Source organism: Serratia sp. ME47, assembly GCF_903970925.1.
GTDB classification, from domain to species: domain Bacteria; phylum Pseudomonadota; class Gammaproteobacteria; order Enterobacterales; family Enterobacteriaceae; genus Serratia; species Serratia ureilytica.
Genome location: NZ_CAJCKE010000006.1, coordinates 1 through 114797, shown reverse-complemented (window position 1 = coordinate 114797; position 114797 = coordinate 1). Strand labels below are relative to the sequence as shown.

General features: G+C 59.8%; 106 protein-coding genes, 1 tRNA gene, 1 other RNA gene, 1 pseudogene and 1 other annotated feature (1 of these 110 running past the window's edge). Of the genes and pseudogenes, 64 read left to right on the top strand and 45 right to left on the bottom strand.

The features are described 5' to 3' along the window. From cyoB to H7A77_RS09050, 4 genes are all read right to left on the bottom strand, one after another. Positions 1-632, bottom strand: the 5' portion of a protein-coding gene (gene cyoB, locus H7A77_RS09065) for a cytochrome o ubiquinol oxidase subunit I (RefSeq protein ID WP_033642067.1). Its footprint begins 1360 nt before the window's first position; the window shows 632 of its 1992 coding nt (coding positions 1-632); the start codon lies at positions 630-632; its stop codon lies beyond the left edge, outside the window. A 3-nt stretch (positions 633-635) separates the two neighbouring features. Then, a complete protein-coding gene (cyoA, locus tag H7A77_RS09060) occupies positions 636-1586 on the bottom strand; it encodes a cytochrome o ubiquinol oxidase subunit II (protein ID WP_182074076.1) in 951 nt (316 codons plus the stop codon). A 440-nt stretch (positions 1587-2026) separates the two neighbouring features. After that, a complete protein-coding gene (gene ampG, locus H7A77_RS09055; protein ID WP_033642070.1) occupies positions 2027-3505 on the bottom strand; it encodes a muropeptide MFS transporter AmpG in 1479 nt (492 codons plus the stop codon). A 51-nt stretch (positions 3506-3556) separates the two neighbouring features. Further along, positions 3557-4135 carry a lipoprotein gene (locus H7A77_RS09050; RefSeq protein ID WP_042783787.1) on the bottom strand — a complete coding sequence of 193 codons (579 nt, stop codon included), beginning with the start codon at positions 4133-4135 and terminating at the stop codon, positions 3557-3559. 314 nt (positions 4136-4449) lie between these two features. Between H7A77_RS09050 and bolA the strand changes: the two genes are divergently transcribed. The 9 genes from bolA to H7A77_RS09005 all read left to right on the top strand — a co-directional run bounded on the left by bolA (position 4450) and on the right by H7A77_RS09005 (position 15088). Further along, a complete protein-coding gene (gene bolA, locus H7A77_RS09045; protein WP_004940361.1) occupies positions 4450-4764 on the top strand; it encodes a transcriptional regulator BolA in 315 nt (104 codons plus the stop codon). Between the two features lie 367 nt (positions 4765-5131). Then, positions 5132-6436 carry a trigger factor gene (gene tig, locus H7A77_RS09040; RefSeq protein ID WP_031300019.1) on the top strand — a complete coding sequence of 435 codons (1305 nt, stop codon included), beginning with the start codon at positions 5132-5134 and terminating at the stop codon, positions 6434-6436. A gap of 438 nt (positions 6437-6874) precedes the next feature. Further along, on the top strand, positions 6875-7498 hold the full coding sequence (gene clpP, locus H7A77_RS09035) for an ATP-dependent Clp endopeptidase proteolytic subunit ClpP (protein ID WP_016928858.1): 624 nt from the start codon (positions 6875-6877) through the stop codon (positions 7496-7498). Positions 7499-7641: 143 nt separating this feature from the next. Continuing rightward, entirely contained in the window at positions 7642-8913 is a 1272-nt protein-coding gene (clpX, locus tag H7A77_RS09030) for an ATP-dependent protease ATP-binding subunit ClpX (protein ID WP_004940354.1), read from the top strand. Positions 8914-9107: 194 nt separating this feature from the next. Next, entirely contained in the window at positions 9108-11462 is a 2355-nt protein-coding gene (gene lon, locus H7A77_RS09025) for an endopeptidase La (protein ID WP_019454189.1), read from the top strand. A gap of 216 nt (positions 11463-11678) precedes the next feature. Further along, positions 11679-11951: a nucleoid-associated protein HU-beta gene (hupB, locus tag H7A77_RS09020; RefSeq protein WP_004940351.1), complete on the top strand. Its 273-nt coding sequence runs from the start codon at positions 11679-11681 to the stop codon at positions 11949-11951. A gap of 178 nt (positions 11952-12129) precedes the next feature. After that, on the top strand, positions 12130-14013 hold the full coding sequence (ppiD, locus tag H7A77_RS09015; protein ID WP_033642073.1) for a peptidylprolyl isomerase: 1884 nt from the start codon (positions 12130-12132) through the stop codon (positions 14011-14013). Positions 14014-14151: 138 nt separating this feature from the next. Next, positions 14152-14532 carry a helix-hairpin-helix domain-containing protein gene (locus H7A77_RS09010; protein ID WP_033642074.1) on the top strand — a complete coding sequence of 127 codons (381 nt, stop codon included), beginning with the start codon at positions 14152-14154 and terminating at the stop codon, positions 14530-14532. Positions 14533-14686: 154 nt separating this feature from the next. Next, on the top strand, positions 14687-15088 hold the full coding sequence (locus tag H7A77_RS09005) for a thioesterase family protein (RefSeq protein ID WP_033642075.1): 402 nt from the start codon (positions 14687-14689) through the stop codon (positions 15086-15088). 47 nt (positions 15089-15135) lie between these two features. Here the strand turns inward: H7A77_RS09005 and queC are convergent, their stop codons facing one another. Further along, entirely contained in the window at positions 15136-15834 is a 699-nt protein-coding gene (queC, locus tag H7A77_RS09000) for a 7-cyano-7-deazaguanine synthase QueC (protein WP_033644204.1), read from the bottom strand. Positions 15835-15928: 94 nt separating this feature from the next. Continuing rightward, positions 15929-17665 (bottom strand): SgrR family transcriptional regulator, encoded by a 1737-nt coding sequence (locus H7A77_RS08995; protein ID WP_182074075.1) that lies wholly within the window; start codon positions 17663-17665, stop codon positions 15929-15931. A gap of 104 nt (positions 17666-17769) precedes the next feature. Between H7A77_RS08995 and cof the strand changes: the two genes are divergently transcribed. Continuing rightward, positions 17770-18591, top strand: coding sequence for an HMP-PP phosphatase (gene cof, locus H7A77_RS08990; protein ID WP_033642079.1), 822 nt, complete (start codon positions 17770-17772; stop codon positions 18589-18591). 63 nt (positions 18592-18654) lie between these two features. On the opposite strand, the gene H7A77_RS08985 is transcribed toward cof, so the two are convergent. Next, positions 18655-19695, bottom strand: coding sequence for a PLP-dependent cysteine synthase family protein (locus H7A77_RS08985; RefSeq protein ID WP_033642080.1), 1041 nt, complete (start codon positions 19693-19695; stop codon positions 18655-18657). A 122-nt stretch (positions 19696-19817) separates the two neighbouring features. On the opposite strand from H7A77_RS08985, the gene H7A77_RS08980 reads away from it, so the two are divergent. The 5 genes from H7A77_RS08980 (at position 19818) to amtB (ending at position 25857) form a co-directional block, all read left to right on the top strand. Then, entirely contained in the window at positions 19818-20279 is a 462-nt protein-coding gene (locus H7A77_RS08980; protein ID WP_004940330.1) for an Lrp/AsnC family transcriptional regulator, read from the top strand. Positions 20280-20371: 92 nt separating this feature from the next. Continuing rightward, positions 20372-22147 (top strand): multidrug efflux ABC transporter permease/ATP-binding subunit SmdA, encoded by a 1776-nt coding sequence (gene smdA, locus H7A77_RS08975; protein ID WP_033642081.1) that lies wholly within the window; start codon positions 20372-20374, stop codon positions 22145-22147. Continuing rightward, positions 22140-23918, top strand: a complete 1779-nt coding sequence (gene smdB, locus H7A77_RS08970; RefSeq protein WP_033651091.1) for a multidrug efflux ABC transporter permease/ATP-binding subunit SmdB — start codon at positions 22140-22142, stop codon at positions 23916-23918. The genes smdA and smdB overlap by 8 nt, the downstream gene beginning before the upstream one ends. Positions 23919-24196: 278 nt before the next feature. Then, a complete protein-coding gene (gene glnK / locus H7A77_RS08965; protein WP_004940327.1) occupies positions 24197-24535 on the top strand; it encodes a P-II family nitrogen regulator in 339 nt (112 codons plus the stop codon). Between the two features lie 35 nt (positions 24536-24570). Beyond that, entirely contained in the window at positions 24571-25857 is a 1287-nt protein-coding gene (gene amtB, locus H7A77_RS08960) for an ammonium transporter AmtB (protein ID WP_033642085.1), read from the top strand. A gap of 90 nt (positions 25858-25947) precedes the next feature. Here the strand turns inward: amtB and tesB are convergent, their stop codons facing one another. After that, the gene (gene tesB, locus H7A77_RS08955; protein ID WP_033642086.1) at positions 25948-26811 is read right to left on the bottom strand and encodes an acyl-CoA thioesterase II; all 864 of its coding nucleotides are present in this window, start codon (positions 26809-26811) and stop codon (positions 25948-25950) included. Between the two features lie 231 nt (positions 26812-27042). On the opposite strand from tesB, the gene H7A77_RS08950 reads away from it, so the two are divergent. Then, complete coding sequence (locus tag H7A77_RS08950) at positions 27043-27534, top strand: YbaY family lipoprotein (protein ID WP_033642087.1); 492 nt, start codon at positions 27043-27045, stop codon at positions 27532-27534. A gap of 64 nt (positions 27535-27598) precedes the next feature. Here H7A77_RS08950 and H7A77_RS08945 read toward each other — a convergent pair whose 3' ends face one another. Next, on the bottom strand, positions 27599-27913 hold the full coding sequence (locus tag H7A77_RS08945) for an MGMT family protein (RefSeq protein ID WP_033642088.1): 315 nt from the start codon (positions 27911-27913) through the stop codon (positions 27599-27601). A 156-nt stretch (positions 27914-28069) separates the two neighbouring features. Between H7A77_RS08945 and ffs the strand changes: the two genes are divergently transcribed. From ffs to H7A77_RS08865, 16 genes are all read left to right on the top strand, one after another. Next, positions 28070-28166, top strand: an RNA gene (gene ffs, locus H7A77_RS08940) — signal recognition particle sRNA small type. 367 nt (positions 28167-28533) lie between these two features. Next, a complete protein-coding gene (locus H7A77_RS08935; protein ID WP_033642089.1) occupies positions 28534-29331 on the top strand; it encodes a winged helix-turn-helix domain-containing protein in 798 nt (265 codons plus the stop codon). After that, complete coding sequence (locus tag H7A77_RS08930; RefSeq protein ID WP_033642090.1) at positions 29316-29810, top strand: FidL-like protein; 495 nt, start codon at positions 29316-29318, stop codon at positions 29808-29810. The genes H7A77_RS08935 and H7A77_RS08930 overlap by 16 nt, the downstream gene beginning before the upstream one ends. Before the next feature lie 400 nt (positions 29811-30210). Further along, the gene (locus H7A77_RS08925) at positions 30211-30690 is read left to right on the top strand and encodes a CadC family transcriptional regulator (protein WP_033642091.1); all 480 of its coding nucleotides are present in this window, start codon (positions 30211-30213) and stop codon (positions 30688-30690) included. 30 nt (positions 30691-30720) lie between these two features. After that, positions 30721-31224 carry a type II secretion system protein N gene (locus tag H7A77_RS08920; RefSeq protein ID WP_042783791.1) on the top strand — a complete coding sequence of 168 codons (504 nt, stop codon included), beginning with the start codon at positions 30721-30723 and terminating at the stop codon, positions 31222-31224. Positions 31225-31275: 51 nt separating this feature from the next. Continuing rightward, positions 31276-33240 carry a type II secretion system secretin GspD gene (gene gspD, locus H7A77_RS08915; RefSeq protein ID WP_164107018.1) on the top strand — a complete coding sequence of 655 codons (1965 nt, stop codon included), beginning with the start codon at positions 31276-31278 and terminating at the stop codon, positions 33238-33240. Further along, entirely contained in the window at positions 33237-34733 is a 1497-nt protein-coding gene (gene gspE / locus H7A77_RS08910; protein WP_182074074.1) for a type II secretion system ATPase GspE, read from the top strand. Before gspD ends, gspE begins: the two co-directional genes overlap by 4 nt. Continuing rightward, positions 34723-35934 (top strand): type II secretion system inner membrane protein GspF, encoded by a 1212-nt coding sequence (gene gspF, locus H7A77_RS08905; protein ID WP_147880923.1) that lies wholly within the window; start codon positions 34723-34725, stop codon positions 35932-35934. The genes gspE and gspF overlap by 11 nt, the downstream gene beginning before the upstream one ends. A gap of 41 nt (positions 35935-35975) precedes the next feature. Next, positions 35976-36404, top strand: a complete 429-nt coding sequence (gene gspG, locus H7A77_RS08900; protein ID WP_147838769.1) for a type II secretion system major pseudopilin GspG — start codon at positions 35976-35978, stop codon at positions 36402-36404. After that, positions 36401-36976 carry a prepilin-type N-terminal cleavage/methylation domain-containing protein gene (locus H7A77_RS08895; protein WP_147880922.1) on the top strand — a complete coding sequence of 192 codons (576 nt, stop codon included), beginning with the start codon at positions 36401-36403 and terminating at the stop codon, positions 36974-36976. The genes gspG and H7A77_RS08895 overlap by 4 nt, the downstream gene beginning before the upstream one ends. Further along, complete coding sequence (gene gspI, locus H7A77_RS08890) at positions 36858-37235, top strand: type II secretion system minor pseudopilin GspI (RefSeq protein ID WP_370528315.1); 378 nt, start codon at positions 36858-36860, stop codon at positions 37233-37235. The genes H7A77_RS08895 and gspI overlap by 119 nt, the downstream gene beginning before the upstream one ends. Further along, on the top strand, positions 37232-37846 hold the full coding sequence (gene gspJ / locus H7A77_RS08885) for a type II secretion system minor pseudopilin GspJ (protein ID WP_042783795.1): 615 nt from the start codon (positions 37232-37234) through the stop codon (positions 37844-37846). Before gspI ends, gspJ begins: the two co-directional genes overlap by 4 nt. Next, positions 37843-38745, top strand: coding sequence for a type II secretion system minor pseudopilin GspK (gene gspK / locus H7A77_RS08880; RefSeq protein WP_182074072.1), 903 nt, complete (start codon positions 37843-37845; stop codon positions 38743-38745). Before gspJ ends, gspK begins: the two co-directional genes overlap by 4 nt. 3 nt (positions 38746-38748) lie before the next feature. After that, entirely contained in the window at positions 38749-39882 is a 1134-nt protein-coding gene (gspL, locus tag H7A77_RS08875) for a type II secretion system protein GspL (protein WP_182074071.1), read from the top strand. Beyond that, the gene (gspM, locus tag H7A77_RS08870; RefSeq protein ID WP_033651100.1) at positions 39879-40343 is read left to right on the top strand and encodes a type II secretion system protein GspM; all 465 of its coding nucleotides are present in this window, start codon (positions 39879-39881) and stop codon (positions 40341-40343) included. Before gspL ends, gspM begins: the two co-directional genes overlap by 4 nt. Before the next feature lie 15 nt (positions 40344-40358). Further along, positions 40359-41174: an A24 family peptidase gene (locus tag H7A77_RS08865; protein WP_182074070.1), complete on the top strand. Its 816-nt coding sequence runs from the start codon at positions 40359-40361 to the stop codon at positions 41172-41174. Here the strand turns inward: H7A77_RS08865 and gspS are convergent. Then, on the bottom strand, positions 41171-41533 hold the full coding sequence (gene gspS / locus H7A77_RS08860) for a type II secretion system pilot lipoprotein GspS (RefSeq protein WP_033642100.1): 363 nt from the start codon (positions 41531-41533) through the stop codon (positions 41171-41173). The two genes, H7A77_RS08865 and gspS, sit on opposite strands and share 4 nt — an antisense overlap. 253 nt (positions 41534-41786) lie before the next feature. On the opposite strand from gspS, the gene gbpA reads away from it, so the two are divergent. Together gbpA and H7A77_RS08850 are read left to right on the top strand one after the other, a co-directional pair. After that, positions 41787-43214, top strand: coding sequence for an N-acetylglucosamine-binding protein GbpA (gene gbpA, locus H7A77_RS08855; RefSeq protein WP_042783800.1), 1428 nt, complete (start codon positions 41787-41789; stop codon positions 43212-43214). Between the two features lie 52 nt (positions 43215-43266). Then, on the top strand, positions 43267-43785 hold the full coding sequence (locus H7A77_RS08850; protein ID WP_047025752.1) for a cytochrome b: 519 nt from the start codon (positions 43267-43269) through the stop codon (positions 43783-43785). Between the two features lie 281 nt (positions 43786-44066). Here the strand turns inward: H7A77_RS08850 and H7A77_RS08845 are convergent, their stop codons facing one another. From H7A77_RS08845 to H7A77_RS08835, 3 genes are all read right to left on the bottom strand, one after another. After that, complete coding sequence (locus H7A77_RS08845; protein ID WP_004940313.1) at positions 44067-44270, bottom strand: HHA domain-containing protein; 204 nt, start codon at positions 44268-44270, stop codon at positions 44067-44069. Positions 44271-44320: 50 nt separating this feature from the next. Then, positions 44321-44689, bottom strand: coding sequence for an Hha toxicity modulator TomB (gene tomB / locus H7A77_RS08840; protein WP_004940312.1), 369 nt, complete (start codon positions 44687-44689; stop codon positions 44321-44323). 159 nt (positions 44690-44848) lie between these two features. Further along, positions 44849-45202: a hypothetical protein gene (locus H7A77_RS08835; RefSeq protein ID WP_047025751.1), complete on the bottom strand. Its 354-nt coding sequence runs from the start codon at positions 45200-45202 to the stop codon at positions 44849-44851. A 406-nt stretch (positions 45203-45608) separates the two neighbouring features. Here H7A77_RS08835 and H7A77_RS08830 point away from each other — a divergent pair, with 406 nt between their 5' ends. The 3 genes from H7A77_RS08830 to H7A77_RS08820 are packed head-to-tail and all read left to right on the top strand — an operon-like array spanning position 45609 to position 48080. Next, on the top strand, positions 45609-46322 hold the full coding sequence (locus tag H7A77_RS08830; protein WP_047025749.1) for a metal ABC transporter ATP-binding protein: 714 nt from the start codon (positions 45609-45611) through the stop codon (positions 46320-46322). Continuing rightward, positions 46319-47176 carry a metal ABC transporter permease gene (locus H7A77_RS08825; RefSeq protein WP_182074069.1) on the top strand — a complete coding sequence of 286 codons (858 nt, stop codon included), beginning with the start codon at positions 46319-46321 and terminating at the stop codon, positions 47174-47176. Before H7A77_RS08830 ends, H7A77_RS08825 begins: the two co-directional genes overlap by 4 nt. A gap of 25 nt (positions 47177-47201) precedes the next feature. After that, the gene (locus H7A77_RS08820) at positions 47202-48080 is read left to right on the top strand and encodes a metal ABC transporter solute-binding protein, Zn/Mn family (RefSeq protein ID WP_042783804.1); all 879 of its coding nucleotides are present in this window, start codon (positions 47202-47204) and stop codon (positions 48078-48080) included. Positions 48081-48185: 105 nt separating this feature from the next. Here H7A77_RS08820 and ykgO read toward each other — a convergent pair whose 3' ends face one another. From ykgO to sdeX, 4 genes are all read right to left on the bottom strand, one after another. Further along, positions 48186-48326 (bottom strand): type B 50S ribosomal protein L36, encoded by a 141-nt coding sequence (gene ykgO / locus H7A77_RS08815; RefSeq protein WP_004940304.1) that lies wholly within the window; start codon positions 48324-48326, stop codon positions 48186-48188. Between the two features lie 12 nt (positions 48327-48338). After that, on the bottom strand, positions 48339-48593 hold the full coding sequence (locus H7A77_RS08810) for a type B 50S ribosomal protein L31 (RefSeq protein ID WP_004940303.1): 255 nt from the start codon (positions 48591-48593) through the stop codon (positions 48339-48341). A 186-nt stretch (positions 48594-48779) separates the two neighbouring features. Next, positions 48780-51926: a multidrug efflux RND transporter permease subunit SdeY gene (gene sdeY / locus H7A77_RS08805; RefSeq protein WP_033651107.1), complete on the bottom strand. Its 3147-nt coding sequence runs from the start codon at positions 51924-51926 to the stop codon at positions 48780-48782. Positions 51927-51943: 17 nt separating this feature from the next. Then, complete coding sequence (sdeX, locus tag H7A77_RS08800; RefSeq protein ID WP_033642108.1) at positions 51944-53131, bottom strand: multidrug efflux RND transporter periplasmic adaptor subunit SdeX; 1188 nt, start codon at positions 53129-53131, stop codon at positions 51944-51946. A gap of 142 nt (positions 53132-53273) precedes the next feature. Here sdeX and acrR point away from each other — a divergent pair, with 142 nt between their 5' ends. The 3 genes from acrR to mscK all read left to right on the top strand — a co-directional run bounded on the left by acrR (position 53274) and on the right by mscK (position 57791). Further along, positions 53274-53933, top strand: a complete 660-nt coding sequence (gene acrR, locus H7A77_RS08795) for a multidrug efflux transporter transcriptional repressor AcrR (protein ID WP_033642109.1) — start codon at positions 53274-53276, stop codon at positions 53931-53933. An 11-nt stretch (positions 53934-53944) separates the two neighbouring features. After that, positions 53945-54298: a DsrE/DsrF/TusD sulfur relay family protein gene (locus tag H7A77_RS08790; RefSeq protein WP_042783805.1), complete on the top strand. Its 354-nt coding sequence runs from the start codon at positions 53945-53947 to the stop codon at positions 54296-54298. A 100-nt stretch (positions 54299-54398) separates the two neighbouring features. Further along, positions 54399-57791: a mechanosensitive channel MscK gene (mscK, locus tag H7A77_RS08785; protein WP_182074068.1), complete on the top strand. Its 3393-nt coding sequence runs from the start codon at positions 54399-54401 to the stop codon at positions 57789-57791. A 31-nt stretch (positions 57792-57822) separates the two neighbouring features. Here mscK and rsmS read toward each other — a convergent pair whose 3' ends face one another. Together rsmS and priC are read right to left on the bottom strand one after the other, a co-directional pair. After that, entirely contained in the window at positions 57823-58002 is a 180-nt protein-coding gene (gene rsmS, locus H7A77_RS08780; RefSeq protein WP_016928837.1) for a pleiotropic regulatory protein RsmS, read from the bottom strand. A gap of 108 nt (positions 58003-58110) precedes the next feature. Next, positions 58111-58647, bottom strand: coding sequence for a primosomal replication protein PriC (gene priC / locus H7A77_RS08775; RefSeq protein ID WP_033642112.1), 537 nt, complete (start codon positions 58645-58647; stop codon positions 58111-58113). A 134-nt stretch (positions 58648-58781) separates the two neighbouring features. Here priC and H7A77_RS08770 point away from each other — a divergent pair, with 134 nt between their 5' ends. From H7A77_RS08770 to H7A77_RS08715, 12 genes are all read left to right on the top strand, one after another. Then, a complete protein-coding gene (locus tag H7A77_RS08770) occupies positions 58782-59162 on the top strand; it encodes a DUF454 family protein (RefSeq protein ID WP_016928835.1) in 381 nt (126 codons plus the stop codon). A 268-nt stretch (positions 59163-59430) separates the two neighbouring features. Beyond that, positions 59431-59982, top strand: a complete 552-nt coding sequence (gene apt, locus H7A77_RS08765; RefSeq protein WP_019454166.1) for an adenine phosphoribosyltransferase — start codon at positions 59431-59433, stop codon at positions 59980-59982. 92 nt (positions 59983-60074) lie between these two features. Next, entirely contained in the window at positions 60075-62033 is a 1959-nt protein-coding gene (dnaX, locus tag H7A77_RS08760) for a DNA polymerase III subunit gamma/tau (RefSeq protein WP_047025747.1), read from the top strand. Then, positions 61366-61430, top strand: a sequence feature (DnaX frameshifting element). (Overlaps the previous gene by 65 nt.) A 41-nt stretch (positions 62034-62074) precedes the next feature. Next, the gene (locus H7A77_RS08755) at positions 62075-62404 is read left to right on the top strand and encodes a YbaB/EbfC family nucleoid-associated protein (RefSeq protein ID WP_004940264.1); all 330 of its coding nucleotides are present in this window, start codon (positions 62075-62077) and stop codon (positions 62402-62404) included. Continuing rightward, on the top strand, positions 62404-63009 hold the full coding sequence (recR, locus tag H7A77_RS08750) for a recombination mediator RecR (protein ID WP_004940263.1): 606 nt from the start codon (positions 62404-62406) through the stop codon (positions 63007-63009). Before H7A77_RS08755 ends, recR begins: the two co-directional genes overlap by 1 nt. A 142-nt stretch (positions 63010-63151) precedes the next feature. Next, positions 63152-65017 (top strand): molecular chaperone HtpG, encoded by a 1866-nt coding sequence (gene htpG, locus H7A77_RS08745; RefSeq protein WP_164489252.1) that lies wholly within the window; start codon positions 63152-63154, stop codon positions 65015-65017. 202 nt (positions 65018-65219) lie between these two features. Then, a complete protein-coding gene (adk, locus tag H7A77_RS08740; RefSeq protein WP_004940261.1) occupies positions 65220-65864 on the top strand; it encodes an adenylate kinase in 645 nt (214 codons plus the stop codon). A 165-nt stretch (positions 65865-66029) separates the two neighbouring features. Then, positions 66030-67163 carry a sugar diacid recognition domain-containing protein gene (locus H7A77_RS08735; RefSeq protein WP_089191266.1) on the top strand — a complete coding sequence of 378 codons (1134 nt, stop codon included), beginning with the start codon at positions 66030-66032 and terminating at the stop codon, positions 67161-67163. A gap of 119 nt (positions 67164-67282) precedes the next feature. Further along, positions 67283-68548 carry a GntP family permease gene (locus tag H7A77_RS08730; RefSeq protein WP_042783808.1) on the top strand — a complete coding sequence of 422 codons (1266 nt, stop codon included), beginning with the start codon at positions 67283-67285 and terminating at the stop codon, positions 68546-68548. A 9-nt stretch (positions 68549-68557) separates the two neighbouring features. Next, complete coding sequence (locus tag H7A77_RS08725) at positions 68558-69721, top strand: glycerate kinase (protein WP_072628265.1); 1164 nt, start codon at positions 68558-68560, stop codon at positions 69719-69721. A 119-nt stretch (positions 69722-69840) separates the two neighbouring features. Beyond that, on the top strand, positions 69841-70803 hold the full coding sequence (gene hemH / locus H7A77_RS08720) for a ferrochelatase (RefSeq protein WP_108680249.1): 963 nt from the start codon (positions 69841-69843) through the stop codon (positions 70801-70803). A gap of 90 nt (positions 70804-70893) precedes the next feature. After that, positions 70894-72198, top strand: a complete 1305-nt coding sequence (locus tag H7A77_RS08715) for an inosine/guanosine kinase (protein WP_099783768.1) — start codon at positions 70894-70896, stop codon at positions 72196-72198. A gap of 54 nt (positions 72199-72252) precedes the next feature. Here the strand turns inward: H7A77_RS08715 and ybaL are convergent, their stop codons facing one another. Together ybaL and H7A77_RS08705 are read right to left on the bottom strand one after the other, a co-directional pair. Next, positions 72253-73944 (bottom strand): YbaL family putative K(+) efflux transporter, encoded by a 1692-nt coding sequence (gene ybaL, locus H7A77_RS08710; protein WP_182074067.1) that lies wholly within the window; start codon positions 73942-73944, stop codon positions 72253-72255. 245 nt (positions 73945-74189) lie between these two features. Beyond that, positions 74190-75410, bottom strand: a complete 1221-nt coding sequence (locus H7A77_RS08705; protein WP_033651115.1) for an MFS transporter — start codon at positions 75408-75410, stop codon at positions 74190-74192. Between the two features lie 178 nt (positions 75411-75588). Between H7A77_RS08705 and ushA the strand changes: the two genes are divergently transcribed. Continuing rightward, positions 75589-77241, top strand: coding sequence for a bifunctional UDP-sugar hydrolase/5'-nucleotidase UshA (ushA, locus tag H7A77_RS08700; RefSeq protein WP_182074066.1), 1653 nt, complete (start codon positions 75589-75591; stop codon positions 77239-77241). A gap of 107 nt (positions 77242-77348) precedes the next feature. On the opposite strand, the gene H7A77_RS08695 is transcribed toward ushA, so the two are convergent. Then, a complete protein-coding gene (locus H7A77_RS08695) occupies positions 77349-78116 on the bottom strand; it encodes a helix-turn-helix domain-containing protein (RefSeq protein ID WP_047025742.1) in 768 nt (255 codons plus the stop codon). Between the two features lie 99 nt (positions 78117-78215). Between H7A77_RS08695 and H7A77_RS08690 the strand changes: the two genes are divergently transcribed. Further along, positions 78216-79379, top strand: coding sequence for a multidrug effflux MFS transporter (locus tag H7A77_RS08690; RefSeq protein ID WP_164057368.1), 1164 nt, complete (start codon positions 78216-78218; stop codon positions 79377-79379). Positions 79380-79382: 3 nt separating this feature from the next. On the opposite strand, the gene H7A77_RS08685 is transcribed toward H7A77_RS08690, so the two are convergent. From H7A77_RS08685 to H7A77_RS08660, 6 genes are all read right to left on the bottom strand, one after another. Beyond that, positions 79383-80150, bottom strand: a complete 768-nt coding sequence (locus H7A77_RS08685) for a thioesterase II family protein (RefSeq protein WP_182074065.1) — start codon at positions 80148-80150, stop codon at positions 79383-79385. Positions 80151-80213: 63 nt separating this feature from the next. Then, positions 80214-80951, bottom strand: a complete 738-nt coding sequence (locus H7A77_RS08680; protein WP_042783814.1) for a tryptophan 2,3-dioxygenase family protein — start codon at positions 80949-80951, stop codon at positions 80214-80216. Further along, positions 80948-81760, bottom strand: coding sequence for a cyclase family protein (locus H7A77_RS08675; RefSeq protein ID WP_108680252.1), 813 nt, complete (start codon positions 81758-81760; stop codon positions 80948-80950). Before H7A77_RS08675 ends, H7A77_RS08680 begins: the two co-directional genes overlap by 4 nt. Further along, a complete protein-coding gene (locus tag H7A77_RS08670; protein WP_182074064.1) occupies positions 81747-87455 on the bottom strand; it encodes a non-ribosomal peptide synthetase in 5709 nt (1902 codons plus the stop codon). Before H7A77_RS08670 ends, H7A77_RS08675 begins: the two co-directional genes overlap by 14 nt. Before the next feature lie 68 nt (positions 87456-87523). Beyond that, complete coding sequence (locus H7A77_RS08665) at positions 87524-88459, bottom strand: diiron oxygenase (protein WP_117188073.1); 936 nt, start codon at positions 88457-88459, stop codon at positions 87524-87526. A 13-nt stretch (positions 88460-88472) separates the two neighbouring features. Continuing rightward, positions 88473-88757, bottom strand: a complete 285-nt coding sequence (locus H7A77_RS08660; RefSeq protein ID WP_071845084.1) for a 2Fe-2S iron-sulfur cluster binding domain-containing protein — start codon at positions 88755-88757, stop codon at positions 88473-88475. Positions 88758-89111: 354 nt separating this feature from the next. Here H7A77_RS08660 and dacB point away from each other — a divergent pair, with 354 nt between their 5' ends. After that, entirely contained in the window at positions 89112-90578 is a 1467-nt protein-coding gene (dacB, locus tag H7A77_RS08655; protein WP_182074063.1) for a D-alanyl-D-alanine carboxypeptidase/D-alanyl-D-alanine-endopeptidase, read from the top strand. A 10-nt stretch (positions 90579-90588) separates the two neighbouring features. Here the strand turns inward: dacB and ybaK are convergent, their stop codons facing one another. The 3 genes from ybaK to copA all read right to left on the bottom strand — a co-directional run bounded on the left by ybaK (position 90589) and on the right by copA (position 94948). Next, on the bottom strand, positions 90589-91068 hold the full coding sequence (ybaK, locus tag H7A77_RS08650; protein WP_004940240.1) for a Cys-tRNA(Pro)/Cys-tRNA(Cys) deacylase YbaK: 480 nt from the start codon (positions 91066-91068) through the stop codon (positions 90589-90591). A 228-nt stretch (positions 91069-91296) separates the two neighbouring features. Beyond that, positions 91297-92103, bottom strand: coding sequence for a TraB/GumN family protein (locus tag H7A77_RS08645; protein WP_033651122.1), 807 nt, complete (start codon positions 92101-92103; stop codon positions 91297-91299). A 133-nt stretch (positions 92104-92236) separates the two neighbouring features. Continuing rightward, the gene (gene copA, locus H7A77_RS08640; RefSeq protein WP_182074062.1) at positions 92237-94948 is read right to left on the bottom strand and encodes a copper-exporting P-type ATPase CopA; all 2712 of its coding nucleotides are present in this window, start codon (positions 94946-94948) and stop codon (positions 92237-92239) included. 107 nt (positions 94949-95055) lie between these two features. On the opposite strand from copA, the gene cueR reads away from it, so the two are divergent. Continuing rightward, positions 95056-95457 carry a Cu(I)-responsive transcriptional regulator gene (gene cueR / locus H7A77_RS08635; protein ID WP_025301807.1) on the top strand — a complete coding sequence of 134 codons (402 nt, stop codon included), beginning with the start codon at positions 95056-95058 and terminating at the stop codon, positions 95455-95457. Here the strand turns inward: cueR and H7A77_RS08630 are convergent. Together H7A77_RS08630 and H7A77_RS08625 are read right to left on the bottom strand one after the other, a co-directional pair. After that, the gene (locus tag H7A77_RS08630; protein ID WP_072628249.1) at positions 95454-95915 is read right to left on the bottom strand and encodes an NfeD family protein; all 462 of its coding nucleotides are present in this window, start codon (positions 95913-95915) and stop codon (positions 95454-95456) included. The two genes, cueR and H7A77_RS08630, sit on opposite strands and share 4 nt — an antisense overlap. A 2-nt stretch (positions 95916-95917) precedes the next feature. Further along, complete coding sequence (locus tag H7A77_RS08625) at positions 95918-96823, bottom strand: SPFH domain-containing protein (protein ID WP_004940203.1); 906 nt, start codon at positions 96821-96823, stop codon at positions 95918-95920. A gap of 319 nt (positions 96824-97142) precedes the next feature. Here H7A77_RS08625 and cfa point away from each other — a divergent pair, with 319 nt between their 5' ends. Then, complete coding sequence (gene cfa, locus H7A77_RS08620; protein ID WP_033642134.1) at positions 97143-98294, top strand: cyclopropane fatty acyl phospholipid synthase; 1152 nt, start codon at positions 97143-97145, stop codon at positions 98292-98294. 112 nt (positions 98295-98406) lie between these two features. On the opposite strand, the gene H7A77_RS08615 is transcribed toward cfa, so the two are convergent. From H7A77_RS08615 to tesA, 3 genes are all read right to left on the bottom strand, one after another. Further along, positions 98407-99261 carry a co-chaperone YbbN gene (locus tag H7A77_RS08615; RefSeq protein ID WP_025301810.1) on the bottom strand — a complete coding sequence of 285 codons (855 nt, stop codon included), beginning with the start codon at positions 99259-99261 and terminating at the stop codon, positions 98407-98409. Positions 99262-99338: 77 nt separating this feature from the next. Further along, positions 99339-100115 (bottom strand): SDR family oxidoreductase, encoded by a 777-nt coding sequence (locus H7A77_RS08610; RefSeq protein WP_096241989.1) that lies wholly within the window; start codon positions 100113-100115, stop codon positions 99339-99341. Positions 100116-100141: 26 nt separating this feature from the next. Next, positions 100142-100780, bottom strand: coding sequence for a multifunctional acyl-CoA thioesterase I/protease I/lysophospholipase L1 (gene tesA / locus H7A77_RS08605; protein WP_162997219.1), 639 nt, complete (start codon positions 100778-100780; stop codon positions 100142-100144). Between tesA and ybbA the strand changes: the two genes are divergently transcribed. The 3 genes from ybbA to H7A77_RS08590 all read left to right on the top strand — a co-directional run bounded on the left by ybbA (position 100751) and on the right by H7A77_RS08590 (position 105630). Continuing rightward, complete coding sequence (ybbA, locus tag H7A77_RS08600; protein WP_004940192.1) at positions 100751-101437, top strand: putative ABC transporter ATP-binding protein YbbA; 687 nt, start codon at positions 100751-100753, stop codon at positions 101435-101437. The genes tesA and ybbA overlap by 30 nt on opposite strands. Then, positions 101434-103866, top strand: coding sequence for a putative ABC transporter permease subunit YbbP (ybbP, locus tag H7A77_RS08595; RefSeq protein WP_060659844.1), 2433 nt, complete (start codon positions 101434-101436; stop codon positions 103864-103866). Before ybbA ends, ybbP begins: the two co-directional genes overlap by 4 nt. Before the next feature lie 357 nt (positions 103867-104223). Beyond that, complete coding sequence (locus H7A77_RS08590; protein WP_033642138.1) at positions 104224-105630, top strand: sugar porter family MFS transporter; 1407 nt, start codon at positions 104224-104226, stop codon at positions 105628-105630. Positions 105631-105694: 64 nt separating this feature from the next. Here H7A77_RS08590 and purK read toward each other — a convergent pair whose 3' ends face one another. The 4 genes from purK to ppiB all read right to left on the bottom strand — a co-directional run bounded on the left by purK (position 105695) and on the right by ppiB (position 108660). Beyond that, positions 105695-106762 (bottom strand): 5-(carboxyamino)imidazole ribonucleotide synthase, encoded by a 1068-nt coding sequence (purK, locus tag H7A77_RS08585; protein WP_016928803.1) that lies wholly within the window; start codon positions 106760-106762, stop codon positions 105695-105697. Beyond that, entirely contained in the window at positions 106759-107283 is a 525-nt protein-coding gene (gene purE / locus H7A77_RS08580; RefSeq protein ID WP_004940188.1) for a 5-(carboxyamino)imidazole ribonucleotide mutase, read from the bottom strand. Before purE ends, purK begins: the two co-directional genes overlap by 4 nt. Positions 107284-107432: 149 nt before the next feature. Then, entirely contained in the window at positions 107433-108155 is a 723-nt protein-coding gene (locus tag H7A77_RS08575; RefSeq protein ID WP_033642139.1) for a UDP-2,3-diacylglucosamine diphosphatase, read from the bottom strand. 10 nt (positions 108156-108165) lie between these two features. Then, positions 108166-108660 (bottom strand): peptidylprolyl isomerase B, encoded by a 495-nt coding sequence (ppiB, locus tag H7A77_RS08570; protein WP_016928800.1) that lies wholly within the window; start codon positions 108658-108660, stop codon positions 108166-108168. A 309-nt stretch (positions 108661-108969) separates the two neighbouring features. Here ppiB and cysS point away from each other — a divergent pair, with 309 nt between their 5' ends. Continuing rightward, positions 108970-110355 carry a cysteine--tRNA ligase gene (cysS, locus tag H7A77_RS08565; RefSeq protein WP_033642140.1) on the top strand — a complete coding sequence of 462 codons (1386 nt, stop codon included), beginning with the start codon at positions 108970-108972 and terminating at the stop codon, positions 110353-110355. A gap of 58 nt (positions 110356-110413) precedes the next feature. Here the strand turns inward: cysS and ybcJ are convergent, their stop codons facing one another. Continuing rightward, positions 110414-110626, bottom strand: a complete 213-nt coding sequence (gene ybcJ, locus H7A77_RS08560) for a ribosome-associated protein YbcJ (protein WP_033642141.1) — start codon at positions 110624-110626, stop codon at positions 110414-110416. A 10-nt stretch (positions 110627-110636) separates the two neighbouring features. After that, positions 110637-111503, bottom strand: a complete 867-nt coding sequence (gene folD / locus H7A77_RS08555) for a bifunctional methylenetetrahydrofolate dehydrogenase/methenyltetrahydrofolate cyclohydrolase FolD (RefSeq protein ID WP_004940177.1) — start codon at positions 111501-111503, stop codon at positions 110637-110639. 205 nt (positions 111504-111708) lie between these two features. Here folD and H7A77_RS08550 point away from each other — a divergent pair, with 205 nt between their 5' ends. The 3 genes from H7A77_RS08550 to H7A77_RS08540 all read left to right on the top strand — a co-directional run bounded on the left by H7A77_RS08550 (position 111709) and on the right by H7A77_RS08540 (position 112396). Continuing rightward, the gene (locus tag H7A77_RS08550; RefSeq protein WP_042783825.1) at positions 111709-111918 is read left to right on the top strand and encodes a hypothetical protein; all 210 of its coding nucleotides are present in this window, start codon (positions 111709-111711) and stop codon (positions 111916-111918) included. Then, complete coding sequence (locus H7A77_RS08545) at positions 111915-112223, top strand: hypothetical protein (RefSeq protein WP_145957757.1); 309 nt, start codon at positions 111915-111917, stop codon at positions 112221-112223. The genes H7A77_RS08550 and H7A77_RS08545 overlap by 4 nt, the downstream gene beginning before the upstream one ends. Before the next feature lie 96 nt (positions 112224-112319). Continuing rightward, positions 112320-112396, top strand: a tRNA-Arg gene (locus tag H7A77_RS08540). Between the two features lie 21 nt (positions 112397-112417). Here the strand turns inward: H7A77_RS08540 and H7A77_RS08535 are convergent. The 3 genes and pseudogenes from H7A77_RS08535 to H7A77_RS08530 form a co-directional block, all read right to left on the bottom strand. Further along, positions 112418-113578 carry a site-specific integrase gene (locus H7A77_RS08535; protein ID WP_182074061.1) on the bottom strand — a complete coding sequence of 387 codons (1161 nt, stop codon included), beginning with the start codon at positions 113576-113578 and terminating at the stop codon, positions 112418-112420. 77 nt (positions 113579-113655) lie between these two features. After that, a pseudogene (locus H7A77_RS25730) lies at positions 113656-113820 on the bottom strand (helix-turn-helix domain-containing protein); the annotation flags it as partial. A gap of 181 nt (positions 113821-114001) precedes the next feature. Beyond that, positions 114002-114649 (bottom strand): MT-A70 family methyltransferase, encoded by a 648-nt coding sequence (locus H7A77_RS08530; protein WP_182074060.1) that lies wholly within the window; start codon positions 114647-114649, stop codon positions 114002-114004. Between the last annotated feature and the right edge of the window lie 148 nt (positions 114650-114797).

Below are 114797 nucleotides of genomic sequence, written 5' to 3'. Positions count from 1 at the left end.
GTGGCGAAGAAGTTCACGCCGGTCAGCAGGGTACCCAGACCGGAAATCTGCAGACTCCAGATCCAGTAATCGACCCCGACGCCAGGACTGTACTCTTTACCCGACAGCGGCGGATACGCCAGCCAACCGGTCTGAGCGAATTCACCGACCCCCAGGGAGATGTTGATCAGCACAACGCCCACCACGAAGAACCAGAAGCTCAGGGAGTTCAGGAACGGGAAGGCGACGTCGCGCGCGCCGATTTGCAGCGGCACCACGACGTTCATCAGGCCGACCACGAAAGGCATCGCCATGAAGAAGATCATGATGACGCCGTGCGCGGTGAAGATCTGGTCGTAGTGGTGCGGCGGCAGGAATCCGGCTTCGCCGGCGGACGCCAACGCCTGCTGGCTACGCATCATGATGGCGTCGGCGAAGCCGCGCAGCAGCATGACCATCGCCACGACGATATACATGATACCAATTTTTTTATGGTCGACCGAAGTCAGCCATTCGCTCCACAGCCACTTCCATTTGCCGAAATAGGTCAGCAGCGCCAGCACTGCCAGGCCCCCGACGATAATTGCGGCTACGGTGACCATGATGATCGGTTCGTGGTACGGAACCGCATCAAGTGTTAATTTTCCCAACATCAGTTATTCCTCGGCTCCGGCGTGAGCAGCATGTTCACCCATGTCTATACCTTGGCTCATGTCCATGCCTTCGTGCGCGCCAGCGCCCTTGTGCATATCCATGTCGCCCATGAATTTGGCAATTGTTTCTTTGAACAAATTCGGTTTGACAGCGGCAAAGTACTCGACCGGGTTGTTTTCACTCGGCTCTGCCAGTTTGTTAAAGTCGTCGGTGGTGTTCAGGTTTTTAGGCGATGCCTTCACCTTGGCCACCCACTGATCGAAGTCGCCTTCGGTCGGGGTAACGATCGCGGTGAATTTCATACCGGAGAAGCCTGCGCCGCTGTAGCTGCTGGAGATGCCCTTGTAGGCACCGGCTTCGTTGCCGATCAGGTGCAGTTTGGTCTGCATGCCGGCCATCGCATAAATCTGTCCACCCAACTGCGGGATAAAGAACGAGTTCATTACCGAGTTAGAGGTGATCTTGAATTCGACTGGAACATCTTTCGGGAAAGCCAGCTCATTAACGGTCGCAATGCCTTGTTCCGGATAGATGAACAGCCATTTCCAGTCGAGCGACACCACTTCGATCGTCATCGGCTTCTTGTCGGTGACAATCGGCTTGAACGGGTCGAGTTCGTGGGTAGTCTTCCAGGTAATGGTGCCAAGGATGGCGATGATAATGATAGGAATGGTCCAGACGACCGCTTCGATCTTGTTGGAGTGGGCCCAGTTCGGACTGTACTTGGCGTCTTTGTTGGAAGCGCGATACTTCCAGGCAAAGGCGAACGCCATGAAGATAACTGGCACCACCACGATCAACATCAACGCGATTGCAGTGATAATCAGTGTCCGTTGCTCAACACCAATTGCTCCTTTGGGATTCATCAAAACCATATCGCAGCCACTGAGCAATACAGTGCCTGCAATTAATGACAGCATCCCAATACTTTTATTGTATTTCTTAAGTCTCATCTAACGACCTCAATAACAAAGGCTCAATTGTCGTTTCATGTGTGCGGGCATTTTACGGGAAGGTTGCAGTACTGTAAACATGCTTAAGGGAGTGTCAGCGGCTTGTTGACACTTTCTGTTAAGGGGGTCACAGATGTAACCCTGCGTGACAATTTACCAATGACAACAACGCGTTGGCACGCTGAATCGTGACGAGCAGTCCGTATGTTAAGGAAAACTAAAGGTATGATGAATCTGGCGAAGAAATGCGCGGCGGGGAAATACGCAGAAAAGGTTTATTTAATGTAAAATAATTGTGTCTTAAAGGTGAATTTAATTTTATTTCCGAGCGCCGCAGTCGGATAAAAAAATAATTTTCTCGCTGATTATCTTTTTTTAACGAAATAAATACACCCCCGGATCGCTTTTTTTTCGGCCGGCAAAATCGCCGGCCGGTCGGGTTACGCCAAACGAGCGCGGCGCAGCGCCAGATAATCCAGCATGCTGCCCATCGCGACGCCGAGCAGGCTCAATGCGGCGCCGATCTGCAGCAGCCGGTCGGCCAACAGCGGCGCCTGCGTCCAGTCGAGCGCATTGGCGATCAGCAGCAGCAACCACAGCCCCAGCAGCGAGCAGCCCAGCGTCAGCAGGCGCAGCGCCCAGCGGTAAGCCTGGGTAAACGCGGTGCGCGGCATAAAGTCGCCATGCTGCTGGGTGTGTTCCAGCGTCTGGCGGCAGACGCCGAGCAACAGCAAGCCCGGCAGCGCGGCGGCGATCGAAAACAGATAGAACAGCGGCCAGCCATGGGCTTCGACGAACCAGCCGGCGATCGGCCCGACATAAACGCGGCCCACGGCGGACAGCGCCGACAGCAGCGCGAACTGGGTGGCGGAGAACGAACGGTTGCATAGCGTCATCAGCAGCGCGACGAAGGCCGCGGTGCCCATGCCGCCGCACAGGTTTTCAAGGAAGATGGCGCTGCCCATGGTGAGCAGGTTCTTGTCGGTCACCGCCAGGATCCAATAGCCGAGATTGGAGACCGCCTGCAGGACGCCGAACAGCATCAGGGCGCGGAACAGGGTGAGACGCTGCATCAGCACGCCGCCGAACAGAGCGCCGACGATGGTGGCGAACAGCCCGAGGGTTTTGTTCACCAGCCCCACTTCGCCGGCGTCGAATCCCACGCCGCGGATCAGGAAGGTGGTGCTCAGGCTGCCGGCGAAGGCGTCGCCCATTTTGTACATCACGATCAGCAGCAGGATCAGCCAGGCGTTGTTGCGGCCGAAGAAATCGCGCAGCGGCGCGACGACCGCCTGTTCCATGGTGCGCGGCGCCGGGATGCTTTCATCCGGCTCCGGCGCCATCAGCGTGGCGGCCACGCCGATCAGCATCAATCCGGCCATCAGCCAGTAGGTGGCTTGCCAGCCGAAATAGCGATCCGCCAGCCACAGCGCCAGGCCGCCGGAAACCAGCATCGCCAGCCGATAACCCAGCACCGATATCGCCGCGCCCGCGCCGCGTTCTTCGGCTTTCAGCAGGTCGGTTTTATAGGCGTCGAACACGATATCTTGCGAGGCGGAGCAGAACGCCACCAGCACCGCCAACGCCGCCAGCCACCACAGGTGCTGCGCGGGTTGCATAAAGCCCATCGCCACGATCGCCGCCACCAGCAGCAGCTGGCTGATCAGCAGCCAACCGCGCCGCCGCCCGAGGAACGGCGGGGTATAGCGATCCATGAAGGGCGACCAGAGGAATTTGAAGACGTAGGCCTGGCCCACCAGCGAGAAGATGCCGATGGTTTTCAGATCGATGTTTTCGACGGTCATCCAGGCTTGCAGCGTGCCGGAGGTCAGTGCCAGCGGCAGACCCGACGCGAAGCCCAGCAGCAGCAGAATGGCGGAGTTACGCTGGGTGAAGATGTTCAGATAGTGTTTCGACATGAGTTCCCTGTCTGCGCCGCCCGATCCGCCGGGCGGCGCCAGGCGCGCCGATTAGCGCGCGTTTTGCTTGATAAAGTCGTTGACGCTGGTGTCCTGCGCCATGTCGGCGATCACGTCGCCCAGCACGGAGTTGACGGCGTCGGTGATCTTGTCGTTGGTCGCCGTGAAGGCGCCCTGCACGTTATAGGTCGAGCGGTAGTTTTTCACCTGCTTGTTGCCGTTCTTCGCCTGGGCGATGATCGAGATGTCGGCTTTGGTGGTGATGTTGTAGCGCAGGTTGCCTTCGGATACGTCCGCGTACAGATTATTGACGACCACCTGCAGCGCGACCGGGCCGTCGGCGCCAATCATGTAACCGCGGGCGCCCATTTGTTTCTCCAGCACTTCCTGCAGCAGGAAACGCAGATCGCGCGACGGCGTCAGCGTGACCAGTTGGCCGTCGCGGTTTACCTTGGCCAGCGCCTGATCGGTGCGCTGATCCGCGCCGTTGATGCTGATGGTGATGCCCTGCAGGGTCGGATCCTGCTGCGGCAGAACGATTTTCGGCGTGACGTTCAGGGTGTTGCTGCTGGTCGCGCAGCCGGCCAGCAGCAGGGCGGCCAGCAAAGGAAGACAAAGTTTCTTTAACATGTTTTCTGTCTCATTCTCGATGGATTTAGCAATAATCAGAGCGGGATAGCCGACAACGAATTGCCGACATCATAGCATCGCCGCCGTGCGGTGGAAGCGCGGAAGGCGCCTGAGTGACAAATTTTTACCTGCCGTTGATAAAAACACGCTTTTTTGGCCCGCTCAATCGGATAATCCCCCAAGCGGCGGGGATGACGCCCATCCTCTGACCGCAGAAAAGAGAAATTTGTCCAGGCGATGGTCTAAACGGGGGAAAACCGGCTAATATTGAACTAGATGGGCACGGTCCTCTGCCGGTGTTGTAAGGAGATCCTATGATTCGCGAGCAAATAGAAGCAAAGTTAAGGGCGGCGTTTGAGCCCGCGTATCTGGAAGTCGTTGATGAAAGCTATCGTCATAACGTTCCGGCGGGTTCAGAAAGTCATTTCAAAGTGGTATTGGTCAGCGATCGCTTCGTCGGCGAACGGTTTTTGACGCGTCACCGCTCCATCTACGGGGTATTGTCGGAAGAGTTGGCCGATGGCGTACACGCGCTGGCGCTGCACACCTATACGCTCAAAGAGTGGGAAGGGTTGCAGGATACCGTGCCGGCCTCGCCGCCGTGCCGCGGCGCCGGGACGCTGGCCTGAGGGGGAAATTTTCAGGTATCAGTGGAACTTTGCCCTCGAATTAGGGTATTACTACTGACGAATTTTGAAACGGCCTGCGGGCCGTTTCTGTTTTTGACGACGACACGGCCAATGCGCAATATGGCCAACGTTCGGTCTGTTTTGGCGGCCTTTTGGCGATCGAATCGACAAAAGTGTGATTTTTAGCGCGCCTGCGCCGCCTAGCTTTCCTCGACTCGCCATGCATGCGCCGCTATAATGTCGCGTCTTATTTTTCCGGAATGGTTTCGGGACGCTTCTGTCATCAGGGAACTCGGTTCTTATTTGTAGCCGTCCTGGTTCTTGGAACGGAGTTGACCGAGCACTGTGATTTTTTTGAGGTAACAAGATGCAAGTTTCAGTAGAAACCACTCAAGGCCTTGGGCGCCGTCTCTCTATTACTGTACCGGCTGATACTATCAAGCAGGCGGTGAAGAAAGAGCTGATCAACGCAGCGAAAAGCGTGCGTATCGACGGCTTCCGCAAAGGCAAAGTGCCGATGAACATCGTGGAACAGCGTTACGGCGCCTCTGTTCGTCAGGACGTGCTGGGCGAAGCGATGCAGCGCAGCTTCGTTGACGCGATCATCAAAGAAAAGATTAATCCGGCCGGCGCACCAAACTACGTGCCGGGCGAGTACAAAGAAGGCGAAGACTTCACTTTCGCCGTTGAATTCGAAGTGTATCCAGAAGTTGAGCTGAAAGGCCTGGAAAACATCGAAGTTGAAAAACCAGTAGTGGAAGTGAACGACGAAGACGTCGACGCGATGCTGGACACTCTGCGCAAGCAGCAGGCGACCTGGAAAGAAACCGATCGCGCGGCGGAAGCTGAAGATCGCGTGACCGTTGACTTCACCGGTTCTATCGACGGTGAAGAGTTCGAAGGCGGCAAAGCGTCCGACTTCGTGCTGGCAATGGGCCAGGGCCGCATGATCCCAGGCTTCGAAGAAGGTCTGGTCGGTCACAAAGCGGGCGAAGAGTTCTCCATCGACGTGAACTTCCCGGAAGACTACCACGCGGAAAACCTGAAGGGCAAAGCGGCCAAATTCGCTATCGTGCTGAAGAAAGTTGAAGAGCGCGAGCTGCCGGAACTGACCGAAGAGTTCATCAAGCGTTTCGGCGTGGCGGACGGTTCCGTTGCCGGCCTGCGCACCGAAGTTCGCAAGAACATGGAGCGCGAGCTGAAAGGCGCCGTGCGTAACCGCATCAAGTCTCAGGCGATCGAAGGCCTGGTGAGCGCGAACGAAATCGACGTGCCTGCTGCGCTGATCGACGGTGAAATCGACGTGCTGCGTCGTCAGGCTGCACAGCGTTTCGGCGGCAACGAGAAGCAAGCGCTGGAACTGCCACGCGAGCTGTTCGAAGAGCAAGCCAAACGCCGCGTAGTGGTTGGCCTGCTGCTGGGCGAAGTGATCAGCACCAACGACCTGAAAGCTGACGAAGACCGCGTGAAGACGCTGATCGAAGAAATGGCCTCCGCCTACGAAGATCCGAGCGAAGTCATTGAGTTCTACAGCAAAAACAAAGAGCTGATGAACAACATGCGCAACGTGGCTCTGGAAGAGCAAGCGGTTGAAGCCCTGCTGGCAAAAGCGAAAGTGACTGAAAAAGCCACTACCTTCAGCGAGCTGATGAACCAAACTCAACAGGCGTAATGCCTGCGTGCCGGGCGCGATGAACGGCGCCCCCGGTTTCGCCTGGCGAACCGGCGCACGATGAAAAAGCCCGCAACCTCAGGTTGCGGGCTTTTCTTTTTGCCACGTTGCTGATTAATCTCAGGTTAAGCGGGGCAATATGCACTATATTTACCCTGTTGCCTGGGGAACTGGCTGGCATGATAACGGTCAGAATAACGGCATCGTTTCCGGCGCGCGGAGAAAATCGGCCTCTGGGCTTGAAATCGCGCCGGGCTCCCCCAATCTGTAAAGAATAATTCTGGCGCTGTTTGCCAAAGTGCGCGGGATGAAATAACCGTCGGGTACGTGTGGCGCGGGTCGAATGCTTGAGCATAGTCATCATGGCCGTTCTCAAGTAGAATCGGCGTATTAGGGTGACACCCTGGCCGCCAAGGCAATTTCTATTAGGAGACGGTAATGTCATACAGTGGCGAACGAGATCAATTTGCACCGAACATGGCGCTGGTGCCGATGGTGGTAGAGCAGACTTCACGCGGGGAGCGTTCTTACGACATCTATTCCCGCCTGCTGAAAGAGCGCATCATTTTCCTGACCGGCCAGGTGGAAGATCACATGGCCAACCTGATCGTGGCGCAAATGCTGTTCCTCGAAGCGGAAAGCCCGGAAAAAGACATTTTCCTCTACATCAACTCGCCGGGCGGGGTGATCACCGCGGGCATGTCGATTTACGACACCATGAAGTTCATCAAGCCGGACGTCAGCACCATCTGTATGGGGCAGGCGTGCTCGATGGGCTCCTTCCTGCTGACCGCGGGCGCCAAAGGCAAACGTTTCTGCCTGCCGAACTCGCGCGTGATGATTCACCAGCCGCTGGGCGGCTACCAGGGCCAGGCGACGGACATCGAAATCCACGCGCGTGAAATCCTCAAGGTGAAAGCGCGCATGAATGAACTGATGGCCGAGCATACCGGCCAGCCGCTGGAGCAGATCGAGCGCGATACCGAGCGCGATCGCTTTATGACCGCGGAAGAAGCCGTGGAATACGGCCTGGTTGACGGCATTCTGACACACCGCAGCTAGAACCACGCGGCGCCGATGGACTATAGTAATCAGAGTGGGCAGGGGCTCGCTCTGTTGTAGCCCCCCGGCGTTCCCGATATGAGTTTGGGCGCACTGCCGCCGTGATTTTCCTGCGGGACAAGACTAAAGAAGAGGTTTGACTGATGACAGATAAGCGCAAAGACGGTTCAGGAAAGCTGCTGTACTGCTCTTTTTGCGGCAAAAGCCAGCATGAAGTGCGTAAGCTGATTGCCGGGCCGTCAGTGTATATCTGCGATGAATGTGTCGATCTGTGTAACGACATTATTCGCGAAGAGATTAAAGAAGTTGCCCCGCATCGTGAGCGCAGTGCGCTGCCGACGCCGCACGAAATCCGCCACCACCTGGATGACTATGTCATCGGTCAGGAGCAGGCGAAGAAAGTGCTGGCGGTTGCGGTGTACAACCACTACAAACGCCTGCGCAACGGCGATACCAGCAACGGTATCGAGTTGGGCAAGAGCAACATCTTGCTGATTGGCCCGACCGGCAGCGGCAAGACTCTGCTGGCGGAAACGCTGGCGCGCTTCCTGGACGTGCCGTTCACCATGGCCGACGCCACCACGCTGACCGAAGCCGGTTACGTGGGCGAGGACGTGGAAAATATTATCCAGAAGCTGTTGCAAAAATGTGACTATGACGTGCAGAAAGCGCAGCGCGGCATCGTTTATATCGATGAAATCGATAAGATTTCCCGCAAGTCCGACAACCCGTCTATCACGCGTGACGTTTCGGGTGAAGGCGTGCAGCAGGCGCTGCTGAAGCTGATTGAAGGCACCATCGCCGCGGTTCCGCCGCAGGGCGGGCGCAAGCATCCGCAGCAGGAGTTCCTGCAGGTCGATACCTCCAAGATCCTGTTTATCTGCGGCGGCGCATTTGCCGGCCTGGATAAGGTGATCGGTCAGCGCGTCAACACCGGCTCCGGCATCGGCTTCGGCGCGACCGTCAAGGGCGAGTCCGAGAAGGCCACCGAAGGCGAACTGTTGCTGCAGGCCGAACCGGAAGACCTGATCAAGTTCGGTCTGATCCCTGAGTTCATCGGCCGTCTGCCGGTGGTGGCGACCCTGAGCGAGCTGAGCGAAGACGCGCTGATTCAGATCCTGAAAGAGCCGAAGAACGCTCTGACCAAGCAGTATCAGGCGCTGTTCAACCTGGAAGGTGTGGAGCTGGAGTTCCGTGACGAAGCGCTGAACGCCATCGCCAAGAAAGCCATGGCGCGCAAAACCGGCGCCCGCGGCCTGCGTTCCATCGTGGAAGGCGCGCTGCTCGATACCATGTACGATCTGCCGTCGATGGACAGCGTGGATAAAGTGGTGATCGACGAGTCGGTGATCGCCGGTCAATCCAAACCGCTGCTGATTTACGGCAAGCCGGAAGCCCAGGCGTCTGGCGAATAATTGGCCAGTTAAACCAGCGCGTTATCAGCAAAATGGGGGATTTCATCCCCCATTTCTTTTTCCTGCATTCTTGCCGTTGAATGTAAGAGATTCATCCCCATATACTCATTAACCAGATTTTATGAAACGTTAGATGCTTGCGTCTCATGAGATTCCCCCTCAACCTGGCGGAAATTAAACTAAGAGAGAGCTCTATGAACCCTGAGCGTTCCGAACGCATTGAAATCCCCGTTTTGCCATTGCGCGACGTGGTGGTTTATCCGCACATGGTGATCCCGTTATTTGTTGGCCGGGAAAAATCGATTCGGTGCCTCGAAGCCGCAATGGATCACGATAAGAAGATCATGCTGGTGGCACAGAAAGAGGCCTCAACGGATGAACCTGGCATTAACGACTTGTTCTCGGTTGGCACCGTAGCGTCGATCCTGCAGATGCTGAAGCTGCCGGACGGCACGGTAAAAGTGCTGGTCGAGGGGCTGCAGCGCGCACGCATCACTACGCTGTCCGACAGCGGTGAGCATTTTGCCGCGCAGGCGGAATACCTTGAATCGCCGGCTATCGACGAGCGCGAGCAAGAAGTGCTGGTGCGCACCGCGATCAATCAGTTTGAAGGCTATATCAAACTGAACAAAAAAATCCCGCCGGAGGTGCTGACGTCACTGAACAGCATCGACGACGCCGCGCGCCTGGCGGACACCATCGCCGCCCATATGCCGCTGAAACTCAGCGACAAACAGTCGGTGCTCGAGATGTCCGACATCACCGAGCGTCTGGAATACCTGATGGCGATGATGGAGTCGGAGATCGACCTGCTGCAGGTTGAGAAACGCATCCGCAACCGCGTCAAGAAGCAGATGGAGAAGAGCCAACGCGAGTACTATCTGAATGAGCAGATGAAGGCAATTCAGAAAGAACTGGGCGAGATGGACGACGCGCCGGACGAGCACGAAGCGCTGAAGCGCAAGATCGATGCGGCGAAAATGCCGAAAGAGGCGCGCGAGAAAACCGAAGCGGAACTGCAAAAGCTGAAGATGATGTCGCCGATGTCGGCGGAAGCGACCGTGGTACGCGGCTACATCGACTGGATGCTGCAGGTGCCGTGGAACGCGCGCAGCAAGGTGAAAAAAGACCTGGTCAAGGCGCAGGAAGTGCTCGATACCGATCACTACGGCCTGGAGCGCGTCAAGGATCGCATCCTCGAGTACCTCGCGGTGCAGAGCCGCGTCAGCAAAATCAAAGGGCCTATCCTGTGTCTGGTTGGGCCGCCGGGCGTGGGTAAAACCTCGCTGGGGCAGTCGATCGCCAAAGCGACCGGGCGCCAGTACGTGCGCATGGCGTTGGGCGGCGTGCGTGACGAAGCGGAAATCCGCGGTCACCGCCGTACCTACATCGGATCGATGCCGGGCAAACTGATCCAGAAAATGGCCAAGGTTGGGGTGAAGAACCCGCTGTTCCTGCTGGATGAGATCGACAAGATGTCTTCCGACATGCGCGGCGATCCGGCTTCCGCTCTGCTGGAGGTGCTGGATCCGGAACAGAACGTGGCGTTCAACGACCACTACCTGGAAGTGGATTACGATCTGTCCGACGTGATGTTCGTCGCCACCTCCAACTCGATGAACATCCCTGCGCCGCTGCTGGACCGTATGGAAGTGATCCGTCTGTCGGGTTATACCGAGGACGAAAAGCTCAACATCGCCAAACAGCACCTGCTGCCAAAGCAGCTTGAGCGCAACGCGCTGAAAAAAGGCGAGCTGACGGTCGACGACAGCGCCATCATCGGCATCATTCGCTTCTACACCCGCGAAGCCGGGGTGCGCAGCCTGGAGCGTGAAATCTCCAAACTGTGCCGTAAAGCGGTGAAAACGCTGCTGATGGACAAGAAGCGCAAGCACATTGAGATTAACGGCGACAACCTGAAGGACTACCTGGGCGTGCAGCGCGTCGATTACGGCCGTGCGGATACCGAAAACCGCGTGGGCGAAGTCACCGGGCTGGCGTGGACGGAAGTGGGCGGCGATCTGCTGACCATCGAAACCGCCTGCGTGCCGGGCAAAGGCAAGCTGACTTACACCGGCTCTCTGGGTGAAGTGATGCAGGAATCGATTCAGGCGGCGCTGACCGTGGTGCGCGCGCGCGCGGAGAAATTGGGCATCAACGCCGATTTCTACGAGAAGCGCGACATCCACGTGCACGTGCCGGAAGGGGCGACGCCGAAAGACGGCCCAAGCGCCGGTATCGCGATGTGCACCGCGCTGGTCTCCTGCCTGACCGGCAACCCGGTACGCGCCGATGTGGCGATGACCGGCGAGATCACGCTGCGCGGCCAGGTATTGCCGATCGGCGGCCTGAAAGAGAAACTGTTGGCGGCGCATCGCGGCGGCATCAAAACCGTGCTGATCCCTTACGAGAACAAGCGCGATCTGGAAGAGATCCCGGACAATGTTATCGCCGATCTGGAGATTCATCCGGTGCAGCGAATCGATGAAGTTTTGAACATTGCGTTGCAAAACCCGGCCTTCGGCGCACTGCCGGTAGCGGCAAAATAGTGACGAATCGCAAAAACCATTGATAAAACTTATACTGGCAAGCCATTTCGGACTTGCCAGTATTTTTTTGTACCGCTAAGTTAGATCTCTGTCGGCCCACGTTTTGCCACGCAGTCGGTGGCTTGCCAAGGTTCGATGGGATTGATATAACAGCTGCGCTGTCGCAACCGTAGGGATTTTTCGGTGCGACGATAGAATTCTAGAGGGGATGATAGAGTGAATAAGTCACAACTGATCGACAAGATTGCCGCAGGTGCTGATATTTCCAAAGCGGCAGCTGGACGTGCTTTAGACGCAGTAATCGCTTCCGTTACCGACTCTCTGAAAGCTGGGGATGACGTGGCTCTGGTTGGTTTCGGTTCCTTCACCGTGCGTGAACGTTCGGCTCGTACCGGCCGTAACCCGCAAACCGGTAAAGAAATCAAGATCGCGGCAGCCAAAGTGCCGGCCTTCCGTGCAGGGAAAGCGCTGAAAGACGCTGTAAACTGATTTGGCGTCTAACCGTTTAGCGTAACAGGGTTTTGTAATAAACAATCACCTGACGCAGCGGTGCTGGTAAGGTAAGATACAAGGCGCATCGGACTGATGCGCTTTTTTTATTTTTGTCGCAGGGAACGCGCCTGCACAAGGGTTGTTAATCCACATCACAGCGGAGTGTTGTCACACTATGATGGACAATTTACGCGCGGCTGCCAATCACGTCGTGCTCAAAATCATCCTGGCCCTGATCATCCTGTCATTCGTCCTGACCGGGGTGGGTAACTACCTGATCGGCGGCTCCGGCGATTATGCTGCGAAAGTAAATGGTCAGACGATCGAACGCGCTCAGCTGGAACAGGCTTTCCAAAGCGAGCGTAGCCGCATGCAGCAGCAGCTGGGTGACCAGTTCTCTGCGCTGGCCGGCAACGAAGGCTACATGCAGCAGATGCGCCGTCAGGTGTTGTCCCAGTTGATCGACAACATGCTGCTCGACCAATACGCCAAGAAACTGGGCCTGGCGGTCAGCGACGATCAGATCAAGGACGCCATCCGCAAGGCGCCTTATTTCCAAACCAACGGCCAGTTCGATAACGCCAAGTACCTCGACCTGATCGGCCGTATGGGCTACACCGCCGACAACTTCGCGCAGTCGATGCGTCAGCAGCTGGTCAATCAGCAGCTGATTCAGGCCTTCGGCGAATCCGGCTTCGTGCTGCCGTCCGAATCGCAAGCCATGGCGGCGTTGGTGCTGCAGGAGCGCGACGTGCGTCTGGCGACTATCGATCTGAAGGCGCTGCAGGCGAAACAGAGCGCCGGCGACGACGAACTGAAGGCGTATTACGATCAGAACAAGAACAGCTTCATCGCCCCGGAGCAGGTGAAGGTGAGCTATATCCCGCTGGACGCCGCGTCCATGCAGGACAAGGTGAAAGTGAGCGAAGAGGACATCAGCGCTTACTACGACCAGCACAAGAGCAGCTACGGCCAGCCGGAGCGTAAAAACTACAGCGTGATCCAGCTGAAAACCGAGGCGGAAGCCAATGCGGCGCTGGATGAGCTGAAGAAGGGCGCCGATTTCGCCACGCTGGCGAAAGAGAAATCCACCGACATCATTTCACGCCGTACAGGCGGCGAACTGGGTTGGCTGGAGCCGGAAACCACCGCCGACGAGCTGAAGCAGGCTAACCTGACTGAAAAAGGGCAGCTGTCCGGCGTGGTGAAATCTTCCGTCGGCTACCTGATCGTGCGTTTGAACGACATCGAACCAGAGAAACTGAAGCCGCTGAGCGAAGTGCATGACGCTATCGCCAAGCAGGTGAAGCAGGAGAAAGCGGTAGATGCGTATTACGCGCTGCAGCAGAAGGTGAGCGAAGCGGCGACCAGCGACAACGAATCCCTGGCCTCGGCTGAAGAAGCGGCGGGCGTGAAAGCGGCGCAAACCGACTGGTTCACCCGTGACAACATCCCTGCGGCGCTGAACTTCAAGCCGGTGGTGCAGGCGATCTTCGACGGTTCGCTGATCGGCGAGAACGGCGCGCCGGGCAGTAACTCCGACGTGATCACCGTAGACGGCGACCGCGCCTTCGTGGTGCGCGTGAGCGGTCACAAGCCGGAAGGCATCGAGCCGTTCGACCAGGTAAAAGACCGCGTGGCGGATCTGGTGAAGCGCAACAAGGCGGTGCAGGAAGCGAAACTACAGGGCGAGAAGCTGCTGGTTGAGCTGAAGCAGGGCAAGGGCGACGAGGCGATGAAAGCCGCCGGCCTGAGCTTTGGCGCCGTGCAGAAGATGGCGCGCGCGCCGGAAGACAGCCAGCTGGTGGAGAGCGTGTTCGCGTTGCCGCACCCGCAGGACGGCAAACCGGTGTACGGCATGTCGCAGGATCGCCAGGACAACGTGGTGCTGATCGCACTCGATGCGGTGAAGCCAGGCACGCTGCCGGAAGACGAAATGAAAACCTTCGTCGGCAAGATGGAAGAGGGCGCGACCGGCGTTTCCTTCGATTCGCTGCTGGCGAGCCTGCGTAAAGAAGCCAAAATTAAAATGGGCGCCGCTGAGCAACAGCCGCAGTAATCGCCGCATTTTTCTGCAACGCAGTGCAACAAACAAAGGCCGCTTTCGCGGCCTTTTCCACATCTGATATCCGCCGATTGCTGAATATCCGCCGCCGCGGCAAGGTAGCCGTGCTGTCACACACAAGGAGGATACAGCATGCAACATACAGAGAAAAAAACGTTATCAGGTTACCGTCATCACGTTAAAGCCGCGCTGGCCGCGCTGTTGTTATGCCTGGCGGTGCCGGCCGCCGCGGCGGATAAAGCCGATGCGCCGGCGCCGATGCTCTCAACCCCGACGAGCAATGGCGGGCAACAGGCGATGACCAAGGCGGCCGAAGAGACGGCGGTCAGCATCAATCAGGCCACCGCCGAACAGCTCGCAGCGGCTTTGAGCGGTGTCGGTCTGAAGAAGGCGGAAGGCATTGTGCGCTATCGCGAACAGAACGGGCCATTCACCCAGGTTGAGCAACTGCAGGAGGTGCCGGGCATCGGGCCGGCGCTGTTCGAGAAGAACCGCACTCGGCTGAAAATGTGATCCCGGTCGCGGCTGCGCGGCAAAATGCCGCTGAGGCAATGGCGACTCTGCTACATTTTACAGGTCTTACCAGTTTGGCGCGTTGACCAAACGGGCGAGGGAGCCCACGCGGCTCCCTCTTTCTGTAATCACCAGGCAGGAGCGATCGTTCCCTATGCAAACCTTTATCAAAGTTCGCGGTTATCACCTTGATGTCTACCAGCACGTTAACAATGCCCGCTATCTGGAGTTTCTGGAGGAGGCGCGCTGGGAGTGGCTGGAAAACGAGGCAGGGTTCCGCTGGATGACGGAAAACAACATCGCTTTCATCGTGGTGAACATCAATATCAATTACCGCAGCCCGGCGGTATTGGGGGATAAACTGCGCATCGACAGCCAGATGGTGCAGCTCAACGGCAAAAGCGGGGTGCTGAGCCAGAAGGTGACGCAGGATCCGGCGGGGACGCCGGTGGCCGACGCTCTGCTGACTTTCGTGTGCGTCGATCTGAAAACGCAGCGGGCGCTGCCGATTGAAGGGGAATTGCGCGAGCACCTGGAAGCGCTCACGCCCAAATAACATTCGCAGTCAGCTCACCGGCGGCGGAGGCTGCCGCCGTCGCTGCCTCAGGCCAGACCGGCCTTCTGTTTCAACGCCGCCATCACTTCCGCTTGGTTGGCGCGATATTGCGTCAGGCCATTGGCGCGCAGGTTGCAGGCGGCGCATTCGCCGCAGCCGTCACCCTTGATGCCGTTGTAGCAGGTCAGCGTATCCTGACGCACCCGATCCAGCTGCTGGTAATAGTCCGCCAGCGCCCAGGTTTCGGCCTTGTTCAGCCACATCAACGGCGTTTCGAAGCGGATATCGCGGGCGATGCCCAACACCACCGCCTGATTCAGCGCTTTGACGAACTCGTCGCGGCAATCCGGGTAGCCGGAGAAGTCGGTTTCACACACGCCGGTGATCACCGCCTCCGCTTCCACCTGGTAGGCGTAGATCGCCGCCAGCGTCAGGAACAGGATGTTGCGGCCCGGCACGAAGGTGCTCGGCAGCGCGTTTTTCTGGTTGGGATCGTAGGCGGGAACCGGAATATTGTCGCGAGTCAGGCTGCTGATGGCCAGCTCATTGAGCAACGTCACGTCCAGCACCTTGTGCGCCTTGGCGCCGAGGGCCTCCGACAGCTCCTGAGCCACTTCAATTTCGGCGCGATGGCGCTGGCCGTAATCGAACGTGACGCAGTGAACTTCGTCATACTGTTGCAATGCCTGGATCAAGCAGGTCGTGGAGTCTTGTCCACCGCTGAAAACGACAACCGCGCGCTTCATAAAATCACCTTTTTGGGCTTTGGCCATTCCCGATACACATTCGGGCGGCAGGATAAAAATTGCGTTGCGGCGACAATAGTAGCAGAAAGGGCCGTCAGGCGCAGGGCGGTTCGGCTCCGGTCGGTGCGTCATCCACCGGCGGCGGCAGCCACGCCTGGCAAAAATCGAACCAGCCATGGGCGGTCAGCGTCACGCCATGTATGCGCGGCGGCGCGCTGATCTGATACTGGTAGTGGAACAGCGGCGTGATGATGGCGGCGGCCATCAGCTGTTGATAATAGGCCTGCAGCCGTTCGAAGCGCAGTGGCTGCGCCTGCAGCTGCTGGATCTCCCGCAGCGTCTCCTGCTGCTGCTGCCAGCGGCTTGCCGTCAGGATGCCGCGCCACAGCGAATCCTGCCGCAGCCAGCTCTCCAGCGTCGCCTCCGGCGCCTCGCCGATCAGGTTGTCCGCCAGCAGCAGGTCGGCCTGGGCGATCTGCGCCTCGCTTTGCCAGCGTTTGCCGGCGTAGTAACGCACTTCCAGCTCGCAGCCGTGCTGCGCGAGCAGCCGCTGTAGCGCGACCGTCACCGTTTGCAGCTCGACCGGCGGCCGATACAGCAATGTTAGCCGAGCGGGCAGCGGGACATCTTCTTCAATCCGTTGGCTGGGGATGCGCCAGCCGGGCAGCATTTCATGGCTGGGGGTGATCACGCTGTTGGGGATCGGCAGATGGCTGAGCAGGCCGGACTGCTGGATCAGCATCAGCAGCTTTTGCCCCTGGGCTTCGCTCAGCACGCCGTGGCGCAGGTTCAGCGCCAGATAACACCAGCCCAGGCTCATGCTGCGCTGCACCGGCCGGGCCTGCGCCAAATCGTCTTGCTGACCGATGGTGATGCGCACCGGATGCCGGCAGCTGGCATCGGCGCCGGCGGTGGGCAGATCGGGCGTGATCCAGTATTCGATGGTGTCCAGATACGGATGCTGCCGATGGTAACCGGCATGCTGTTCCAGCCTCACCAACTGCGGTTCATTCAACGCCAGTTTAAATGGGCCGGCGCCGATGGCCGGCAGCTCCGGGTGCGTCATCAGACAAGGCAGCTCCGCCAGCCGGTGGGCCAGCCAATAGTCCGGCAGGTGCAGGTCGAACTGAATGCACAGCGGATGCGGCAGGCTGACGTTCGCGACGCTGCTCAGGCTGGGTTGGCTGCGCGGATGGCCCAGCAGTTTTTCCAGCGTTTGCAGCAGTTGCTGGCCGGTCAACGGTTCGCCGTTGTGCCAGCGCAGCTGGCTACGCAAAAAGAACCGCCAGCGCAGGCCGCCATCGCTTATCTGCCAGTGGTGCGCCAGATCGGGCTGCGGCTCCGGGTTACCGGTCATCAGGCGCGTCAGCCCGGCGTGCAGGGTCGACACCAGATGTTGCTCGGCGCGGCCGGTCAGCGTGAGCGGATCGAGCGCCTCCAGCGTACGGTAATAGGGAATGCGCAGCGTCGGGCTGCCGGCTTGCCATTGCCCGCCGAGGTGCGGGCTGAGCAGATCCTGCAGGTGTTGCGGATCGAGCTGCGCCATCTCCAGCGCCCCCTGATGATTGCCCTGTTGCAACAGCTGCTGCAACAGCTGCGCGCGCAGCTCATCCGGTGTTTTCAGGCAGTGCAGGCTGGCGCGTTTGCCGCGGCCGGGCTGCGAATGCCAGCTCAGCCAGCCCTGATCCTGCAGCTGCTGCACCAGCGTGCGGGCATGGCGTTCGCTGCAGTAGAACATTGCCGCCAGCTCGCCGATGGTCACGGCGACCGGCGCGTTGCCGAGCTGTTGATACAGGCGTTGATATTGGCTGAGACGGTGAACCAGGCGCATGAGCAGAAATCCGGAACAGTTTTCCCAAATTGTTCACTATTACTTCCGCAAATACCATCCCATACTGCACTGATTGTAATCGCGTTCACATTCATGAGGTCTTTATGTATCGCCTGGCGGCTTTCGATATGGACGGCACGCTGTTGATGCCGGATCACCGGGTTGGCCCGGAAACGCTGGCGGTGCTGAACCAGCTGGTGGAGCGGGAGATGGTGGTGACGTTCGCCACCGGGCGGCACTACCTTGATGCGCAACCGATCATGGCGCAGCTGGGGCTGCAGGGCTATCTGATCACCGGCAACGGCACGCGGGTGTATGACTACCGTGGCCAACAGCTGCACGCCGCCGATCTGCCGGCGGAGATCGCCGAAGAGGTGCTGCATCATCATTGGCGCACCCGCGCCAGCATGCACGTGTTCCGCGACGAAGGTTGGCTGACCGAGTTCCCCGCGCCGGAAGAGATGCTGCAGGCGCACCACCTGAGCGGCTTTCGTTTCCAACTGGCTGACGTGCGCCGCTTACCGGCGTTCGGCAACAGCAAGGTGTGCTTTGTTGCACCGCATGAGGAGTTGCTGGAATTGCAGGTGCAGCTGCGGGCGCAGCTGGGCGGCGAGGCCGATCTGTGTTTCTCCGCTTACGATTGCCTGGAGGTGCTGCCGCTCGGTTGCAACAAGGGCGCGGCGCTGGACCGGCTGAGCCGTCACCTGGGATTGACGATGGCCGACTGCATGGCGTTCGGCGATGCGATGAACGACAAAGAGATGCTGGGCGCGGTGGGACACGGCGTGGTGATGGGGAACGCCCTGCCGCAGCTGAAATCCCTGCTGCCGCAGCTGCCGGTTATCGGCCACTGCCAACAACAGGCGGTGGCTCATTATTTACAACATTGGCTGCGTTCACCTTGCCTCACCTATTCCCCCGAATAATGAGGTTCTCCTTACAGCCGGCCGGGTATGACTACCCGGCTTTTTTTTACGTTGCGCCCGGCGTTACAAATCCGCCAGCTGCGCCAGATACGGTTGCAGATCGCCAATGTTGTTGCTGACCCACTCCGGGTTGTAATAGGTATCGAGGTAGCGCTCGCCGCTGTCGCACAGCAGGGTGACGATCGCCCCTTGCTCGCCGTTTTCCCGCATCTGCTTCGCCAATTGCAGCGCGCCCCAGACGTTGGTGCCGGTGGAGGCGCCGACCTTGCGGCCGAGCACGGCCTCCAGCCAGTGAATGGTGGCGACGCTGGCGGCGTCCGGCACCCGCAACATGTTATCGACCACCGAAGGGATGAACGACGGCTCGGCGCGTGGGCGGCCGATGCCTTCGATACGGCTGCCGCAGCTGCCGATCAGGGTGCGATCGCCGTGGTGGAAGCAGTCATAGAACACCGAGTTTTCCGGATCGACCACCGTCAACCGGGTATCGTGCCCCTGATAACGGATATAGCGCCCCAGCGTGGCGGAGGTGCCGCCGGTGCCGGCGCTCATCACGATGTGTTTCGGCACCGGGAAGGGTTCGCGCGCCATCTGGCGGAAGATGCTGTCGGCGATATTGTTGTTGCCGCGCCAGTCAGTGGCGCGCTCGGCATAGGTGAACTGATCCATATAGTGGCCGTTCAGCTCTTTCGCCAGCTGTTCGGAAGCGGCGTAGATCTGGGCGGCGTGATCGACGAAGTGACAGCGGCCACCGTAAAAGGCGATCTGCTCTACCTTACGGCGTGCGGTGCAGGACGGCATCACCGCGATGAACGGCAGACCGATCAGCCGCGCGAAGTAGGCTTCGGACACCGCCGTGCTGCCGGACGAGGCCTCGATGATGGTGGTGTTCTCGGTGATCCAGCCGTTGCACAGGCCGTAAAGGAACAGCGAGCGCGCCAGGCGGTGTTTCAGGCTGCCGGTCGGGTGGGTGCTCTCATCTTTCAGGTACAGGCAGATGCCGGGAAACGCCGGCAGGTTCAGGCGAATCAGGTGCGTATCGGCGGAGCGTTGAAAATCCGCTTCTATTTCACCGATAGCATATTTTACCCAAGAGTTTGTCATGATTTGGCCTCAGAATAGGGGGCTGATTTATGGCGTAGCATAGCCTGTCGGCAGGAAAAAAGGATTGCCATTTTCCCTGTTTAATCGCCTAATGGGAGAAAATTTTTCTCCAGGTGGCCGCTATGTTAGATAAAACAGACCGTAAGCTGCTGTGCATGCTGCAGCAAGATTGCACCCAGTCGCTGCAGGCGCTGGCCGATGCGGTTAATTTGACCTCTACGCCGTGCTGGAAGCGCCTGAAACGTCTGGAAGACGAAGGCTATATCCGCGGCCGGGTGGCCTTGTTGGATAACGAAAAGCTTGGCCTGGGGCTGACGGCGTTCGTACTGATCAAGACCCAACAGCACAGCAGCGAGTGGTATCAGGCGTTTGTGCAGCTGACCAGTCAGATGCCCGAGGTGCTGGCGTTCTACCGTATGGCGGGAGAGTACGACTACCTGATGCAGGTCGAAGTGGCGGACATGAAAAGCTACGACGGTTTTTACAAGCGCCTGGTGAACGGCGTGCCGGGCCTTATCGACGTCACCTCGAGCTTTGCCATGGAAAAAATCAAATACACCACCGCGCTGCCGGTGCCGGAGTGAAAAGTTCACCGGACGAGCGGCTCAACGGTGGTATCCTGCTCCGTTGAAGCGGAAAAAGAGACAAACCTCATAAAACCCTGGAATCAAACTGCGTGAGATTATTTGCACAAATCGGCTGGTACTTCCGCCGGGAGTGGCGCCGCTACCTGGGCGCGGTGGTATTGCTTATCGTCATCGCCATCCTGCAACTGCTGCCGCCTAAACTGGTCGGCATCATCGTGGACGGCGTCACCGAAAAACAGATGTCTACCGGCGTGCTGTTGGCCTGGCTCGGGCTGATGATCGGCACTGCGATCGTCGTTTACCTGCTGCGCTATGTGTGGCGGGTGCTGCTGTTCGGCGCTTCCTACCAGCTGGCGGTCGAGCTGCGCGAAAACTTTTACCGTCAGCTCAGTCGGCAGAACCCGGCGTTCTACCTGCGCCACCGCACCGGCGATCTGATGGCGCGCGCCACCAACGACGTGGATCGCGTGGTGTTCGCCGCCGGTGAAGGCGTGCTGACGCTGGTGGATTCGCTGGTGATGGGGTTGGTGGTGCTGGTGGTCATGAGCACCCAAATCAGCTGGCAGCTGACGGTGTTGGCGTTAATCCCGATGCCGCTGATGGCGATCGCCATCAAATATTACGGCGATCAGCTGCACCAGCGCTTTAAATCGGCGCAGGCGGCGTTTTCCAGCCTCAACGATCAGGCGCAGGAAAGCATGACCAGCATCCGCATGATCAAGGCCTTCGGGCTGGAAGATCACCAATCCAACCGCTTCGCCGACGTCGCGGCGCAGACCGGCGCCAAGAACATGCACGTGGCGCGGGTGGATGCGCGCTTCGATCCGACCATTTATATCGCCATCGGCGCCTCTAACCTGCTGGCCATCGGCGGCGGCAGCTGGATGGTGGTGAACGGTTCGCTGACGCTCGGGCAACTGACCAGCTTTGTGATGTACCTCGGCCTGATGATCTGGCCGATGCTGGCGCTGGCCTGGATGTTCAACATCGTCGAGCGCGGCAGCGCGGCCTACAGCCGTATCCGCAGCCTGCTCGACGAGGCGCCGGCGGTGCAGGATGGCCCGCAGGCGTTGCCGGCCGGGCGCGGCGTGCTGGAGGTGGATATCCGCGCGTTCCACTACCCGGAAAACCCGCACCCGGCGCTGCATGACGTGGCGCTGACGTTGAAGCCGGGGCAGATGCTGGGGCTGTGCGGGCCGACCGGGGCCGGTAAGTCGACATTACTGTCGCTGATCCAGCGTCAGTTCGACGTCGACCAAGGGCAGATCCGCTATCACGGCCTGCCGCTTCCGCAGGTCAGGCTTGACGACTGGCGTTCGCGGCTGTCGGTGGTGAGCCAGACGCCGTTCCTGTTCTCCGATACCGTGGCGAACAACATCGCGCTGGGCCAGCCGGGGGCGACGCAGGCGCAGATTGAACAGGCGGCGCGGCTGGCCAGCGTCCATGAGGACATTCTGCGGCTGCCGCAGGGCTATGACACCGAAGTGGGCGAACGCGGCGTGATGCTGTCGGGCGGCCAGAAACAGCGCATCTCCATCGCGCGCGCGTTGCTGCTGGATGCGGAGATCCTGATCCTCGACGATGCGTTGTCGGCGGTGGACGGCCGTACCGAGCACCAGATCCTGCACAACCTGCGCAGCTGGGGGCAAGATCGCACGGTGATCATCAGCGCGCACCGGCTGTCGGCATTGACCGAAGCCAGCGAAATCCTGGTGATGCAGCACGGCGGCGTGGCGCAGCGCGGCGATCCGGCGGCGCTGGCGGCGCAGCCGGGCTGGTATCGCGATATGTACCGTTATCAGCAGCTGGAAGCGGCGCTGGACGAAGCGCCGGAAAACGGCGAGGAGGCGTTGGCCGATGAATAAAGTGCAAAAGCTGTGGCCGACGCTGAAGCGGCTGCTGGCCTATGGCTCGCCGTACCGCAAACCGCTGGGGGTGGCGGTGCTGATGCTGTGGGTGGCGGCGGCGGCGGAAGTCGCCGGGCCGATCCTGGTCAGCTATTTTATCGATAATTACGTCGCCAAAGGGCAACTGCCGCTGATGATTGTCGGCGGGCTGGCGGCGGCCTACATTCTGCTGGAGCTGCTGGCGGCGGCGCTGCACTACTTCCAGGCGCTGCTGTTCAACCAGGCGGCGGTAGGCGTGGTGCAGCGGCTGCGTACCGACGTGATGGACGCCGCGCTGCGCCAGCCGCTCAGCGCCTTCGACACGCAACCGGTCGGGCAATTGATCTCGCGCGTCACCAACGACACCGAAGTGATCAAGGATCTGTACGTGATGGTGGTCTCCACGGTGCTGAAAAGCGCCGCGCTGATCGGCGCTATGCTGGTGGCGATGTTCAGCCTCGACTGGCGCATGGCGCTGGTGGCCATCTGCATCTTCCCGGCGGTGTTCGTGGTGATGGGCATCTATCAATATTACAGCACGCCGATTGTGCGCCGGGTGCGCAGTTATCTGGCGGACATCAACGACGGTTTCAACGAAGTGATCAACGGCATGGGCGTGATCCAGCAATTCCGCCAGCAGGTGCGGTTCGGCGAGCGCATGAGCGCCGCCAGCCAGTCGCACTATCTCGCGCGCATGCAGACGCTGCGGCTCGACGGGTTTCTGCTGCGGCCGCTGCTCAGTCTGTTTTCGGCGCTGGTGCTGTGCGGTTTGCTGATGTTGTTCGGCTTCAGCGGCGAAGGCGTGATTGGCGTCGGCGTGCTCTATGCCTTCATCAACTACCTGGGGCGTTTGAACGAACCGCTGATCGAGTTGACGTCACAACAGTCGATCCTGCAGCAGGCGGTGGTGGCCGGCGAACGTATTTTCGAACTGATGGATCGCAGCCAGCAAAGCTACGGCGCAGACGATCGTCCGTTGGCCAGCGGCAGCATCGACATCACCGATCTGAGCTTCGCCTACCGTGCGGATAAAAAGGTGCTGCAGCATATTTCGCTGGCGGTGCCCTCACGCGGCTTCGTGGCGCTGGTCGGCCACACCGGCAGCGGCAAGAGCACGCTGGCTAACCTGCTGATGGGCTATTACCCGGTCAGCGAAGGGGAAGTGCGTCTCGACGGCCGTCCGCTCTCCAGCCTGTCGCACCGCACGCTGCGCCAGGGCGTGGCGATGGTGCAACAGGATCCGGTGGTGATCGCCGATTCGGTGCTGGCCAACGTGACGCTGGGGCGCAACATCGATGAAGAAGCCGTCTGGCGGGCGCTGGAAACGGTGCAGCTGGCGAGTCTGGTGCGCGGCTTCCCACAGGGTATCCATACCCGGCTGGGGGAGCAGGGCAATAACCTGTCGGTCGGGCAGAAACAGCTGCTGGCGATGGCGCGGGTATTGGTGCAGGCGCCGCAGATCCTGATCCTCGACGAGGCGACCGCCAACATCGACTCGGGCACCGAGCAGGCTATCCAGCGGGCGCTGCGCGTGATCCGCGAGCACACCACGCTGGTGGTGATCGCTCACCGCCTCTCGACGATCGTCGATGCCGATTCCATTCTGGTGCTGCATCGCGGCCAGGCGGTGGAGCAGGGCAACCATCAACAGCTGCTGGCGCAGCAGGGGCGCTACTACCAGATGTATCAGCTGCAGCTGGCGGGCGAGCAGTTGGCGGAAGCGGTGCGCGACGAGAGCCAACCCGCCTGATCCCACGGGCCGCGATCGCGGCCCTTATTTTTCCCAACGCACCACAAGCAGGCAACTCCGCCAGGCTACGCCCCCTTTCTGCACTTTTTCGACGCGACGCGCACCAAATCAGTGCGCATTATTTAACCCATTCAAGGTATCGGTACTGCACCGCGCCGCGGCGACGCCCGCGTGCCCGCTAATCCGCTGAATCGCCATGCAAAATAAAATTTGGCACAGCCCTTGCTACATATGAGGCGTACCGGGGTGAGTTTGGGCTTAATTCGTGGAGAGGCAATATGAAGCTGGTGACCGTGGTAATCAAACCGTTCAAGCTGGAGGACGTGCGCGAGGCCTTGTCCTCCGTGGGCATTCAGGGGTTGACCGTAACCGAAGTGAAGGGCTTTGGCCGCCAGAAAGGGCACGCCGAGCTGTATCGCGGCGCCGAATATAACGTCAATTTCCTGCCCAAGGTCAAAATCGATATCGCCATCGCCGACGATCAGTTGGATGAAGTGGTTGATGTCATTAGCAAAGCCGCCTACACCGGCAAAATCGGCGACGGCAAAATTTTCGTTGCCGAATTGCAACGCGTGATCCGTATTCGCACCGGCGAAACCGACGAATCGGCATTGTAACCGCGAACTCAGTTAAGTGATGGGGATGATTGATAATGAAAAGACTGTTATCCATGTTGGGCCTGAGTTCGGTAACAATGGTTCCTTCTTTGGCCCTGGCCGCCCCGGCGGTCGCCGATAAGGCCGACAACGCCTTTATGATGATCTGCACCGCGTTGGTGCTGTTCATGACGCTGCCCGGCATTGCGCTGTTTTACGGCGGCCTGTTGCGCGGCAAAAACGTGCTGTCGATGCTGACGCAGGTCACCGTCACCTTCGCGCTGGTCTGCGTGCTGTGGGTGCTGTATGGCTACAGCCTGGCGTTCAGCGAAGGCAATGCGGTGTTCGGCGGATTCCAGACGGCGATGCTGAAAGGCATCGGCATCGACAGCGTCACCGGCAGCATCAGCCAGATGATCCACGTCGCTTTCCAGGCCTCCTTCGCTTGCATTACCGTGGCGCTGGTGGTGGGGGGCTTCGCCGAACGCATTCGCTTCTCGGCGGTGCTGATCTTCGCGATCCTGTGGTTCACCCTGTCTTACCTGCCGATCGCACACATGGTGTGGGGCGGTGGCTATCTGGCCACCGACGGTGCGCTGGACTTCGCCGGCGGCACCGTGGTGCACATCAACGCCGCCAGCGCCGGGCTGATCGGCGCCTATCTGCTCGGCAAACGCGCCGGCTTCGGTAAAGAGGCGTTCAAACCGCATAACCTGCCGATGGTGTTTACCGGCGCGTCCATCTTGTATATCGGCTGGTTCGGCTTTAACGCCGGTTCCGCCAGCGCGGCTAACGGCATCGCGGCCTTGGCATTCCTGAACACTGTGGTGGCTACTGCGGGCGCCATTCTGTCCTGGACCTTCGCCGAGTGGGTGCTGCGCGGTAAGCCTTCGCTGTTGGGCGCCTGCTCCGGCATGATCGCCGGGCTGGTTGCCGTTACGCCGGCGGCGGGCACCGTGGGCGTGGGCGGCGCGTTGATCATCGGCCTGGTGGGCGGCGTCGCCGGCCTGTGGGGCGTAGTGACGTTGAAAAAATGGCTGAAAGTGGACGACACCTGCGACGTGTTCGGCGTGCACGGCGTGTGCGGCATCGTCGGCTGTCTGCTGACCGGCGTGTTCACCGCTTCTTCCCTCGGCGGCACCGGCTATGCCGAAGGGGTGACGATGGGGCATCAGGTGTGGATCCAACTGCTGAGCGTCGTGATTACGCTGGTGTGGTCAAGCGTCGCCGCCTTTATCGCCTTCAAGATCGCGGGCGCGATGGTGGGGCTGAGAGTGCCGGAAGAGCAGGAGCGCGAAGGGTTGGACGTCAACAGCCACGGCGAGAGCGCCTACAACCAGTAAGACTCGAAGCAGGGCAGTGCGCTAAATACGAAAATAATGATGAAGCAAAAAGGGGCGATGGAAACATCGCCCCTTCCTTTATGCCGCAAATCAGGCGTCGCGTTGGCGAATCACCCCTTCCTGTACGGTGGTGGCGACCAGCACGCCGTCGCGGGTGTAGATCTGGCCGCGCACAAAGCCGCGTGCGCCGGAGGCGGAGGAGCTTTCCACCGCGTACAGCAGCCAATCATCCATGCGGAACGGGCGGTGGAACCACATCGAATGGTCGATGGTGGCCACCTGCATGCCCGGCTCGAGGAAGCCGACGCCGTGCGGCTGCAGCGCCGTCGGCAGGAAGTTAAAGTCCGACGCGTAGCCCAGCAGATATTGGTGGATGCGCGCATCGTCCGGCATGCTGCCGTTGGCGCGGAACCACACGTAGCGATGCGGTTCTTCCACGCTGCCCTTCAACGGGTTGTGGAATTTCACCGGGCGCATTTCGATCGGCTTCTGACCGATAAATTTTTCGCGTACTTTGGTCGGCAACATCGGCGCCAGCTTCTGAGCAATCTCTGATTCGGACAGCAGCCCTTCCGGCGGCGGCACGTCCGGCATCTGGTTCTGGTGCTCGAAACCTTCTTCCGGGCTCTGGAAGGAGGCGGTCATATAGAAGATAGGTTTGCCGTGCTGGATGGCGCTGACGCGACGGGCGCTGAAGCTGTTGCCGTCGCGCAGGGTTTCTACGTCGTAGACGATCGGCTTGCTGCTGTCGCCCGGACGCAGGAAGTAGCTGTGGAACGAGTGCACGCTGCGCTCGTCCGGCACCGTCTGTTTGGCGGCGTACAGCGCCTGGCCGACCACTTGCCCGCCGAACACCTGACGCAGCCCCAGATCTTCGCTTTGGCCGCGGAACAGCCCTTCTTCGATTTTCTCCAGATCCAACAGATCGAGGAGGTTTTGCAATGCCTGGCTCATAAAATTGTTACCTTTCTAATAATCATTTTGCGCAGTGTGCGGAATATCACGGCGCGGCGTCAATATCTTGCGTTAAAGGGCCGATGAGAATGCTCTTAATAGTGAGCGCATTGGGCTGGCTAAGTGATTAATAGGCGGGGCAAAGTGGATTTATCAGTGTTTTGTGCTAAGTTTAATGAGTGAGGTGGTGAAAGCCACCAACGTGTTGATAATAAAAAAGGAGACCGATCCATGAAACTCTGGCAAATCGTAGGCGGTGCCGCAGCACTGACGATCACGCTGGCAGGATGCGCGCAAAAGAGTGCTGATGTGCCTACACCGGCGGCCGGCAACCCGGCGGCTGCGCAAACGCAGATTCAGGGGCCGGCGGTGACAGGTTCGGTTAATATACGTCAGCGCATTGCGCTGCCGCCGGACGCCGTACTGACTGTCACCCTCTCTGATGCCTCGCTGGCGGATGCGCCGTCCAAAGTGATTGCACAGCGCGCGATACGTACCGAAGGGCAACAAGCGCCGTTCAACTTTACGCTGCCGTACAACCCGTCTGATATCCAACCGAATGCGCGCATCATTCTGAGCGCGGCGGTGACGGTCAACGGGCGACTGATGTTCATTACCGACACGATCCAGGAAGTGGTTAACCGCAACGGCACCCGCGCCGACCTGCTGCTGGTTCCGGTGCAGGGCGTGCCGATGCAGGCTGCGCCAAGCGCGATGCAGTAATTCTGCTGCGGTACGGCAAGACCCAATCAACAGCCTTTGCGCTTCGGCCAAAGGCTGTTTTGTTTTACCAGCGCCAGCCGTAGCGATCGAAATCGACCGTGCTGTGCGGGCCGAAAATAATCCCCTCCGCCAGCAATGCCTGCCGTTGCCGTTGAAAATCCTCCCCCTGTTGCGAGATTTGCCCGTGCCGGTTGATTACGCGGTGCCACGGCAGCGTGCTGCCTTCCGGCAAACGCCGCAGCACACCGCCGACCTGACGCGCGGCGCGCGGCGAACCGGCCAGACGGGCGACTTCACCGTAGGTGGTGACTTTGCCGTACGGAATAGCGGCCACGATATGGAATACCCGCTGGCTGAAAGAGGCGTCTTCTGGTTGCATGTTGCAGTTCCTGCGCGAGTCAAAACCCAGGCGGAGAGTGTGCCACAATGCAGGTGGGCAAGAAAACAGCGGTTGGCCCGGGTTGGCTTGCTATTTGATGGGGCATCGCCGATAATGCCCACCGCTTCGGAGTACAGAAGCCGTCAATGGGGGCCCTGTTGGTTCTCCCGCAACACTAACTTGTGAACTCGGTCAGGTCCGGAAGGAAGCAGCCGCAGCAGGTGACGTGTGTGCCGGGATGTAGCTGGCAGGGTCCCCACCCATTTGCGTCCCGCAAAACGCTTTTCCCCGTTATTCATCAAGTCGATACGCTGAACAGGCGTTACTTGCGCACCTCGCGATCGCGAAGCGTGTCCTCTGCACCGTTTTAGCCTTTATCCCCCTGATAGAAATGTATTGTTGCCAACAGATCCGATGACGGCGAAAAAATAACGCGTATACCGCCATTTGTGGGACAAATAAGGATGGAGAGATGGGGAAAATTCTTAAAGTTGCGCACCTGTTGGGATGACGTTAGTATTGTTTTTTCTCTGTGCGAAAAAACTATCCGCGCTTAGCGGCGGTCGTCGAACTGGCTCAATAAGTTTAAATAATAACCCGTGTGCGCTGTCAGGCTAAACATGATTTATATCATTGATAAAGATATTACATTTAATACTGAAAACGGTTCATTGAAAAGTTTAAAGAAGGGGCGGGAAGTTTTCTTATCCAGCGTCAATGCCAGAGTATTCAAATGCTTGCTTGAACACGGCCATGAGACGGTGAGCCGCGAGACGCTGTTGCAGCAGGTTTGGACCGATCACGGCTTGAGCGCCTCTTCCGCGACGTTAAATCAATATATCAGCCTGACCCGACGCGCATTGACGTCTGTCGGTTTCAACGAGCGCCTCATCGTTACCCTATCCAAAAAGGGGTATAGACTTAATCGAATAATACCTGTCGACCGACTGCGGATTGATTTACCCGAGCCCCCTCAGCTTGCCGATGCCGCGGTGACGTTGGCGTCACCTGCCGCAACGACAAAAAACACCCATCACTATTTTTTTATTCTGCTGCGCAGTTTATCGATCGTCGTACCCTTATCTTTTCTGGCGCTGTGCTTCATCTATTACAAGCACCATCGCGACAGTGAAAAGAAGCAGGTATTGTCCTACGTCGGCACGGTGAACGGTTGCCCGATCTACTATGCCGGCCATTTTTTGGCGAATCACCAGGACGGCTACTTGCAGTTTCTGGTCAGGAAAGATTTGTATGGCCGACATTGTCGATCCGGCGAGGTCGTCATTACCAAGGTTAACCGTTCTCAAAATGCCAATGAAGACAGCGGACGCCAGTTTATCGCCAAATGCACGAAGGACAGTGCGGCTGTTTTGCATAACTGTGAGAGCGAGTACATTCGGGCATGGAAAAAAAGTTAAATATTCTGTCAGCCACGCTGGTCGGCCTGTGCGTGTTGACCGGCAGCGTGATGTATTCCCTGATACGCAGCCATCATGACTTCAGTGATTTTTCCTGCGAAGCGAACGCCACGTTCAATTATTTCAATTCACTGGACGCGCAGGCGGCCCATAACGACATTCAGCTGTCGCTGAAAATAAACTACATCTTTTTGTCCGGCGATAAGGGCGTGATGGTCCTGTCGGGGTTAGCCAACGACGGTGAAAAGAAATACTTCGTCAATCGGCGGGTTAACTTCAGCTATGTTTCGCAGGGGAGTTTTTATCGATTTCAGTACGGCGAGGTCAACTATTCGCCGCGTGATACCTTACCGGAAGAGATTTATACCTACTTTTTCAGCAATGAGTCGACGTTTTATCATATTCGCAGCATTGATAAAAACACGTTGATGTTTAGCAATGCCTATTCGCCGATGTTCTTATGCAATATTGAATCCTGACGTTTACTTTATTGCCCCCCTCCGATAAAGATGCATTTTATTTGCCGTTTATGGCGTCCCGCCGTCTTTTTAGCGCACAACTAATAACATGAGTTATTATCGGTCATTGTCTATTTTTCGCATCACTAATCGAATTTAATGGCGGTTCACTTATTTTATAAATTCCTCTATCACCATGTTTTTAAATGACTTAATGGCTTTAGGTTTGTGTTGTTTTGTTAGATTAATTTTATATTGTTTATTTTAAATAAATAAGTTGCATGAATATTTTTAACATGATTAATTGAGCCGGCTCTTAACACGGTGAATCACTTATTTGCGTTGAAAATGCATCTGCCGCATGCGTGCAAAGGTAATGGCACAGGGAGCCTTTGGACTTCATTAAACTGATAGGCGAGAGATGGACATACATAGCATTGCCCTGAACGAGACTCTGTTGGAAAATGAGTTGGTGATCTTAAACAACAATGAAAAGACGCTGTTATTTAAAAAAGAGAATGTGCTCATCGAAATGACCGAATTGCAGCGGCGTTTCATGCTGTGCCTGTTGAGTGGCATCTATAAGAAAAATGACATTATACGCGCAGTCTGGTTCTGCAACCATGAGACCATCAGCGACAATAACTATTATCAAATGATATTCCAATGCCGCGCTTTGCTCTCCCGCCACGGTATTCCGGGCGAGGTGATCAAAACCATTCCCCGATTTGGCGTGATGCTGAGTTTCCAGGCCTGCGAACGCGCGAATACGCGGGAGCAATGCTTGGCACCGGCGGCTAATAAACAGCGGCGAACGTGGCTGGATGCCGTGAATTATAAAGTGGCGCTGGCCATCACGCTGCTGTTTTCCGTGGCGATGGTGTTGGGCATTTCCGCTTAGCGTTGGCGCCGTTGAATAACCGGGGGGCCAGTGAGCAAGCGGTTAATAGACTTTTTTATTCTACTTTTCTTCCTGGCTAATTTGACGTTCATGCTTTCTCAGGTGTGGCGAATGATAACCGTGAATAACGAACCCGTTGAGCCGCACCTTGAAAGTGGGCGTGAGCAAGTGCGCCATGGCGTCTTTCCCCAGGAAGATGACATCGAGAAAATTAACGACGCACACTGGTTTGGCCGCTATCAGGCGGCGAAAAGCGGCGAAAAGGCGCGCGGGTATAAGGTCGGCGAGTGGGCGATCGGCGCCGAGCTGCTGGCTAACGCGCCGGAGGCCGCGGCGCTCGGCAAGATAACCGGTCTGCTGTTCAGTGATAACGCCGAAAAAAGCCTGGTTATCGTGGAACATGGCGGTAAGCAAACCGGGTATGGCGTTGGCGATCGGCTGGTCGGCAGCAATGCCGTTATCGTGCGGATATTAAAAAACAAAATACTGCTCGATGAAAACGGTTATTACGCCGCGCTGACGTTTAAAGAGTAGCCGGCGCGCCGCTTCGGCGTAGGGTGTTTTACAGCATAAGGCAACACTGTGATGACGCATTTTATTTTTCGTTCCCGCGCAGGCTGGAGCGCCGGTTTATGGCGCGCGTTAGCGGCGGTGGCCGTCATGATTGCCCTGGGGGGCCTGGCGCGTGCGGAGCAATTCTCCGCCAATTTCAAAGGCACGGACATTCAGGAATTTATCAATACGGTCAGTAAAAACCTGAGCAAGACCATCATTATCGATCCGGCGGTGAAAGGTAAGGTTACGGTGCGCAGCTACGAACAGCTCGACGAGAAGCAATATTACCAGTTCTTTCTCAATGTGCTGGACGTCTACGGCTATACGGTCATCGGCATGCCCAACAATGTCCTGAAGGTGATCGCCGCCAAAGAGGGAAAAAGAGCCGCGCTGTCGCAAAGCGGCGGCGAGGCGATCGCCGAAGGGGATGAAGTGGTGATGCGCGTGGTGCCGCTGCGCAATATCGCGGCCAAAGACGTTTCGCCGATCTTGCGCCAGCTTAACGACAGCATCGGCGTGGGCAGCGTGGCGCATTACGAGCAGGGCAATGCGCTGTTGATCACCGGCCGAGCCGGGGTGGTCAACGGCCTGCTCGACCTTGTCAGGGAGATGGATCAGGACGACGGCAATCAGGTCGAGACCTTCGCGCTGAAGCATGCGGCGGCGCCGGAGATCGCGCGGATGGTGAACGAACTGTTTCGCGAAGAGGGCAAACGACGTATGGCCGGGGCAGGCTCGCTGCGGCTGGTGGCGGATGAGCGCACCAACAGCGTGATGATCGCCGGGGACGATCGGGCCCGCGAACACGCCAAAGAACTGATTGAGCAGTTGGATAACAAGAGTGTCATCCAAGGCAATACCCAGGTCATTCCGCTCAAATACGCCAAGGCGCAGAGCCTGGTCGAGGTGCTGACCGGCGTGAGCGCGGGCCTGCAAAACGAGAAAGAGAGCGCCGCCGCCAACGTGGCGCTGTTGAAAAATGTGGTGATCAAGGCCGATGAGCAGACCAATGCGCTAATCATCACCGCCGCGCCGGACGTGATGCGCGATCTGGAGGCGGTGGTCGCCAAGCTGGATGTACGGCGCGCGCAGGTGCTGGTCGAAGCGGTGATCGTCGAAGTGCAGGATGGGCAGGGGCTGAACATCGGCGTGCAGTGGGCCAACAAATACGGCGGCGGCACGCAGTTCGCCGGCCAGGCGCCCGGCATCTCGGCGGGGTTCGAAAACGGCATGAGCGATGTGTTCGGCAAGGCCAACGGCCTGATGACCGGTTTCTACAGCGGCAACTGGGGCGTATTACTGTCCGCCATCGCCAGCAACAACCAAAACAATATCCTGGCTACGCCGAGCATCGTTACGCTCGATAACGCCGAGGCGGAGTTCAGCGTCGGGCAGGATGTACCGATCCTCACCGGTTCGCAAACCACCAACAGCGATAACGTCTTCAATACCGTGTCGCGCAAAACGGTGGGCATCAAGCTCAAGGTCAAACCGCAGATCAATCAGGGCCAGTCCGTGCTGATGCAGATCGAGCAGGAGGTCTCCAGCGTTGCCGACAGCGCCGGCGCCACGCCGGATTCGTTGGGGGCGACCTTCAATATCCGCACGGTCAACAACACGGTACTGGTGGACAGCGGTGAGACCGTGGTGGTGGGCGGGCTGCTGGACAAGTCCAACTCGGAGCTGGAGAGCAGCGTGCCGATCCTGGGCAAGATCCCGCTGGTGGGGGCGCTGTTTCGCTCGAACGCCATCAAAGCGAGCAAGCGTAATTTGATGCTGTTTATCCGCCCGACCATCATTCGCAGCACCGAGGGGTATGCCCGGCAGAGCCAACGCAAGTTAGGCAAGTTCGACGCCGAGCAGCAGGACGATCGTGAGCTGAATAACGCACTGCGCAGCGAGATCGCCGGCGATAAGAAGGCGGTCGACAATCGGGCGTTCCTCGCCACCGTCGCGCGTATCGAGGCGTTTTATTCGCGCGGAGCGCGCCCGTGAAGCCCCGTTCTACGGGGGCGCGGCTGCCTTTTGGCTGGGCGCGGCAGCATGGCGTGCTGGCCGTCGACGGCCAGAGCGGCATCCAACTGTATTGTCATCCCGAGACCCGCCACGCCGCATTGATGGAGGCGTACCGCTGCCTGCCCGGTGAGCCGACGCTGGCCCGGCTGGACACGGAGGCCTTTGAACAACGGCTGGTGGCGCACTATCAGCGGGAAAGCGGCCAGGCGCAGAAAATGATCGACGATCTGGGCGGCGAACTGGATTTCTATGCGTTGGCGGAAGAGCTGCCGCAGCAGCAAGACCTGTTGGATGAACAGGACGATGCGCCGATTATCCGCCTGATTAACGCCTTGCTGAGTGAGGCGATCAAAGAGCGCGCCTCCGATATTCACATCGAAACCTACGAGAGCGAGCTGGTGATCCGTTTTCGCATCGACGGCGCGCTGCGCCGCATTCTGGCGCCACAGCGCAAGCTGGCGGCGCTGCTGGTGTCGCGCATCAAGGTCATGTCGAAGCTGGATATCGCCGAGAAGCGCGTGCCGCAGGATGGGCGCATGGCGCTGAAGGTTGGCGGGCGGGCGATCGACGTGCGGGTGTCGGTGATGCCGGCCAGCCACGGCGAGCGCGTGGTCATGCGCCTGTTGGATAAACAGGGCGTGCGGCTCGAACTGCCCAGCCTGGGCATGGCGGCGGCGCACCAACAGGCGTTGCTGCGCCTGATCCGCCAGCCGCACGGCATTATTCTGGTCACCGGCCCGACCGGTTCGGGCAAGAGCACCACGCTTTATACCTTGCTGAACCAGATCAATGACGAACAGCGCAACATCATGACGATCGAAGATCCCGTCGAGTATGAACTGGCCGGCATCGCGCAGACGCAGGTGAACCCCAAGGTGGACATGACCTTCGCGCGCGGGCTGCGCGCGCTGCTGCGTCAGGATCCCGATGTGGTGTTGATCGGCGAGATCCGCGACGGTGAAACGGCGCAGATCGCGGTGCAGGCCTCATTGACCGGGCATCTGGTGCTGTCGACCCTGCATACTAACACGGCGATCGGCGCCGTGACCCGGCTGCGGGACATGGGCGTTGAACCGTTTTTGCTTTCCAGCTCGCTGAGCGGCGTGTTGGCGCAGCGCCTGGTGCGCCGGCTTTGCCCGCACTGTCGCGAGCCTTATGCGCTGCCTGACGCGCAGCGGCGCCAACTGGGGCTGGCGTCGACGCGGGCACTGACCTGCTGGCGCCCGATAGGATGCGAGGCCTGCGGCGGGCAGGGCTATCGCGGCCGAATCGGTTTGCATGAACTGTTGGTGCTGGATGAACCGATGCGCAGGGCAATCCACCGTAGCGACGGTGAGCTGGACATCGCCAGGCTGGCCGGGGAGCGCTATCAGCCGCTGCGCCAGGATGGGATCGCCAAAATGTGCGCCGGAGAGACCAGCCTGGAAGAAGTGTTGCGGGTGACGCGCGAAGGGGATGGCGATGAAGTTTGATTATCGCGCCTGCGATCGTGAGGGGCGCGCCCGGCGTGGCGTGTTGGAGGCGGATTCTCTGCGCCAGGCCCGCGATCGGCTGCGTGAGAAGGGGTGGCAGGTGCTGGCGGTGCAGGCGCGCAGGCGATCCGCTCTTGCCGGCCTGCTCGCCGGCCGTTGGATGGGCGGCGTGAGCAGCGGCGATCTGGCGCTGCTCACCCGGCAACTGGCGACGCTGCTGTCTGCCGCGCTGCCGCTGGAAGAGGCGCTGATGGCGGTGGCGCGGCAAACGGAGAAAAAAGGCCTGCAGGCGGCGTTGACTCAGGTGAGGCAGCGCATTCTGGAGGGTTTCCCGCTGGCGCAGGCGCTGGGGCAGTATCCGCAGATTTTTGACCGTCTCTATTGCGCCATGGTGGCGGCCGGTGAGATTGCCGGCCATCTGGGGCCGGTGCTGGAACGGCTTGCTGACTATGTCGAACAGCGCCAGCACATGAAGAACAAGATCGTGCAGGCGTTGGTGTACCCGATGGTGCTGACGGCGGTGGCGATTGGCGTGGTGGCTATCTTGCTGACGGCAGTGGTGCCGAAGGTGATCGAACAGTTTGTGCATATGAAGCAGACCTTGCCGCTGTCGACCCGGATGCTGCTCGGCGCCAGCGACGGATTGCGCCAATGGGGGGCGGCGGTGTTGATGGCGGCGCTGGCGGGCCTTGGCGCTTTCCGTTATCGCCTGCGGGATCCGGCGCGGCGCGCACGCTGGCATGCGTTCATCCTGCGGCTGCCGGTGGTCGGCAAACTGTCGCTGGCGGTGAATACCGCGCGCTACGCCAAAACGCTGAGCATTTTGAACGCCAGCGCCGTGCCGTTGCTGGAGGCGATGCGCATCAGCGCCGGCGTGTTGGGTAACGAGGCTGCCCGTGAGAGCCTGCTGGCGGCGATGGAGCGGGTGCGAGAGGGGGAAGGATTGTCGCCGTCGCTTGAAGGCACCGCGCTGTTCTCGCCGATGATGCGACACATGATCATGTCCGGCGAGCGCAGCGGCGAACTGGACATGATGCTCGAACGGGCGGCGGCGATGCAGCAGGAGGCCTTCAGCCGGCAAATCACGCTGGCGCTGGGGCTGTTTGAGCCTTTATTGGTGATCGCGATGGCCGGTTCGGTGCTGTTTATCATTCTGGCCATCCTGCAGCCGATATTGCAGCTCAATAATATGGTCGGCTAATCATGCCGTTAATGGAGAGTAAAGTGAGTCATATCAGCAATATGCGCAGGTCCCGGCAGCGTGGGTTCACGCTGCTGGAAATCATGGTGGTGATCGTCATTCTGGGGCTGTTGGCCAGCCTGACCATCCCAAGCCTGATGGGTAACAAGGAGAAGGCCGATCGGCAAAAGGCCGCCAGCGATATCGTCGCGCTGGAGAACGCGCTGGATATGTACAAGCTGGATAACGGCCGTTATCCCAGCGCGGAGCAGGGGCTGGCGGCGCTGGTGGCCCGGCCGACGCTGGCGCCGATCCCAAGGAATTATCCCGAAGACGGTTATATCCGCCGCTTGCCGCAAGACCCCTGGGGGCAAGCGTACCGTCTGCGCAACCCGGGGCGCCATGGCAAGCTGGATGTGTTCACGCTGGGGCCGGACGGTGTCGCTGATACCGATGATGACATCGGTAACTGGGTGGCCGACGCGCCATGAGGCGCATACGCGGTTTTACGCTGCTGGAGACCATGTTGGTATTGCTGCTGCTGGGGGTGACCAGCGGCCTGGTGATGCTGAGTTTTCCAGCGGATGAGAAGCCGTTGGCGCAGCAGGGGGAGCGATTGAGCCATTGGCTGAATGCCCTCGCCGAGCGGGCCGAGCGCGAAGGGGTGAGGTATGGCGTGGCGTTCGATGACGGCGGTTGGCGCAGCGTCGCCGAAGCGGGGCGGGAGAGCCGGGAGCAGTACGCTCTGCCGGACGGCGTCGCGCTGCGGCTGAGCGTTGAAGGGCAAACCGTCGCGCTCGCCGCAGAGGCGGCGCTGCCGCAGGTGTGGCTGTATCCGGGGGGCGAAACCACGGCGTTCAGCGTGGAGCTATCGCAGGGCAAGTGCCTGTGGCGATTGCAGGCGCCCGGTTACTTTGTATTTGAAACGACGGACATTCGTTGCGATGACGCGGAAAATGAGACGCCAGCAGGGCATGACGCTGCTGGAAGTGATGGTGGCCCTGATGATCTTCGCCATCGGCTGTCTGGCGCTGATCAACAGCACCGGCGGCCAGGTGCGTAGCCTGAGCGCGATCGAAGCCAAGACCGTGGCGCTGTGGGTGGCGGACAACCAACTGACGCTGCTGCAGCTCGATCCCCGCCCACCGACGCTGGCCTGGCATTCGGGCACCACGGTGATGGCCGGTGAAACCTGGCACTGGCGCTATCGCGGGCGGGAGACCAGCGACGCCGGGATGCGGGCGATCGCGATTGAAGTCAGGCGCGACCCGCAGGATCGCAATGCGCTGGTGGAGATGCTCACCTACAGGGCGTTGTTGTGAAGCGCGCTTTGCAACGGGGTTTTACGCTGGTGGAAATGCTGTTGGCCATCGCCCTGTTCGCCATGCTGTCGCTCACCGCATTGACGGTCTTCAGAGGCGTGCTGAAAAACGACGAAATCACCCAGCGCAAATCGACGCAGTTGACCCAGCTGCAACGGGCGCTGGCGATCGTCGAGCGCGATTTGACGCAGGCGCAGGCGCGCGCGCCGACCGGCGATAAACGCTGGCCGGCGGCGCCGGAGTTTGCGGTGCTGCAGACGGCGGGAGAGGAAGGCGGCGATTTTCAGCTGTTGCTGATCCGAAACGGCTGGCCGAACCCCCAGGCCCGATTGCCGCGCGCCACGCAGGAGCGGGTGGCGTATCGCTACCGGCAGGGGCGGCTCGAACGCCTCAGTTACCCGAATTTGAGCAGCCCGCAGGCGGCGGCGCGCAGCGTGCTGCTGCTGTCTGAGGTGACGCGGTTCCAACTGCGTTTTTACCGGCAGGGCGAATGGTTGACGGCCTGGCGCGCCGGCGGGCTGCTGCCGCAGGCGGTGGAGATTGCCATCGACACCCCCGCGCTGGGGGAAGTCCGGCGCATCGTCACGCTGCCCGCCGCGAGGCCATTATGAATAAACAACGCGGTATGGCGCTGTTGATGGTGTTGCTGATGATGTCGCTGATGGCGATCGTGGCGGTCAATATCAACGATAACTGGCAGCGTTCGCTGGCGCTCACCCAGTCTCAGCAGGATCGACTGCGGGCGAAATGGTTGCTGCTGGGCGGCGAGAGCTACGCCCGGCAGCGGCTGCAGCAGGCGGGAGAGCAGCGGAAGGCGTGGGGGGCATCAGGGGTGGCCTTCAGCATGCGCACCGAAGAGGGGGAAGTGGCGATACGTCTGCGCCGCGTCGACGCCTGTTTCAACCTCAACGCCCTGATCCGCGCCGCCGGCCCGGCGGATGTCGGCGATAGCGAGGGGGGAACCCCCAATAAGGAGAGGCGAATATTCATGCTGCTATTGAACAATCAGGGGATCGCCGCTGCCCAGGCGGGCGCGATTGCCGATGCGATCGTCGCCAGAGCCTATGGCGAAGGGTATCTGATGGGGGATGTCAGCGAGCTGCGGGAGCTGGCCGGCATCGACCATGAGCTTTATCTGCGTCTGGCGCCGCTGCTTTGTGCGGCGCCGGATGCCGAGCTGCGCCTCAATCCGGACGCCGTGAACGAAGCTCAGCTGCCGCTGCTGCGGGCGATGTTGATGAACGCGCTGAGCGATGAGCGGCTGCGGGCGCTGCTGGCGGCCCGTCCGCCGCAGGGCTGGCAGACGCTGGCGTTTTTGTCGCAGGAAAAAGCGCTGCAGGCGCTGGGTGAGGATGACCTTGGCGAGCGACTTATTTTCGACGATAACCGCTGGATTGCGCAGCTGCAGCTTAGGCTGAACGACGGGCGCTATCGGCTGGTCAGCGCGTTGCAGCCGGGCCTGTCAGGCGTCACGGTCAGCGGACGTCGGTTCGACAGAGGGGAAGGGTAAACGATGGCGAACACCATCCTGCTTATCGCGCTGGACGATGATGCGATGGCCGATGTGCGCTGGGGCCGCGTCGGCGAGACGCGCTGCCGCTTTGCCGCCCGCCTCGATCTGGCCGAAGGCGGTAGTGAGTTGGCGGCCATGGCGCAGGGCAGCCGGGTCGTGGTGCTGGTGCCTGCCCGTCATGTGGTGCTGAGACAAACGACATTCCAGGGCAAGGCCCGGCAGGCGACGCCGCTGGCGCTGGCGTACTCCCATGAGACCGGGTTGTTGACCGATGTCGAGCAGATGCATTGGGCGGTGCTGGGCAAGGTGCAGCGCGATTTCACTATCGCCGGCGTTGCGCTGGCGCAGATGCAAGGGTGGGTTGATAGCCTCAACGCCTGCGGCATTCGCGTCGATGCCTTGCTGCCCGACGTGCTGGCGTTGCCGTTGCCGAACCAATGCAGCGCACTGCGCTGGCGCGGACACTGGCTGCTCCGAACGGGGGGCATGCAGGGCATGCAGTTGCCCGATGCCTGGGGGGACAGCGTCCCGTGGCCGACGCCGGATTGGTGTCTGCACAGTGGCGGAGAGGTGCCGGCGGGCTGGGAAACGGCGCGTATCGATGAGGATCCGCTGTGGCGATTGGCGGAAGAGGCCTGGAACAGCACATCCACGCTGTTGCAGGGGCGTTTCAAACCGGGCGTGCGCTGGCCGCGCCGTCTGCCCGATAAGACCGCCTGCGCGATTCTGCTGCTCAGCGGTTCGCTGCTGGTGGGGGGCTTGCATCACCAATTGATGGCCAGACAGAGCGAAAGCCAGATAACGGCGCTGACTCAGCGCCTGCTGCCGAGTGGCGAGACCGCGCCGGCGTTCGCCGAACGGGCGGCGCAAGCGTGGGCACGGCGTATGCAAGACACCCTGAATGCGCCGCAGCTGTTCAGGCTGTTGCCCTACGCGGCCGAGGCGCTTGCTGTCTGGGAACCTCCGCAGTTGCAGGCGCTGGCTTTCGACGCCGCCGACGATCGTTTGGTGGTGACGGTAAACAGAAACGACGCGCCGCTGCCGGCGCCGGTCAACGACGGTGGCGTCAGCATGACGTTCAGCGAGGGAAGCGCGCCTAACCAGGCGATCCTGACGGTGAGAGGTGAGCGATGAACATCGGTTGGCGCGATAAGGCGCTGCGGCGGGCAGTGCTGTTAAGCCTGTTGATGCTGATGGCCTGCGGCTACTGCCTGTATCAATTTTCACAGGCGCAAAAAAACGCACAACGGCTGGCGGCGCTGCGGGAGCAGGCGCGCGTCATCCAACAATTGCAGGCGCGTTTGCCGCAGAGCGCCGCCGCGCGCGAGCAACTGCCGGAGCGACTGCGACAGAGTGCGCTGGCATATCGCATCGCCATCGCCGAACTGACGGAAAGTGAAGCGGATGTGCGGGTCACGCTGCCACCGGTGCCGTTTGAACGCCTGTTGCCGTGGCTGGCCGCCCTGCAACGCGAGCACGGGATCCGCGTGCTCTCACTCGCCGCAGAACGTGCGGGGCAGGCGCCGGGCGTGGTGCAAATCAGCCAACTGCGGGTAACGGCGCAACCGGCGATGTCACCCACGCGACGACAATAGAGGATCCAGAGAACCATGCTATCCGCAATAAACGCAGTGGCCGATGAACACTGGCTGCTATTTAGCGCCGTGTTGAGCCTGTGCATCGGCAGTTTTATCAATGTGGTCGTTTATCGGCTGCCTGTCATGCTTGAGCGCGAAATGGAAATGGCGCAGGCCGAACGATTTAATCTCTTTTTGCCGCGTTCATTCTGCCCGTGTTGCACAATGAAAATACCGGCGCTCGATAATATTCCTTTATTAAGTTGGCTGCTGTTGCGCGGTCGCTGTCGTTATTGTCGCACGCCTATTTCCATCCGTTATCCACTGGTGGAGCTATTGCTGATGCTAATGGGAATAACGCTGGCCTGGCGCGTTGGCATCGGTGTGGATTGGTTTTTCATGTTGGCGTTTGCTGCATTGCTGCTGGCCTTGGCGGCGATCGACAGCGATTGTCAGCTGTTGCCGGATTGCCTGACGCTGTCGCTGCTGTGGGCCGGGCTGTTGTGGCATTGCCTGGCGCACCCGGCATTTTTGTCGGCGGCGGTCATCGGCGCGCTGGCGGGGTATTTGACGCTGTGGCTGCTGTATTGGGGATTTCGTCTCGCGACCGGCCGCGAGGGGCTGGGATACGGCGATTTTAAACTGCTGGCGGCGCTCGGCGCCTGGGGCGGCTATGCCGTTTTGCCGTCGATTCTGCTGTTTGCCGCCACCGGCAGCCTGCTGTGGCTGCTGCTGCGGGTGTGGCGCGGCGGCGATGGGGCACAGCCCCTGCCTTTCGGCCCGGGGTTGGCGGTGGCGGGCGCCGGCGCGGTAGCCTGCCAGTGGCTTGCGCTACCGCTGGCGGGTTAACGGAGCTGGGCTAAAAACGGCGCCAGCGTTCGGTTGAGTCCGCTGCACTTCTCTTGCAACGGCGTGGCGTCGGCCTCCAGCTGCGCGGCGACGTTTTTGCCTGCGTCAAGCAACTGGGTGCGATTAAGCGCCGGCGCCCAACCTTTTCTCTCCGCCGCCTGCAACGCCGCCGCCGCGAGTGGGTCGTTGGCCGGGATATCGGCGCGGTTGCAGCGTTCTCTCAGAAACTGGCCGGCGCCGACCAGCGATGACAGTTGGTCGCGCTGGATGGCGGCGTCAGGGGCCGATTTGGCGGCGTGCTGACAGCCGGATAACAGCAGGCATGCCATGAACGCCGTGGCGATGTTTTTCAATGTCACGTTATTTTCCCTGTGGAAGTGGCGCGGTGTCGGTATTTTCTTGCGCCGCATGGCGGCGCTTTATGAGGTCAGGAATATTTTAACCCTTTATTATGCGGTTTAATATTCTGACGGCATTAGGTTTTATTATTTTAATGCATTCTAAGTGCCGGGCGTTCAGGGCTTCTACTTATTATTCCTCTCGCGGTATCGCCGCATCTCTTTGAGTTTCTTCTCACTCAGTTGGAATCCAATAAATTTAACTGGAGTCGTAATGAAATTATCCAAAATCGCCCTGATGATGGCAGCGCTCACTGCCTCCTCGGCCGCCTGGTCGCACGGTTATATCGAAGTGCCCGAGAGCCGCGCCTACAAGTGCAAGCTGGGCAGCAACACCGACTGCGGCCGAGCGCAGTGGGAACCGCAGAGCGTCGAGCAGGTTTCCGGCTTCCCTGGCGGCGCGACGCCGCGCGACGGCCAGCTGGCCAGCGGCGGGGTGGGCGGTTTCGAGCCGCTGGATCGTCAGGGCGTCAACGTCTGGGCGTTGAACACCATGAAACCGGGACCGCAGACGTTCACCTGGTACCACACCGCCAAGCACAAAACCAATAACTGGCGTTATTACATCACCAAACAAGACTGGGACGTGAATAAGCCGCTGTCGCGCGAGGCTTTCGAAAAAGAGCCGTTCTGTGAAGTCGATGGCCATGCTCAGGCGCCAAAAGATCGCGAAGTGCACCAGTGCGTGGTACCGGAGAGAACCGGCTATCAGGTGATTTATGGCGTGTGGGAAATCAATGACACGGTGAACAGCTTCTATCAGGTGGTTGACGTCAACTTCGAGGACGACGGCGTCGTGTCCGAATGGCGCAAGCAGCTGCAAGGCTCTCTCACCGGCAAAAACCTGCAGGTTGGCGACAAGGTGATCGCCCGCTTCTTCGATGCGGACGGTGAAGTGCTGACGATGAAAACCGAGCTGGCGATCGACAGTGAGGCGCTGACCGACAAAAACCGCTGGAGCCACGCGTTGGCCAGCAAGATCAACGCCGAACAGAAAGCGGTGCGTGCCGGGGTGAAAGACGGTAAAGGCAACGTCAATCCGGTGTTTGGCAATAATGCGGTCTTCGCCAAACAAGGCAGCACGATGAAGAGCGTGGTGATCTCCTATGAGGAAGAAACGCCGGCTATCACCGAAGAGATCCGCATCGGCAACCTGTCCAGCACCAAGATCAAGGACGGTAAAGCTCAGCTGACCTTCAATGCCGAGGTTAAAGGCAAATTGACCGTTGAAGCGCGCGTTTACGATCACGGCCAGACGGAAAAAGGCTACGTGAAAGAGACGCTGGAAGACGCCAGCCAGCCGCTGACCATCGCGCTGAACAACGTCAGCGAGGGCCACCACATGCTGAAAGTGATCGCCAGCAACGACAATGGGCAGAGCATTCAGCCGGATATCGAAAACTTCAATCTGGAAGCTGAATCCACCGGCGGTGGCGGCAATGGCGACTACAACTTCGTCTTCCCGAATGCGCTGAGTAAATACACCGCCGGCACCACGGTGCTGCAACCGAAAGACGGCAAGGTTTATCAGTGCAAACCTTTCCCTTACAGCGGTTACTGCATGCAGTGGAACAGCGGCGCGACTCAGTTTGAGCCGGGCGTGGGATCCAACTGGCAGGACGCCTGGGTCGTGAAAAAGTAAGTGCGAATCGGATAGTCAAGCGGCCAATGATGGCCGCTTTTAAAGGAGCTTTATGTCACACGAACCTGCCCGTTACGATCTTTTCAGTCGGTTACTGCATTGGGGCATTGCCGCCGTGATGCTCTACGTCATGATCGTGGGTTATTCACTGCATTTTATGACGGATGCGCGCATCTTCGCCTTTTTCTCCGTGACCAATATGTCGTTGGCCTTGGTGCTGACACCGCTGATGGCGGCGCGCTTTATCTGGCGTTTTTTCCGGCCTAAAGTGCCTTATGGCGATATGCTGCAAGGGCGCGAGAAGGGGTTGGTGCATCTGCTGCACGAAATATTCTACCTGCTGATTTTCGTGGTGTTGCTGAGCGGCTTTCTTATGCTGGAGCACGGCTTTGCGGTTTTCGGCGCGATCGATTTTCCCCGTCCGATTGCGAATCTTGAGGTTAATCGTTTCTTTTTCGCCGTGCACCGTTATTCATGCATCGCGCTGTCGGCCATGATTGTACTGCACATCGCGGCGGTGATTAAGCATCACTGTTTCGCCCGGCGGGCGATTTTACGCCGCATGCTCTGAGCCTGGCGGTGATGGATCACGCCGCCCGGCGCGGCGGCGTGGCAGCGATGGCCTCAGGGATATTCGCCGCGATGTGCACCACACAGGCAATGTGAGGCGAGCGTCTTCACGCGTGAATAGCGTTAAGGCGTAATACCCCGGGCATTAACCGAGAATTGTTGCTATTTATTATTAACGGCAAAGATGAGTGTAATTAACATTTCGTTGTCAATAGGAAAATGACCTATTCAACTTGAACATTGAAGCCGATAAAAGCATCGGCTCAACGCGTTGGGGGCTGATTATCTGACATATTTCCAAACGGAGGTGGGGATTTTGTCATACAGCTTGTTCATGGTCAGCTCCGCCAAACGATGATCGGCGGCTGAGTAAAACAGCTCCAGTTCATCATCGGAAAGCTCGTACTTATTTTTTTCAATAACACGTTCGAGAGTATCAATCGTGGTGCATTTACGTAAACGCATCAGATAGTCGGTTTTAGTCATGGTGGCCTTTTAGTTTAATAACCGTAAAATAGCTCGGGAATAATTATCCCCTAAGTTTTCATTGTCGTACAGATGTCCTCTCCTGAGAACATTCTGAATAATCTCGCCTTGGTTTTTTGCCAGCGGCGCAGGTCGGAATCATTGATACCGTAGCTGCTGAACAGCGTATAGGTATCGTCGAGATATTCCTCGACTAACTCCGACAAATCGGATTCGTCCATGTATTTAATTTTATAACTCATCACAAACGAAGCGATATGTTCGATCAACTCATTAAGCTGAAGGTTGACGGAGGATGTCGGATCGTTGACCCACCCGTGGTGGCTGTCTCCCAGGGTGGCGATACCTTCATCATACAAATTTTCGCACAAGAATTTGAGTTGAGCAATGTCGTGTCGCTTAGGCGAATACTCATCCATATCATCCCCTCCGTAAGTCTTAATGGCGGTGTTGATAACACTATGTGAGTAAGCTGATTTACATCATGAACGGAGGCAGCTTAACGGTGGTTAAATAAACTTCCCGTAAAATGAATATAAATCATTTTTTCGCGTTTGGCCTGCAGTTATTACGTAAACTTACAATTCATCCGCGGTTGATGGGCGTGAGTTATCAATGATGTCGAAGATTAAACCCCGTTGCGCCACACGGAACCGGACGCTATCGCTGATCGTGTCTTCGCTGTTGATATCCAGGCAAGCATTAAAAATGCCCCACTTATAGCGATAACTCATTGAATAATCGCTGTCACCTTGTTGCACTATATCAAGTATTTCTAATGAATCTTCGGCATAGCGTGCGCTTTCAGAATAAAAACTGAGTCCGCTGGTCAGCGACGGCACTAACTCCGCAATATTGTCATTAATCACTTTCTTTAATTTTTTAACAGAAAGTGCGTTGACGTCCAGGTTACAGGCAAGGGTAACAAGCATTAATCTCGACCAACAACAATGTTATCTGCTCATCTTACTCCTTTTCCACTCGCGCCGGTAAATTTTTCGATTTACCGCTGTTTTTTTACCTTCCGCCAACATTTGCGCCGAACGGGAATATCCCTGAGTTTGATAAGGGGGCGAGGGGGGGACCTGCTGCGCGACGAGCTGTTACGTTCCGTTGCATTAATGAGTCCGGCAACGCTTGAGACATACCATTAATTGTGATGTTATATTATAACTATAAATCTGCTGCTTTGGTTATTCCCTTGATTCCCACTTCGCAAAATGACGCCGCGTCGTCACTGAATTCGTTGTTCACCACCTCCGCGGCCGTGCGCTGTGCGGGCGCTATCGTTTTGTTGACTCTGCTGTGGCTCGGCATTTTTTGGGCGGTGTCGCTGCCATGATTTCATTACGTCAGCTGGCGATAGGCTATGGCGCCACGCCGCTTTTCCCGCCGCTGAGCGGGCAGTTTAGCGCCGGTTCGTTAACCGCGGTGGTGGGCGTCAACGGGGCAGGGAAATCGACGTTGCTGAAAACGCTCGCCGGTTTGTTGCCGCCTGTGGCGGGTCGCCTGGACTTTAGCGGTGAAAAGCCGCCGCGCAAGGCTTATTTACCGCAGCAGGCGGAGCTGGATCGGCAATTCCCGATCGCGGTGAGCGATCTGGTGGCGATGGGATGTTGGCCGCAAAGCGGCATGTTCGGCGGTATGAACCAGCGTGCGGCGAGCCAGGTTAATGAGGCGCTGGCGAGCGTCGGCATGAGCGCGCTGGCGCACAGTCCGGTGGGCGAGCTCTCCGGCGGCCAGCTGCAGCGGGTGCTGTTTGCGCGCCTGTTGGTCCAACAGGCGCCGTTGATCCTGCTGGATGAACCCTTTACCGGCATCGACAGCGCCACTACGCAGATCCTGCTGCAGGTGATCGCGCAGCTGCATCAGCAGGGGAGAACGGTGATCGCCGTCCTGCATGACATGTCGATGGTCGCCGAGCATTTTCCGCAGGTGCTGTTGCTGACCCCGCAGGCGTGTCATTGGGGCGCGGCCGAGCGCGTGCTGGAACAGGTGCCGCGGTATCTCGCCGCCGAACGGCAGCCGAGCCTGCGGGTGGTGGCGCCATGATGCTGTTGCATGGGCTTATCGACCCTTTTCTCTCTTTCGGTTTTATGCGTCGCGCATTGATGGCGTGTCTGGCGCTGTCGCTCAGCGCCGCCCCGCTGGGGGTGTTTCTGTTGCTGCGCCGCATGAGCCTGGTGGGGGATGCGTTGTCCCACGCGGTGTTGCCCGGCGCGGCAATCGGTTATCTGATTTCCGGCATGTCGCTGGTGGCCATGGGCGTGGGCGGCTTTATCGCCGGGCTGGCGGTGGCGATGTTGTCCGGCCTGGTGAGCCGCCGCACGCCGCTGGAAGAGGACGCCAGCTTCGCCGGATTCTATCTGGGGTCGCTGGCGCTCGGGGTCACGTTGGTCTCGCTGCGCGGTTCCAGCGTGGATCTGCTGCACGTGCTGTTCGGTTCGATTCTGGCGGTGGATGCGCAGGCGATGCTGATGGTCGGTGCGATCGCCACGGTGTCGCTGCTGGCGCTGGCGGCGCTGTACCGCGCGTTGGTGATCGAGTCCTTCGACGTCACTTTCCTGCGCGTTAACGCGCCGCGCCGGTTGGCGCTGATCCACGGCCTGTTTTTGGCGCTGGTGGTGGTCAATCTGGTGGCGGGGTTCCAGGTCCTCGGCACCCTGATGTCGGTGGGGCTGATGATGCTGCCCGCCGCCAGCGCACGCTTCTGGGCGCGCAATCTGCCGCAGACGCTGGCGGTGGCGATGGGCATCGGCGCGCTGTCCAGCCTGATTGGGCTGGTGTGGTCCTACTACGCTTCGCTGCCTGCCGGTCCGGCGATCGTGCTCAGCGCCAGCGTCATCTTCTTTGTCTCGATCCTGTTTGGAACGCGTGGAGGCATTTACGCCTTTGCGCGCCGTTGAGAAGTGCCATTTGCAAGGAGAAAATATGAAACGTTTACCTATATCGCTGGCGGTCGCTGCTCTGCTGGCCAGCCCATTGGCGATGGCGAAGACCGTCGACGCCGTCGCCAGCTTTTCCATTCTGGGAGATATCGTTAAACAGGTGGGGGGCGATCACGTCAAGGTTAGCACGCTGGTGGGGCCGGATGGCGATCCGCACAGCTTTGAGCCTTCACCGCAGGACGGCAAGACGTTGGCGCAGGCCGACGTGGTGTTCGTCAGCGGCCTGGGGCTGGAAGGGTGGATCGATCGCCTGGTCAGCGCTTCGGGTTATAAAGGACAGGTGATTACCGCGTCACAGGGCATCAACACCCGCCAAATGGAGGAGGATGGCAAACCGATTACCGATCCTCACGCCTGGAACAGCATGAAAAACGGCGTGCAGTACGCCACCAACGTGATGAACGCCCTGATCGCCGCCGATCCCGAGGATGCCAACTATTTTCGCCAGCGCGGCGCCGAATACATTCAGCAGTTGCAAAAGCTGGATCTGTGGGCCAAAACCCAGTTCGCCGCTGTGCCGCCGCAGAAACGTAAGGTGCTCACCAGCCATGATGCCTTTGGTTACTTTGGGCAAGAGTATGGCGTCACCTTCCTTGCGCCGGTCGGATTTTCCACCGAGGCCGAAGCCAGCGCCAGCGATGTGGCCGGCCTGATCAAGCAAATCAAACAGGAAAAAGTTAACGCTTACTTTATCGAAAACCAGACCGATCCGCGACTGGTGAAACAGATTGCCGCCGCCACCGGCGCCAAGGCGGGCGGCGAGCTGTACCCTGAAGCGCTCTCGCGCGTGGGCGGCCCGGCAGCCACCTATGAGCAGGCGTTCAAGCACAATGTCGACGCGTTGCTGAGCAGCATGAAGTAATCTCCGCCCCCGCTTGCCGGCGGGGGCAGCTTGCAGGCACTTTCTCGCCATAAAAAAAGCCCCGTTGAGCAGCAACGGGGCTTTGCGACAGATGACACTTTGGAGTTAACGCTTTTTCTTACGTCCCTGTACCGCTTTGAATCGCGGATTGCTTTTACAGATCACATAGATGCGGCCACGACGACGCACGACTTTGCAATCCGGGTGGCGATTTTTCGCCGAACGCAATGAACTCAATACCTGCATGGGGGTTCCTTGTTACTTATTGCCGATAAAGCGGCCAAAGCGCTGCTGGAAGCGCGCCGTGCTGCCTTCTTTGGAATAGTCTTTCTGCTTGCCGGTGTAATACGGATGCGAAGCGGAAGAGACGTCGAGGGTGACATACGGCCAGCTTTCGCCGTCCAGCTCGATGGTGCGATCGGTTTTGATGGTCGATCCCACTTTGAAGTAGGCGTTGGCGCTGACGTCGTGGAACACCACGGTGCGATAATCGGGATGGATGCCGGGTTTCATAATGGCTTTCTCGTGTAATGTTATACTATAACAGTAATTATGCGCCGACCGGGCATCACGATCAAGCGTAAATTGCACACACGAGTGAATTAATGAGAACGGTTTGCATTAAGCAACTGAAGCAAAAGAAAAAGGCCGCATGCGCGGCCTTTTCGATTATCGGGTAGAAATCCCTTCACTGAACGATCAGTGATGCTCTACCGGGTGGCTGTGTTCCAGGTCTTCGTTCTTCTTGCTGAAGCGGCGGCGAACCACCACGAAGAACACCGGTACGAAGAAGATCGCCAATACGGTCGCGGTGATCATCCCGCCCATTACGCCGGTACCTACCGCGTTCTGTGCGCCGGAGCCTGCGCCGCTGCTGATAACCAGCGGCAGAACCCCGAGGATGAAGGCCAGGGACGTCATCAGGATTGGACGCAGACGCATACGCACCGCTTCCAACGTCGCTTCGATCAGACCTTTGCCTTCTTTCTCCATCAGATCCTTGGCGAATTCCACGATCAGGATGGCGTTCTTCGCCGATAGACCGATGGTGGTCAACAGCCCCACCTGGAAGTACACGTCGTTATTCATGCCGCGCATCGTCGCGGCCAACAACGCACCGATAACCCCCAGCGGCAATACCAGCATGACCGAGAACGGCACGGACCAGCTTTCATACAGCGCCGCCAGACACAGGAACACCACCAGAATCGAGATGGCGTACAGCGCCGGCGCCTGGTTGCCCGACAGACGTTCCTGATAGGACATGCCGGTCCAGTCGTAACCGATGCCGCTTGGCAGTTTGGACGCCAGCTGTTCCATCAGGTTCATCGCTTCACCGGTACTCTTGCCCGGTGCAGCCTGGCCCAGAATTTCCATCGACGGCAAGCCGTTATAGCGTTCCAGACGCGGTGAGCCGTATTCCCATTTCGCCGAAGAGAAGGCGGAGAATGGCACCATCTGGCCGCTGGTACCGCGCACGTACCATTTGTTGATGTCTTCCGGCAGCATGCGGAACGGCGCTTCGGCCTGTACGTACACCTTCTTCACACGACCGCGGTCGATGAAGTCGTTGACGTATGAACCACCCAGTGCGGTGCTCAGCGTGCTGTTGATGGTGGTGATGCTCACGCCCAGCGCCTTGGCTTTCTCCTGATCGACGATCAGTTTGAACTGCGGCGTATCTTCCAGGCCGTTCGGGCGCACGCCCACCAGCACGTCCGGATGCTGAGCAACCATGCCCAACAGCTGGTTACGCGCTTCGGTCAGTTTTTCGTGTCCCAGGCCGCCCTGATCAATCAGCTCGAAGTCGAAGCCGGTTGCGGTACCGAGTTCGATGATTGCCGGCAGGTTGAACGGGAACACCAGGCCTTCTTTAATCTGCGAGAAGGCGCCCATGGCGCGACCCGCGATCGCTTCTACCTTGTTCCCGGCCCCTGGACGCTCACCCCAGTCTTTCAGGCTGACGAATGCCAGGCCGTTGTTCTGGCCGTTACCGTTGAAGCCGAAGCCCGCGACGGTAAACACCGAAACCACGTTGTCCTTTTCCTTGTTCAGGAAGTAGTCGGAGACTTCTTCCAACACCTTGTTGGTGCGGGATTCGGTGGCGCCGGCAGGCAACTGCACCATGGTCAACAGGATGCCCTGATCTTCGTCCGGCAGGAACGAAGAGGGCAGGCGCAGGAACAGCAGGCCCATGCCAACCACGATCAGCAGGTAGATGATCAGGTAGCGGCCGGTGCTGCGCAGGATGTTGCCCACGCTGTCGGTATAGTGATGCGTGCTCTTCTCGAACATGCGGTTAAACCAGCCGAAGAAGCCCGTTTTAACCCCATGATCGCCTTTCGGGATCGGTTTGAGCAGGGTGGCGCACAGCGCCGGCGTCAGGATCAAGGCCACCAGCACCGACAGCGCCATCGCGGACACGATGGTGATCGAGAACTGACGATAGATGGCGCCGGTTGAACCGCCGAAGAACGCCATCGGCACGAATACCGCCGACAGAACCATGGCGATACCCACCAGCGCGCCCTGGATCTGGCCCATCGATTTACGGGTAGCTTCTTTCGGCGGCAGCCCCTCTTCGGACATGACGCGCTCGACGTTCTCCACCACCACGATGGCGTCATCCACCAGCAGGCCGATCGCCAACACCATGCCGAACATCGTCAGGGTGTTTATCGAGAAGCCGAACGCCGCGAGTATCGCAAAGGTCCCCAGCAACACCACCGGCACCGCGATGGTTGGGATCAGCGTTGCGCGGAAGTTCTGCAGGAACAGATACATCACCAGGAATACCAGGATGATGGCTTCGATCAGCGTTTTCACCACTTCGTTGATGGAGATCTTAACGAATGGGGTGGTGTCGTACGGATAAACCACTTTCATCCCTTGCGGGAAGAAGGGCGCCATCTTGGCCAGCTCGTCTTTCACACCTTTAGCGGTGTTCAAGGCGTTGGCGCCGGTCGCCAGTTTGATACCCAGGCCGGCGGCAGGCTTGCCGTTATAACGCGCGGTAACGGCATAGCTTTCCGCGCCGCGCTCGATGTGAGCGACGTCGCGCAGGCGCACCTGGGAACCGTCGGTATTGACCTTCAGCAGGATCTTGCCGAACTCTTCCGGCGAAGTCAGACGGGTCTGCGCGATGATCGAGGCGTTCAACTGCTGCCCCGGCACCGGCGGCAGGCCGCCCAGCTGGCCTGCGGCGATCTGGTTGTTCTGCTCGGTGATGGCGGAGGTCACGTCCGTGGTCGTCAGCTGGTAGTTGTTCAGCTTGTTCGGATCCAGCCAGATACGCATCGCGTACTGGGCACCGAACAGCTGCACTTCACCCACGCCGGACGAACGGCTGATCGGGTCCTTGATGTTGGACGCCACGTAGTCCGCAATATCGTCCTGAGTCATGTTCGGATCGTCGGAAACGAAGCCGGCCACCATCAGGAAGCTGCTGCTGGATTTTTCTACTTTCAGGCCCTGCTGCTGAACTTCTTGCGGCAGCAGCGGGGTGGCCAACGACAGTTTGTTCTGGACCTGAACCTGCGCGATGTCAGGATCGGTGCCGGACTCAAACGTCAGGGTAATGGTGACGCTACCAGAGGAATCACTGGTGGAGGACATGTACATCAGGTTATCGATACCGTTCATGTTCTGTTCGATAATCTGTGTGACGGTATCCTGCACCGTTTTGGCATCTGCACCCGGGTAGTTGGCGGAAATACTCACCGCCGGCGGTGCAATAGTGGGATACTGCGCGATTGGCAGTTTCATTATTGCAAGCACCCCCGCCAACATGACGATGATGGCGATTACCCAGGCGAAAATTGGGCGGTCTATAAAGAACTTAGCCATGTATTACAGGCTCCTTTTTATGACTTCTGCGCTTCAGACTGCGGCTGTTTTTGCGCCTGAGTGTCAACTTCCTGCACTTTTACCTGCGCGCCCGGATGCACTTTCATCAGGCCCGTGACGATGACGCGATCGCCGGCTTTCAGGCCATCGGTAACCAGCCATTTGTCGCCAATCGCCTGGTCCGCCTTCAGCGTGCGCAGCTCAACTTTGTTGTCTGCCCCTACCACCAACGCCGTCGCGTCGCCGCGCGGGTTGCGGGTGACGCCCTGTTGAGGCACCAGCAACGCATCGCTGCGTACGCCTTCGTCCAGACGGGCGCGCACGAACATGCCAGGCAACAGCGTATCGTTCGGGTTAGGGAACAGGGCGCGAATGGTGATGGAGCCGGTGGTCTCATCGACGGTGACGTCGGAGAACTCCAGCGTGCCTTCCTGCGCGTATTCGGTGCCGTTTTCCAGCATCAGTTTCACTTTGGCCTTGCCGTTTTCCTGCTTCAGCGCGCCGCTGGCCAGTTCTTGCTTCAGGCGCAGGAAGTCGGTGCTCGACTGGGTGACGTCGACATACATCGGATCCAGCTGCTGCACGGTGGACAGGGCGGTTGCCTGGCCGTTGCTGACCAGCGCGCCTTCGGTCACGGCGGATTTGCCGATGCGGCCGGAGATCGGAGAGGTCACCTTGGTGTACGCCAGGTTGATGCGCGCGGTTTCCACGGCGGCCTTGGCGGCCACCACGGCGGCATCCGCTTGCTGCAGCGTGGACACGGCGTTGTCATAGTCCTGCTTGCTGATGTAGCTGGTGCCCAGCAATGGCTTGTAGCGGTTTACCGTCACGCGCGCGATGGAAGCGCTGGCCTGCGCTTTGGCCAAATCGCCTTTCGCGCTGTCGTAGCTGGCCTGATAGGTCGCGGGATCGATTTGGTACAGAGACGTCCCGGCCTTGATATCGCTGCCTTCAACGAAGTTACGCTTCAGGATGATGCCGCTGACCTGAGGGCGAACTTCGGCGATGCGATACGCAGCGGTGCGGCCAGGAAGATCGGTAGTGATATTGAGAGGCTCGGCCTTCAAAGTGACTACGCCCACTTCAGGAGCCTGCTGTTGGGCGCCTTGCTGTTGGGTTTCTTTATCGTTACATCCTGTTAGCACTAAGCTGCCTGAAAGCATCAGAACGGCCGCCAGAGGCGTTAACCCTCTGTTTTTGTTCATAGAAAAACCTCAAGTGTCCGATTTCAAAATGATCAATGGATCACAAGCTTTAAAACCCATTGCTGCGTTAATTATATGTGCGTGCTATGGTACATACATTCGCGAATGTATGTAAATCACACTCCCCCTAAATAACAATGCCATGGCACGAAAAACCAAACAGCAGGCGCAAGAAACCCGGCAGCAAATCCTCGATGCTGCGGTGAGAGAGTTCTCTGAACGTGGCGTTGCTGCAACGTCACTGACAGATATTGCCACCGCTGCCGGGGTTACGCGTGGAGCCATTTACTGGCACTTCAAGAATAAGGTAGACCTGTTTAATGAAGTTTGGGAATCTACCGAGCCGAAAATTGACCAGCTCGAAACAGAGTATCAGGCAAAGTTTCCCGATAATCCACTGCGGGTTATCCGGGAAATTCTGATTTACATTCTGACGTCTACGGTTGAAGACGGCCGCAGGCGGGCGTTGATGGAGATTATATTCCACAAATGCGAGTTTGTCGGTGAAATGATGCCGCTGCTGGATTCGCGCAAGGTGCTGTACCTCGCCGGCTACGAACGCATCGAAGCGGTGCTGTATAACTGCATTCACCACGAGCAATTGCCCGCCGATTTGCATACCCGCCGTGCGGCGATCATCCTGCGCGGTTATATCACCGGCCTGATGGAAAACTGGCTGTTTATGCCGGAAAGTTTCGATCTGCGGGCCGAAGCCGAAGCGCTGGTCGATGCGTTTTTGGAGATGCTGCAGTTTTGCCCCACCTTGCGCCTCAACCCCGACGTCGACCGCCTTCCTTTATAAGGAGAGATTTCATGTCATCAGTTGTTCTCATCGCCAACGGCGCCGCCTATGGCCATGAATCCTTGTTCAATGCGCTGCGGTTGGCCATCGCGCTGAAAGAGCAGCAAAGCAGTCTCGACCTGCGGCTGTTTCTGATGTCCGACGCGGTGGTGGCCGGGCTGGCAGGACAGCAGCCGCACGAAGGATACCATCTGCAGCAGATGCTGGAGATCCTCACCGCGCAGCAGGTGCCGGTCAAGCTGTGCAAGACCTGCGCCGACGCGCGCGGCGTCAGCCGCTTGCCGCTGGCGGACGGCGTGGAGATCGGCACGCTGGTCGAACTGGCGCAGTGGACGCTGGCGGCGGAGAAAGTGCTCACTTTCTGATTTCGCGACAACGGGACATCATCGGCAACGTTTTTGTTGTTCATTGCCCGCCGGCGATCGTGATAATCTTCAGGCTTCTTAACCGATCCGAAGCTAAATCATGCATCGCTGGTTGACTCTGCCCTCTCTGACGCCGCGCTCGTTTGTCGGCGCATGCCGGCGGCGCATCGCCGCCGCGACACTCCTTTTCCTGATTTGCGCGCTGAGCTCGCCGGTGCAGGCGGCGCTGAACGGCGATTTGCCGCAGCGCAGCGAAGTGCAAAGCCAGCTGGAAGCGCTGAACAAGCAAAAAGCCCTGACGCCGGTCGAAAAGCTGTCCCAACAGGATTTAACCCGCACGCTGGAGCTGCTGGACGCCATCGAGCGCAATCGGCAGGACGCCGCACAGCTTAAACAGCAGGTGCAGCAGGCGCCGGCGAAACTCAATCAGGTGACCGCCGAACTGGATGCGCTGAAGCGGCCGGTAGACAATGCGGCGGCGCGCGCCGCGCTGTTGCCGCTGTCGCTGCGCCAATTGGAAAGCCGGCTGTATCAAACGCTCGACGAGCTGCAAAGCGCGCAGGAGAGCCTCTCTACTTACAACAGCCAACTGGTGTCGCTGCAAACCCAGCCTGAACGAGTACAAAGCACCATGTACGCCGCTTCGCAGCGCCTGCAGGAAATCCGCAGCCAGCTCAGCGGCCAGACGCCGGGACAAGATTCGCTGCGCAACAGCCAGCAGGTGATGCTGACCACCGAGCAGGCGTTGCTCAACGCACAGCTTGAGCTGCAGCGCAAAAGTCTGGAAGCCAATACCACGCTGCAGGATCTGCTGCAAAAACAGCGTGATTACACCACGGCGCATATCGACGCGCTGGATCGCTCGGTGCAGTTGCTGCAGGAGATCGTCAACAGCAAACGTTTGACGCTGTCTGAAAAGACCGCCAAAGAGGCGCAAAACCCGGAAGACGCCACCGATATCCAGCACGATCTGTTGGTCAGCAAACAGCTGGACGTCAACCGCCAACTGAGCCAGCGGCTGATCGCCGCCACCGAAGAGAGCAACACCCTGTTCCAGCAGAACATTCGGGTCAAAAACTGGCTCGACCGCGGGCTGCAGGCGGAGCGTAACCTGAAAGAACAGATCCAGGTGCTGAAGGGCAGCCTGGTGCTGTCGCGCATCTTGTATCAGCAGCAGCAGAGCCTGCCGCAGGGCACGCTGTTGGCGGATATGGACACGCGCATCGCCGATTTGCGGCTGGAGCAGTTCGATATCAATCAGCAACGCGACGATCTGTTCAAGGGAGAGGATTACATCAACCAGCTGGTGGCCGAAAGCAAGGAAAAGGCCGGCCCGGAGGTGATCGACGCGTTAAACGAGATCGTCGATATGCGCCGTGAACTGCTGGATCAGCTGAACAAGCAGCTCAGCAACCAGCTGTCGCTGTCGATCAACCTGCAGATCAATCAGCAGCAGCTGACCAGCGTTTACGGTTCTCTGCAAGATACGCTGACCCAGCAGATTTTCTGGGTCAACAGCAACAAGCCGGTCGATCTGGCGTGGCTGAAGGCGATGCCGGAGGCGGTGCGCGATCAGATTGCCGGGCTCGATCTCAAATTCGACGGCGGCAAGCTGGTGCAGGGCGGGTTGAATGCGCTGGTGTTCCTGATCCCGATGCTGTTGGCGATCGGGGTATTGCGCTGGCGCTACCGGCTGATCGACGGCCATTTGCAAAAGCTGGCCAACGACGTGGGGCAACTTAAGCGCGACGGCCAACTGCACACGCCGAAGGCCATCGCGCTGACCTTGCTGAAAGTGTTGCCCGGCGCCGCGTTACTCCTCGGCGTCGGTTTCTGGATGTATCGCGCGGATTTCGGCATCAGCGACTTTATATGGGCATTGTCGCAGCAGCTGGCGCTGTCGTGGCTGGTGTTCGGCTTCAGCTATCGCATGCTGAAACCGGGCGGCATCGCCGAGCGGCATTTCAACTTCGGCGCCAACCTGTGCGCGCATTACCGCCGTCAGACGCTGCGGCTGGGGTTGGCGCTGCAGCCGTTGATCTTCTGGTCGGTATTGGGCGAGAAAGCGCCGCTGCGTCTGGTGGAAGACGTGATCGGCCAGATCGTGGTGATGTTGACGCTGGCGCTGCTCACGGTGCTGGTGTTCCCGCTGTGCCGCGACAGCTGGCGTGAAAAAGGCTCGCATGCCGTGCGGCTGGTGGTGGTCACCGCACTGGCCGCCACGCCGCTGATCCTGCTGGGGCTGATGTTCGCCGGCTACTTCTATACCACGCTGCGGCTGGCCAGCCGCTGGATAGACAGCCTGTATCTGTTTTTCCTGTGGAATATCGTATACCTGACCGCGCTGCGCGGCCTGAGCGTGGCGGCGCGGCGTCTGGCTTACCGGCGCGCGTTGGCGCGGCGGCAAAACGTGGCGAAAGAAGGAGCCGAAGGCGGCGAACCGGTGGTGGAAGAGCCGCCGCTGGCGCTCGATCAGATCAACCAGCAGTCGCTGCGCCTGACCACCCTGGTGCTGTTCGCCATCTTCGCCAGCGCCTTCTACGCCATTTGGTCGGATCTGGTGACGGTCATCGCTTATCTGGACAGCATCACGCTGTGGCATTACACCAGCACCGTGGCGGGCAGCAGCGTGTCGCAGGCGGTGACGCTGGGCAACATGATGGTGGCGATCGCCGCAGTGATTGTCGCCTACGTGCTCACCCGCAACTTGCCCGGTTTGCTGGAGGTGGTGGTGCTGTCGCGGCTGCAACTGCGGCAGGGGGCGTCTTACGCCATCACCACCGTGCTCACTTACCTGATTACCGCCGTGGGCGCCGTGGTTGCGCTGGGATCGCTCGGCGTATCCTGGGACAAACTGCAATGGCTGGCCGCCGGTCTGACGGTCGGGCTGGGTTTCGGCCTGCAAGAGATCTTCGCCAACTTCGTCTCCGGCCTGATCATTCTGTTCGAACGCCCGATCCGCATCGGCGATACCATCACCATCGGCACCTTCTCCGGTTCGGTCAGCAAGATCCGCATTCGCGCCACCACCATTACCGACTTCGATCGCAAAGAGGTGATCATTCCGAACAAGGCGTTCGTCACCGAGCGTCTGATCAACTGGTCGCTGTCCGATACCATCACCCGCGTGCTGATCAAGGTCGGCGTGGCCTACGGCTCCGATCTCGACAAGGTGAAAAAGGTGCTGCTGCAGGCGGCGCACGACAACCCGCGGGTGATGACCGATCCCGAACCGCAGGTGTTCTTCCTCAACTTCGGCGCCAGCACGCTGGATCACGAACTGCGGCTCTATGTGCGGGAACTGCGCGATCGCAGCTACACGGTGGACGAACTGAATCGCTCAATCGACCGCTTGTGCCGGGAAAACGGCATCGACATCGCCTTCAACCAGCTGGAGGTGTATCTGCATAACCAGCAGGGCAACGAAGTGCAGGAAGTGAAAAGAACGCTGTCGCCGGACGACGGCGGCCAGACGGCGGCGGATAAGCAATGAGAGGCGAAAGGGACAGCGGCGCTGTCCCCGGTTACTGTCCGGCAGGCAGATAGGGAGAGGTGACGCCGGCGCGCTGCAGCTTTTCCTGATAATCCCGTTTGACGATATCCAGCGCCGCCAGCGCGGTGGCCGGATCGATCTCGTTGCATTCCAGCAGGTAAATCAAGTCTACCGCCAGCTGCAGTTCGGGTGAGGCGTTTTCCAGAGACATAGCACCTGCGCTTATTTAATTAATGGGATGAATAACTCGGGTATCGGCAGAGTATAGTGAACCCGGCGCGCAACCGGGGAATAATCATTAAAATATTGTGATAAATCTTCAAAAACCGTTTTCTTTGCGCTCGATATTGCGCTCGATGCGCGCCAACGCCTGACGACAGCGCATCAGCCGCCCCTCCAGCGCCGCCAGCTCGTGCTGCAGCTTTTGCTGCGCCGCCAGCGTGGTCTGGCGCCCCAGCAGGCTTTCCCGATCCTGAATCATGGCGATCAGCCGGCGTTCGTAATCCTGATGCTCGGCCAGCTTGTGGTAGAGATCGACCTCGGGGGCTTCCTTCGGCTGATTTTTGCGCCGCAGCGCCTGGGTCGCCAGCTCGCGCTGCAGGGCGGCGATCTGAGCCACCAGTTTTTCGGCCAGAAAGGCCACCTGGCTGGCGCGGCTGTCGTTAGCGGCGTTTTGCAGCTGGGCGAAGTTTTTCTCCACTTCGGCCAGGTAGTCGCGCAGCCGCGTGCCGCGGTTGGCGAACAGGGCGGCGTCGAACCGCGCCTGCGGGATCGGGGCGTCGCCGCGCGGGCTGACTTCGGCCGCCAGCGCCGCGATCTGCTGTGCCAACACCTGTAATAGACGCTGAGTGCTCACATAAGCTCCCTCTTGATTTCAACAGGCGTAAGCTTGCCCGCGATGCCGTCCTGAAACAAGCGCCGCATGCATATTCCGCCGGCGCGGCGCCGATGCTACAGTAAGCCGCAACCGATTGAGGAGCGAAGAATCGCATGACGCGTGGGTTATTGATCATTTTGGGCTGGTTGGCGGTGGTGCTGGCGACGTTGGGCGTGGTGTTGCCGCTGTTGCCGACCACGCCGTTCCTGCTGTTGGCCGCCTGGTGCTTCGCCCGCTCTTCGCCGCGCTTTCATCACTGGCTGCTGTACCGTTCCTGGTTTGGCCCTTATCTGCGCCATTGGCAGCAGCATCGCGCGCTGCCGCCGGGGGCGAAGTGGAAAGCGGTGCTGGTGATCGTGCTGACCTTCGCCTGTTCGCTGTGGCTGGTGAAAATCTGGTGGGTGCGCGGGCTGTTGCTGCTGATGTTGGCCATTTTGCTGACCTTTATGCTGCGCCTGCCGGTTATTGATCTGCCGCAACAAAAACAGCGCTGATTGTACCTTAAACTCCTCAATAGCTTTCAAGCCGCAGCCAGGCGACAAACGCAGGCATCCCCGGGAGCTTACTTAGGTAAGTAATGCGTGCGGTCAACAACGCTGTGGGGTGAAAGATGCAGGGGAGAGTTGCATTTGTCCGCCAGTTTGCATAGATTTGGGCGTTTTCGTGCGCGGATCGCCTGCCATTTTTTCTCCGGTGTGTTTCACCCGGGGGCGGCGGGTGAGCGGCGCGCCGGTTTTCAGGCAGTTTTATCAGGCAACAATTATGACCGCTACTGCGCAGCAGCTTCAGTTTATTAAAGACAGTATCAAAACCATCCCGGATTATCCGAAGCCGGGCATCCTGTTCCGCGACGTGACCAGCCTGCTGGAAAACCCGTTGGCCTACGCCGCCAGCATCGAGCTGCTGGTTGAGCGCTATCGCGAAGCGGGCGTGACCAAGGTGGTGGGTACCGAAGCGCGTGGTTTCCTGTTCGGCGCGCCCGTCGCGTTAGCGTTGGGCGTCGGTTTCGTGCCGGTGCGCAAACCGGGCAAACTGCCGCGCGCCACGCTCAGCGAAAGCTATGAGCTGGAGTACGGCACCGACAAGCTGGAGATCCACACCGACGCCATCACCGCGGGCGACAAAGTGCTGGTGGTGGACGATCTGCTGGCGACCGGCGGCACCATTGAAGCGACCACCAAACTGATCCGCCGTCTGGGCGGTGAAGTGAAAGACGCCGCGTTCATCATCAACCTGCCGGATCTGGGCGGAGAAGCGCGTCTGAACAAGCTGGGCATCGACTGCTACTGCCTGGTGGACTTCGCCGGTCATTGATGCGGCATCGCCCCTTGGGCACAACGGCCTCGCGGATTGCCGCGGGGCTGTGTTAGCATGACCCTCCAGATTACTCGACTTCTCCGGTATTAATGAGCTATCAGGTTCTCGCCCGTAAGTGGCGCCCTCAAACGTTCGCAGACGTGGTCGGCCAGGAACATGTCCTGACCGCGCTGGCCAACGGCCTCTCGCTGGGGCGGATCCATCACGCCTATCTGTTCTCGGGCACGCGCGGCGTGGGGAAAACCACCATCGCCCGCTTGCTGGCCAAAGGCCTGAACTGTGAAACCGGCATCACCGCCACGCCGTGCGGCCAATGCGACAACTGCCGCGAGATCGAGCAGGGGCGCTTCGTCGATCTGATCGAGATCGACGCCGCTTCCCGAACCAAGGTGGAAGATACCCGCGATCTGCTGGACAACGTTCAGTACGCGCCGGCGCGCGGCCGCTTCAAGGTCTACCTGATCGATGAAGTGCACATGCTCTCGCGCCACAGCTTCAACGCGTTGCTGAAGACGCTGGAAGAGCCGCCGCCGCACGTCAAATTCCTGTTGGCCACCACCGATCCGCAAAAATTGCCGGTGACCATTCTTTCCCGCTGCCTGCAGTTTCACCTCAAAGCGCTGGACGTCGATCAGATCCGCCAGCAGCTGGAAACGGTGCTGACGGCGGAGCAGATCACCAGCGACGCCCGCGCGCTGCAGCTGCTGGCGCGCGCCGCCGACGGCAGCATGCGCGATGCGCTGAGCCTGACCGATCAGGCGATCGCCATGGGGCAGGGGCAGGTGACCGCCGCCACCGTCAGCCAGATGCTCGGTACGCTCGATGACGAGCAGCCGCTGGCGATCCTCGAAGCGCTGGTCAGCGCCGACGGTGAAAAGGTGATGGCGCAGGTCGCGCAGGCCGCTTCGCGCGGCGTGGATTGGGAAAACCTGCTGGTGGAGACGCTGGCGTTGCTGCACCGCATTGCGATGGTGCAACTGCTGCCTTCGATGCTCGACAACCACTACGCCGCCGTGGAACAACGGCTGCGTGAGCTGGCGCGCACCCTGCCGCCGGCCGATGTGCAACTCTATTACCAGACGCTGTTGGTGGGCCGCAAAGAGCTGGCCTATGCGCCGGATCGCCGCATGGGGGTTGAGATGACCCTGCTGCGCGCGCTGGCGTTTCACCCGAAAGCGGTGATCCCGGAGCCGGTGGCGTTGGTGCAGACCGCGCCGACGCCGATGGCGCAGCCGCAGCAGGCCGCATCGCCACAGCCGCCGCAGTTTCAGGACGCGCCGCCGCCGCTAGGGCAGCCGGCCGCGCCGCAGCGACAATCATCGACCCCTTTACCGGATGCCACCGCCCAGCTGTTGAAAGCGCGGTCCCAGCTGCAACGGCAGCAGGGAGCATCCACACCAAAAAAGAATGAGCCGGCGGCGCCAGGAATAGCGCGGCCGGCAAACTCGGCGCTGGGGCGTTTGGCTTCCGTGACCGAGCGCAGCCAGCAGCGCCTGGCGGAGAAGAAGGTGCCGGAAAAACCGGCGAAACCGGAAGCCTATCGTTGGCGCGCGCAGACCGAGCCCGAGGCGGCGCCGGAACCGCTGGCGACGCCGAAAGCGCTGCGCACGGCGTTGGAGCACGAGAAAACGCCGGAGCTGGCCGCCAAGCTGGTGGTGGAGTCGCTGGAGCGCGACGCCTGGGCGGCGGAAATCGATAAGCTGAAGATCCCGAAACTGGTGCAGCAGCTGGCGTTGAACGCCTTCAAGCAGCAGCCGGAGCCGGGCAAGATTAGCCTCCATCTGCGGTCTTCGCAGCGCCATCTGAATTCGCCTTCGGCGCAGAAGACGCTGGCCGACGCGCTCGGTGAGCTGTACGGCAGCCCGATCGAGCTGACCGTGGTGGAGGACGATAATCCGGCGGAGCGCACCCCGCTGGAATGGCGACAAGCCATCTATGAGGAAAAGCTGGCGCAGGCGCGCCAGTCCATCGAAGCGGATACCAACATTCAGACGCTGCGCCGATTCTTCGACGCGGATCTGGATGAAGAGAGTATTCGCCCCCTTTAAACGCTGCGCGATGTGCGCGGCCCTAGCGACGAGAGACGACTATGTTTGGTAAAGGCGGTCTGGGCAACCTGATGAAGCAAGCCCAGCAAATGCAAGAAAAAATGCAGCAGATGCAGGAAGAAGTCGCCAAATTGGAAGTGACCGGCGAATCTGGCGCCGGCCTGGTGAAAGTCACCATCAATGGCGCGCACAACTGCCGCCGCGTGGAAATCGATCCAAGCCTGATGGAAGACGACAAAGAGATGCTGGAAGATCTGATCGCCGCTGCGTTTAACGACGCCGCGCGCCGCATCGAAGAGACCCAGAAAGAGAAAATGGCCTCCGTCTCCAGCGGCATGCAGTTGCCGCCTGGCTTCAAGATGCCGTTCTGATGCAAACCAGCCCGCTCCTTGAATCCCTGATGGAGGCGCTGCGCTGCCTGCCGGGCGTCGGCCCGAAATCGGCTCAGCGCATGGCGTTTCAGCTGCTGCAGCGCGATCGCAGCGGCGGCATGCGCCTGGCGCAGGCGTTGACGCGCGCGATGTCGGAGATCGGCCACTGCGCCGACTGCCGCACCTTCACCGAGCAGGACGTCTGCACCATCTGCGCCAATCCGCGCCGCCAGCAAAACGGCCAGATTTGCGTGGTGGAAAGCCCGGCGGATATCCACGCCATCGAGCAGACCGGCCAGTTCGCCGGGCGCTACTTTGTGCTGATGGGGCATCTGTCGCCGCTGGACGGCATCGGGCCGGGCGATATCGGTCTGGATCGCCTGGAGCAACGGCTGGAAAAGGAAAGCATCACCGAAGTGATCCTCGCCACCAACCCGACGGTGGAAGGGGAGGCGACCGCCAACTATATCGCCGAGATGTGTGGCCAGTATGGCGTGCTCGCCAGCCGCATCGCCCACGGCGTGCCGGTGGGCGGCGAGCTGGAGATGGTCGACGGCACCACGCTGTCGCATTCGCTGGCGGGACGCCACGCCATCAAGTTCTGATGTTTTCCCGGATGGGGCCGCCCGGCCCCATTGTTTTTTGCCAAAAATTTCCCGCCGTCCGCTTGAAAAACAAGACCCTGACCCTCATCTGATCCTCATTGTTCGATTTTGGTAGCCATTGTCTTTGAGGTAATCAATGAGTATGAAAGGTCAAGAAACCCGCGGGTTCCAGTCTGAAGTAAAACAGCTGCTTCATTTGATGATCCATTCGCTGTACTCCAACAAAGAAATTTTTCTGCGCGAGCTGATCTCCAACGCCTCTGACGCCGCCGACAAGCTGCGCTTCCGCGCTCTGTCCGCGCCGGAGCTGTATGCCGGCGACGGCGAGCTGCGCGTGCGTTTGTCCTTCGATAAAGAGCAGCGCACCCTGACCATTGCCGACAACGGCATCGGTATGCGCCGCGAAGAAGTGATCGAAAACCTCGGCACCATCGCCAAATCGGGCACCAAAGCGTTTCTGGAATCCATCGGTTCCGACCAGGCGAAAGACAGCCAACTGATCGGCCAATTCGGCGTCGGTTTCTACTCGGCGTTCATCGTGGCGGACAAAGTGACCGTGCGCACCCGCGCGGCCGGCGCCGCCGATGACGAGGGCGTGTTCTGGGAGTCCGCCGGTGAAGGCGACTACACCATCGCCGACATCACCAAAGAAACCCGCGGCACCGAAATCACCCTGCATCTGCGCGAAGGCGAAGATGAGTACCTCGACGCCTGGCGCCTGCGCTCGGTGATCGGCAAATATTCCGATCACATCGCCTTGCCGGTGGAGATCGAAAGCAAGAATGAAGAAGACGGCACCGTCACCTGGGAGAAGATCAACAAGGCGCAGGCCCTGTGGACCCGCAGCAAGGCTGACGTGACCGACGAAGAGTACAAAGAGTTTTACAAGCACATCGCCCACGATTTCACCGATCCGCTGAGCTGGAGCCACAATCGGGTGGAAGGCAAGCAGGAATATACCAGCCTGCTGTATATCCCGGCGCAGGCGCCGTGGGACATGTGGAACCGCGATCACAAGCACGGCCTGAAGCTGTACGTGCAGCGCGTGTTCATCATGGACGACGCCGAGCAGTTCATGCCGAACTATCTGCGCTTCGTGCGCGGCCTGATCGATTCCAACGATCTGCCGCTGAACGTATCGCGCGAGATCCTGCAAGACAGCCGCGTGACGCAGAACCTGCGCGGCGCGCTGACCAAGCGCGTGCTGCAGATGTTGGATAAGCTGGCCAAAGACGACGCCGAAGGCTACCAGAAATTCTGGCAGCAGTTCGGTCTGGTGCTGAAAGAAGGCCCGGCGGAAGACAACGGCAACCAGGAAGCGATCGCCAAACTGCTGCGCTTCGCCACCACCCACGGCGACAGCTCGGTGCAGACCGTGTCGCTGGAAGAGTACGTCGGCCGCATGGCGGAAGGGCAGGAAAAGATTTACTACATCACCGCCGACAGCTACGCCGCCGCCAAGAGCAGCCCGCATCTGGAGCTGTTCCGCAAGAAAGGTATCGAAGTGCTGCTGTTGTCCGATCGCATCGACGAGTGGATGATGAGCTACTTGACCGAGTTCGACGGCAAGCCGTTCCAGTCGGTCAGCAAGGCGGATGAAACGCTGGATAAACTGGCGGATGAAACCGAAGAGCAGAAGGCGGCCGAGAAGCAGTTGGAACCGTTCATCGAACGCGTGAAAACCCTGCTGGGCGACCGCGTGAAGGATGTGCGTCTGACGCACCGCCTGACCGATACGCCGGCGATCGTGGTGACCGACGCCGACGAGATGAGCACCCAGATGGCCAAGCTGTTCGCCGCTGCGGGCCAGCAGGCGCCGGAAGTGAAGTACATTTTCGAGCTTAATCCTGAGCATGCGTTGGTCAAACGCGCATCCGACGTGGGCGATAACGAACATTTCGCCGAGTGGATCGACCTGCTTTTGGATCAGGCGCTGTTGGCTGAACGCGGCACGCTGGAGGATCCGAACCTGTTCATCCGCCGCATGAACAAGTTGCTGTCCGCCTGAAGTTGATTATATGCGCCCTTAACGGCACCGTTAGGGGCGCATTTCCTGTTTTTCCCTGCATTTTCCCCTCTTTTGTTCGCTTGAATTTTTGCATGTTCCGCAATCGATTTCCTTCGCGCGCCTTGAGCCTGCCCCCCCTGAAATGGTATCGTTGAGCGTTTTCGCAATTTTATAAAAACTACATAGCAAGGGGATTTACGCAATGCGTATCATTCTGCTGGGCGCTCCGGGCGCTGGTAAAGGTACTCAGGCTCAATTCATCATGGAGAAATACGGCATTCCGCAAATCTCCACCGGTGATATGTTGCGCGCAGCCGTGAAGGCCGGCAGTGAACTGGGCAAGCAGGCGAAAGAGATCATGGACGCCGGCAAGCTGGTGACCGATGAGCTGGTGATCGCGCTGGTCAAAGAGCGCATCGCTCAGGAAGATTGCCGCAAGGGCTTCCTGTTGGACGGCTTCCCGCGCACCATTCCGCAGGCTGACGCGATGAAAGAAGCCGGCATCAACGTGGACTTCGTGCTGGAGTTCGACGTGCCGGACGAGCTGATCGTTGACCGCATCGTTGGCCGCCGCGTGCACGCGCCGTCCGGCCGCGTATACCACGTGAAGTTCAATCCGCCGCAGGTGGAAGGCAAAGACGACGTGACCGGCGAAGAGCTGACCACGCGCAAGGACGATCAGGAAGAGACCGTGCGCAAGCGCCTGGTGGAATACCATCAGATGACCGCGCCGCTGATCTCTTACTACAGCAAAGAAGCGGCAGCGGGCAACACCCAATACCGCAAAATCGACGGCACCCGCAAGGTGGCCGAAGTGAGCGCAGAGCTGGCGACTATCCTCGGTTGATAGCAAGCTGGCTGTGCATGACGCCGGGCCTGTGGCCCGGCGTTTTTTTTTGCCGTTTTCCCGCCAAATTGTGATCGCGGCGGCTTGTTGCGGCCGTGCCCGTTAATCGCCCGCGCCAAATGGCGTATAACAAGCCTGCGTTTTCATCCTCAGCAGGGAGCCGGCATGCTCAGACAGACCAAACTTCTGGCGGAAGCCACCGCGCGCCAGATCGTCCAGCGGGCGATGGGCATCATCAGCCATTCCGTCAACGTGATGGACAGCAACGGCGTGATCATCGCCTCCGGCAACCCGCAGCGTCTGTTCCAGCGTCATGAAGGCGCGGTGCTGGCGTTGGCGGAGAATCGGGTGGTGGAAATCGATCGCGCCACCGCCGAACACCTGAAGGGCGTGCGGCCCGGCATCAACCTGCCGTTCAGCTTTCGCAATCAGCGGGTGGGAGTGATCGGCATTTCCGGCGAGCCGGCCGAGGTGCGCGCCTACGCCGAGTTGGTCAAAATGGCGGCGGAGATGATGGTGGAGCAGGCGGCGCTGCTGGATCAGCACCAGTGGGAAAAACGCTACCGGGAAGAGCTGGCGAACCAGCTGTTGCAGCCGCAGCCGAACACGGCGTCGCTGGAAGCGATGGCGGCGTATCTGGGATTGGATCTGCGCCAGGCGCGCATCGTCTGGATCGTCGAGCTGCAAGAGGCGCAGCCGCACCTGCTGCGCGAACTGCTGGCTGAGCTGGAGGCCACCCAGCGCGATGCGTTGATCGCCATTACCGGCTTCAATGAAATGACCCTGCTGCGCCCGGCCAGCATGGCGCAAGGCGAGTGGAGCCTGAAGCTGGAGCGCCAACAGGCGCAGCGTTTGCAAAACCAGCTAAAGCATCGCTTTCGGGTGCGGCTGATCGTCGGCGGTTTCTACGACGATCCGCAAAGCGCCTACCGCTCCAGCCTGACCGCGCGCGCCACCCAGGCGATGGCGCAGCGCCTGAAATTGCGCCACGCCACGCTGTTCTACCACGACTATCCGCTGCCGTCGCTGCTGTGCGATCTCGGGGAGGACTGGCGAGCGCAAGAGCTGGGGCGTCCCTGGCGGACGCTGGGCGAACAGGATGAAAAAGGCGTGCTGCGCGCCACGCTGCGCCACTATTTTTCGCAGAATTGTGATCAGACGCAGGCCGCCGCGCAGCTGCATATTCACGTCAATACCCTGCGCTATCGCCTGCAGCGCATCGAAGCCATAACCGGCATGAAAATCAATCAATTAACTGACTCTCTGCGGTTGTATATCGGCATGCTGATGCACGACTGAGTTGTGCCAACCCACAAATTCCGCGCCGTTCCTTCGGCGATTTTTTGTTGTTTCCCCTCAGGCCAACGCCGGGCGCGCGGGATATGTTGGCCTGCACATCAACCACGGAGAAAACAACAATGACAACCGTATCCACTCTGGGGGCGCTGGTGGCGTTAGCCGTCGCCATCGTCCTGATTCTACGCAAGGTTCCACCGGCTTACGGCATGATTGCCGGCGCGCTGGCGGGCGGGCTGTGCGGCGGCGCCGATCTGGTGCAGACCGTGACGCTGATGATCGGCGGGGCGCAGGGCATCACCAACGCCGTGATGCGCATTCTGGCGGCGGGGGTATTGGCCGGGGTGCTGATCGAATCCGGCGCGGCGCACACCATCGCCGAAACTATCGTACGCAAGGTGGGCGAAACCCGCGCGCTGCTGGCGCTGGCGGTGGCTACACTGATCCTGACGGCGGTGGGGGTGTTTATCGACGTGGCGGTGATCACCGTCGCGCCGATCGCGCTGTCGATCGCCCAAAAGGCCGGCATTTCTCGTGCGGCGATCCTGCTGGCGATGATCGGCGGCGGCAAGGCCGGCAACGTGATGTCGCCCAACCCGAACACCATCGCGGCGGCGGACAACTTCCACGTGCCGCTCACCTCGGTGATGATGGCCGGCATCGTGCCGGGGCTGTGCGGCCTGGTGGTGGCCTATCTGCTGGCGCGTCGCCTGAGCGATAAAGGTAGCAGGGTGATGGCTGAAGAGCTGACTCAGCATGCCGAAGGGGCGCGGCCGGGCTTCGCTGCGGCGATCAGCGCGCCGCTGGTGGCGATCCTGCTGCTGTCGCTGCGGCCGATCGCCGGTATCGCCGTTGATCCGCTGATCGCGCTGCCGGCCGGCGGTTTGGCGGGCGCGCTGCTGATGGGGCGCATTCGTCAGTGCAATCAGTTTATGGTCTCCGGCCTGTCGCGCATGGCGCCGGTGGCGATCATGCTGCTCGGCACCGGCACGCTGGCGGGCATTATCGCCAACTCGGCGCTGAAGGATGTCTTGATTACAGGTTTGACGCACACCGGGCTGCCGGCCTGGCTGCTGGCGCCGCTGTCCGGCGCGCTGATGTCGATGGCGACCGCCTCGACCACCGCCGGCACCGCCGTCGCCTCCGGGGTGTTCAGCTCCACGCTGCTTGAGCTGGGGGTGAGCGGATTGGCCGGCGCGGCGATGATCCATGCGGGCGCCACGGTGCTGGATCACCTGCCGCACGGCAGCTTCTTCCACGCCACCGGCGGCAGCGTCAATATGGCGGTGCACGAGCGGCTCAAACTGTTGCCGTATGAAACGCTGGTGGGGTTCACCATCGCGGCAATCTCGGCGCTGATGTTTGGCGTATTTAACCTGGCGGGATAAGGAACAGTGATGAAAACGCTGAAAAAAGTGGTTATTGCCCCGGATTCTTTCAAAGAGAGCCTGAGCGCGCTCGGCGTCGCCGACGCCATCGAGCGGGGATTCCGTCAGATTTACCCGCAGGCGCACTACGTGAAGCTGCCGATGGCGGACGGCGGTGAAGGGACGGTGGAGTCGATGGTGGCGGCCACCGGCGGTGAAATCGTTCAGGTGACGGTCACCGGCCCGCTGGGGGATCCGGTGCAGGGGTTCTATGGCTTGTTGGGCGACGGCGAAACCGCGGTGATTGAAATGGCCGCCGCCTCCGGGCTGCATCTGGCGCCGCCCAACCGGCGCGATCCGCGCATTACCACCAGTTACGGCACCGGCGAATTGATGCTGGCGGCGTTGGATCGCGGCGTGAAGGCGATCGTTCTCGGCATCGGCGGCAGCGCCACCAACGACGGCGGCGCCGGGATGATGCAGGCGCTGGGCGTTAAATTGCTGGATAAGGCTCGTCACCCGCTGCCAATGGGCGGCGCGGCGCTGGCGCAGCTGGCGCACCTCGATCTCGCCGGACTGGACGCGCGTTGGCAGCGGGTGAGCGTAACCGCCGCCTGCGACGTGGATAACCCGCTGTGCGGCGCAAAGGGCGCGTCGGCGGTATTCGGGCCGCAGAAAGGGGCGACGCCGGAGATGGTGGCGCAGCTCGATGCGGCGCTGCATCACTACGGCGAACTGCTGGAACGGGAAACCGGCCGCGCCGTGCTGGCCCAGCCAGGGGCGGGCGCGGCGGGCGGCATGGGGGCGGCGCTGCTCGGCATGCTCAACGCGCGTTTGCGGCCGGGCATCGAGATTGTCACTGAAACCCTGCGCCTGGATGAGGCGGTGCGCGATGCCGATCTGGTGATCACCGGCGAAGGGCGGCTGGACAGCCAGTCGATTCACGGCAAAACGCCGATCGGCGTGGCGCGGGTGGCCAAGCGTCACGGCGTGCCGGTGATCGCCATCGCCGGCAGCCTGACGCCGGATTATTCGGTGGTGCATCAACACGGCATCGATGCGGCGTTTTCGGTGCTCGATCGCATCGTGACGCTGGAAGACGCGCTGGCGGACGCCGATCGCAATCTGCAGGTGACGGCGCGCAACGTGGCGGCGGTATGGCAGCTGGCGCAAGGAAGAAGCCCACAGGCATAGCCTGTTGCTGTTATCGGTTTCGACGCAGGACTTTTCCGTTACAATAGCCGGCATTAATGGCTGCTGACATCCCGACCCAGAACGGAATGCCGGCCGGAAAGGAAATGAGGGGAACTGAGATGAAGCAAGAGAAACACGGCGTATTGCTGGTGAACCTGGGCACGCCAGATGCGCCGACCTCGTCGGCGGTCAAACGCTATCTGAAGGAATTCCTCAGTGACGATCGCGTGGTCGACACGGCGCCGCTGATCTGGTGGCCGATCCTCAACGGCGCGATCCTGCCGATCCGCTCGCCGCGCGTGGCGAAACTCTATCAGTCGGTGTGGATGGAAGAGGGTTCGCCGCTGCTGGTGTACAGCCGCCGCCAACAGCGGGCGCTGGCGGCGCGCATGCCGAATACGCCGGTGGAGTTGGGCATGAGCTACGGTTCGCCGAGCCTGGCGGAAGCCATCGACAAGCTGCTGGCGCAGGGCGTGACCAACCTGGTGGTGCTGCCGCTCTATCCGCAATATTCCTGTTCCACCAGCGCGGCGGTATGGGACGGCGTAGCCCGGGTGCTGAAAGGCTATCGCCGCTTGCCGTCGGTGGCCTTCATTCGCGATTACGCCGAACACCCAGCCTATATCGCCGCGCTGCAACAAAGCGTGGAGCGTTCGTTCGCCGAACACGGCCAGCCGGATCGGCTGGTGCTGTCGTTCCACGGCATCCCCAAGCGCTATGCGCGGCTGGGCGACGACTACCCGCAGCGCTGCGAGGATACGCTGCGAGCGCTGAGCGCCACGCTGCCGCTGGCGCCGGAGCGGGTGATGATGACGTACCAATCGCGCTTCGGCCGCGAGCCTTGGCTGACGCCGTATACCGATGAGACCCTAAAAGGGCTGCCGGCGCAGGGCGTGAAGCACATTCAGCTGCTCTGCCCCGGTTTCTCGGCGGACTGCCTGGAAACGCTGGAAGAGATTAAAGAGCAGAACCGCGAGATCTTCCTTAAGGCCGGCGGCGAGAAGTTTGAATACATCTCAGCGTTGAACGACGAGCCGGCGCATATCGATATGATGCAGCAGTTGGTGGCGCAGCGTCTGTAATCATCCATAATCTGTCTATTAGGTGCATCGTGATCGGGCGGGGATGTGTTAACATTCTCCGCTTGTTAAACCGCCACCACCACCAATCACATGAAATTTCCTGGTAAACGCAAGTCCAAACACTATTTCCCGGTGAGCGCCCGCGATCCGCTTCTGCAGCAGGCCCAGCCCGAAAGTGAAATCAGCACCTCGTATATCGTCGGCATCGACCAGACGCTGGTGGATATCGAGGCGAAAGTGGACGACGCTTTTGTCCAGCGCTACGGCCTGAGCCTGGGCCACTCTCTGGTGATCGAAGATGACGTCGCCGAGGCGCTGTATCAGGAATTGAATGAAAACAACCTGGTCACCCATCAGTTCGCCGGCGGCACCATCGGCAACACCATGCACAACTATTCGGTGCTGGCGGACGACCGCTCGGTGCTGCTCGGCGTGATGTGCAGCAACGTGAAAATCGGCAGCTACGCCTACCGTTATCTGTGCAATACCTCCAGCCGCACCGATCTTAACTATCTGCAGGGCGTTGACGGCGCCATCGGCCGCTGTTTCACGCTGATCGGCGAAAGCGGCGAGCGCACCTTCGCCATCAACCCCGGCCAGATGAACCAGCTGCGCCCGGAAAGCATCCCTGAAGAGGTGATCGCCGGCGCGTCGGCGCTGGTGCTGAGCTCTTATCTGGTGCGCTGCAAGGAAGGGGAGCCGATAAAGGAGGCTACCCTGCAGGCGATCGAATACGCCAAAAAGCACGATGTGCCGGTGGTGCTGACCCTGGGCACCAAGTACGTGATCGCCGACAACCCGCAGTGGTGGCGCGACTTCCTGAAGGAAAATGTGACCATTCTGGCGATGAACGAAGACGAAGCGCTGGAGCTGACCGGGCTGAGCGATCCGCTGACCGCCTCGGACATGGCGCTGGAGTGGGTGGATCTGGTGCTGTGCACCGCCGGGCCGAACGGCCTGTATATGGCGGGCTACACCGAAGAGGCCAACAAGCGTCAGACCCAGCACCCGCTGTTGCCGGGGCATATCGCCGAGTTCAACCGCTACGAGTTCAGCCGCGCCATGCGTCGCGAACACTGTGACCATCCGCTGCGCGTTTACTCGCACATCGCGCCGTATATGGGCGGGCCGGAGAAGATCATGAACACCAACGGCGCCGGCGACGGCGCGCTGTCGGCGTTGCTGCACGATATCGCCGCCAACGGTTATCACCGCCACAACGTGCCGAACTCGAGCAAGCACGTGCGCAGTTACCTGACATACTCTTCGTTGGCGCAGGTGTGCAAATACGCCAACCGCGTCAGCTACCAGGTGTTGAACCAGCATTCGCCGCGTCTCACTCGTGGCCTGCCGGAGCGCGAAGACAGCCTGGAAGAGTCCTATTGGGAGCGTTAACCCGCTGAAAAAGAAAAGGTCCGGCATGCCGGACCTTTTTTAATGCGCGGTGCCTCAGATCGGGCAGCCCCCCATTTTTTCTTCTTCGCTCAGGGTATCCAGCTGCAGGATGTTCAGCATGCTGTTAGCGATCTCCCGTTCGCCCATCACCACCTGATTGGCGCCGCGATCGGTGATGTAGGCCACCTCGTCGTCGTAGTGGGCGCGGGCGATGATCTCGATGTTCGGCCGCTTGGCGCGCGCCGAGGCGACGATCTCGCCGGCCTCATAGCCGTTCGGGATGGTCAGCAGCAGCCAGCGCGCGCAGTCGAGCCGCGCCAGATCCATCACTTCCGGATTGGCGGCGTTGCCCAGCACCGTCTTGATGCCCTGTTCGCGCAGCGCTTCCACCCGCGGGCGGGAGTTCTCGATCACCACCAGCGGAATGCCCGCCTCGGCCAGTTTGCCGCCCAGCAGGCTGCCGACGCGGCCGTAGCCGACCACCAGCGCATGGTTGCACATGTCCACCGGGATCTGCTTCTCTTCTTCCACCGCCTCTTCGAGGATTTGCTCTTCGATGGTTTCGGTTTTGGCCAGATAGCGCTCCAGCAGGGTGAACAGCAGCGGGTTGAGCATGATGGACAGAATGGCGCCGGCCAGCACCAGATTGCGCCCGTGTTCCGACATCATGCCGAGCGCGATGCCGAGGCCCGCCAGAATAAAGGCGAACTCGCCGATCTGCGCCAGGCTGGCGGAGATGGTCAGCGCGGTGCGCTTGGAGTGGCCGAACATTTTCACCAGCAGGAACGCGGCGGCGGATTTGCCGAACACGATGATCGCCAGCGTCGCCAGCACCGCCAGCGGTTCGTTAATCACGATCATCGGATCGAACAGCATGCCAACCGAGACGAAGAACAGCACGGCGAACGCGTCGCGCAGCGGCAGGGTGTCGTGCGCCGCGCGGTGGCTCAGCTCGGACTCGTTCAGCACCATGCCGGCGAAGAAGGCGCCCAGCGCGAAGGAGACGTCGAACAGCTTCACCGCGCCGTAGGCGATGCCGAGCGCCAGCGCCAATACCGCCAGGGTGAACAGCTCGCGCGAGCCGGTGCTGGCGGTTTTCGACAGGATCCACGGCACCAAACGGCGGCCGACCACGATCATCAACGCGATGAAGGCGATGACCTTACCGATGGTCAGCGCCAGTTCCATCAGCAGCTGGCTGCTGCTGGCGTTGTCGTTGCTCAGCATGTTGCCGAAGGCGGGCAGTAATACCAGCGTCAGCACCATCGCCAAATCTTCGACGATCAGCCAGCCGATGGCGATTTGCCCGCGCTGGCTGTCGATCAATTGCCTCTCCTCCAGCGCGCGCAACAGCACCACGGTGCTGGCGGTGGAGAGACAGAGGCCGAACACCAGGCCGGAGATCAGATCCCAGCCGAGCAGCTTGGACAGCCCCATGCCGAGCAGGGTAGCGACGGCTATCTGCGCCACGGCGCCGGGTATGGCGATAGATTTTACTGCGAGGAGGTCTTTCAAAGAGAAGTGCAGGCCAACACCGAACATCAACAGGATAACGCCGATTTCCGCCAGTTCCGGCGCCAGTGAGGTATCGGCGACGAAACCGGGGGTGAACGGGCCGGCGAGCACCCCTGCGGCCAGATATCCCACCAGGGGTGAGATGCGCAGGCGGTTCGCCAGCATACCGAGGAGGAAGGCGAGTACTAACCCTCCGACGATGGTGGTGATGAGCGGTGTTGAATTATGCATCCATACTCCTTCTGGCTATGCATCGCGGCACGGGAGAAACGCAACAAAGTTACGAAAAGATACATTTAGTTTATTGCATTTGTTCGCGGCTTGCTTGGCTAATTTGGCCTTTTTTGTAAAAAAGCAGAGGATTTCGCTTAAGGCGCGGCAATGAGGGAGTTTTGTGCCAGATAAACCAAATAACATTGATTTATCCGTAGGATAACCCGGATGAATAAATAATTTCATCCGGGCGGTTCGCGGGGTTATTGCGGTTTATGCTCCATATTGGGCAGTAGCGCGGTGATAATGCCGATCAGCGGCAGGAAAGCACAGATTTGGTAGACCAGCTCGATACTGGTCAAATCGGCGACATAACCAAGAACTGCCGCACCTAACCCGCCCATACCGAAAGCAAAACCGAAGAATAAACCGGAAACCATGCCGACTTTACCGGGGATCAGCTCCTGTGCGTAGACCAGGATGGCGGAGAACGCCGAGGCGAGAATAACCCCGATGATCACCGTCAAAATGCCGGTCCAGTACAGGGATGCATGGGGTAAAATAAGCGTAAATGGCGCTGCGCCAAGGATTGAGCCCCAAATAACGTATTTTCTCCCTATCTTGTCGCCAAGAGGCCCGCCGATGATGGTTCCGGCGGCCACCGCGAACAGGAAGGCGAACAGGTGAATTTGCGCATTCTGCACCGAAACGCCGAACTTATGTATCAGATAAAAGGTGTAATAGCTGCTGATGCTGGCCAGATAGAAGTATTTAGAGAAAATCAGCACCAGCAGAATGCCCAGCGAGTAGGCGACGGTACGTTTTGGCAGCGGTTTCAGCATTGCGGGGCTTTTCGGCTGCCCTTTCGCCGCCCGATGCTGATGTTGGTACCACTTGCTGACCTGCAGCAATACCACGATCGCCAGCAGCGCCGCCAGCGTGAACCAGGCGACGTTGCCTTTGCCGTAAGGCGCGATGATCAGCGCGGCCAGCAGCGGGCCGAGCGAGCTGCCGAAGTTGCCGCCGACCTGGAACAGCGACTGCGCCAGGCCGTGTCGTCCGCCGGAGGCCATGCGCGCCACGCGCGAGGATTCCGGGTGGAATACCGATGAGCCGGTGCCCACCAGCGCCGCCGCCAGCAGCACCAGCGGGAAGGTGTTCGCCACCGACAGCAGCAGCAGGCCGGACAGGGTAAAGCCCATGCCGATAGGCAGTGAGTAAGGCTGCGGGTGTTTATCGGTGTAATAGCCGATCAGCGGTTGCAGCAGGGAAGCCGTTAGCTGATAGGTCAGGGTGATCATACCGATCTGCACGAAGCTGAGGTGGAAATCGGCTTGCAGGATCGGGTAAATCGCCAGGATCAGCGACTGGATCATATCGTTGAGCAGGTGAGACACGCTGATGGCGCCGAGGATGGAGAAAGCGGTCCTCTTTACCGTACTGCCCTTGGCGGGCGGCATCGCGCTTTGGCTACTGTCGGTCATATTATTATTAGCCTGATAAGTTGTTGAGCACAGAGATGACATCTTAGGCAGGGCGTTCAATTTTTACCATATCTGAAATAATCAGACTCACATCGCAAAAAATTGAAATCAGCTGTCATTAATTCGCGCTACAATTTCGCCCTCATCATAAAAGCCATTTAATACACGGAGATCCGCCATGCGTTTTTCGCTGAAAACCACCGCATGCGCGTTGGCCGTATCCCTGACGCTGCTGTCGGGGGCCGCCAGTGCCTGGGAAAAGGATAAGACCTACGCCATCACCATTCTGCATACCAACGATCATCACGGTCACTTCTGGCAGAACGATCACGGTGAATACGGTCTGGGCGCGCAGAAAACCCTGGTGGACGGCATTCGCCGCGAAGTGGCGGCGCAGGGCGGCAGCGTGCTGTTGCTGTCCGGCGGCGATATCAACACCGGCGTGCCGGAATCGGATCTGCAGGACGCCGAGCCGGACTTTCGCGGCATGAACCTGGTGGGTTACGACGCGATGGCGATCGGCAACCACGAATTCGACAACCCGCTGAGCGTGCTGCGCCAGCAGGAGAAGTGGGCGACCTTCCCGCTCTTGTCCGCCAACATCTACCAGAAAAGCACAGGCCAGCGCCTGTTCAAGCCTTACGCCTTGTTCGACAAGCAGGGTATCAAGATTGCCGTGATCGGCCTGACGACCGACGACACCGCCAAGATAGGCAATCCGGAGTACTTCACCGACATGGAGTTCCGCGTGCCGGCGCAGGAAGCGAAGCAGGTGGTGGAGCAACTGCGCAAGGACGAGAAGCCGGACGTGATCATCGCCGCCACCCATATGGGGCACTACGACAACGGCGAGCATGGCTCTAACGCGCCGGGCGACGTGGAGATGGCGCGCAGCCTGCCGGCGGGATATCTCGACATGATCGTCGGCGGCCACTCGCAGGATCCGGTGTGCATGGCCGGTGACAACCGCAAACAGGCGGATTATGTGCCGGGCACGCCATGCTCGCCGGATCGTCAGAACGGCACCTGGATCGTGCAGGCGCACGAGTGGGGCAAATACGTCGGGCGCGCCGATTTCGAATTCCGCAACGGCGAGCTGAAGCTGGTGCATTATCAGCTGATCCCGGTGAACCTGAAGAAGAAGGTGGAGAAAGCCGACGGCACCAGCGAGCGCGTGTACTACACCCAGCAGATTGCGGAAGATCCGACCATGATGAAGCTGCTGACGCCGTTCCAAGATAAGGGCAAGGCGCAGCTGGGCGTGAAGATCGGCAGCGTCAACGGCAAGCTTGAAGGCGATCGCAGCAAGGTGCGCTTCGTGCAGACCAACCTGGCGCGGGTGATGCTGGCGGCGCAGAGGGAGCGCGCCGACGCCGACTTCGCCGTGATGAGCGGTGGCGGGGTGCGCGATTCGATTGAAAACGGCGATATCACCTACAAGAACGTGCTCAAGGTGCAGCCGTTCGGCAACACGCTGGTGCATGTCGATATGAAAGGGCGCGAGGTTGAACAGTATCTGGCGGTGGTGGCCAACATGAAGCCGGATTCCGGCGCCTATGCCCAGTTCGCCAACGTCAGTCTGGTGGCGGACGGCAAGGGCGTCAGCGAGGTGAAGATCAACGGCCAGCCGCTGCAGGCGGAGAAAACTTACCGCATGGCGACGCTGAACTTCAACGCGCTGGGCGGCGACGGCTATCCGAAGCTGGACGGGCTGCCGAGCTACGTCAACACCGGCTTTATCGATGCCGAAGTGCTGAAGCAGTACATCGAGAAACACTCGCCGCTGGATGCGGCGGCCTACGAGCCGAAGGGCGAAATCGTCTATCGCTAGAGGCGTCGCGGAACGGCGCTCTCGCTTGTCGCGGGGGCGCCGTTCCCCCCTCGCTTTTCTCCTCTGCATCAACGCCTTTTGTCAGCGTTGCCGTTTTAAACGGCGTCTTACTTTCTTCTCTCCATATACGCCCTCGGCGGGCAGCCCGCCATATTCTTGAAAAAAGTGGCGAAGGCGCTGTCGCTGGAAAACGCCAGCCGACCGGCGACGTCGGATTGGCTCAGCCCTGCGGCCAGCATCTCTATCGCTTTGATCAGGCGCCATTGCTGACGCCATTGTTGATAACCGAGCCCGGTTTCACGGCGGAAAATCCGGCTGATGGTTTTCTCGGAAGCGCCGCTATAGCGCGATAGCTCGTGCAGCGGCGGAAGCATGTCCAGATTGGCCAGATGGCGCAGGCGGCGGTCGCTGGGCAGCGGCAGCAGCGTCAGTTCGCGCGGCGCGGCGGCGATCTCGTCCAGGCAGACCGCCAGAATATTGGCGTAAGGCCCATGCTGCCAGTCGGTGTCGAAGGCGGCGAACGCGATGCGTTCCAACACCTCGCGCAGCAGCGGCGAGGCTGTCAGTACGGCAAGCTGCGCAGGCAGACAGGCATAGCGATCGGCGTCGAGATAAAGCGAACGGTAACCGACGACGCCGTTGACCTGAACGCGGTGAGCCACCTGCGGCGGGATCCAGGCGACTCTGCCCGGCGGCAGCATGCAGATGCTTTGGTTGAGCGTGATGCGCATGCTGCCTTGCTGACAGAACAGCAACTGCCCCCTGTCATGCCAATGCGTGCCCGAGTCGTGCTGCGCCAGTTCGGCGGCGATCCCGAGCACCCCGTTGTCGAGCGTATCCGGATTAAAACTGTCCTGCGCCTGCAGCCACGCCATAGTCTGTCCGATTTTGTAAATTTATTGTCTTTTATATTGTAATCGGCGCTGGGACCAGATGCTACCTTGTGCAGCCTATTCTTGGCTACAGGATCTGTTATGCAACGTAAACTGACGCTGACGTTGGCGACGTCGATGATGATGTTTCCCCAGGTGGTGGAGACCATCTACAGCCCGGCATTGACGCATATTGCGCACGGTTTCCGGGTCAGTGCGGAAATGGCGGCGCAAACGCTCTCTTGTTACTTTTTCGCCTTTGCGCTGGGCGTGGTGGTATGGGGACGGATGTGCGACGTCATCGGACGCCGTCCCACCATTTTGGCCGGGCTGACGCTCTATCTGCTGGCTTCTCTCGTTGCGCTGTTCAGCGGCAGCTTCAGCGTACTGCTGGCCGCGCGGGTGCTGGCCGCCTTTGGCGCGGCGGTCGGTTCGGTCGGGACGCAAACGGCGATTCGCGATCGCTTCGACGGTTATGAATTGGCGCGGGTGTTCTCGGTGATGGGGATCGCCATGGCGATCAGCCCGGCGGTTGGCGTGTTGAGCGGCGCAGTGCTGACTCACTATTGGGGCTATCAGGGGGTGTTCGGCGGTTTGGCGCTGTTGGCGGCGCTGTTGCTGGGCTATGCCGGTTGGCAACTGCCGGAGACGCGTCCGCAGCAGGTGGTGAAGAATTCATTTTTCGGCACGCTGGGACGGATGGTCAAGGACGGGGATATTTGGCTCAGCGCGCTGTTGGTGGCGTTGTTCAATATTTGCATGTTCAGCTATTACCAGCTGGCGCCATTCCACTTCTCGGCGTTGGCGCTGCCGGCACAGTGGTTCGGTTATACCGGTTTGGTGTTGGCGGCCGGGGTGGGTATCGGCGCGGCGATCAACAAGTTTTTGATCGGCAAGCACTGGCTGTTCCCCGCGCTGTTGATGCTGGCCTGCGGATTATCGCTGACCGGCGGCCTGCTGGTACTGCTGCTGGAAGGGACCTTGTGGTTCGTTCTGCCGATGATGCTGGTGGTGATGGCGTACGGTATCGCCATTCCCAATATTCTGGCGCGCGCGCTGCGCCATTATAAAGACTGCATGGGCACCGCCGGCGCCATCCTTGGCCTGATGTATTACCTGATGCTCGGCGGTGGCTTGGTGTTGGCGGGGCTGTCGCAGCACCTGGGCGCCGTGCTGTCGCTCTGCAGCCTCTGCGTGCTGCTGTTGGCGTGGCGGGTGGTGCACAACGAGCGTCGTTTGGCGATGCTTGAGAGTGAAAACGCCTGACGGCTATATGCTGGCCGGTTCACTCAGGTGGCCTGCCAGCAACTGGTGAATGCCGGCTATCACGGCGTCGCGCTGCGTGGTGATATACATATGCCCGCCGGCAAAAGTGCGCTGCTGAAAATCGCCTTGCGCGATCCGGCGCCAGTCGAGCAAATCCTGCCGATCGATCAGCTCGTCGTTTTCACCATAAAACATCGCCAGCGGGGCGGGGTAACCCGGTTGCTCAGGGAAAAGCAATTGGCTGGACAGCATCAGATCGGCACGGATCAGCGGCAGATAGTAATCGAGCAGCGCGCTGTCGCCGATGAGCGACGCATCCAGACCCTCGCCGACACATAGCGCGTTCAACAAAGCGGCACGCGGCATTCTCAGCAACGAACTGTGGCGCGCCAGGAAGGGCGATGAACTGGCGGAAATGATCAACTGCAGCGGCGGCTGAGGCAGCGCCATCGCTAACGCCAGCGCAACCCGTCCGCCAAGACTGTGGCCAAAAAAGATCAGCGGTTTGTCCTGCAGTGGCTGCAGTGCCGGCATCAGTTGATTGATGAGTGATTGGGGGTGACAGAGCGGCGCTTCGTTTGCCCGCTCCTCTCGACCGGGGTATTGCACGGCATAGAGTTCGATGTCCTGATGCAACGAGGGGCTCCACCCCTGAAAGGCAGTGGCGCCGGCGCCGGCATGAGGAAAAGCGATCAGCCGCAGGCTGCCCTGGCGCCCTGGCGTCAGCGGTTTCAAGCTGCGTGGGGCGTTGGGGAAGTGGGTGCAATGCATGGCGAAATCCGTATTTTCAGGAGACCAAGGAAGCCTGAGCTTCCTTGGCGTTAAGGAACGCATTCAGTTGATGGCGTTCCACAATTCATCGAAGATCGGCGTGAACAGCGTAGATTTCAGATAGTCTGAACCCGATGAACCGCCGGTACCTTTCCGCTGCCCGATAGTACGTTCCACCAGTTTCACATGGCGATAACGCCACTCCTGCAGCAGTGAATCCAAATCCAGCAGTTGATTGAGCAGCAGCGACTCGCAGCTCGAACGCGTCAGCGATTGCCTGATGATGTCGTCGAAGCCTTGCGCCGCCTGATTGGGCTGATCATTGAGACGCATCAGATGGCCGCGTATTGCCTGCCATAGTGAAACCGGTTGGATGATAGCCGCCAATCGGCGCTGTGCCTCTTCATCACCCTGATACTGCTGTAGTTTTTTCGGATTTTCCTTGCCGAGCAGCGCTTCTATGCCGGCGAACTGGTAGGATTGAAAACCGCTGGCGGTGCCGAGATAGCTGCGAAAACGCTGGAATTCGTGAAACTTCAGCGTGCAAATCACGGCGATCTGATTCACCACGGTTTGGGTAATGGCATTGACGCGCGTCATCGTTTCGATCGCCGCCGGTATATCTCCTTCTTCGATCTGCGCGATCGCCAGATGAAGCTCATCGATCAGCTGCTTGAACCAGAGCTCGTAGGTTTGATGAGTGATGATAAACAAGTTTTCATTGCGGTGTTCCGCAGACGGCGAGGCTGGCTGTTGCAGCGACAGCAGTTGGTTTAGCTGCAGATAGCTGGCGTAATTCATGATGTCACTTTCCCTGTAGAAAACGAAAATAAGATGGGTCGGCTGGGAAGGGCATCCCCGCTCAGATCCGGCAGTTGAATGGTCAGAAAATAGTGTCCCGCCGTGGCCTGCGCGGGAACCTGAATCAGCTCGGTCACGGAGGCGTATTTGCGCCCTTCTTGCGGCCTGTCGGGGGCCTCAAGCCCCCAAAAACGTCGATGGTTGTCCATGCGTCCGCCGTCGTATAGACGGTCGATCGACGGAATGTCCACCAACAGATGCTGGACGCCGAGTTCGACGATGCGCGCCAAGGCTTGATGGCTGAAGTAGGGCGCGCAGGACGCGGCGCGGAATTCGCTCGGCGCCTCGACCGCAATCACCAAAGCCTGCAGGTAGTCGCCCGACAACGGCGCCAACGCGTCATCGAGCGCCGCCCGGGTAATCAGCCAATCTTCACAGGCAGCGCTGGCGTTATAGCTCTCCACGGTCGCGTCCGCTCGCTGCGGCCTGATGCGAATCAGGGTGGCGGCGATGAACGGTTCAAGCGGCAAGTCAGCCACGTTGCGCGTTTCAGGAAGAATATGGCCGATGCATTCGGTGTGCGTACCATGGCAGTGCGGCACCAGGCTGATGCGCTCGGCGTTGCAGACCCCGCCATGACGCACGTTGGCGACGGTATCGCCGTAACTCAGCGGCGCCGAGTCGGCGGGGGCCACACCATAAAGGTTGGTTGGGTTATCGGCGAAGTCCAGCCTGGCCGAGAGCCGCAGCGGCTCTCGGTGGTCAAGGTGATGACAACGCCCTTGGTGGTACACCTCAATGCGTTTCATCGGCGACCTCGGCAGTTTTGCTCAAGGCCAGCGCGGTAAGTTCGCGGATCTGGCTGTGCATGATGAATTCGCGGATAGTCAGCGAGACGCCCATCTGTTGACGAATGGCGTGCAGCAGCTGCGGGATCTGCAGTGAATTTCCACCCAGGCTGAAGAAGCTGTCGCAGACGCTGATCTGCGTCTGTGACAATACTTGTTGCCAGATATGCTGCATGGCGCTTTCCGCCTCATTGGCCGCGGGCGTGTAGTCCGCTTCGGAAGCCGAGTAGCGGGTTTCCGGCGCCGGTAGCCGACGGATGTCGATTTTGTTGTTGTTGGTGAGCGGGAAGGCCGACAGCACCACAAAACCGGACGGGATCATGATATTCGGCAAACGGGCTTTCAGCGCCGTGCGTACCGCTTTTTCATTCAGCTCTTCGCCCGACGTTAACTGCAGGTAGCTGACGATGCGGGCCTGCTGGCCTTCACCGACAATTAAACTGAGTGACCGCTCGATATTGTCGAGGGACGATAGACTGAGATCGATTTCGCTCAACTCAATACGGTGGCCGCGAATTTTGACCTGGTGATCGTTCCGGCCGAGATACTCCAGCTGCCCCTGTCGATTAAAACGCACAATGTCGCCGGTGCGGTACATATAGCGCTCGGCGCCGAACGCCTGACGCCGTAGAAAGACCTTATCGCTCAGCGTCGGGTTGCGCCAATACCCCGGCGATACCCCTGCGCCGCCCAGCCACAGCTCACCAAATGCGCCGCTTGGCAGCGGGTTGCCGGCCTGATCCATGACCAGAACCTCAGTCGCCTGGATCGGCGTGCCGATACAGTCGCTTGCGCCTTCGTGAGTCAGATCGGCGCAGGTCGACCAGATGGTGGTTTCCGTCGGGCCATACACCTGCAGCACCCGTGTCGCGATACGTCGCAATTGCGTCAACAGGGCCGCCGGCATTTTCTCGCCGCCGCATAGCACGGTCAGGGGGCGTTGGCTCGCCGCCGGCAGGTGGTGGACGATGGTACTCCAGACGGTAGGTGTTGCTTGAATCACGCTGGGCTGCTGTCGCTCGATAAAGTGATACAGCTTGACCGGATCCATGGCGGTTTCTCGTGGACACAGCGTGACGTGCGCGCCGCCGGCCAGCGAGCAGAACAGTTCCAACCCAAAAATATCGAAACTGATGCTGGTCAGGCTGAGCACCTTATCGCGCGCGCTCAGCGCCAGCCGCCCGACGAAGTCGTTGGTGAAATTGTTCAGGTTGCCATGCGTGATCATCACCCCTTTGGGGTTACCGGTTGAGCCTGAGGTGTACATGATGTAGGCCAGCGTATCGTCGGCTGGGATCGGCAACGCGTCGGCCGCTGCAGGATGAGAAACCAGCGAGTCGAAACCGACGGCGGGACTGGCCCAACCTTGCTCTGGCTCACCATCGGTCACCAGCAACCGGGCTTGCGCGTTCTCGATCATGTAGCTCACGCGGTCGGCCGGGTAGTGTACGTCAATCGGCACGTAGTGTTTGCCGGCTCTCAGCACGCCGAGCAGGAGCACGGCGACGTGGCAACTTTTCTCCATCATGACGCCGACCGAGAAAGGCCGGCTGTCGATGCGCAGCAATGCATGCGCGACGCGCTCAGACTGCGCCCACAGCTGACGGTAGCTGTACTGTTGCCGTTCGCAGCTGACGGCGAGGCTGTCAGGCTGAGTATGTGCCAACCGGCCAATGTGCATCAGCAGCGAGTCACGTGAACCTGCGTCGGCGTTGACGGCCAACTGTTGCAGCCACTGTTGTTCCCGTTCGCATAGCGGGTTGAGGGCAAGCTGCGCCGTATTGGCCGGCAGGGTGAGCAGTTGCCGCAGCGTTTGCTGATAGTTGTCCAACAGCATTTGCATGCTGGCGGGATAAAACAGTTCGCTGGCGTAATCGAGCTCGATGGTGACGGCGTCCTGTTCCACACTGAAGTTCCAGGTCATATCGAACATCGAGAAGCCGGACGAAAGCGGCAAGCGATGCAGCGTGCAATCGCGCAGGTTTTGTTGGCATACGTCACCGGCGTTCTGCAGGATAGCCATGATCTGGAATAACGGATTTTTATTCGACATCCGTTCGTATTCGATCTGGTGCAAGATCCGGTCGAAGGAGAGCTGCTGATGCTGGTAGGCGCCGATGCAGGTTTCCATCATGTTACCGATCAGTCCGGCCAGGGTGTCCTGTTCGCTCAGTTGGATACGCAGCGGTACGGTATTGACGTGGAAGCCGCTGACCTGCGCCTGATCCAGGTTATCCCGCGCTGCGATGGCGGTGCCGATGACGATATCCTGCTGCTGGGTATAACGGCTGAGCAGCAAACTTAATGCCGCGCAGAGCAAGGCGAAAGGCGTGGCGCCCAGCGCTTTGCCCCGTGACGCCAGCAGACCGGCTACGTCAGGCTGCAGCTGATAATGGATGCGCTCTCCGGCGTGCGTCGGCATTAGCGGGCGCGGTTTATCCAGCGGGAAGTCCAGTTCGCGGCAGTCTTGCAGTTGCTGTTGCCAATAAGCAACATCCGCCGGCGCAGGTGACGCGATGCCGCTATTGACGATGTCGATAGTTTGAATCTGCGGTTGCGGTGCGTCTAAGCCGTGGTGATCGTCGAGCTCGTTATAGCGCTGCCACAGATCGTTAAGGATCAGTTGTTCGCTCCAGGCATCGGTAATAATGTTGTGTTTTACCCAAATCAAAACATGGTGCTGCTGATGATACTGGACCAGCCGAAGCACCAGCGGCGGACGAGCGGTGATGTCGAAAGGCGTGGCACACAGTTGGCGCACCCACTTTTCTGCCGACAGCGTTTGGCCGTCCACCCAGTGATCGGCAAGGCGAATCGGGGTATGTGGTTCTGCCAACTGATAGGCGACACCGTCGGTTTCGGTGAAACGAGTGCGCAGGCTTTCATGTTTTTCATAAATAAAATTGATCGCCTGCTCAAAGCGGCCCAGATCAAGCGGGCCCTGGATGTCTATCGCCAGCGGCAGGTTGTAACTGCAGTCGTCAGGATTCAATGCGCTCAGGTACCAAAGCAGGTTCTGCTGTGGGCTAAGCGGCGCGCGGCGTTCGTCGCAGATCGCGATGGCGCGCTCCGCGGCAACGGCCTTATTCTCGATATATTCGGCCAGTTTGCGCACCGTATTGTGGCGGAACAGATCGGCGATGCTCAGATGGCAGCAAAGATCGCGTGCGACGAGCGCGACGATTTTGCTCATGGTCAGCGAGTGCGCGCCCAGGTTGATGAACTCCTGGGTGACGTCGGCTTGCGGACAGCCGATCGCGTTGGCCACGATGCGCTCGAGAATGGCCTCCGTTTCGGTTTCCGGCGGCGTCAAGCGCTCATTCCGCTCATCCAGTGGCCATTTTTCCAACTGTTGGCGGGCGATCTTGCCATTGATGGTCAGCGGCAGCGCCGGCAAGAAAATAAAGACGCTGGGGATCGCGGCGGGGTGGAGCTGTGTGACCAACGCGTGGCGCAGCGCGTCGATCGTCAGCTCAGGCGAAGCGGGTTGCACGAAGGCGGCGAGAATTTTGCCCGAGGGCTGGCTGCGAGCGACCACGCAGGCGCTTTCAACCAGTGGATGACTGCGGACGGCGCTTTCCACTTCTCCCATCTCGATGCGCACTCCGCGTATCTTCACCTGGTGATCACGGCGGCCGACGAAAATAATGTTGCCCTGTTCGTCCCATTTGGCGATGTCGCCGGTTCGATAAAGACGCTCTTCGGCCGCCATATACGGCAGCCGACAGATAATGAACTTCTCTGCGCTCAGCGCCTCTTGATGCAGGTAACCGTGCGCCAGGCCGCTGCCGGCGATGCACAGTTCGCCCTCAAAACCGACCGGCAGTGGATTATGGTGGAGATCAAGGATGTGGCAACGGTAGTTTTTCAGCGGTTTGCCAATGCAGTTCCAGGGAACGCCGGGACGATACTCGCACAGCGAAGTGGCAATGGAAGCCTCGGTCGGCCCGTAACCGTTGCACAATCGGGTGCGCTCGGCCCACCAGGCGACGACGTCTGCAGGCGGGGCGTCTCCCATGACGATCATCGTCCGCAGTCCCGGCCACATTTCGCGGGGCAACAATTCCAGAATTGCCGGCGTAATAGTGATATGGCCGATATCGTGTTGAGTCAGATAGTCGTGCAGCGCGCCGACATCGGTATGCAGCTCCGAGGGCGCAAGATAAAGCGTCGCGCCGCTGACTAACGCGCCATAGACGTCCCAGCCGAAGGCGTCGAAACCCAGCGAGGCGATGGCCAGCACGCGGCTGCCTTGCGCCAGTCCTATGAAATCGCGGTGGTTTTGCGTCACGTTGCTCAGGCCTTCCCGCCCGATCATGACGCCTTTGGGCTTGCCTGTCGTCCCGGAGGTATAGCAGACGTAGGCCAGAGCGTCTCGCGATTGAGGGAGTTGCTCCGCATGGATGTTCAGCGAACGGTAATCAATGCTTGATGGCGCAATGCATGGCGCGTCGCCGGAGTGCAACGGCGAGTCGGCCAAAATCAGCGCGGGCTGTACGTCGTCAAGAATGCTTTGATTGCGTGCCGCTGGCGCCTGCGGGTCGAGCAGCACATAGGTTTTATTGCTTTTCAGTATCCCCAACAGCACGATCAGCAGCGTCGCTGACTTGTCCATCGAGACGGCGACGACCGAACTGGCGGCGCCGCTGTGTTCAAGCAGCCAACAGGCAAACTGATCCGAGGCGCGATCGATTTCTCCATAGCTGTATGTCTGGCCATCGGCATGCAGCGCGGCCTGTTGCGGATGAGCGGCGGCGGCGTGGCGGAACAAAGCGATGACGTCGTGCGCCAGGAGCTCGGCATCGTCGGTTGCGTTGAATTGGCTCAGGCGATGTAACGTGTGAGGTTGAGTAACAATGGGCGCGGCGATGGGATCGGCCGGATCTGCCAATAGCGCGTCAAGATAGTCGGTGAACGCGTTGAAACGCATGTCGTCGCCATACAGGGTAAGCTGAGTGCCGTCACCGCAAGCCGCTACGTCGACCATCACTCGTGGCTGGGCATAGCGTCCCTGTTTGAGCGCGCCGGTTTCATTAAAGAAGAAATGTTGCAGCTGTGCGGGGGACGTGATGTCCGCTACCGGCACCGTATGGAAGTCGGCGCCGGGTTGCCAGGTGAGATGGCAGAGATCGCTGCCGCAACGTCCCTGCATCTGATCGCCAAGACGCTCCATCAGCAATGCGGTCAATTCGCGCATGCGCGTCGGTGATTCGGCATAGTATTTACGCGCCAAGCGGTAGGGAAGTTCTTGTACCGGCGGTATACCGCCACGCGACAGCTCGACCACAATGTCGACAAGCCTTTCCTGCAGCAGGGGAAGTTGGGCGTCAGCGGCCATATCCGACAGCGCATCGCACAGATAAGCGGCCTGGCCGGCGGAGCTAAAGTACAGAGAGAAGTGTTCTTGGTTTTGCAGGGTGTCAATGTCGTTAATATTTTTTTTATTGGTTGCGAGCGTCAGCAGATTTTTTCCCTGCTGTTGCAGTCGTCGTATTGTTTCAGCGTTATTTTCAGTGGTGATAATAAGGTCGAGTTTTTCGGTTGGGCGGTGTTCGAGACTGATAAAGCTAACCTGATGGCCGTATTCCTGGATTTCGTCGGTTAATAATTTACCGCAGGCGCTGTCACCGAAATAGCCAATGTGAAGTAATTCCATTTTTGCTTCCTGAGAATAATGGTTTCCCTTGCGGAATATCAAAGGTGCTGGATTTTTATACCGGTTAATTAGATTTTTGCATGCAGCGCATCGGCGATAGGCAAATCAGCCAGAATGCCCGATTTATTCAGCGCCACCAACATTTGCTCCGTGACGATATTATTGGTTTCCCACGGTTTAACATGCGTTGCTGGATAAGTGTCTGCGATGATGTCGATAATTTCCGCTTCTGTCAGTCCGAGTTGGCGCAACATGCAGGCGCTGAAATCTTTGGCGATAGCGTCGGTTGCGTAGCCTTCCAGGAAAGCCAAAATCGGTTGTTGCAACGCTTGCTTGGTGGCCGCGTCGCTGTGGCGCCAGATATGGCTCAGCACCTGCTGTGAGAAGCGGGCATGGCGGCCTTCATCCGCAACGTGATCTTTCATCACCAGATAGAAGGTCGGGAAGATATCTTCGTTGTTGATCACATCGATCAGATCGGTCGTCAGCGCCTGCTCCGACAGGGACACGCAAACCAGTCGCAGCAGCTCGCGCAGCCGTTCGTCGCCCATTGCCAACGATTGCGCCAGGGCATAGGAGGCCTCGGTATCTTTTGGCATCGGCAGCGGCGCAATGGATGTCATCAGCTCTACCTGATTGATCAGATCCAGCGCCACCAGGGCGTGATAGGACTCATCCACGACCACGGTCAGCGCGTCTAAGCGCATTTCAAGCGGAAAGTCTACGCCGACCGCGTTTTTGTAGAGCTTGTAACTGGAATCATTGATGATATCCAACTCGATGTTGGCGATGCCATTCAGGTAATGGTAGAGGGTTTGTACCTGAATATAGCGCAAGGCTTGTTCACCGAGCGCGGCAACGCGCGGATGGAGGCACAGCGGCAGACGTTCGAGGGGGAAGAAAAGGGTTGATTGGCTGTCCTGTTCGTTGAGAAGGCGACGCGGGCGAGAGCGGACAATCGCGGCGCGATCCCATTTTTTCAACGTGGTTTCAATGAGGCTCATCGGTTAATCCTTATTAATAGAGTTCTATTTCAATATCCGATTGTGAATAGGCGCAGCAGGCCAGAATAATATTCTCTTCCAACTCCTCTTCGCATAAGGCACTCTGTTTTTCATGGCGTATATTTCCGCTGATTAGAAGTAATTTGCAACAGCCGCACCTCCCCTTTCGGCATAGGTTGGGAATGTCGATATTTAATCTTTCAAAGTTTTCAAGCAGCGACGTTTCAGGACAAAAGTCACCGATGCCCGCGCCATCAAAAATAACTTGATGACCATCGGGCCCTGTATTTGCAGACATGGCGTGTTATTCCCTATGGAAGTCAGTGAGTGAGATCACATTTTAAAATTCATATAAGTAAATTGTTATTAATAATAGGTTGTGAGTTTTAATGGGGAGTAACGATAGCTTTGGCTTTGTTTATTGTCAACACGACACATTAAAAACATTAACATTATATTAAAGGTTGTTTCACATAATATAGTTCATATTCAAACTTTATTGCCTGGATTGTTTAGCAATTCTTATTATTGCTTGTTTTATAATATCAATAGGCAAAAATCGTTGTTCAGTGAATGGAAAACAGGACGTCGCCGCCTTCCAATGATAGCCTGAGCGACAATTTGGTTTTGATAACGCAAACAGGAAGATGACATGTTGAAAACCGCAGGCTGGCTGCTGCCCGCCATCGTGGCGCTGGCGGGGTGTTCGTCATCCGGCGAACGTCATGGACAAACCCTCAGCCAGGCGCTGGCGGCCCTCGGCCAGGACAAGGCGTTGGCCGGGGCGTCGAACGGCGTGATGGTGCGCGATGCCGACAGCGGCAAGGTGCTGTATCAGGCGCACGCGGAGCAGCGTTTGGCGCCGGCTTCCAACATGAAGATCTTCACTTCTCTGGCGGCGTTCGGCGTGCTGGGGGCGGATTACCGGTTTGAAACCCGGCTGCTGACCGCCGGCGAGCAGCGCGGCGACACGTTGCGGGGAGATCTCTATCTGCAGGGCAGCGGCGATCCGACGCTGCATCCGGACGATCTCGACACCTTCGCCGCGGCGCTGGCGCAGCGCGGCATCCGTCATATACAGGGGCGGTTGTTGCTGGACGCCGGCGCCTTCGATCAAACGCCATTCGGTGCCGGCTGGAGCTGGGACGATGAACCCTTCGCCTTCGCTGCGCCGATCTCGGCGCTGAACTACGCTTTTACCCCCGGCGGCGATATCAACGTGGTGCAGGTGGATGTGCGGCCGGGCGCTCGCGCCGGCGCGCCGGGACGGGCGAGCTTCTATCCCGCCAATGACGCGGTGACGCTGGTCAATCGCACCACCACCGGCAGTCACACCGCGCTGACGTACGAGCGCCGGCCGGGCAGCAACCGGATCGTGGTCAGCGGCACCATCGCCGCGCAGGCGGAGGCCAGCTCGCGATTGATTACCGTCGATCAACCGGCCCTCGTCGTCGGCGCTTTATTGCAACATGCTCTGCGCGCGCACGGCATCACCCTGCGCGGCAACGCTGAAGAGGGCGTGACACCGGCCGGCGCACAGCTGCTGGCGCAAAAAACCTCGCCGCCGCTCTCCCGCCTGGTCGTCACCTTCCTGAAAGTGTCCAATAACGGCTACGGCGAGATATTGACCAAGGCGATGGGCCGCAAGACGCAGGGTAAAGGGGATTGGGCCGCCGGCCTTCAGGCGATAAACGGATTTGTGCAAAGCCAGGGCATCGCGGCCGACGCGTATCGCCAGGTGGACGGTTCAGGGCTGTCGCGCATGAACCAGATCACGCCGCAACAGCTGACGACGCTGCTGCTGGCGGCCAGAAAACAGCCGTGGTTCGCCGACTGGTATCGCGCCTTGCCCGTCGCGGGCGAGCCGGGGTTGCTGGTGGGCGGCACGCTGCGTAACCGCATGGTGAAAAGCGCGGCGGCGGGGCGCGCTCACGCCAAGAGCGGTTCCATGACCGGCGTATCGTCGCTCAGCGGCTATGTTGATTCGGCGACCGGGCGGCCGCTGGCGTTCGCCATCATCAGCAATAACTATCTGGTGCCCGGCGCGCAGGTGAAGGCGTTGGAGGACCGCCTGGTGGAAACGCTGGCGGCCTGTGACGCCACGGTGGTGTGCCGCTGAGTACGCGGCGTCAGTCGCGTTTGGCGATGTCGGCGAAGCTGCCGGCCAGCAGGCGGCACAGATCGGCGGCGGCCAGCTCAATATCCAGCCCGCGTTTGCCGCCGGAAACGTAAATGGTGGCGAACGCTTGCGCCGGGCTGTCGATCACCGTCGGCAGCCGTTTTTTCTGCCCCAGCGGGCTGATGCCGCCCACCAGATACCCGGTGACGCGCTGCGCCAGCTGCGGATCGGCCATCTCGGCCTTTTTGGCGCCGAGGGCGCGGGCAACCTTTTTCAGATCCAACTGGGTTGCGACCGGCGTGACCGCCACTGCCAGGTGTTTGGCGTCGCCGTTCAGCGCCACCAGCAAGGTTTTGTAAACCCGATCGGCATCCAGCCCCAGCTTTCTCACCGCCTCATCGCCGAAGTTGGTTTCGTCGCTGTCGTGGTGATAAGGATGGAGGGTGAAGGCGACCTTTTGTTTCTCAAGCAGAACGACTGCGGGCGTCATGATGTGTTGTCCAAAATGTCCCCGGCGGGGAAAGGGTGATAACCAGCCTTAAAAATACAAAAATCCAACCAGCCCGGCAACCTGAGCGGCTGTTACATAAAGCGGGTTGCCAAGATATTCACCGGGTTGCTACCCTGTTTACTGTAACCGTTAACACGGTTGCTATGCGTATAACTAGAATACAAGAAATTCCTCTTTGACTGGCCAATAGCGATATTGGCCACTTTTTTACCCCTGCGGCTGCAGCATCGCCGGCAGGTTATCCTCGCCATACAGGTGCAATGCGCCAACCGCCACCACATAGTCTCCGGCCGGCAGCGCCTCCAGCTGACGCCGCCAGTCGCGATTGCGTTGATGCATCAGCACGTCGTAAAGCCCGGCGCTGAAGGTGGCCGGCAGCGTGTCCAGCGTACCGCGCGGTTTGGCGTCCAGCCACCAGCTCACCATGGTTTGCAGCAGCCGCGCGTTGGTATGCCAATGCTCCAGCGTATCGCGCAGCAGCGCGATGCCGCCTTCCGGCAGCTGTTCCAGCATCGCCAACTGCTGCTGTGCCCCCTCGAGTTCGATCACCGGTTTGTCCTGCGCTCTGGCGGCCTGCAGCAGCTGATAATCTACGCCGTACTCTGCGCGCAGACCCAGCCGCTGGGCCTGCCGCGCCTGCATCATCAGCGCCACCTGCCAGCCGGGCAGGGTGGCGAAGGCGTGCGGATCGGCGCCCAGTTCGTGGCACAGCGCCAGCAGCTGTTGATATTCTTCGGCGGACAGGCGCTGTTCCAGTTCGGGCTGTTGCTCTGCGTGGTCGAAAGGGGAGGCGGTGCCGGTGATATCGGCTTCGACGATCAGCGCGTCGGCCTGTTGCAGCCGGGCGGCCAGCCGGGGCGGCAGCGGCGCCATATCGACGGTGCCCATATGGATGCTGCCCACCAGATGGAGCCGACGCTCGCCCGGCAGAGTGATGTCCAGCGCCGGATAAGCGTAACTTTTGGGCGAGATCAGGCCGAGAAAGGCGGCGAGGCGGCGTAACAGTTGACCCATACGGCGTGGCTCCTGAATAACGGGTGCGCGTTTTCGCGTGCAAGGCGAGGGAAAATCGTCATTCATGCTAAACGCTATCCGCCGCGCAGGGAAGCCCGGAAAACAGCGGGGCGCCTTGACGACGCCCCAGAGCTTACTTCCTGGGTTTAAAACGCAGCAGCCGGTTGGCGTTGCTGACCACGGTAATGGACGACAGCGCCATCGCCGCGCCCGCCACCACCGGGCTGAGCAGCGTGCCGGTCAGCGGATAGAGCACGCCGGCGGCGATCGGAATGCCCAGCGTATTGTAGATAAAGGCGCCGAACAGGTTCTGCTTCATGTTGCGCAGCGTGGCCTTCGACAGTTCCACCGCATCCGCCACCCCGTGCAGGCTGTGACGCATCAGGGTGATGGCGGCGGTCTCGATGGCGATGTCGCTGCCGCCGCCCATCGCGATGCCCACGTCGGCCTGCGCCAGCGCCGGGGCGTCGTTGATGCCGTCGCCGACCATTGCCACGCGTTGGCCCTGCGCCTGCAGCTGTTTGATCGCCGCCGCTTTGCCGTCCGGCAGCACGCCGGCAATCACCCGATCGATACCGGCCTCTTTGGCGATGGCGTTGGCGGTCACCGGGTTGTCGCCGGTCAGCATCACCAGCTGATATCCCTGCTGGTGCAGGCGCTGCAGCGCCGCTACGCTGTCCTCGCGCAGCGGATCGCGAATGGCGAACAGCGCAGCCGGTTTACCGTCAACGGCCAGCAGCACCGGCGTCACGCCGCGTTCGGCCTGGGCACGCATCGGCGCCTCCAGTTCGTCGGCCGCGACCTGATGTTGTTTCAGCAGCGCGGCGTTGCCCAGCAGCACCTGCACGCCGTCGATCTCCCCGCTGACGCCGGCGCCGCGCAGGGTGCGGAACTGCGCCACCTGCGGCAGCGTTTGCCCGGCGGCGCGTTCCATGATGGCGCGCGCCAGCGGGTGGTTGGAGCCTTGTTCCAGCGCGGCGGCCCAGCCGAGCGCCTGCTGTTCGCTGACCTGATTGAAGGTCAGGATCTCCACCACCTGCGGTTTCCCTTCCGTCAGGGTGCCGGTTTTATCGAACACCAGGGTGTCCAACTGGCTGGCCTGCTGCAGGGCGTCGGCGTCGCGCACCAGCACGCCGAATTCCGCCGCGCGGCCCACGCCGGAGATGATCGACATCGGCGTCGCCAATCCTAACGCACATGGGCAGGCGATGATCAGCACCGTGGTGGCGATCACCAGCGTATAGACCAGCTGCGGCTGCGGACCAAAGAAGTACCACACCGCCGCGCTGAACAGGGCGATCGCCACCACCGCCGGCACGAACACCGCCGAGACGCGGTCGGCCAGTTGGCCAATCGCCGGCTTACTGCTCTGCGCTTGACGCACCAGTTTGATGATGCGCGCCAGCGTGGTTTGGCTGCCGATGGCGGCGGCGCGGAACAGCACGCTGCCGTCGTCGACTACCGTCCCGGCATGCACCGTGTCGCCGGGGCCTTTTTGCTGCGGCACCGCTTCGCCGGTCAGCATCGCTTCATCGAGCCAGACTTCGCCCTGCACGATTTCACCGTCGACCGGCACGCGATCGCCGGTGGTCAGCCGCAGCGTCATGCCGAGCTGCACCTCCGCCAGCGGAATATCGCGCTCGCCGTCGTCAGTCACCAGCCGCGCGGTGGGCGGCGTCAGATCGAGCAGCCGCTCCAGCGCCTGCGAAGAACGCTGGCGGGCGCGCTGTTCCAGCGCATGGCCGAGGTTGATCAAACCGATGATCATCGCGCTGGCCTCGTAATAGAGGTGACGCGCCTCCATCGGGAAGAAATCGGGCCAAATGTTGACGGCGATCGAATAGAGCCAGGCGGCGCCGGTGCCGAGCGCCACCAGGGTATCCATGGTGGCGCTGCCGTTCATCAATGCGCGCCAGGCGTTGCGGTAGAAGTACCCGCCGGCGAACACCATCACCGCCAGGGTAATGACGCCGACCAGCAGCCAGGGGCGCTGGGTTTCCGGCGTCAGCGTCATGCTGCCGCCGAACAGCCCCCAGGCCATCAGTGGGATACCCAACGCCAGCCCCAGCGCCGCCTGCCAGCTAAAGCGCTTCATGTTGGCGCGTGCGGTCTGTTGCTGACGTTCGCGGCGTTCGGTTTCGTCCTGAATCATCTCGGCGCCGTAGCCGGCTTTTTCCACCGCCGCCACCAGCGCCTGCGCATCGGCGGCGCCGGTCACCAGCGCGCTGCGCTCCGCCAGGTTGACGCGCGCATGCTCCACGCCGGGAACGCTTTGCAGCGCCTGCTGCACCTTATTGACGCAGCTGGCGCAGGTCATGCCGCTGAGCAGCAGCTGTACGCTGTCGTCCGCGCTGTCGGTTGCCGGAAGAGAAGGCTGCGCCGCTGGCTGAACGTCCGGCAACGAAGGTGTTGCGTCAGTCAACGGCTCAGTTTTTGGGACGACGGCGCCCGCCACGCTGGCGTGATAACCGGCATGTTCCACCGCGGCGATCAGCGCCTGCGGATCGGCATCGCCGTACACTTTCGCGTTGTCGATCTCGACGTCGGCGGCGAACACCCCCGGCACCGCTTCCAGCGCCTTGCGGGTGCTGCCGACGCAGTGCATGCAGCTCAGGCCGCTCAGCTGCAATTCGGTGTCGGCGCGCGGCGCGACTTCGGCCTGATAGCCGGCGGCGATCACGCTGTCGATCAATGCGCTGTCCGGCGCTTCGCCGGTCACTTTGGCGTAATGGACGTTAACCTCCGCCTGTTCGACATCGCTGCGGCTTTCCAGGGCTTTTTTCACCCGCTGCGCGCAGTTCATGCAGGACAACCCCTGCAATGCCAGCATAGTGGTGTGTGACATGATTGAACTCCTTGCGTAGAGGCGGTGTTTAAAGGTTGACCGCCTGACCTGTTTTCACTAAGAATGGAGCTTAAACCTTCCAGCAAGGGTAAGGTCAAGGAGGGAAAATGAATATTAGCGACGTCGCGAAAAAAACCGGTTTAACCAGCAAGACGATTCGTTTTTACGAAGAGAAAGCGTTGATTACCGCCCCGATCCGCAGCGACAACGGTTACCGCCACTATTCCGCCAAGCATGTCGAAGAGCTGACGCTGCTGCGTCAGGCGCGGCAGGTGGGCTTCAACCTGGACGAGTGCCGCGAACTGGTAGCGTTGTTCAACGATCCGGCCCGCCACAGCGCCGACGTGAAGGCGCGCACGCTGCAGAAGGTGGCGGAGATCGAAAAGCACATCAGCGAGCTGGGGAACATGCGCCAGCGCCTGTTGACGCTGGCGGAACAATGCCCGGGCGACGAGGGGGCGGAGTGCCCCATCATCAATAACCTGGCGGGGTGTTGTCGTTCTAATTAACGGCTGATGGCACGGATCACCAGCGTGACCCCTTCCACCGCCACCACTTCCACTTCGGTGCCGGCGGGCAGATCTTCCGCCGCCTGCGCGCGCCAGCTGCTGTCGCCGATATTGATGCGCCCCATGCCGTTGTGCATCGGCTCCGTCAGCGTGGCGCGGGTGCCGATCAGCTGACGGTTGCGCTGGTTGAGCACCGGCGAACCGCCGGATGCGGCCGCCGGGCGGCGACGCAGCCAGTACCACCACAGATAGGCGACGACGACGGTCAGGACGGCGAAGATCACGCCTTGCCATTCCCAGGAAAGCGGTGGCAGCAGCCAGATCAAGGTGCCGACCAACAGCGCCGCCACGCCGCTCCACAGCAGGTAGCCGCCGGCGCCGAGCATTTCCGCCGCCAGCAGCACGCCCCCGAGGGAGAGCCAGAACCACAGCGGATTCGCCGCGATCAGTTCGAGCATGATTATTTGCCTTTGCTTTCTTTCAGCAGTTCGGTAATGCCGCCGATCGAGCCGAGCAGGCTGCTGGCATCCAGCGGCATCATCACCACTTTGCTGTTGTTGGAGGAACCGATCTTCTGCAGCGCGTCGGTGTATTTCTGCGCCACGAAGTAGTTCACCGCCTGAATGTTGCCGCTGGCGATGGCGTCGGACACCAGCTGGGTGGCGCGCGCCTCGGCCTCGGCGGCGCGCTCACGCGCTTCCGCCTGCAGGAACGCCGACTGGCGTTCGCCCTCGGCCTTCAGGATCTGCGATTGCTTCTCCCCTTCGGCGCGCAGAATGGCCGCCTGACGCACCCCCTCCGCCTCGAGGATATCGGCGCGCTTGGTGCGCTCGGCCTTCATCTGGGCGTTCATCGAGGCGATCAGTTCCGCCGGCGGCCGCACGTCGCGGATCTCGATACGGGTGATTTTCACCCCCCAAGGGTTGGTCGCTTCATCGACGATGTGCAACAGGCGGCTGTTGATGCTGTCGCGCTGCGACAGCATTTCGTCCAGCTCCATCGAGCCGAGCACGGTGCGGAAGTTGGTCATGGTCAGGTTGACGATCGCCTGTTCGAGGTTGCTGACCTCGTAGGCGGCGCGCGCCGGATCGACCACCTGGATAAAGCACACCGCGTCGATGGCGACGTTGGCGTTATCGCGGGAAATCACTTCCTGCGAAGGAATGTCCAGCACCTGCTCCATCATGTTGATTTTGCGGCCGATGCGGTCCATGAACGGCACCACCAGGTTCAGCCCCGGCATCAGCGTTTTGGTGTAGCGGCCGAAGCGTTCTACCGTCCATTGGAACCCCTGCGGCACAATTTTGACGCCGGCGAACACCACAATCAGTGCGACGACGATCACGATGGGAATAAAAGTAAGCATGCAAACCTCCTGTCAGACATATGTAAACAGATATTACGACAGCGCCGGAAAAATGCCTACTGATACCGCGACTTAATCCAGGGCACCGACCAAACCCGCGATCAGCGGATCCCGCGTCTGGAACAGAGTGTTGTCACGACAAGTGTGGCACAGCTGAAAAATAAGTATGCCTAAATGGCATGATTTCAATAATTTTTATTCATTTCATGATGTTGCTCGCCTTGGCTAGAGTAAAAACACCCCCGTGTTTACCGTCAAAAATTTGTCATTTTCATTTGCGACTATGCTTTTTGAAATGACATTTCGGCCAAGGATTGTTATGGATTCGCTCAGTGTTGATGAACTCGCCCAGAAGAACGATCGCTGGTATCGCATTGTGGAGGAGATGTTGGCGGAAGCCGGCGTCGCCATCAACGGCCCGCGCGCCTGGGATATCCGGGTGCATAACCCGGCGCTGTTCAAACGCATTTTGCAGGAAGGCTCGCTCGGCTTCGGCGAAAGCTATATGGACGGCTGGTGGGAGTGCGAACGGTTGGACATGCTGTTCACCCGCATTCTGCAGGCCGGCGTCGATGAACGGCTGCCGAAAAGCCTGAGCGACATCGCGCGCATCGCCTATGCCCGGCTGTTCAATCGCCAATCGCGCAAGCGTGCCTGGCAGGTGGGCAAAGAACACTACGACATCGGCAACGACCTGTTCCGGGCGATGCTCGATCCTTATATGCAATACTCCTGCGGTTACTGGAAAGAGGCGCAGACGCTGGAGCAGGCGCAGCAGGCCAAGCTCAGGATGATCTGCGAAAAACTGCAGTTGAAACCGGGCATGACGCTGCTGGATATCGGCTGCGGCTGGGGCGGATTGGCGCAGTTTGCGGCGCAAAACTACGGCGTCTCGGTGCACGGCGTGACCATTTCGGCCGAGCAGCAGAAGCTGGCGCAGGAACGCTGCGCCGGGCTGGACGTCGAGATCTTGCTGCAGGATTACCGCGATCTGGATCGGCAGTTTGATCGCATCGTGTCGGTCGGCATGTTCGAGCACGTCGGGCCGAAAAACTATGAGACCTACTTCAGCGTCGCGGCGCGCAACCTGAAGCCCGACGGTCTGTTCCTGCTGCACACTATCGGTTCCAATCAGACCGATCTCAACGTCGATGCCTGGATAGACAAATACATCTTCCCCAACGGCTGCCTGCCTTCGGTGCGGCATATCGCCGAGGCCAGCGAAGGGCGTTTCGTGATGGAGGATTGGCACAACTTTGGCGCCGATTACGATCGCACGCTGATGGCCTGGCTGGAGAATTTCAAACGGGCGTGGCCGGATCTGATGGGCGGTTATTCCGAGCGCTTCGAACGCATGTTCACCTATTACCTGAACGCCTGCGCCGGCGCGTTCCGTTCGCGCAACATTCAGCTGTGGCAGGTGTTGTTCAGCCCGGCGGGCGTGGAGGGCGGGGTGCGGGTCTATCGCTAATCCCCGTCATATTTCAAGCTGGCTGCACGTTCGAGCCCTGGTCACTTAGTTATCTAAGCGCCCAGGGCTTCTCACATTTGCCGCCTGGATGCAGCTTCAAGTATGACGGATATCAGTACAGCAGGGAGTACAGCTGGCGGCGATATTTAGCGGCCAGCGCGTCGCCGGTGCCGAGCGCGGCCAGAATGTCCATCAGGGTTTTGCGCGCGCTGCCGTTGGCGGCGGCCAGATCTTTCTTCAGATGCCCCATCAGCAGTTCCAGCGCTTCTTCGTTACGCCCGACCTGATGCAGTTGCAGCGCCAGCTGCACCGCCAGTTCGACGTTGTCCGGCTGCTGTTGCACCTGTTGTTGCAGCTGCTGGATTTCCGGCGTGTCCGCCGCCTGCTTCAACAGTTCAATCTGCGCCACCAGGCCCTGATAGCGGGTATCGCGATCCTGCAGCGGGATGGTTGCCAGCACCGCTTCAGCGTCTTCGCTGCGGCTGAGCGCGATCTGGGTTTCGGCCAACGTCAGACCGATGTCGCTGCGCTGTTGGCTGCTCTGCCAGGCGTCTTTCAGCAGCGGCAGCGCTTCGGCGGCGTTGCCGGCGGCCAGCAGTTCCTGCGCCTGCGCCAGTTTCAGATCTTCTTCCTTCGGCAGGAAACGCTGCAGCAAGTCGCGGATCGCTTCTTCCGGCTGCGGGCCCTGGAAGCCGTCGACCGGCTGGCCGTCTTTGAACAGGTAGACCGTCGGAATGGAACGCAGCCCGAATTGCGAGGCGATCATCTGTTCGGCGTCGCAGTCCACCTTGGCCAGAATGAACTGACCGGCGTATTCCGCCGCCAGCTTGTCCAGCACCGGCGTGAGCTGCAGGCAGTGTTGGCTGCGCTCGGACCAGAAGTAGAACAGCACCGGAATGGACATCGATTGTTCCAGCGTCTGGTGCAGGTTAGTTTCGTTAATATCAACAACAGCTTGAGCTAGCATCTTTTTTCTCTCTGATCGTGCGGAGCCATGGGGTGTAGATGGGGGCGCGCCGCCATTCTTCAACCCCGGCGGGCGAATTAAGCGTTGCCGCGCAGCAGCCAATCCAGACAGCGGCCCGGCAAAATGCGGCGCAGCACGCTCATGGCGTGCGCCAGCAGGGTCACCGGATAGCGCAATTTGGCGCGCGGGCTTTCCAGCGCGTGGCGCAATTTGGGCAGAATGGCCTCCGGCGGCAGCGTCAGGCGCTTGGCGATGCCGGGATTGTGCACCGGCTTGTCGCTTTGCGCCTGGTTGACGTTCTGGCTAAAGTGAGTGGAAATCGGCCCCGGTTCGATCAGGCTGACCTGAATGCCGCTGCCGTGCAGTTCCATGCGCAGCGCGTCCGACCAGGCCTCCAGCGCGAACTTGCTGGCTGCGTAGGCGCCGCGCCCGGCGCTGGAGACCAGGCCCATCACCGAGCTGGTCTGAATAATGCGCCCTTCGCCGTGCGGCAACATCGCGGGCAACAACAGTTGGGTCAGTTGGTGGGTGCCGAACAGGTTGGTGGCGAACTGCCGCTCCAGCTGGCTGCGCGAAATGCGGCTGAGCGGGCCGTAAACGCCGAAACCGCCGTTGTTGAACAGGCCGTACAGGCGGCCGTCGGTCAGCGCGATCACCTCGGCAGCGGCACGCTCGACGCTGGCGCTGTCGTCCAGATCCAGCTCGATGCCTTCCAGCCCGAGCTGGCGCATGTTTTCCACGTCCTGCGGTTTGCGGCAGGCAGCCAGCACCCGGTAGCCGCGGTTGCGCAGATCCTGCGCCGCAATCAGTCCAATCCCGCTGGAACAGCCGGTTATCAATACCGCTTTTTGCATAACTTTACCTAGTGTACGACCCTAATTTAGTGAGACTCATGTTTTACTAGGGGTTCCAGGCGCTCCGCCATCCAGGTGGCGATAAACGGCTGGGCGTCCCCATTGGGGTGCAATCCGTCATCCTGCATCCATTCCGGCTTCACCACCACCTGTTCCATATAGAACGGCAGCAGCGGAATGTTGAACTGTTTGGCCAGCGCCGGATAGACGGCGCTGAACGCCTCGGTATAGCGGCGGCCGTAGTTCGGCGGGATGCGAATTTGCATCAGCAGCGGCTGTGCGCCGGCCTGCTGCACCTGCGTGATGATCTGGCCGAGATCGCGCTGTACGTCCTGCGCCGGGAAGCCGCGCAGGCCGTCGTTGGCGCCCAGCTCAATCAGCACCCAGCGCGGCTGATGCTGTTTCAGCAGCGCGGGCAGACGCGCCAGCCCCTGCGCGGCGGTGTCGCCGCTGATGCTGGCGTTGACCAGCTGCGGCGCGCCCGGTTTTTTCTGCCACTGTTCGGCCAACAGCGTCGGCCAGGCCCGCTCGATCGGCAGGCGGTAACCGGCGCTTAAACTGTCGCCTAAAATCAACAAGGTATCGGCGGCGGCAGCGCGTAAACTGAATAATCCCAACAGCAAAAGGAAGGGAAGATGCCAGCGGAAAACGTTCTTGAAGTTCATCATCTTAGTAAACACGTTGGTCAGGGTGAGCATCAGCTCACCATCCTTACCGGAGTCGAGCTGCTTGTCAAACCCGCGCAGACGATCGCCCTGATCGGCGAATCCGGATCGGGGAAATCGACCTTGCTGGGCATTTTGGCCGGGCTGGATGACGGCAGCGAAGGCGAGGTGCGCTTGCTCGGCGAGTCGCTGACCGCGCTGGACGAAGAGGGGCGCGCCGCGCTGCGCGCCAGGAATGTCGGCTTCGTGTTTCAGTCGTTCATGCTGGTGCCGACGCTGAACGCGCTGGAGAACGTGCAACTGCCGGCGCTGTTGCGCGGCGAGAGCGACAGACAGAGCCGCGAGCAGGCGGTGCAGCTGCTCGAGCAGTTGGGGCTGGGGAAACGGCTCGATCACCTGCCGGCGCAGCTGTCCGGCGGCGAGCAGCAGCGCGTGGCGCTGGCGCGCGCCTTCAGCGGCCGACCGCGGGTGCTGTTCGCCGATGAACCGACCGGCAACCTCGATCGTCAGACCGGCGATCGCATCGCCGACCTGCTGTTTTCCCTCAACCGCGATTTTGACACCACCCTGATCCTGGTGACCCATGACGAAACCCTGGCGGCGCGCTGCCAGCGGCGGCTGCGGCTGCGCGAAGGCAAGCTGTGGGAGGAAGCATGATCTGGCGCTGGTTCTGGCGCGAATGGCGCTCGCCGTCGCTGCTGATCGTGTGGCTGGCGCTGACGCTCTCCGTCGCCTGCGTGCTGGCGCTGGGCAGCATCAGCGATCGCATGGACAAAGGGCTCAGCCAGCAGAGCCGCGATTTTATCGCCGGCGATCGGGTGCTGCGCAGCGCGCATCCAGTGCCGGAAGGCTGGCTGCTGGACGCGCAGCAACAAGGGCTGAAGGTGAGCCGTCAGCTGTCGTTCACTACCATGACCTATGCCGGCGATCGGCCGCAGCTGGCGGACGTGAAAGCCACCGATTTGGCCTATCCGCTGTACGGCAAGCTGGAAACGCGCCCGGCCAACATCCAGCCCGAACCGGGCAGCGTGCTGGTGGCGCCGCGTTTGCTGGCGCTGCTGAACGTGAAAGTGGGGGATTCGCTGGAGGTGGGCGACACCACGCTGCGCATCGCCGGTGAAATCATTCAGGAGCCGGACGCCGGTTTCAATCCATTCCAGACCGCGCCGCGCATCATGATCAACCTGGCGGACGTCGATAAGACCGGCGCAGTGCAGCCGGGCAGCCGCCTGACCTATCGTTACATGTTCGCCGGCGCCGAGCCGGATATTCAGCGTTACGAAGAACGGCTGACGCCGCAGTTGACGCCGGATCAGCGCTGGTTCGGGCTGCAGGAATCCGGCAGCGCGCTGGGCAAGTCGCTGCAGCGCTCCCAACAGTTCCTGCTGTTGTCGGCCCTGCTGACGCTGCTGTTGTCGATCGCCGCCGTGGCGGTGGCGATGAGCCACTATTGCCGCAGCCGCTACGATCTGATCGCGGTGTTGAAAACCCTTGGCGCCGGGCGCGGCGCGCTGCGCAAATTGATAGTCGGCCAGTGGCTGGCGGTGATGGCGCTGGCGGCGGTGTGCGGCGGGGCGATCGGGCTGGCGTTCGAGGCGCTGTTGATTCGCCTGCTGAAGCCGGTGTTGCCGGCCGCGTTGCCCGCCGCCGGCGTCTGGCCGTGGCTGTGGGCGCTCGGTGCGCTGGTGCTGATTTCGCTGCTGGTCGGGTTGCGGCCGTATCGCCAGTTGCTGGCCACCCAGCCGCTGCGGGTGCTGCGTCGCGATGTGGCGGCCAACGTCTGGCCGCTGCGCTACTTCCTGCCGGTGACGGCCGCGATCGTGGTCGCGTTGTTGGTGTTGCTGATGGGAGCCAGCACGTTGCTGTGGGCGATCCTGGCGGGCATGGCGGTGCTGGCGCTGCTGCTGGGCGGTATAGGGTGGGGCAGCCTGCTGCTGTTGCGCCGCATCACGCTCAAGAGTCTGGCGCTGCGGCTGGCGGTCAACCGCCTGCTGCATCAGCCGTGGGTGACCATCAGCCAGTTGGCGGCGTTCTCGCTGTCGTTCATGCTGTTGGCGCTGCTGTTGGTGCTGCGCGGCGATCTGCTCGAACGCTGGCAGCAACAGCTGCCGCCGGACAGCCCGAACTATTTCCTGCTCAACATGACCGAGGCGCAGGTGCCGCAGGTGAAAACCTTCCTGCAGCAGCACCAGATCAAACCGGAAACCTATTACCCGATCGTCCGGGTGCGCCTGACCGAGATAAACCAGCAGGTGGCGACCGAACGGGTGCATGAGGACGATCCGGGCGGCGAGGCGGTGAACCGTGAGCTGAACCTGACCTGGCTGGCCGAGCTGCCGGATCACAATCCGTTGGTGGCGGGCAATTGGCCGCCGAAAAGCGGCGAAGTCTCGATAGATGAAGGCATCGCCGGGCGGCTGAAGATCAAGCTGGGCGACACGCTGACCTTCAGCGGCGATACCCAGGCGTTCAGCGCCAAAGTCACCAGCCTGCGCCAGGTGGATTGGGAAAGCCTGAAGCCGAACTTTTACTTTATCTTCCCGCCGGGCGCGCTGGACGGCCAGCCGCAGACCTGGCTCACCAGCTTCCGCTACGACGGCGACGGCCGGATGCTGACCCAGCTCAACCGCCAGTTCCCAACGCTCAGCCTGCTGGACATCGGCGCGATCCTGAAACAGGTCGGCGGCGTGCTGCAACAGGTCAGCCGCGCGCTGGAGGTGATGGTGGTGCTGGTGGTGCTGTGCGGCGGCCTGCTGCTGCTGGCGCAGGTGCAGGTCGGCATGCGTCAACGCCGCCAGGAGCTGGTGGTCTATCGCACGCTGGGGGCCGGCAAACGGCTGCTGCGCCGCACGCTGTGGTGCGAGTTCGCCCTGCTGGGGCTGGTGGCGGGCATCGCGGCGGCGGTGGGGGCCGAAGCGGCGCTGTGGCTGCTGCAAAGCCGGGTGTTCGACTTCCCGTGGACGCCGACGCCGGTGCTGTGGTGGGCGCTGCCGCTGGCCAGCGCGCTGCTGCTGTCGCTGTGCGGCGGCTGGCTGGGCGTGCGCTTGCTGCGCGGCCGGGCGCTGTTCCGCAGTTATGATGGCTGATCTGGCGATCGCAGGCCCGTTGCCGCCAAGCGTGGCCGGGCCTGCCGATTTTCTTTCGCGCGTCACTGGCGCAATTCCTCTTCATGCCCATTCATTGTGAAATCGATTACATTTATGTCATATCGATACGTTTGCCATTGGTCATCGGTGTAGCGGATAGCGGGCCGGCTTCGCCTGTTTTACGCATTGATTTAGAGGGTTACGCATGGATTAAGTGAATTCATCCGCCATAAAAAACGGCCTAAAAAGATTTAATGGAATGTAACCGTTTTCACTAATGTGATCGCACTCACTTATCTCCGACGCATTGCCTCCTATCATGTCGCACACTGATGACCGTTTTCTCCTGGAGGCTGTATGAGCGATACCGTCAAAGTGACACCGGCGGAGAAAAGCCCGACTCATGTCGGCATGACTTTTTTCGTCTGTTTTTTAGCCGCCTTGGCCGGCCTGCTGTTCGGTCTTGATATCGGCGTGATCGCCGGCGCCCTGCCGTTTATTACCGACACTTTTCAGATCACCAGCTCTCAGCAGGAGTGGGTGGTCAGCTCAATGATGTTTGGCGCCGCCGTCGGTGCTATCGGCAGCGGCTGGATGAACTTCCGGCTGGGGCGCAAATACAGTTTGATGATCGGCGCAATCCTCTTCGTGGCGGGATCGCTGTGTTCTGCGTTCGCTCCCAACGTGGAGGTGTTGATCGTTTCACGTATTCTGCTGGGATTGGCGGTGGGGATCGCTTCTTATACCGCGCCGATTTATCTTTCTGAAATCGCGCCGGAGAAAATCCGCGGCAGCATGATTTCGATGTATCAATTGATGATCACCATCGGCATTCTGGCCGCTTACCTGTCTGATACGGCATTCAGCTATACCGGCGCCTGGCGCTGGATGTTGGGTGTCATCACCATCCCGGCCGGGCTGTTGTTGGTCGGCGTGTTCTTTTTGCCTGACAGCCCGCGGTGGTTGGCCTCGCGTAATCGCCATGAGCAAGCGCGTCAGGTGTTGGAGAAGCTGCGCGACAGCAGTGCCCAGGCGCAGTATGAGCTGAATGAAATTCGTGAAAGCCTCAAACTGAAGCAAAGCGGTTGGGCGTTGTTCAAAGGCAATAAAAATTTCCGCCGCGCGGTTTTCCTTGGCATTCTTCTTCAGGTGATGCAGCAGTTTACCGGGATGAACGTCACCATGTATTACGCGCCGAAGATTTTCGGTCTGGCGGGCTTCGCCAGTACGGAACAGCAGATGTGGGGCACGGTGATCGTCGGTCTGGTCAACGTGCTGGCCACCTTTATCGCTATTGGGCTGGTTGACCGCTGGGGCCGCAAGCCCACTTTGATCCTTGGGTTTATCGTGATGGCCGTCGGCATGGGGGCGCTGGGCACCATGATGAATATCGGCATGAACTCGGCGGCGGAGCAATATTTCGCCATCGTCATGCTGCTGATGTTTATCGTCGGCTTTGCCATGAGCGCCGGCCCGCTGATTTGGGTGCTGTGCTCAGAGATCCAGCCATTGAAAGGCCGCGATTTCGGCATCACCTGTTCCACCGCCACTAACTGGATAGCCAATATGATCGTGGGGGCGACGTTCCTGACCATGCTGAATTCGTTGGGCAGCGCTCACACCTTTTGGGTCTACGCGGGGCTTAACGTGCTGTTTGTTTTCATCACGCTGGCGCTGATCCCGGAAACCAAAAATATTTCACTGGAACACATTGAGCGCAATCTGATGGCCGGCAAACCGTTGCGTAATATCGGCTCGCGTTGATCTTTGCGGCAATAAAAAAGGTTCAGCCTGGGCTGAACCTTCTTCTTTTCGGCGGTGTAAACCGTTAAGCCAGCTTCTGCTGTGCCCAGGCCAGCCCGCTTTGGTATTCGCCCGGCAGCAGCGGCGCCAGCGCCTGCAGCGCTTGACGTAGATCGGCGGCGCTCGGGTCGTTCAGATTGAGGTGGCCGACCTTGCGGCCCGGGCGCACCTCTTTCTCATACCAGTGCAGATGCACCAGCGGCAGCGACAGCCACTGTTCGTTGACGGCGGTGCCGATCAGGTTGACCATCACCGACGGTGTGCTCACCACCGGCTGCGGCAGCGGCAGGCCGAGGATGGCGCGCAGGTGCAGCTCGAACTGGCTGATGGATGCACCGTTTTGCGTCCAGTGGCCGCTGTTGTGCACGCGCGGCGCCAGTTCGTTGATCAACAGCCGATCGCCGACGATAAAGCACTCCATCGCCATCACGCCGACGTAGTTCAGCTCGTTCAGGATCGCCGCCAGCATCTGCTCGGCCTGTTGCTGCAGCGCCGGATTGGGCTGCGGCAGCGCCACGCTGGCGCGCAGGATGCCGTCTTCATGCAGGTTGTGGGTCAGCGGGTAGAAGACCGAACGGCCGTCGTGGCCGCGCGCGCCCACCAGCGACACTTCGCCGGAGAAATTGATGCCTTGCTCGACGATGCACTCGCCATAGGCATCGGCCGGCAGTTCGGCTTCCTGCCCCGGACGCAAGCGCCACTGGCCGCGGCCGTCATAGCCGCCGACCCGGCGTTTGACGATCGCCAGCTCGCCCAGCGCAGCGAACACCTGCGGCCATTCGGCGGCGCTCGCCAGCAGCTGCCACGGCGCGGTCGCCAGGCCGAGTTGATCGAGCAGCTGCTTTTGCGTCAGGCGATCCGCCAAACGCGGGAAGATGTCACGGTTGACGAAGGCGCTGTGAGTCGCCAGTTCGCGCGTCAGCGCGGTTTCCGGCCAGCGTTCAATCTCGGCGGTAATGACGCTGTTCTGATACGGCACCGCCTCGGGTTCGGCATCGATGCCGACAGGGTAGACGGCGATGCCCAGCGGTTCGCCGGCCTGGCGCAGCATGCGCCCCAGCTGACCGTTGCCCAATACGCAAACCGGCTTCATGCGTCCTCCCGCGGATCGGGGTGGTTCAAAACGTCTTCAGTCTGCGCCTGACGCCAGTCCGCCAAACGCTGCGCCAGCGCGGCGTCGTGCAGCGCCAGGATCTGCATCGCCAGCAGCCCGGCGTTGGCGGCGCCGGCTTTGCCGATCGCCAGCGTCCCCACCGGAATGCCGCGCGGCATCTGCACGATGGAGTAGAGGCTGTCCACGCCGCTCAGCGCGGCGCTTTGCACCGGTACACCCAGCACCGGCACCAGCGTTTTCGCCGCCAGCATGCCCGGCAGATGCGCGGCACCGCCGGCGCCGGCGATGATCACGTCAAAGCCGTTGGCGGCAGCCTGCTCGGCGAAGCTGAACAGCTTGTCCGGCGTGCGGTGAGCGGAAACGACTTCGACATGGAAGGGGACATCGAGCTGGGTCAGGACTTCGGCGGCGAACTGCATGGTGGCCCAGTCACTTTTCGATCCCATTACAATTGCGATTTTAGCCCCGGCATTGGCGGCTGAAGCGGCGTTGGCTCCCATGGGTGTAAGGCTCCTGTGATTTGTCTGGCGTCGGCTGAGGGCCGAATGAGGGCGTAGAGCATACCATGAGCGCACGGCGAGGAAAACGGTTGCGTCGCCGGTTTTCACCGGCGAAAGCGCGAATTTTCACCCGCGCGCCAGTGCGGAACTCAGAACGGGAATTGGATCAGCTCGACGGCGTCGGCGCTGACTTTGATCATCGATCCTTCGACGTGCCAGGCGCCCAGCACCGCGCGATGGGCTTCGCCGTTGCTCAACGCCAGCCGATGCACCGCCGGGCGATGGGTATGGCCGTGGATCATCCAGTGCACATCGTGGCGCAGCATCGTTTGCTCGACCGCCTGCGGGTTGACGTCCATGATGGCGTCCGACTTGTACTGGTTGGATTGCTGGCTGCGGGCGCGCATCTTGGCGGCGATCTTCAGTCGCCAGCGCAGCGGCAGCGCGAGGAACAGTTTTTGAATCAGCGGGTTGTGCACTTTACGGCGGAATTGCTGATAGGCTTGATCGTCGGTGCACAGGGTGTCGCCGTGCAGGATCAGGATCCTGCGGCCGTACAGCTCCAGCACTTTTTCTTCCGGCAGCAGCTGCATGCCGCTGGCGCGGGCGAAGCGCTTGCCGAGCAGAAAATCGCGGTTGCCGTGGATGAAATAGCAGGGCACGCCGGCCTGTTGCAGCGCTTTCAGCGCCGCGGCGATCTCCGCGTGCAGCGGCTCGGGATCGTCGTCGCCGATCCAGGCTTCAAACAGGTCGCCGAGGATGTACAGCGCGTCGGCGTGCACCGCTTCGCGCCGTAAAAAACGCAGAAAACCGGCAGTGATTGCCGGTTCCTGTGCGCACAAGTGCAGATCTGCGATGAACAGCGTACTCATGCAGCCGCGATTACTCGCTGACGGTCACGCTGTTGATCACCACGTCTTCTACCGGTACGTCCTGGTGCATGCCGCTGCGGCCGGTTTTCACGCCTTTGATCTTGTTGACCACGTCCATGCCTTCAACCACTTCAGCAAACACGCAGTAGCCCCAGCCCTGCACGTTTTCGCCGCGGAAGTTCAGGAAGTCGTTGTCAGCCACGTTGATGAAGAACTGTGCGGTGGCGGAGTGCGGATCGTTGGTGCGCGCCATTGCCAGGGTGCCGATGGTGTTTTTCAAACCGTTGTTGGCTTCGTTCTTGATGGCCGCGTTGGTCGCTTTCTGGTTCATGCCCGGCTCGAAACCGCCGCCCTGGATCATGAAGCCGTTGATCACACGGTGGAAGATGGTGTTGTCGTAGAAACCGGCGCGGCAGTAGTTCAGGAAGTTTTCAACGGTAACCGGCGCTTTGTCAGCAAAGGTCTTGATAACGATATCGCCGTGATTGGTGTGGAAAGTAACCATAGTTTTAATCCTAACAAGGTGAAGTGAGACGTCACGTAAAGCGAGTGAACATTCAGACCGCCCTTATAACATATCCGCCCCAGCGAGTCAGCAGCGGCTCAACCGCGCACTGTCTGTGGTAATTGTGTTTATGTTATATTATAACAATTGCGCCGGCCGGCGAATTTTGCGCTTTTTCTTCGCGTGAAGTCAGCAAAGCATGGCCTTAACCTTGCAATAGATCAGGCTTCAGGTTTCAATACGCTACCGGGCGTTAAACCTGAAGCCCGGTTATCTTTTTTGTTATCACGCACACCACGGAATCTCCCGATGCTAAAGATTTTTAATACCCTGAGTCGTCAAAAAGAGGAATTCAAACCCATTCATGCCGGGAAAGTGGGCATGTACGTGTGCGGGGTAACCATCTATGACCTGTGTCACATCGGCCACGGTCGTACCTTTGTCGCTTTCGACGTGGTGGCGCGTTACCTGCGCTATCTCGGCTATTCGCTGAACTACGTGCGCAACGTCACCGACGTGGACGACAAAATCATCCGCCGCGCGGCGGAAAATCATGAGACCTGCGATCAACTGACCGAACGCATGCTGGCGGAAATGCATGCCGACTTCGACGCGTTGCTGATCGATCGCCCGGACAGCGAACCGCGCGCGACCCAACACATCGCCGAGATCATCGAGATCACCCAGCGCCTGATCGATCGCGATCACGCCTATGTGGCCAGCAACGGCGACGTGATGTTCTCCATCGACAGCGATCCGCAGTACGGGCTGCTGTCGCGCCAGGATCTGGAGCAGCTGCAGGCCGGCGCGCGCGTGGAGATCGACGACGTTAAGCGCAACCCGATGGACTTCGTGCTGTGGAAGATGTCCAAACCGGGCGAGCCGAGCTGGCAGTCGCCGTGGGGGCCGGGCCGTCCGGGCTGGCACATCGAATGCTCCGCCATGAACTGCAAACAGCTGGGCACCCACTTCGACATTCACGGCGGCGGTTCCGATCTGATGTTCCCGCACCACGAGAACGAGATCGCGCAGTCGAGCTGCGCCCACGACGGCCCGTACGTCAATTACTGGATGCACTCCGGCATGGTGATGATCGACAAAGAGAAGATGTCCAAATCGCTGGATAACTTCTTTACCATTCGCGACGTGCTCGGCCATTACGATGCGGAGACGGTGCGTTACTTCCTGATGTCCGGCCACTATCGCAGCCAGCTGAACTACAGTGAAGAGAATCTCAAGCAGGCGCGCACCGCGCTGGAGCGCCTCTATACCGCGCTGCGCGGCACCGACGCCAATGCCGCGCCGGCCGGCGGCGAAGCGTTCGAAGCTCGCTTCCGCGAAGCGATGGACGACGACTTCAACACCCCGGAAGCCTACTCGGCGCTGTTCGATCTGGCGCGCGAGGTTAACCGCCTGAAGGGGGAAGACATGGCGGCGGCCAGCGGCATGGCGGCGGAACTGCGCAAGCTGGCGAACGTGCTTGGCCTGCTGCAGCAGGAGCCGGAGCAGTTCCTGCAAGGGGGCGCACAGGTTGACGACGGCGAAGTGGCGGAGATCGAAGCGCTGATTAAACAGCGTAACGAAGCGCGTGCCGCCAAAGACTGGGCGCTGGCGGATGCCGCGCGTGATCGCTTGAACGAGATGAACATCGTGCTGGAAGACGGCCCGCAGGGCACCACCTGGCGCCGTAAGTAATCCGGCAGAAGGAAACAAAAAAGGCGCTGAATTCAGCGCCTTTTTCTATGGCTGCGGGTTAGGGTTTAACCATGACCTTGCCGCCGCCGAACTCCACCACCTGATCGGCGACGATCTTGCAGCGCTTGCGGGTTTCGACCTTACCGTCGACTTTCACCTGCCCTTCGGCGATGACTTCTTTGGCGGCGCCGCCGCTTTCACACCAGCCCTGGAACTTCAGCAGATCGCACAGTTCGACATGGGGATGATTGTCCAGATTGAAAATTTCCATACTGCCTTACTTATTTAGGTTGAACGTCGTGATATTCCTCGCAGGCCTGCAAGGTATTTTGGATCAGTGTAGCCACGGTCATCGGGCCAACGCCACCCGGCACCGGGGTGATGTAGGCGGCGCGCTCGCTGGCGGCGTCGAAATCGACATCGCCCACCACTTTACCGCTTTCCAGGCGGTTGATGCCGACGTCAACCACGATGGCGCCCGGTTTGATCCAGTCGCCCGGAATGAAGCCGGGTTTGCCGACCGCCACCACCAGCAGATCGGCGTTCTCGACGTGATGACGCAGATTCTTGGTGAAGCGGTGGGTGACGGTGGTGGTGCAGCCGGCCAGCAGCAGCTCCATGCTCATCGGGCGGCCGACAATGTTGGACGCGCCGACCACCACGGCGTTCAGGCCGTAGGTATCGATGTTATAACGCTCCAGCAGGGTGACGATGCCGCGCGGCGTGCATGGGCGCAGCTTGGGCGCGCGCTGGCACAGGCGGCCGACGTTGTACGGGTGGAAGCCGTCGACGTCTTTGTCCGGATGGATGCGTTCCAGCACCTTGACGTTATCGATGCCGGCCGGCAACGGCAGCTGCACCAAAATGCCGTCGATTTCCTCATCGGCGTTCAGCTGGTCGATCAACGCCAGCAGCTCGGCTTCACTGGTGGCAGCGGGCAGGTCGTAGGAGCGGGAGAGGAAGCCGACTTCATCGCAGGCGCGGCGCTTGCTGGCGACGTAAATTTGCGAAGCCGGATTCTCGCCGACCAGCACAACCGCCAGCCCTGGCGCGCGCTTGCCGGCCGCCAGACGTTGTTTCACTTGCTCAGCCACTTCGTTTCTAACCTGCTGCGCAATCGTTTTACCATCAATAATCTTTGCTGACATCAGTGTGGAAATCCATCAATTAAGAAAAGCGGGGATGCCGCTATTCTGTCAGAAGCTGAGCGCGCTGTCAGGCGCAGAATCACCCTCGCCGCCGTCGGCGAGGCCGATTTACGCTTTTTTTATGCCGGCTTCAGGAACCTCTACGCCATTTTTACCGGCATTTGCATACGCTGGGGCCATACACAGGGCGAAAGAGGGCAGGATCATGAGAGCGATAACCCGGCTTTATCCGTTGCATCATCAGCCTGATCAGCAACCGGCGCAGCCTAAGCACGTTGGTGAGACGGTGTTCGATTCTTCGCTGCATCCGGCGGACAGTGAGCAACTCACCGCGCTGCATCAGCTTTGTCAGCACCAGGCGACGCCGTCGTGGCGGGCGCGCCTGAGCGCCCTGTGGCGGAAGCTGTGTGCATGAACGGCAGCGCATGGGTAGGGTGCGCGCTATTGCTGGCTTGGGCGCCGTGGAGCCAGGCTTCTTTAAACAGCGCACGCCCTGACTCCGCTCTGGGGAAAAGAGGGGAGGCGACCTGCAACATGCAGGTGGTTGAGCATGCCGATTGGGGCGACATTACGGCGGTCGTTCAGTCCGTGCGCCTTTGCCTGCGGCGGGGCGATGGGCGGCAAGGGGCCGAACGCAAGCCAGGCGATACCGCTGTCGGCCTGGCGCAACACAGCATAGCGCGGGCCGCCGCACGCGCGCTGGCGGAAAAAACGCCATAAAGCACCGTCGCCGCCGTAACGTCATGAAAAGGCATTGACTCGCTAACCTCTGACCGTATAATCGCAACCCGCAACCACAGGTTGCCGCATCTCAATGCGCCCTTAGCTCAGTTGGATAGAGCAACGGCCTTCTAAGCCGTAGGTCATAGGTTCGAATCCTATAGGGCGTGCCATTAAGTATCAATGAGTTACGCTCATTCCCCCACTGCAAGATTTTCCAAAAGTGCCAGACTAGTGACATTGCCCGCCAAGACTTCGTCAATTTTTCTCGCATGTTCGGTAAGATGGGTTGGGGATAAGTGAGCATAGCGCTGAACCATTTCGATGCTCTCCCAGCCGCCCATTTCTTGCAGTGCCGAAAGCGGCACACCTGCCTGAACCAACCAACTCGCCCACGTATGCCGCAGATCGTGAAAGCGGAAATCAGTTATTCCTGCCCGCCGTTTCCCAGTGTTCCATGCTGAGTTATCATCAACCCGCATTTTCCTAACTGCCGGGGTCACTCCGCCGCCAGGTCGTTTCCGTGCTGTCGTATGCACAAAGACGTACCGTGAGTGCTTCCCAATCTGATCACGCAATGTCCGGCATGCGGTATCGTTCAGCGCAACGCCAATAGCCTTACCCGCTTTGGCGTTCTCTGGGTGAATCCATGCCACTTTTCTTTGCATATCAACCTGTGACCATTCGAGATCGATGATATTTGAACGGCGTAGGCCAGTTGCCAGGGCAAAAACCACAACGGGCCTAAACTGTTCAGGCATGCATTTGATCAAGGTGGCCGCCTCTTCCTTTGTCAGCCACCTGACGCGCTTGCTTGCAGGCTTCCTCACCTTTATCACCGGCGCTTTACGTAGCCACTTCCATTCGTCAGCCGCAATCTTCATCAGCCCCCTCATGAAGGAAAGGTGCTGGCTGCGCGTTGCGGCGGATACCGGCTTAGGTTCGTATGCCGGCACTGGTTTACCCTTCCTCTCCGCTGCAGCCTTTTTCAGTTCCCATCGTTGGCGATGTTTCCTGTTAGGCATTTTGGCAACAGCGGCCATAATCCGATCTTCCGTGATCGATGATAGGGTTTTGCCAGCGAAGTGCTGCAGGAAAAACTCTATCTTCGTTCGGTCGTCATCCAATGACCTTTTCTCTTCCTTCTCCGTTAGCCAGCGCAGACACGCCTCTTCAAAAGTGTGCTCCGCTATCTCTCCAAGCTTGTTTACCCGCCAAGCATCAGCCCTTAGCTGATCGTAGAGCTCTTGCGCTTGGAGCTTGTCCGTCGTGTTAAGGCAGCGCCTAATTCTTTTACCACTGCCCGGTTCGACAAAATCGCAGTACCAATTTCCGTAACGTTGTTTGAGGGCCATCTGTTGTTACCTTTCTGTTGATGGCCGTCTGCATTCACGGCCCGATTTTCTGTCTCTCTTGCGTAATATGCAAGGCACTCGGACTTTAAAATCTCCCATCTGCCGCCGCCTTTCTTCCCGCTTTTGTTGGCATGAAGCAACCCCTCTTTAATCAGCGCTCGAAGGGTTCTCGGTGACTTCTTCATGAATGCAGCCGCTTCAGGGAGCGTGAACGGCACATCGTTTATGTTTATTTCTGCCATGGTCATCTCTCTGTAAAACGCCCATTCAGCATGCCGATCGTGTAGTTGAATCGCGGCAAAGAAATGCCGAGCAGTTCGACCTGAGCGAAATGCTTCATGATGATAGGGCGGGATAGGGTGTTGAAAGGGGTTTTCGGGTGTTGCTTAATCGCGGCGTGGAGTTCGTCGTTACAGCGTTTCGCTACTGATCTGAGTGCGTTTTGCTGAACGCTGCCGGCAGCAATTGCAGGCTGTTTACTGGGCATTGATTCCCCCAATGATCCCAGCCTGGCGCATCGCCACGGCTGAATAGTTCAATTCGTGACACGTCGCCGTAGAGCAGTTCAAGGCGCCGGCGGACTTCCCAGGGTTTCGCGCTGTGCTCGCCGAGACAGCTGAACACAACCTGCTTTACTGATGCACTGGCGCGCTCGATGCCCTGGCCGCGAACGGCGATCAACACGTCTTCGGAGTTGGCGCGGGTGTAGTTGCCGCCATTCATTCGTGTTTCGGCGTTGAGCATGTCGATCAGGTCGGTGAAGTCGAAGATGGTTTGCTGCTTCAGCGCTTTGTTGAACCGAATTTCGGCCTGCTGGTTCAGCTTCACCCAAGTGAAAGCCTTCATCGTTCTGACGCTGAATCCCCAGGCCTCTGCCAGCTCGATCGCCTCTTGGCTGTGGTTGCCGGTGTACCACATTGCGAGCACGCTATCAGGCGCAGCAATAGCCCACACAGGCAGACGTTTCAGATCTGCCATGCTCATCGTGCTGTAGTGATTGCCGGCGGCGCCATTGCTAATCGTGTTGCCGTAACTCCAAGGTGGATCTGCATAGATGAGTTGATAGGTCATTGAGCGTTACCCCAGCAGCGCTGGGCCGCGTTGACGCAAAAACCTATGCGGATGTGGATCCAAGCAACATCTACCGCCCGCGCAGCTTCAAGCGCCTGGCGCCACTTCTCTGCAGCATCTGCGAAATGGGCGCGTCGTTCTGCCTCGG

Coding starts and splice junctions, on each gene's coding strand:
- tesA (WP_162997219.1), bottom strand. CDS start 100,780: ATGAACTTCAAGAACGTTTTCCGCTGGCATCTTCCCTTCCTTTTGCTG.
- gspI (WP_370528315.1), top strand. CDS start 36,858: ATGACGCGGAAAATGAGACGCCAGCAGGGCATGACGCTGCTGGAAGTG.
- H7A77_RS08590 (WP_033642138.1), top strand. CDS start 104,224: ATGAGCGATACCGTCAAAGTGACACCGGCGGAGAAAAGCCCGACTCAT.
- tomB (WP_004940312.1), bottom strand. CDS start 44,689: ATGGATGAGTATTCGCCTAAGCGACACGACATTGCTCAACTCAAATTC.
- gspG (WP_147838769.1), top strand. CDS start 35,976: ATGCGCAGGTCCCGGCAGCGTGGGTTCACGCTGCTGGAAATCATGGTG.
- H7A77_RS08550 (WP_042783825.1), top strand. CDS start 111,709: ATGAGAGCGATAACCCGGCTTTATCCGTTGCATCATCAGCCTGATCAG.
- cfa (WP_033642134.1), top strand. CDS start 97,143: ATGGATTCGCTCAGTGTTGATGAACTCGCCCAGAAGAACGATCGCTGG.
- H7A77_RS08675 (WP_108680252.1), bottom strand. CDS start 81,760: ATGAAACGCATTGAGGTGTACCACCAAGGGCGTTGTCATCACCTTGAC.
- cof (WP_033642079.1), top strand. CDS start 17,770: ATGTATCGCCTGGCGGCTTTCGATATGGACGGCACGCTGTTGATGCCG.
- H7A77_RS08790 (WP_042783805.1), top strand. CDS start 53,945: ATGTCATCAGTTGTTCTCATCGCCAACGGCGCCGCCTATGGCCATGAA.
- mscK (WP_182074068.1), top strand. CDS start 54,399: ATGCATCGCTGGTTGACTCTGCCCTCTCTGACGCCGCGCTCGTTTGTC.
- H7A77_RS08625 (WP_004940203.1), bottom strand. CDS start 96,823: ATGCTTACTTTTATTCCCATCGTGATCGTCGTCGCACTGATTGTGGTG.
- H7A77_RS08835 (WP_047025751.1), bottom strand. CDS start 45,202: ATGCTTGTTACCCTTGCCTGTAACCTGGACGTCAACGCACTTTCTGTT.
- H7A77_RS08770 (WP_016928835.1), top strand. CDS start 58,782: ATGACGCGTGGGTTATTGATCATTTTGGGCTGGTTGGCGGTGGTGCTG.
- dacB (WP_182074063.1), top strand. CDS start 89,112: ATGTTGAAAACCGCAGGCTGGCTGCTGCCCGCCATCGTGGCGCTGGCG.
- glnK (WP_004940327.1), top strand. CDS start 24,197: ATGAAGCTGGTGACCGTGGTAATCAAACCGTTCAAGCTGGAGGACGTG.
- hemH (WP_108680249.1), top strand. CDS start 69,841: ATGAAGCAAGAGAAACACGGCGTATTGCTGGTGAACCTGGGCACGCCA.
- H7A77_RS08935 (WP_033642089.1), top strand. CDS start 28,534: ATGATTTATATCATTGATAAAGATATTACATTTAATACTGAAAACGGT.
- sdeX (WP_033642108.1), bottom strand. CDS start 53,131: ATGAACAAAAACAGAGGGTTAACGCCTCTGGCGGCCGTTCTGATGCTT.
- smdB (WP_033651091.1), top strand. CDS start 22,140: ATGAATAAAGTGCAAAAGCTGTGGCCGACGCTGAAGCGGCTGCTGGCC.
- H7A77_RS08830 (WP_047025749.1), top strand. CDS start 45,609: ATGATTTCATTACGTCAGCTGGCGATAGGCTATGGCGCCACGCCGCTT.
- H7A77_RS08810 (WP_004940303.1), bottom strand. CDS start 48,593: ATGAAACCCGGCATCCATCCCGATTATCGCACCGTGGTGTTCCACGAC.
- gspK (WP_182074072.1), top strand. CDS start 37,843: ATGAATAAACAACGCGGTATGGCGCTGTTGATGGTGTTGCTGATGATG.
- H7A77_RS08690 (WP_164057368.1), top strand. CDS start 78,216: ATGCAACGTAAACTGACGCTGACGTTGGCGACGTCGATGATGATGTTT.
- H7A77_RS08995 (WP_182074075.1), bottom strand. CDS start 17,665: ATGCGCCTGGTTCACCGTCTCAGCCAATATCAACGCCTGTATCAACAG.
- gspF (WP_147880923.1), top strand. CDS start 34,723: ATGAAGTTTGATTATCGCGCCTGCGATCGTGAGGGGCGCGCCCGGCGT.
- clpP (WP_016928858.1), top strand. CDS start 6,875: ATGTCATACAGTGGCGAACGAGATCAATTTGCACCGAACATGGCGCTG.
- cueR (WP_025301807.1), top strand. CDS start 95,056: ATGAATATTAGCGACGTCGCGAAAAAAACCGGTTTAACCAGCAAGACG.
- H7A77_RS09010 (WP_033642074.1), top strand. CDS start 14,152: ATGCAACATACAGAGAAAAAAACGTTATCAGGTTACCGTCATCACGTT.
- sdeY (WP_033651107.1), bottom strand. CDS start 51,926: ATGGCTAAGTTCTTTATAGACCGCCCAATTTTCGCCTGGGTAATCGCC.
- H7A77_RS08615 (WP_025301810.1), bottom strand. CDS start 99,261: ATGCTAGCTCAAGCTGTTGTTGATATTAACGAAACTAACCTGCACCAG.
- purK (WP_016928803.1), bottom strand. CDS start 106,762: ATGAAGCCGGTTTGCGTATTGGGCAACGGTCAGCTGGGGCGCATGCTG.
- cysS (WP_033642140.1), top strand. CDS start 108,970: ATGCTAAAGATTTTTAATACCCTGAGTCGTCAAAAAGAGGAATTCAAA.
- tig (WP_031300019.1), top strand. CDS start 5,132: ATGCAAGTTTCAGTAGAAACCACTCAAGGCCTTGGGCGCCGTCTCTCT.
- gspM (WP_033651100.1), top strand. CDS start 39,879: ATGAACATCGGTTGGCGCGATAAGGCGCTGCGGCGGGCAGTGCTGTTA.
- H7A77_RS08545 (WP_145957757.1), top strand. CDS start 111,915: ATGAACGGCAGCGCATGGGTAGGGTGCGCGCTATTGCTGGCTTGGGCG.
- H7A77_RS08945 (WP_033642088.1), bottom strand. CDS start 27,913: ATGCAACCAGAAGACGCCTCTTTCAGCCAGCGGGTATTCCATATCGTG.
- copA (WP_182074062.1), bottom strand. CDS start 94,948: ATGTCACACACCACTATGCTGGCATTGCAGGGGTTGTCCTGCATGAAC.
- H7A77_RS08535 (WP_182074061.1), bottom strand. CDS start 113,578: ATGGCCCTCAAACAACGTTACGGAAATTGGTACTGCGATTTTGTCGAA.
- H7A77_RS08895 (WP_147880922.1), top strand. CDS start 36,401: ATGAGGCGCATACGCGGTTTTACGCTGCTGGAGACCATGTTGGTATTG.
- ppiD (WP_033642073.1), top strand. CDS start 12,130: ATGATGGACAATTTACGCGCGGCTGCCAATCACGTCGTGCTCAAAATC.
- ampG (WP_033642070.1), bottom strand. CDS start 3,505: ATGTCGAAACACTATCTGAACATCTTCACCCAGCGTAACTCCGCCATT.
- H7A77_RS09005 (WP_033642075.1), top strand. CDS start 14,687: ATGCAAACCTTTATCAAAGTTCGCGGTTATCACCTTGATGTCTACCAG.
- ybaL (WP_182074067.1), bottom strand. CDS start 73,944: ATGCATAATTCAACACCGCTCATCACCACCATCGTCGGAGGGTTAGTA.
- adk (WP_004940261.1), top strand. CDS start 65,220: ATGCGTATCATTCTGCTGGGCGCTCCGGGCGCTGGTAAAGGTACTCAG.
- ushA (WP_182074066.1), top strand. CDS start 75,589: ATGCGTTTTTCGCTGAAAACCACCGCATGCGCGTTGGCCGTATCCCTG.
- H7A77_RS08755 (WP_004940264.1), top strand. CDS start 62,075: ATGTTTGGTAAAGGCGGTCTGGGCAACCTGATGAAGCAAGCCCAGCAA.
- H7A77_RS08680 (WP_042783814.1), bottom strand. CDS start 80,951: ATGAATTACGCCAGCTATCTGCAGCTAAACCAACTGCTGTCGCTGCAA.
- cyoA (WP_182074076.1), bottom strand. CDS start 1,586: ATGAGACTTAAGAAATACAATAAAAGTATTGGGATGCTGTCATTAATT.
- H7A77_RS08695 (WP_047025742.1), bottom strand. CDS start 78,116: ATGGCGTGGCTGCAGGCGCAGGACAGTTTTAATCCGGATACGCTCGAC.
- rsmS (WP_016928837.1), bottom strand. CDS start 58,002: ATGTCTCTGGAAAACGCCTCACCCGAACTGCAGCTGGCGGTAGACTTG.
- H7A77_RS08865 (WP_182074070.1), top strand. CDS start 40,359: ATGCTATCCGCAATAAACGCAGTGGCCGATGAACACTGGCTGCTATTT.
- tesB (WP_033642086.1), bottom strand. CDS start 26,811: ATGAGCCAGGCATTGCAAAACCTCCTCGATCTGTTGGATCTGGAGAAA.
- H7A77_RS08715 (WP_099783768.1), top strand. CDS start 70,894: ATGAAATTTCCTGGTAAACGCAAGTCCAAACACTATTTCCCGGTGAGC.
- ybaK (WP_004940240.1), bottom strand. CDS start 91,068: ATGACGCCCGCAGTCGTTCTGCTTGAGAAACAAAAGGTCGCCTTCACC.
- ybbA (WP_004940192.1), top strand. CDS start 100,751: ATGCCAGCGGAAAACGTTCTTGAAGTTCATCATCTTAGTAAACACGTT.
- gspD (WP_164107018.1), top strand. CDS start 31,276: ATGACGCATTTTATTTTTCGTTCCCGCGCAGGCTGGAGCGCCGGTTTA.
- H7A77_RS08610 (WP_096241989.1), bottom strand. CDS start 100,115: ATGCAAAAAGCGGTATTGATAACCGGCTGTTCCAGCGGGATTGGACTG.
- H7A77_RS08735 (WP_089191266.1), top strand. CDS start 66,030: ATGCTCAGACAGACCAAACTTCTGGCGGAAGCCACCGCGCGCCAGATC.
- acrR (WP_033642109.1), top strand. CDS start 53,274: ATGGCACGAAAAACCAAACAGCAGGCGCAAGAAACCCGGCAGCAAATC.
- H7A77_RS08630 (WP_072628249.1), bottom strand. CDS start 95,915: ATGCTCGAACTGATCGCGGCGAATCCGCTGTGGTTCTGGCTCTCCCTC.
- H7A77_RS08660 (WP_071845084.1), bottom strand. CDS start 88,757: ATGTCTGCAAATACAGGGCCCGATGGTCATCAAGTTATTTTTGATGGC.
- H7A77_RS08930 (WP_033642090.1), top strand. CDS start 29,316: ATGGAAAAAAAGTTAAATATTCTGTCAGCCACGCTGGTCGGCCTGTGC.
- apt (WP_019454166.1), top strand. CDS start 59,431: ATGACCGCTACTGCGCAGCAGCTTCAGTTTATTAAAGACAGTATCAAA.
- ppiB (WP_016928800.1), bottom strand. CDS start 108,660: ATGGTTACTTTCCACACCAATCACGGCGATATCGTTATCAAGACCTTT.
- H7A77_RS08725 (WP_072628265.1), top strand. CDS start 68,558: ATGAAAACGCTGAAAAAAGTGGTTATTGCCCCGGATTCTTTCAAAGAG.
- H7A77_RS08530 (WP_182074060.1), bottom strand. CDS start 114,649: ATGACCTATCAACTCATCTATGCAGATCCACCTTGGAGTTACGGCAAC.
- H7A77_RS09050 (WP_042783787.1), bottom strand. CDS start 4,135: ATGTTAAAGAAACTTTGTCTTCCTTTGCTGGCCGCCCTGCTGCTGGCC.
- clpX (WP_004940354.1), top strand. CDS start 7,642: ATGACAGATAAGCGCAAAGACGGTTCAGGAAAGCTGCTGTACTGCTCT.
- gbpA (WP_042783800.1), top strand. CDS start 41,787: ATGAAATTATCCAAAATCGCCCTGATGATGGCAGCGCTCACTGCCTCC.
- H7A77_RS08850 (WP_047025752.1), top strand. CDS start 43,267: ATGTCACACGAACCTGCCCGTTACGATCTTTTCAGTCGGTTACTGCAT.
- H7A77_RS08705 (WP_033651115.1), bottom strand. CDS start 75,410: ATGACCGACAGTAGCCAAAGCGCGATGCCGCCCGCCAAGGGCAGTACG.
- folD (WP_004940177.1), bottom strand. CDS start 111,503: ATGTCAGCAAAGATTATTGATGGTAAAACGATTGCGCAGCAGGTTAGA.
- gspL (WP_182074071.1), top strand. CDS start 38,749: ATGGCGAACACCATCCTGCTTATCGCGCTGGACGATGATGCGATGGCC.
- recR (WP_004940263.1), top strand. CDS start 62,404: ATGCAAACCAGCCCGCTCCTTGAATCCCTGATGGAGGCGCTGCGCTGC.
- purE (WP_004940188.1), bottom strand. CDS start 107,283: ATGGGAGCCAACGCCGCTTCAGCCGCCAATGCCGGGGCTAAAATCGCA.
- dnaX (WP_047025747.1), top strand. CDS start 60,075: ATGAGCTATCAGGTTCTCGCCCGTAAGTGGCGCCCTCAAACGTTCGCA.
- htpG (WP_164489252.1), top strand. CDS start 63,152: ATGAAAGGTCAAGAAACCCGCGGGTTCCAGTCTGAAGTAAAACAGCTG.
- H7A77_RS08575 (WP_033642139.1), bottom strand. CDS start 108,155: ATGAGTACGCTGTTCATCGCAGATCTGCACTTGTGCGCACAGGAACCG.
- amtB (WP_033642085.1), top strand. CDS start 24,571: ATGAAAAGACTGTTATCCATGTTGGGCCTGAGTTCGGTAACAATGGTT.
- H7A77_RS08730 (WP_042783808.1), top strand. CDS start 67,283: ATGACAACCGTATCCACTCTGGGGGCGCTGGTGGCGTTAGCCGTCGCC.
- bolA (WP_004940361.1), top strand. CDS start 4,450: ATGATTCGCGAGCAAATAGAAGCAAAGTTAAGGGCGGCGTTTGAGCCC.
- H7A77_RS08925 (WP_033642091.1), top strand. CDS start 30,211: ATGGACATACATAGCATTGCCCTGAACGAGACTCTGTTGGAAAATGAG.
- H7A77_RS08980 (WP_004940330.1), top strand. CDS start 19,818: ATGTTAGATAAAACAGACCGTAAGCTGCTGTGCATGCTGCAGCAAGAT.
- ybbP (WP_060659844.1), top strand. CDS start 101,434: ATGATCTGGCGCTGGTTCTGGCGCGAATGGCGCTCGCCGTCGCTGCTG.
- H7A77_RS08820 (WP_042783804.1), top strand. CDS start 47,202: ATGAAACGTTTACCTATATCGCTGGCGGTCGCTGCTCTGCTGGCCAGC.
- H7A77_RS08825 (WP_182074069.1), top strand. CDS start 46,319: ATGATGCTGTTGCATGGGCTTATCGACCCTTTTCTCTCTTTCGGTTTT.
- H7A77_RS08670 (WP_182074064.1), bottom strand. CDS start 87,455: ATGGAATTACTTCACATTGGCTATTTCGGTGACAGCGCCTGCGGTAAA.
- H7A77_RS08665 (WP_117188073.1), bottom strand. CDS start 88,459: ATGAGCCTCATTGAAACCACGTTGAAAAAATGGGATCGCGCCGCGATT.
- H7A77_RS08685 (WP_182074065.1), bottom strand. CDS start 80,150: ATGCATTGCACCCACTTCCCCAACGCCCCACGCAGCTTGAAACCGCTG.
- ykgO (WP_004940304.1), bottom strand. CDS start 48,326: ATGCAGGTATTGAGTTCATTGCGTTCGGCGAAAAATCGCCACCCGGAT.
- H7A77_RS08950 (WP_033642087.1), top strand. CDS start 27,043: ATGAAACTCTGGCAAATCGTAGGCGGTGCCGCAGCACTGACGATCACG.
- H7A77_RS08845 (WP_004940313.1), bottom strand. CDS start 44,270: ATGACTAAAACCGACTATCTGATGCGTTTACGTAAATGCACCACGATT.
- ybcJ (WP_033642141.1), bottom strand. CDS start 110,626: ATGGAAATTTTCAATCTGGACAATCATCCCCATGTCGAACTGTGCGAT.
- lon (WP_019454189.1), top strand. CDS start 9,108: ATGAACCCTGAGCGTTCCGAACGCATTGAAATCCCCGTTTTGCCATTG.
- queC (WP_033644204.1), bottom strand. CDS start 15,834: ATGAAGCGCGCGGTTGTCGTTTTCAGCGGTGGACAAGACTCCACGACC.
- H7A77_RS08645 (WP_033651122.1), bottom strand. CDS start 92,103: ATGGGTCAACTGTTACGCCGCCTCGCCGCCTTTCTCGGCCTGATCTCG.
- H7A77_RS08985 (WP_033642080.1), bottom strand. CDS start 19,695: ATGACAAACTCTTGGGTAAAATATGCTATCGGTGAAATAGAAGCGGAT.